Genomic DNA, 115,343 nt, shown 5'->3' on the forward strand with positions numbered 1-115,343 from the left:
GCAGTATGAGTGAAATTGAAAGGTTTATTAATAAATAACAGGCATTCACCACTGAGTTTCAATCGAGACCCAATATCGGTCGTACCTACGGCACTAGAGGAGATGAGATTTTGCTTTTGTCCCAGCAATGAATTGCTGGGTTAGTATGTCGGTCATACCTATGGTATTTGGATTTAAAGTCTGGAGACTTGAATGGATAGGGTCCAAGCCTCCACAAGGGAGGCAGGTTCTGAAGACTTGAACCATCGTAGTTGGATAGGGTCAAAGCCTCCACAAGGGAGGCAAGTCTGAAGACTTGATTAAAAAGTGCGCACACTTGACCGGGAGACCCAGCGTTGAGAATTATTAGAAAAAAGAGTTTTATCTTGGGAAGATAGGGTTTTGATGAATTTAGAAGGGAGAAGGGAGATTTTGAGTAGTAAGAGAAAGTGTTTTGAGATGAATATATTGTTTTCTTTTACTTTTTGCCTTGACGCAAAAAGTAACAATCCCCCCGATAGCTATCGGGGCTACGGGTCAAGACGGAGATATTCCCGATATTAAGATCGGGACAGGCTCTATCCGCGCTCAAGGCCAGCGCCGGCCCGGATCTCCGTCGTCCCACCCGCATCAGACAGTATGAGTGAAATTGAAAGGTTTATTAATAAATAATAGGCATTCACCACCGAGTTTCAATCGAGACCCAATATCGGTCGTACCTACGGCACTAAAGGAGATGAGATTTTGCTTTTGTCCCAGCAATGAATTGCTGGGTTAGTATATCGGTCATACCTATGGTATTTGGATTTAAAGTCTGGAGACTCTGAGGGGCAGTTAGAAAACTGCGCTTTGTTAAGGTGGAGATAATAAGTCTTTAACCGAGTGATTAGGACTTAGCACTGATCAAAATAAATGTAGATATCTTCGATAGTTCTATCAACTTATACAAGTGCCTTGTAGGTAGGTAAAAAATTATTTGATGCGAATCTATTTTTTATAGATTGTCAAAATGTTAAATATTGTAGGCTATCATGGAACTAGTGCTGAGTCAGCTGTAGGTATAATTAAAGAAGGGTTTAAAAACTCTGAAGGTGAAAATGAATGGATTGGCAAAGGCACTTACTTTTTTATTAAAGGAATTAGTTCAATACCTAGCGATCAAGCTCTCGAATGGGCAATCGCCGAAGCTTGGGACAATTCAAACAGAATAAATATATATAATAGGTTTGCCGTAATTAAATCAGAAATTAAGGTAGAGGAAGAACATTTATTAGATTTAACAATTGAAGATGGTGTTAACATTTTGAATTATATAATTGAGGCACATAAAAATAAAATTCAAAATATGGGTCGCTTTTTTGATTATAAAGATGGATATATAATTGATTTTGCTAGAGGAGAAGGATTATTAGATATTGATGTTGTGAAAGGAAATTATTATATTAAATTCGCGGAACAACGAAAAAGAGGAATAAATCTTAGAACAGCAAATTGTACGATTTGTTCGGTTTATGAACCAAACAAGAACATTACAAGTTCTACAATAGTAAAAGAAGGAGACATTTAGCCATGAAATTAACTGAAGAATTAAAGCGAAAAATAGATAGCTACTTTGAACAAGTTACTGTCGAGCACCTTTATAAAGTTTCATCTATCAAATATGGTTTCCAAGAAGATTTATCTTTAGAGGTGAAAGATAAATCATTCACTCATGTCAATGTAAATTTGTATCAAAAAAATACTGAATATTCTATCGACACCAATTCACCCACCGATCCAATGCCTCAGGCAGCGTAAACATGAAAATTCAACTATTAGATTGGAAAATTGAACATCTTAATTATGATATAATTACTGAAGAAGGAAGGAAAGATAATGTTTTTGACTTAAGTACATGGCACTCTTTTCCTGAAGAAAGCGAAAGTATATTTTTGGTGGGGTTCAAGATCAAAGTCAATGATTTAAATTTTGATTTAAATGTTGAATGTACTTTTCGTTTTGAGGTAGATAAAAAAATAACAGATGAGTTCAAACTTTCGCACTTCCCAAAAGTTAATGCTCCTGCGATTGCTTTTCCTTTTTTAAGAGCTTTTATATCTAATTTCACGTTACAAGCTGGTGTAAATCCTGTTATATTACCATCAATAAACTTTACTGAAATTAATAATTCAGCTAATGGGGAATGATTTCAAGTAACCTTTAGCTTTGGACAGAGGAAACTCTACACCTTTCCATTCAAACAAACTACTAACTACTTAAAGCAATAGAATTATTTATTCTGAACAGTCTACCATTATGTCTTAGTAGCAAGTGGTTTAATCGTTCAAACCAACAACTGGCTGATCCCCTGCCCTAATTAGGTGGGGGATTTTTTTTTGATCCTTGTATTGTAATACTGGGTAAGTATGTCGATCATGCCTTCCTTCGGTAGACAAGCCTACCTTCGGCAGGTAAACCTACGGCATTGGATTTAAAGTCTGAAGACTTGAATGGATAGGGTCCAAGCCTCCCGAAAAGGGAGGTAAATGTGAAGACTTGAACCATCGTAGTTGGATAGGAGGCAAGTCTGAAAACGTGAACCATCGTAGTCCAAGCCTCCACATGGGAGGCAAGTCTGAAGACTTGAATGGGTGAGGTCCAAGCCTCCCGAAAAGGGAGGTAAATGTGAAGACTTGAACCAAGGTCTGAAGACTTGAACCATGGTGGTATTCACCTTAAAAGTATGCCAGATGGCAGGAAGATTCTTGAATTCCATTTTTACTGCCAAAATTTATTGCTTGTAGTAAGTTTTGATTTTAGATTTATTCAGTAAGTAATTGAATATCTGATAAATGACCAGTAAAACCAAAAATATTCAAATTTGAAATTAGTGCTTTTGTATTTAACTACACGCAAAGGAGCGGAGGTACGAATGATATTTACATTTCAATTTAGAGCTATTTAAGTAATGATGATAATTAGTAATAAATATAAAAAGTATAAAAATTTAGAGATGCTTGTATTGATAGTGCTTATTACACTTTGGGTATATACAGGGATAAGTAAATTAGTAGACTTTCACGGATTTAAAGGAGCAATTCTAAATCAATCCTTTTCTAATGAAATCGGAGAATATGTTGCCTTTATAGTACCAATTAGTGAATTGATTATTGCAGGAATGTTAGTTTTTGGAAAAACAAGATTCTTAGGGTTGATCGCATCGATTTGTATGCTTTGTGTCTTCAGTACTTATGTTGGTCTAGTATGGAGCGAAGCATTTGATAGGGTACCTTGTGGTTGTGCTGGAATATTTGAAAGTATGGGGTGGGGAGCCCACCTCATTGTTAATTTGATATTGCTTGGGATGTCGATTCTGTCTGTAGTGACGAGGAAATGAGAAAGTTTAACTTGATACTTGAGGGGAAAAGTATAATAATTAAGGAGGAATATAAAAGGTGAATTTATGGGGATTCCCATTTGACAGGTACAAGGATCAAGGAGGTAAAAGGGTTAGGGTTATATTATAAACTAAGATAAATATTGAATTGATAGTATAATTTATAAAAATACTGCCCGATTCCATGAGTTGGTGATCTAGGTGGAATCAGCACCAAACTCAGGCAGGTGAAAGAGGGGATGCCGATAACCCATAATAGTGTAGGCAATTAAATTAAACGGTTTTTGCTGCCTTTTTTGAATGTTAAAAAAAGGAGTGCAAAATGAATAAATTAATGAAGTATGTGCCTGTATTGGTTTTTGTAATAGTTGCAGTGTTTGCTTTTGCATTTACTCAGCCAACAGATCCATTGCAGGCCAAATATGGTTTCTTCGGAAATGAATGGTACGATGCTACCAATGCAACGGAAGGAGTAGATTATCAATGTGATCTTCTTATTGAAGAAGTATGTACAAGATCAGCTCCAAACCAAGGTGCTTCCATAGTAGAAAATGGTCAGTTTATACCAGTGACCTTAAGTCCTATGGAGGATTAATTAAATATGAGGGGGTCTTTTAACCCCCTCTATTTTTTATTCTCTCTTATTCTGAATCAATCCACCAAGCTCAATATCATTTTCCGGAATAGGTAAAGCGAAATTAAGACTGTTTGGAGAAAGGGTGAAAACTTCCCCTCCCACTTGTCTTGATAAAACAATTGCTGAGGCAGCACTTTGATTAAACCTTCTCAAATCCATCCACCTTACTGGTCTGAATAAGAGCGTTTTTCTTCTTTCATTGAGAACAAATTGAAGTATTTCTTCTTCGTCTGTATTTTCGATCTGATTAAAGAAATTAGGATTGAAGCGTTTTTCAAGCAGTATGTTCATATAGTCCAATGCTTCTTGTCCTCTTCCAGTCCTTGCAAGACTTTCCGCTAAATTCAAATAAACTTCATCCATCGCTAAACCGGTAAACCAAGTTATCTGCCCAGAATAGTTGCCCTTAAAACTAATTCCTGAGGGTGTTTGCCTAAAGAAAATATTTCTTCTTAAATCCCCTTCTTCATACATTTCCAAAATAACTGGATTTACCATTGTTTCAGGTGAAAACCCAATAGTTCCATAAAAGCTTGCAGACTGGTGGAATATCAGTTCTTGATTTGAAGTAAAAGGAAAAGGAATGATTGGTGCCGCATTTACTGTATTGTAATCTTTGAGTTCATTCCCTAGAGAAATGGCAGTTCTGGCATACTCAGAAGCCATTTCGAAATCCCCCTCAATCATACTCAGTCGAGTCAATAAGGCGAATGCAGATACTTTTGAAGGTCTGGTCACTACATCAATAGCATCAGGAAGAAGCTCTACTGATTCGTTAAGATCTTTTAAAATAAATTGAAAGGTTTCTTCCAAATTAGATCTGGTAACTTGAAGATTGATATTATTACTTTTTCTCAGCGGTAGTCCAAGGTTTTGTGGAGCTGTGGAAGGATTGTATGGCAGGCAGAAAAGCTCCATTAAGTTGTGGTATGCCATGGCTCTGTAAAATAGTGCACGTCCTTTTATTCTTTGCTTTTTCAATCCTTCTTCTGCTGAATTTATTTCGAAATTCTCCAGACCGTTTAAAACTAGATTAGCATTGAATATTTGTTGGTAAGAGATGCTCCAGTCTGGAAAATTAGGTGTCCCTTGCAGTAAGTCCTTATCCCAAGTATAAACTTGTCTTTCCATAAGTGTTCTGGCGGCAAAACCTACATCTGAAAGTATGATATCGTCTGCACTTATTACAATTGCACCAGAACCCGTATTCATTCTTCTTAAAACTGAATCATCCAGAAGCCCTTGTAAATCATCAAGGGAAGTGGGTACCACAAGAGAGATATCCGGTTTCTCGTCCAAAAATTCCGCACATGCTCCCAGGCTAAATAATAGGGAAAATGCTATCACATATTTATTTATCGTTAGTTTCATTGTTTTTAAGTTAAATAGTGGGCTATAAATTTAAATTGACACCGAAGGTCATTGATCTCATGGGTCTTACTGTTCTAAAATCAGGATCTAAAGGCAAATCTGTTGCCTTCCATAAGACTCCCAGATTGTTGAGGTAGAGAAACACTTCCAATCTATCGATCTTCAATTTGGAAGGTGATTGGAGTGTGTAAGACATGCGGATATCCTGAAGTCTAATATGATCTCCCCTTTCAATCAAAACTTCTGAATTATTGTAGAGAGTTGCGCTATTGTTGTCATAGCTTGAAGGCAAGCTTGGTACATCGGTGATGACTTCATCACCGGGATTCTGCCATCTTCTTTCGTAATCTGAATGAGTGATCCAGCCATTTAACAAGCTAAAATAGCTCAAAGTGGGTCTTCTAAAGACATAGCCCATTCTATAGCTGATATTTGCTGATACAGAAAAGTTTTTCCATGCAAAGTCATTTCGGAGTGCGCCAAAAACGGTTGGTCTTCCATAGCCTTCAAATATCAAATCATCTATTTCCATACTGCTGATTACTGCACCCGCGTTAGTGCTTGGTTCTCCATCCAAAAAGCCTCTTGGATTACCTGTGTCAGGGTCTAGTCCAGCGTATGGAATGGTATAAACTGCATGGAGCGGATATCCAACTCTAGGTCTTGGGCCTACACCTGAACCTCCTGTTCCGTAGTCAAAATAGGAAGTTGCATTTAAAAGGCCTTCAAAGTCTGTCACTTCCTCTTTGTTTACCGATAGGAAAAAGTTGGTATTCCATTTAAAATTTCTGTCCTGTCTTAGGTTTTTTGAGTTAAGGTTTAGATCCCATCCTCTGGTTACCATGCTTGAAAAATTTCCAGTAAAGGTGGTGATACCTGAATTACTTGGAAAAGGTATCGTTCCAATAAGGTCTATGCCATTTTTACTGTAATATTCTATGTTTCCAGAAAGTCTCCCGCCTTTGGTCTCAAAATCCAATGCCAAATTTAAAATACCGATCCTTTCCCATCTTAAATCCGGATTACCAGGATTATTTAAAGCCAAATAAGGAAGATTTCCTATGGTCGAAGCTTGTCTTATAAATGCTGTTGGAAAAGCACTTAGAGAAGAATTGACATTTCCATTAAATCCATAAGTACTTCGTAATCTAACAAATGGAACTGCATCCCATTTGTAGAAACTTTCTTCACTGAGGTTCCAGTTTAGGCCTGTTGACCATAGAGGCACCAGGCGTTGATTTGCATTGACTCCAAATATATTGGATCCATCCTGTCTGGCGCTCAAGCTCAAGACATATTTGTTGTCATGTGTATAGCTCAAGTTTGCGTAGCCTGAAACAAATCTGGTAACTGTTCCACTTACATTTTGAACTCTTGGGATGTTGTTGAAAGCATTATTTGATGAATTTCGAAAGAAGGTAGTGTAATCAACAGGAAGGCTCGCACCTGTCTCCGAATCATAGCCATACCAACGGTTAGAATTACCTCTTGTGGTCAAATTCTTTGCTTCTGCACCGGCAAGCCCACTTATATAACCCTTATCTCCAATTTTGCCATTATATTTCAATTGGGCTCTAAATTGGTGGCTTTGTGAAAATACATCTGTATAATCCCTTACTCCTCCGTTAGGAATATTCCGTATAGGATTACCATTGGAAGCAAAAGTTGTGTAATCATTGATGATATCACGAGCGAAAAAGCTTTCTGATTTTCTTAATTGCTCAGTTCCTGAGCTGTTTGACCAATATTGATGCATTACCTCAGCTTCCAAGCCAGGCAAAATAGTATATGAGATTCCGGTATTGATTCTAAAATCATTTTGTCTGAAACTATCCTGTGTTGCACCAATTTCATCTAGTGGTACATAATCCCAATTTAGGAATCCATTTTCTTGGGCATTTTCAGCAAACCTTCTGCTTACCCCGCGAATGATAGGCAAGTTATTACCGTTTGGGTCTCTAAGAGGTTCATAGAGGTAGTTGGAAGATGGAACAGCTGTTTCAGAGATTCTTCTCCCCTGTGTAAGATATATTCCTGAATTGATCTTTAATCTGTTATTTGCCAGCGTAAAATTATTCTGTGCATTGAGCGTTACTCTGTTGTTTGCATTTGAGATGATTTCCTGCTTGATACCATCAAAACCCGCAGAAATGCTGTAATTGTGAAATTCTGAACCTCCACTTACACCAAGAGAATATTGCTGACGCACTTCAGGTCTATAGAAAAACCTTTGAAGATCACGTCTTAAGTCAGTATTTCTGTATCCATCAATGATGTTTTCTGCTTGTTGAGCACTTATAAGCCCATCTCGCTGTTTGATCAGTGTTTCCACCACAGGTGATAATGTCAAATTACCCATATTCCCTTCCCTATCAGCAAATTGACCCCGATTAAAAAGCATTTTTTCTGCATCAATAAATGCATCTACAGACATAAAGTCCTCATAAAATAGATCCCTTGGTTGGACTACTGTAGTATTTGCATTTATTGAGACTTTGATTGGCATTCCCTTTTTCCCTTTTTTGGTTGTAATCACAACAACCCCATTCCCAGCTTTGGCACCCCAAATAGAGGCTGCTGCTGCATCCCTCAGTACTGTGATGGATTCTACATCATTGGGGTTAATGTTTTCCAATGGACCATCATGAGGGAAATTGTCTATGATGATAAGTGGACGGGCATCAGAGAATAAAGTAGATGTTCCTCTTATGGTAAAGTCATTTTGTGTTCCTGACATATCCCTATTAAATATCAAACCCGGTGTGATATCTTCCAGTCTATCTAGGATATTTGTACTTATCCTTCTGTTGACTAGCTTATTATCAACCTGAACAAAGGAGCCTGTTGCTCGTTCTTTGGGAATTTCCTGATATCCTGTGGAAAATACTTCTACTTCAGAAAGTCCCAATGCATCTTCAAATAGTTCGAAATGTAAATTTGATGCTGCATCGGTTGGAATATTCATTTCAAACTCTTGTGTTTGGTATCCTATGTAAGAAACGATTAGGATATGTTTCCCTTCCGAAAGTCTCAGGGAGAACTCCCCATCCAGATCTGTTATTGATCCAATTGATGTACCTTTTGCAACTATTGATGCTCCTATGGCTGCTTCTTTGGTAGGGCGGAGCGTCACCTTTCCACTGACCAAATGATCCGATTGTCTTGCGTGGGACAGTCCCACTGTGAACAGTAATACAATTAAGTAGAGTAGTCTTTTCATATTTATATGTTTATGGTTTTTGGTTGATTGATTCTTCGATAATTTTTATTAGTTCATCGGCACTTTTGTTGAGGCCTGAGGTTTCTAGAATCTTCCCTTCCTTATCCAGTAGAACTTGACTGGGAAATCCATGAATTGAAAAGTATTTCAGTAGAGGGTGCTCTTTCCCCTGTCCTCCCGTGTATAAGTTGTATGAATGTGAAGTAGTGTATCTCCCAGATTGGAGGCTTTTTTGCCATTTGGAATAATCCGTATCTATGGAGACTGTAAGGAATTGGATATTATCATTGTCTGAAAAGTGTTCTTCGACCCGATGCATTACATTTTGATTAAAAAGCACACATGCCTGGCATCCGGTGAACCAAAAATCCATAAATACCGCCTTTCCTTTAAATTCATGGAGTCCTACTTCTTCATTTTTATCATTTATCAATTTGAAATCAGGAACTTCAGTACCCTTTTTCTTTCCTGCTACAAACTTGCTGAGCATATTTATGGAGGTACTGTCTTTCATCACAGCAAATGCAGTATCGAGGTATAGGTCTTTTTTGGAAATGACGGGATAGAATCTGATGATAAATTTGGATAGCATCCTATCTCTAAAGGGTTCATTTTCTATGGCAAGTACTTCGTCAAGGGCTCTAGTTTTCGAAGCATATCCATCAGCGACATACTTTTCTAGTAGGTAATCGGAGTAGAATGGCGCATACATTAATAGTTTAGGGTCAAAAATAACCTCAGGAAATTCCTTGGTATGCTTTAGATATGCCTCTGACCAAGCCTCTCTGTCATCTTTTGGGGTAACATTGAAGCTAAATACTTTTGAGAAGAGGAGTTTTCCAAGAAAATTAAGTTCCAGTAGTTTTAAGAAATCTGTGTCTAAGATTCCTTGGTATTTGGCGATCACATCAAATCCATGATGATCATCTACCCTGTTTTCCAAGCGATTTATAAAATAGTCCAGGCGGTCTGTCTTGGCATAAGGAACAAAGCTTCTTATGCCATAGCTTGGGGTTTTGGCATCTTTGCCGCTTTCAAGAAACTGTGACACATCATCCACCGGGAAGTATGCCGGTAGTGTGGCAGACTCTTCCATCAAGGCATCATCGAGCTCTTTCTGGATTTTATATTTTGATGCTGATGGTCCTGTGAACACCAGTCTATTTTTGAACCTATCCAGGAATACCCCTACCGTATCTCCTGGACTAATCAAGAAATCGGAAAAAATCACTCCATGTTCCTTGGATGTTAAAGTGGCAAAAGCAGGACCTTTTAGAGGCTGGGTTGTTGTCGTAAAAGCTACTTGTCCTGGAAGTCCGTAAAAACCATCCCCTCCCTGCGCATGGATCTCCAGAATGGTTGGGTTTGGGAGTTTCACCATTTTACCCAAAAAGTCCTCATAAATACTTAGGCTTAATGTATCAAAGGGCGATCTGGTAAGAATTTCTCCGTGGATCAGTACGCTCTTAGTCTGGTTAGATTCGGCTAGCTGTGCTTCAACTGTAATTGTCAAGGTGCTGAATACAAATATCAGCATCAAAAATTTGGGATTCCATGTATTAAGTTTGATGCTACTTAGAGCCCAGATACCGTTGGAGGAATGAGATGGATTCTTTTCAAGGAGCTCCTTTGTTATTGTTGTTCTATTTAAAATTAGTTTCTTCATCATAGGGACTGTGTATTAGTTACTGGTTGATTTAGTGATTGGTTTGGGTTTTTCATCTACAATGATCAGGATATTGATTAGAGGAGGTGGATTGGTTTCTGGTTCTGGGGGTTTGTCGGGTTGCATTTTTTAGTTGATTAGGTTATCAGTAGAATGGGTTAATTGAGGTAAAAGGTGAAAGGTGAAAGGTTGGGTTTAGAGGGTTATTTCCGCCACGGCGGACAAGTGGTTAACTGGTTAATTGAGTTGGGTTAGTGGTTGAAAGATGAGGTAAAAGGGTAAAGGTGAAAGGTGAAAGGTTTGGTCAGTGGTTGAGATTTCGTCTTTTAGTCGTCACATCGAGCGAAGGGAGATATTCCCGCACCCCGAAAGGAATCGGGAGCGGGACAGGCCTCCTTACCGCCTCCCTAAAGTGAGGCAGGATCGAAATGACGAAGAAGTTGAAATGTCGTCTTGAGGTCGTTACATCAAACTGTCTTGCTTCTCGCTTCTTATCTCTTTCCTCTCAAGAAGAAAGGGAGGCCGGCGGGTTGTGAGTGGAATCGTGTTTGCCGGCCTGGGGAGTTACGGTTAGGCTCCCCCACTCCGCCGTCCAATAGTGTCGTCACCTTGTGTGTTTCCGAGCTGCTATTTGTTTACTTATGAGGAAAGATGGACGGGGAGGCCCTTTATGAGGGTAGATTTTAGAGGGTAGATTTAAGATTTGGGGGGCGGGTTGGTTTCATGGTTTTAGTTATTTGGTTAATTGGTTAATTGAGTTATTAGGGATTGGAAGATTTGAAAATTGAAAGATTGAAAGATTGGGTTGGTGGTTGATTGAGGTTGGAAGGTTTTAAAGTTGAAATGTTTTAAGGTTGGATTAGTGGTAAGTTGAGGTTAAAGGTGAAAGGGAAAAGGTTAAAGGTTTGGTTTGTGGTTAAGATGTCGTATTTGAGTCGTCACATCGAGCGAAGGGAGATGTCTCGATAAATGGTTAACTGGTTAATTGGTTAATTGAGTAAAGGTCTTGGTACAACTTGTCCGCTGTGGCGGATCGTACTTCGTACTTTGTACATTTTACTCTCTTGCATTCCCGCACCCCGATAGGAATCGGAAGCGGGACAGGCTTTGTTTCTGAAGAAAACCCCAGCGCGGTGGGCAGCAATGTGTTCGCTGCAAACCAGTTTAGCATCACTTGTTTTTAGGTTAGACATAGTTTCCACTGGCTGGGGGTATTGGGGTGAGGCAACTTTTCTTTTTTTTGGTTAATTGGTTATTAGTTGAATTGAGTTATTAGGGGTTAGAAGGTTGGAAAGTTGGAAGGTTATAAGGTTGCTTATAGATTGGAAGGTTGGTCCCCCCGATAGTTATCGGGGCTATCGGGATGAAAGATTGGGTTGATAGTTAGAAGGTTTGAAAGTTGAAATGTTTTAAGGTTGGGTCTGAATAGGTTATTTGGTTTAATGGTTAATTGAGTTAGGGTTAGTGGTTGAGATGGTGTCTTGTGGCTCGTCATATCGATCCCGAAAGCTTTCGGGAGAGATATCTCGTTTTGGTTACTAGAGCCTAGCTTCTTTAGAACTCCTCTCCTGCTTATGTCGAGATGAGATTTTCCCGCACCCCGATAGGAATCGGGAGCGGGACGGGCCTCCCTATCGCCTCCCCTTTTAGGAGGTACCCCTCCCTTGTAGGCAAGCCTCTTTGGGAGGTAAATTCGAAATGACGTGGAAGTCGAAATGACAGAGTAGTCGGATTGACGGGAAGGCATGGCGATGCCAGGGAGTATGTTTTTTGTGCTTTCATACAAATAATATTTGAAGTCTAGAGGGAAACTGAATAGATTTGGAGATCCAGCATCTAGATTTAAAGAGAAGCCGCATCTTGGTACTTTGTACTTGGTACATAGTACAAACCACTTTGGCTTCTTAAATCATAGACAAGACAATTCCATTCAGGGGGAATATCCTCTGTTAGACTTGGGTTAAGAAGATTGATTTTGGGGTCTTGCCTATCGGGGCTTCTGCAGGAGCGAGGTGATAGGAAGATTGGCGAGCGCATCCATGACGTATGTGTTATGGAAAAGCGTATCTGAGTAGATGGCTCTTGGGAAAAAGATGATGAAGAGGCGGCGAAACTTCAAGGACCTCAATAAAGACCCTATATGCTGCAGCTATTCATCGGTAAGCATTTCAAACTGGAGACTTGATGATATTGCGCTGGATTTCTTGTAGAGAAACCATTCTAGAAAGGAGCTTCCTATCCAAATTCTCTGCTTCACAAACAGTGTTTGTCGATTGAATTTGAATATTTATTAATAGTCCATTCATATTACAAGTGCATTATTTTTCTGAATATGCTTTAGATTAAAGGAAATACTTAGTATCTTGAACTAAGAACCTTATATCACAAATTTTGTAAAAAAGAATGAATGAGTAGGGTAGAAAAATTTCTATTTGAGTGGATAGAATTCTAGTTAAGTCAAAATAATACTAAGATGGTCAAAGCACAAAAAATCATGCGGATTCTCAGAGAATCCAGAGATTATTCTCAGGAGTATGTAGCTAATGTGCTAGACATTAATCAAAAAACATATTCCAATTTAGAGTCTGGAAAAACTAAGCTCACACTAGAAAGAATTCAACAATTAGCAGAATTCTATCATGTAAAGCCTGATTATTTTTTGGCTGATGAGTTACCAATTATTAATTACAATACTGGTACAAAAAGTAATAGCAATAGTGGTTACATTCACAACTACATAACTGAGAATAGCAAAGAATCTCTTTATGAAAGATTAATTTCAGAAAAAGATCAAATTATTAAAGAAAAGGATCACCAAATTAATCTCCTCAAAGAGTTAATTGAAACCTTAAAATCAGATTTAAATTCATTTAAAACTTCAAAATAGAAATATGAGTAATATTGTTGTAAAGACCTTAATGGCAGACAGAAAATTAACAGCCGAAGAAATTTCTAAAGGTTCTGATATTTTCTTAGAAGAAGTAAAAGGTATAATTGATGGTAAAATGAAAATGACTATTCAAAATGCAGTCAAGCTTGGTGATTTTTTTGAAATCCCTGCTGAGATTTTTTTTACGGAAAGTTCACTCGTAAACCACAATAATATTGGAGAGAAAAGTAACAGTAATAGTGGTTTTATTGGGACTTATAAAAATGATTAACCTTATTAAATCATAACTTAAAAAGTTGTGTTTGATCACAATTAATTTAAAAGCCTCATTTATTTGAGGCTTTTATGATTAAAATACCCTGTAGTTGGTATTTTTTGATTGGAGGGGAATGGGTAAGTTTGGTTAGTCAAGCATGACTAGGAATTAGTTAAATTGAGGTGATCTGTTTGGATTAGTTAGAGTGGTGGATGACTGTTAGAATCAAAAAATACTCAAAAATTTGCTTCTTTTGTTTTAAAAAACGAAACCCACTAGTTTGAAGAGCTTCAGGGACTAATGGGAATAAGATGATACAAAGGTAAATCGAAATTTTGAAAATGCAAAAAAATCAATAAAATAATGAAATATAGCGACTTTGCTAAAGTAATGACTAACGCCCGAATGAATCGCTATTTATTAGCGTGTAGTGGTAATACTCGTAAGGCAATGACACTTTATAGAAAGAATTTACAACTCACTCAAGAGCTTTTTACAGTAATTAGTTGTTTCGAAGTGGCCTTAAGAAACTCTATAGATAGAACTATAACTCCTGCCTTTGGTAATAACTGGCTGAGAGATGCAGCTTCAGTAGGCGGCGTATTTGATACTTCAAAGTGCCGTTTAACAAGAGATAATATTAATGATGCGATAAGTAAATTACATACTTATAATCATTTTAAGTTAGTAGCAGAATTGGGATTTGGTTTTTGGCGTTTTATGTTTGCCCAAAATCAGTTTAATGCCACTGGACGAATATTGTTACGAGTATTTCCCTCTAAGCCAACATCAACACCAGCCATACAATATAACAACATCTATATTTTCAATCAGTTGGCTCAATTGAACGGCATTAGAAACAGAATGGCACACCACGAACCTATCTGCTTTTTACCTGGAACCCCAATAAAAGACACTAAGTATGCAAGACAACACTATAATTTAATTTTACAACTTTTTCAATGGATGCAAATTGATGAAGCAGCTTTACTTTATGGTTTAGACCACATTAATACAGTTTGCAACGAAATTGATAATTTATAAAGCAAGACAACCCCACTGGTTCAAGTCTCCTAACTTGGACTCAAACCTATCGCAGTTTTCAAACTGCCTCTCAAAGTCTCCAGACTTTAAATCCAATGTCATAGGTTTACCTACAGAAAGTAGGTAGGACTGACATACTTGCTCGGAATCTTAATGCAAGGATTTAAGAATTTGATTGAGTTCCTCCAATGCTGTAAACATGACAGAAATGAAATTTTGGTCAAATAAACCCAATTTTAATCCCATCGAATTCGATGGGATTAAAATTTCGTCGGGCTCAAATAGCTTTTAAATATCCTTCATTTATGCGCCATAGCGCATCAAATTGTACGAATTGGAGGAAGGAGTGAAAGGGTTTGAAAGGATGAAGGCAAAAGGAAAAAAAAGGTTAAGGTTTATAATGGTTAAAAGGTTTATGGTTAAGTGTAAAATCGTTAAAAAGGTGTTTTTAGTGGCATTATGGAGAGGTTGGGACGAGGTTGAACCGTCTGACGATTATGGGAGGTATGAAAATTAAACCGGATTTCAAGATCTCTGTCATTTCCGGTAGTATAAAATAATCATTTTTGAATATTGTAATGAAAAATACCAAGTATAGGGGATTTTTTGATTATTCATAAGTACTTATATTTAGGCTATTCAATGATATAGGATTAGCAAAAAAGAAATAATTCAAATTCTTATAAGATGGATCAATTACAATTTCAAAATTCAAAACAATGTCAGATGAAAGTTTATTAAAAGGAGAAAAATTGATAGGATTCTATTGTAGTAAGAAAGTTAAGTTAACTAATTACAGATTACTTTACAAAGACATTTCCTCTGGGGGTTATCAAATTCAAAGTGTGTTTCTCGATCAAATAAGTCTAGTACAATCAAAGTATCAAAGGTTCTTTCAATTTATAATAGGTGGAGTTATTTTGATGATACTTGGTCTAATTATCCCTTTAGAAGATGAGTTTTTTAAACCCATTTTATTCATTACTGGAGTAGTATTAATTATAGTTTTCTTCTTTATTAATAACTACAAATTAACAATCTATACTACTGGTAGTGGTGTAATTAAAATACCACCTTTTGCGATTGAAAAGAAGAATCGTATAGAATTCCTTCATACGCTCGATCAAGCCATCTTGGATTATAAAACCAAAGCCGATTCTATTGATGATGGAAATAAGCCATTTAAAAAAGAAGATTTTTATTAGGGGACTAAATGTAGAATCATGACTAAAATTTAGAAGGATAATAAAAGTATAGATTCAATCTAAAATTAGGAGATTGGATTTGAAAGGATGAAAGAGGAAATTGAAAGGAGAAATAGGTGAAAGGAAAAAGGGGAAAAGCAAAGGGAAAAAATTATGAATGTCGAACTTTCAATTACGAATCGAAAAGATAAAATAGAAACAAAAAAGGTGTAGATAAATCCACACCTTGCTTAATACTTATAATATATTTCTAAATCACTCTACCCTTTCCGAAGCAGCGGCTTTTTTGGCTATGATTTCTTCTCTTTGTTGGTAGTAGCGGATTTTTTCTTGGGCGCGTTGGTAGCGGAGTTTTTTGTTGTAGGCGATAAGGAAGAAACAGAACAGCAAGAAATATATCATAGTCATGTTTTTCATTCGCATGATAATTCCCAAATTACTTAATGCACCCATAAATGCTATGGTAACGGGAATGAACGTAATCATTCCTGCTTTGATGAATAAAGGCATATCCCGAATCGCTTCTGCTGTCCAGTTTCTGTAAATAAAGAAACTCAACCAGAGATAGAGTGCATTTTCAAAGGATGAAAAGAAGGCAACAATATTGTGAGCATCAAAAAATAAAGGTCTAAACATATAGGTAAAGAGCTTGAAAGGCCAAGGGTAACTTTGCAAATTAAATCCTGACCCTACGTTGCTACTATTGAGACCACTACTTCTCAAGCCTGACATGGTTTCCAAAGATTCAATTGATAATTCGTCAATTTTTAAAGCTTCAAGGGTACTTGGCAATAAATAGACAGCCATTCCAAAGGCGAATGAAGTTAGAACTATCTTATATCCCATTTTAACTTCAGAACCTAAAAGAATGGCTATCCCAGCACCTGAAATAAGTGCTTGTCCCATATGTGGCCTGGTTAAATAGACAAAAAACAGGGCAACAGCTGCTTGCCACCATCTTGATTGATACTTCTGTAATGCGAAGAAAAACCATGCTATACCCCAAAATGCAATGGTATCTTTCCCTACTCCTGCTGACCAAAAGTGTAGATTTAAGAAATAGAAAACTGTAGGGAACAAAGGGATATTTAAGACCTTATGATTCATAGGGAAAAGTGTTGCTACCATAATATATAGGTATCGAATCCCTATAAATCCCAGTGCTCCAAAAAGAATATTTCCAGTGACGTAGCTCAAACCCATAATCTGGCTTGGAATGTAGCAGAGCCAAAGTATAAATGTGGTTCCCTCACCAAAATAGGAGAACCAAGTTTTATCTCCTTTAATAATAACCTGCTCCATACCAAACTTCCAGTAACCTTGGGAATCTCCACCAAAATTCATGATATACCAAGTGAAAAAAACACTGAAGAATAGGTGGTAAAAGAGGAGGTAATTTAAATGCATGGTCAGCTTAACAGACAAACCAAATCTCTTAGCCATACTTGAGTTTGTATTGGCTAAGGCAATGATGACTGCTATGATGACGATGATGTCGAGCATTTTTTAGGGGAAAGGGAAAAGGAGGACGGAACGTTAAGAAATGATTCCATAGAATCATTTTAGTGACGGGCCAGATTGTAGGGTTGGTTTAATTAGGGTTAAACGTGTCCTAAGTAATTTTAAAGGTTTATTTATTGAAGATAATTATGGTGGGGAAGTTAGGAAGAAAAAAGGGTTCTCGCAAAGGGCGCAATGGTGCAAAGAGCGCTGAAATGAAAAGGGTTAAAAGGTTAAGGGGTTAATAGAGAAAAAAGGTTCCCGCCACGGCGGGCAAGAAAGGAGAAAGTTTAAAAAAGGTTGACCACCAATTTCGCGAATTATACGAATTTAGACTTAGGGGATCTGAAAGATCGTTTGGATTTAATATTTAAAAACTCGACTTATTAGGATTTTTAATTAAGGCGCTGAAGCGCTGGGATTGGCACGAATGGAGGTGGTAATTAAAGATTCTAGTCAAAGGAAGGAACGCATTCCAAAAATTATGTAAATTATCCCTTGTTGGAGGAAATCCATCCCTTTGGGGAGGCAGGCATCTCTACTACTTTGATGTATACTCGCTAGGGGCGCAATGGTGCAAAGAGCGCAAAAAAGTGGATTAGGATAGAAGGAAAAATTGGTAATTCCTTTAGGAGCACATGTGTGGCAGACATAAGATTAATTGAGGATGATTAAAAGTTTAATGCGGTTAATTTAAGAAAAGTATGATTGAAATAAATTCTAGAAAACTCAGATGGAAACGAAGCCTGAAGGGCTTCAACCTTGAATAGCCCCGGGTTGCAACCCGGGGATTTATGAATAAAAAATTGTTCTAGTATTTGCGACCCTGAAGGGGTCGAATTTCTTGATGCTTATTAGAAGAGTTTGATTCTGAATCTTGAATAAAAAAATATTAAATGGAAAGGATGCCTTTTTGTTTTAGGAGGGAAAGGTAGAGGTTTTCTACTTGTTGGCAATAGCGGTCAGCGGTGTAGTGTTGGGTGGCTCTTTTGTGACCGGCTTTACCCATTTCTATTCTGAGTTGAGGGTTATTGATGAGGACTTGGAGTTTTTCTGCGATGGCACTTGGGTTGAAAGCGGGAACTTGGAAACCTGTTTCTTGGTCAATGACTACATCTTGGAGACCACCTACTCTGGTGGCTATGACGGGCAAACTGTGTAACATGGCTTCAGCGGCTACTAAGCCAAAGCCTTCGTGGGCAGAAGCAATGCAAAAAATATCCATGATTTGGTAATAAGGAGCTGTGTCGGATTGAAAGCCTGGCATGATTAATTGTTGTTCAAGATTTAGTTCCTTGGCTTTATTGAGGATTAATTCTTGATCTTGTCCTTGTCCTAGTAAGAGTAATTTAAGGTTAGGGTTATTAACAAGTTTTATAGTTTCAAGGATATCTGTAAAGCGCTTGACTTCATTGTAAAATCTGCCTGCTGATCCTATGATGATATCATCACTACTTATTCCAAGGGTTGTTTTAAGTTGATTTTGTTCTTCTAGACTTACTTTTCTTGGAAGGTTTACTCCGTTATTTATTAGAACGACTTTAGACTTTGGGAGCTTAACTGTATCCTTTAGATATTTAACCACAGAAGGTGCTATGCCGATTACTTTATCAGCTGCTTTAGCGAAAAGCCTTTGTAGGTAAATCGCTTTTTTGGATCGGCTGATGGGGTGAGAAGTTTCTTCCATAATGACCACAGGCACCTTACCTAAAACACCGCCTACAGCTGCCATCGCCATCCCTTCATAGATTGCTCCATGGATGATATGAGGCTTGAAGGTTTTAATGATTTTAAGGACTTCTTTGTGTTTGCTCCATTCTAAAGGTTGTGCAAATCCTCCGATTGGAATAAGCTCTACTCCTTCTCCTTTGAGTTCCTCTGCTATTGCTCCACCTTCCCAAGTACAGATTATTTTGTGTTCGTATTTCTCCTTATCAAGTCCTTTGACTAGTGTTAGTCTGACTTGTTCGACACCACCTGTTGCGATGGTTTCTATGCAGTGAAGGATGCGGATCATAGTCATTGTACGAAGTACCAAGTGTGATGTACAATGTACCAAGAACAATGTACCAAGAACAATGTCCTAAAATTTAAAAGTTTACTAATAAAAAAAGGGTCTATTTCAGAATCTAAATTCATATACATTTAAAAGTGATTTTATGTAATGATCGACTGAAAAGCGTTTGGCTTCTAGTTTGGCTCTTTTGGACATGGATTTTCTTTCTTTGGAAGAGATATTGAGCATGGTTTGCATGGCGGTTTTTAAATCTAATGGATTTAGGGGATCTATTAGGAATCCTGAATTGGAATCTCCTAGAATCTCAGGGGCTCCGCCTACTTTGGTGATGATAGAGGGAAGTCCGATGGACATGGCTTCCGCTAATGAAACTGAAGAACCTTCTGAAAGGGATGGGATAACAAATACATCTGCCGCTGCTAAGAATGAATATACATCCTTTTGAAAACCATGAAGGGTAACGTGTTGATTTAAATTTAATTGATTAATCAAACTTTGTAAATGTACTCTTTCTGAACCGTCTCCTACGATTTCTAGTCTTATCTCTCTTTGTTCATTCTCTTCTACTAATTCTGCAAAAACCTGAATTAAGCAATCTAAATTCTTAATGGGCACTAGACGACAAGTGCTTACAAAAGTGAAGTTTTTAGTCGATGGACGACGGTCAATGGTCGACTGATGCTCTATGATAGGGTTGTATATTACTTTTACCTTTTCTTCTTTTACCTCTCCAAGGTCAATGATTTTTGCTTTTACTGCCTTGGAGATTGCAATGATTGTAGTAGCTTTTGTATAGACCAATTTAAAAATCAATTTCCAATAAGAGTGATGGTTGGGGATACCTATTTCTTCTCCTATGATATTGGGGACATTTGCCCATGATGCTGCTAAAATACCATGGAAATTTGCTTCTCCACCTTGGCAGTGGATAACATCAGGCTTAAGGTTTTTTATTAATTTATAGAGTTTGCGTAAGAGTCCAATGTTCGGGATTTTAGAGTTTTGGTTGAGTATATGAACAGAAACTCCTTGATTGATTAGGTTTTGAGAAACTCTACCGCCTTTACCCAAAACGATAACTGAGACCTCTACTCCTACTTGATTAGCTATTTGCGGAATTGAATTGGCTAGCACCTGCTCTACTCCGCCAAAATCTAATTCTGAAACTATTCGGACTATCTTCATCTCAGGAGTAGAGGTAGCGAAAACAAAACTTTAAATATTTTCTCAACAATGATTTTGTTGAAGGATATTTATGAATGAATTTCCAAAAAACGAAAGGAAGTCGGTAAAGGATTTTTGCCAATAAATATGGACTTTTTATTTGATTCAAAAATTCGTTTCTAACCAACCAATTGTTCTTGTTTTCGAAATACATCCAAAGATTTAAAAGGAGAAACCTTTCTTTAAAATACTTCCATGCAAGTGGTTCTTTTGGCAGAAATGAAGGTGATAATACTTCAGAAAAAATAGTTCTCTCTAAACTTGGTAGTTGCCTTGTACCTGATGCGGCTGATAGATCGTAGTAAAGTAATGGTGCTTTTACGTAATAGCATTTTTCAAACCAAGCAACAGCTCTAAACCATACATCTAAATCCTCCCCTTTAATCAGGTGCTTTTTAAAACCTTCAGTATTTTCAAAGAAGTCTTTTCTAATTACAGTTGAGGATGAAGTATAAAGTGTGTTGTAATCTGCTCGTTTAAAATAATCTTGGATTTCAATAATTTCAGGATCTTCTTGGATTTCAATAGGTAATTGATTGGAATAGGTACTCCCAAAGATTCCTGCATCAGGATACTTTTCCACTACCTTTGCCATCCAAAATAGGTAATCTTCGTGCCAACAATCATCTGCATCCAAAAAGGATATAAATTGATGTTTGGATTCCTCTACTCCTCTATTTCTGGCAACTGAAACGCCTTGATTTTTTTGATTTATAAGGGTGACTTTATTGCTATAGTGTTTTTCTACTAGATTATCTCCTCCATCAGTAGAACCGTCATTGACTACAATGATCTCATACTCCGTAAAGCTTTGATTCATGATTGAATCTATGGCTCTTTGGATGTAGGGAGCTTTGTTATAGAGGGGGATGATGATGGAGAACAATCTTAATGAAATAAGTTGAAATAGATAGAAATAAGATAGAAATATGTAGAAATAAAATAGAAATATTTGATGTAGTCCATTTAGATAGCAAAATGTAAAAAAAGAACTAATTGTTAAAAAATCTCTTCAGTCTTAATGCATTTTTGAAGCCTAGGAATTTGGAGAGGGTTTGGAATTTGGGGCCGCCGATGTAGGTTTTTTGGGATATGCCTAGATTCTTTATGTGGGATTCAGTTGCTTTGATTAGATGGGGGTATTGGGGAAAGACGTCGTAGATGAATTTTTGATAAACTTTCTTTAGGGCAATTCTTACTCTTGGCGAATCTTCAAACTTTAATACATCTTTTTCATAGCATCTGTAAGATTCTAAAAGTGATGTCATTGCTTTTTCTGTCTTCTGCTGACTGACATTGAATTCGCCTGGGGTTCGGTAGAAGACTTTTCCTTCTGAATCATATACTACTTTATCAGTATGTAGAAGCACTCTATTAAAAAACTCTCCATCTTGATTGATGGTCAAAGATTCATCCCAAGGACCTGCTTTTTCAATTAATGATCGATGGGTTAAATAACCAGCTGGTTGCATCATTTCCTGATAATTCCAAAATCTTAACAATAGGTCTAATCCAGAATTGAAATTCTGAAAAACACCATAAAACATGGACTGAGCTTGTTTTGGAGTATCATTAAATATTTTCCATTCACATGATGCTATCGCCGATTCTGATTGACCAGCAAGTAATTTAATTTGATTGGCTATTTTATCTGAAGACAGTAAATCATCTGCATCTAAGAATTGAATATACTCCCCTCTTGCTGCTTGAATTCCTTTGTTTGTTGCCGCTGAAACACCTTGATTCTCCTGATCAATTAAAACTATTTTATCAGGATGCTTTTGATAGTATTCTTGAAGAATTTCAAAAGAGCCATCTGTAGAACCATCATCCACCAAAATGATTTCAGTATTTAAATATGTCTGAACTAAAGCCGAATCCAAAGTCTCTCGGACGAAAGCAGCTTTATTGTAAACTGGAATTATAATGGAGACCAGCGGATCTTGACTCTTGGATCTTGTATCTAGCATCTATCTTTTAGTTTCCCCTCCATTTATCAGATTAAAATATTCTTGAATTGAACCTAGATTAATGGCATGACAAACCCTTAAGATCGTAATTGACTCTTTAGGAGAAAGTGTAAACAAACGTTTAAATGCAAAGCGATACCTCGCCCACAAAAACTTGAGCAGATGTATTCGAAATGCAGCATGATTTTCTTGAAACCTCCGGGTATAAGCCCCTCCCAAAAGACGTTTGTATTTATTAACCAATTCAAGTGTATGATATCTAGCCGGATGATGCACAATTAGATTTGGACTATAAACAATCTTGTATTTCTGGGAAATCCTTCCGGATAACTCTGAATCCCCATTGGATTTGAGTTTGTCATTGAATCCCCCAAATTCCTTAATCACCGAAGCGGGGCTAAACCAATTTGCAGTGATGGCATGACCCTCTATGGCATAAGCTTCGGCAGTAAAGCCAGTGTATTTTTCATAGACCTCAGCATCTGAAAGAGAATTTGGGTTTTTATAAATCAAAGGGACAGGCCCAGTAAGAATTCCTGTACACTGATTTTCCTCTTTTGAAAAATGATTAAAAGCCTCTGCAAGCCAATCATTGTTTGGAAGACAATCCGAATCAGTAAATGCTAAGATTTTCCCTTCAGATTCTTGAATACCTTTATTTCTAGCAGCATAAGATCCTGGAATAGGTTCATGAGATTCCTTCAGAGAATAAGGGTATTGGTTTGGATCCAAACCGAGAATCTGATTATCAGGATCATTATTTACCACAATGACTTCAAAATCAAAACCATGATGAGGCATTTTTCTAAACTTATCCAAACATGATATTAACCTTGTTAAATCACGGTAAACAGGAATTATGATGGAAAAATACGGACTCACAGGTTCAGTTTTTAGAGAGGATTTCTGTATAAACTGTAATCAGCTGATCCCCAATAACTTTTGAATCAAAGTGCTTTTTGACAAAATCTCTACCGGATTTCCCCATCTTCCGCCTTAACTCAGGTTGATCAATCAACAACTGAATTTTTTCCGCAAATCCGTCTACATCCCCTTCGTTCACCAAAAACCCGGTTTCTCCATCTACCATCCCATACTTAATCCCACCAATATCAGAACAAACTACAGGCAATTCCATTGCCTGGGCTTCCTGCAAAACCAAGCCTTGGGTCTCCCCTGCTTTGAAAAACGGATCAATCAATCCTGGATAAACATAAATTGAGGATAACTTTAATTCATTGATAACTTGATCCTGTGAAAGAGCCCCTTTCAAAAAAACAGAATCAGTTAAACCATATTCATTTATCTTATTCTCTATCTCATTCCTTTTTTCACCCTCACCTATCATGACCAATTCTAATTGCGGATATTTTTTTGATAGCCGGTGGAAAATCTCAACCATTAAGAGTCCTCCTTTAAGATAGACCAATCTTCCCAAAAAAACCAATCTCACTTTAGTGGCTAGTTGATATTCAGGTTTAAAATAATCTAAGCTTAACCCAACAGGAATAATCCTTACCTGAGAAAATGGAAAAATCTCTTGAAGAAGTGATTCGCTATAAATTGAATTAACCAACAAGGCATCAGCATAACCTTTGAAAATGTTATAATCCTTTTTATAAATTTCTCTTCTATAAGGAAATATATCGTGGCCATGAAAGGAAACTACCACTTTGGCTTTACCTAACAATCCTGCTTTTTTCATTTTGGCAGCAAAAACTCCCATCTCGCCAAAATGGGCATGAAGAATATCCAACTCTGCCATCCCTTTCAAAAAAATATAATTAAATCCGAAGAGTGGTTCTATTTTTTTGGTTAGAATTGCTTTAATCGCCAACATTACCTTGGAAGGTTTGACTTTGCAAAAATTTCCAAGGATAAAACCAAGTCCCAACCAAAACCGCTTTCCCGTATTTACTTTTGGGTTAAAAAAATAATGCGTCTTTTCTATCAGGTTATAAGTCTTCACCTGTTGGTGGATAATCGAATCGCTATTTGGATAAACAGAATAAATAGACACCTCATTTCCCCTTTTTACCAAATCAATAATCTGATTGGCGAGCCAAGCTTCTGAAATCCGGGGAAATGATTCAACCAAGATTCCTATCCTCATTTTGATTTACATGTTACCAGCAATTCTTTAAAATAATATAACAATACTTTTGGCTTGAAATCAACTTTCATCAATTTACTCAGGTAAGATATTGCCTGCATATGTGCTTTCTCATCAATATGAAATCGTATCAACTCATGTAGATAATTACTCATGGATAGTTTAAGATAATCCTTTTTGTAATGCCTGTACAGTTCATCAAAACATCCATAACCAATTTTCAGGCTTTCGCTTTTTTGGGTTTTGGAATGAACGCCATTGCCATGTATTCGGTAAACAGATCCAAAAAAATCAAGGCATACCCCGTTGGAGGCATTTAACAAATGGGTCAATAAATGTACATCCCTAAAATATTTAAATGGCTTGATATCCAAATCAGAAATCAGATTTTTTCTAAAAACCAAAGTCTGCATACCAATCTGCCATCCATTTGCCAATGTAAATCCACCTACCTCTACTTCTTGGTTTCCTTCTTTAAAGAACCTTTCATTCCCATCAGGTTTTGAAGTCTGACTATTCTGATCAAATAAAGTTGTCCTGTGAAAAACAAAAGAACAATTCCTTTTTATTTTCAGGTAATTAATTTGTTTTTGAAGCTTTTGGGGATCTGTCCAATAATCATCTCCTTCGCAGTAACCGACATATTCACCTTTACACTGATTTAAAGTCCAATAAAAATTCGCCGACATACCAAGATTTTCGTCATGTCGGATGTACCGGATTTTATGACCAAGAGAGTGAGTTAAAATAAAGTAACCAACCAATTCAGAAGTCTTATCAGTAGAACAATCATCAGAAACAATCAACTCAAAATTTTGGTCAATCTCCTGATTCAATACCCCCTTGATGGCCTCTTCCAAATAATCGCCATGGTTATAGGTTATCATGCAGATACTTACCAATATATCATCAGATTTATCAATTTGAATTTACTTATGGATCAAATAAGCTTTGGATTCTCCTTTGGACTCAAACCAATTGAACATACTGACAAAAGGAAATCCAGCATGAACGAGATTATTTTTCACAATGGATTCTTCTACATTTCTTAGGTCATATTTCTCTTTTCTATATTTTCCCTCTAACTTTCTGTGAATCCGGTAGGAAATGTAATGGTACCAATAAGCCCATGAAAAAGATATCCACTTATCAAACCATAAACTGAAAGGTACATAATCGCGCATCATGATATAATTGAAAGCCTGCATGTCATAGTTTCCATCATCTCCTATACTTTCAAATATGGTACACATTTTCTTGAATACTTCCGAAACATTACCGGAGTTCCCCCCAACAGTTCCTGGATTCAATACCGGAAAATAAAATATACTTGGAGGGATTTTTCTAGGATACTTTTTATTAAAAGCATTAAGCGCTGTCAGTGTCCATGTACCGTTTTTCCAAACCCTCCTATCTCCCCGGCCTACGAAAACCAGTTCGGTATTCTCTCGCAAAAGCGGTAAGGGGTTTTTATTGAATACCACATCATTGATATCAGTAGTTACTATATAGATTTCGGGACTTAGTTGGGTGATAAACTCATGGAAAATAAAAAACCGCTCATCATTCAGTGAATATTTCCCAAGTTTACAAGGGACAAATGAAACCCTATCAGAACTGTAAATTTCCAAGAATTCTGAGGAAAGTTGATCGTAGAATACGATCGCCCGCAAACCCAATTCATGGATGCTCTTATACCATGCCTCCATGTAGCTAAAGTTGTCATTTTTCTGCCTTATTCCTCTGACCGGATCATTTTTAGAAGTAAAATAATTGGATAAAACCAGCAATTCTTCTCCTGTTTTGTCTATTCCTTTAAGGATGGAGTCTACCGAACCTATAATTCTATTCATACTTTATCTATCCTTCTCCAAGGATTTGACCTTTCCATAAAGTGCAGGGAATAGGTGGGCTAAATAAAACTTGCAGAACTGAATGGGAAAAAAAACCTTCTTTCGAGTCAATGGCCCTAAAAAAATATGCCCTTTAAATTCACTCCATGCCCTCGCAAAATTCTTGTCATGAAGATAATGCCACTCATTCTTCCAACTGTGGTTCCAAAGATGTACAGCGTAGGTTTCTGGTTGGACAAATGGCTTATAATCCATCCCTCTTTGGGCAAAAGATAACGGATAGAAATATTCCTTTGGATAAATAGTAACCCTATCCCGATCCAAATATAAGGTCAGGAAAGTGGGGATATCCAAAGGTGATTCATAATCAAATTCCAGCTGACGATAACGCTCAAGCAATTCAGATAGTAGGGGATTGTTTCTGGTCGATCCAATAACAGCAGCATTGACGAGTCCAGCTTTTTCTTCGCCCAAAAAAAAATCCTGATCCAATAGGTCATCAAAATCTTTCAATACCAACATGTCCGTATCTAGGTAGATTCCGCCTTCGGTAAACAGGGCATGCAATCTGCACACATCAGAAACAAAGGCAAACTTCCCAAACTGATATGCTTTGGCTGAAAAATCATAGGCAGCATAATCAAAATTATCCTCGTTCCAGCATTTGATTTTATAATCAGGCAACACTTCCCGCCAGGATTGGATACAACTGCGTTCCAAATATGTCATGGGTTCCTTTCCAAACCAGCAATAATGAATATTCTTTGGAATCAATTCCGAATTATTTTAAATCTTTTCAAAATTTTTCGAGCCTTTAAAGTATTTTCAAATCCGAAAAGGGAAAATAAAATAAAGATTTTTGGCTTTTTAAAATCTAAAAAACACTTTGGACAAAGTGTTTTAATTCGTTTCCATGACTTTTTTGCAATTTCCGGATAATCAAATAAAGTGGAAAGAATAAGCATTTCAAAATTCTTAATCAGGACTTTTCTTGTATCCAAATCATCCTTTTTTTCCAATATAAGATTATCACATAAAACATAGGAATCGTACCATGATTCCCAACTTTGAAAAGTAGTTTGTTTACTTAAATGGTTTGAATCCGGTCTTCTGTAATAGGTATAAACTGAATTGATAAAAGATACTTTTTCGCACTTTATTAATACCCTTACCATGAATTCACCATCTTGATTTTGTATAAGGTCCTCATTCCACAAGCCTGATTCTTCCAATATTTTTTTGCTAATGAGGTAAGCATGTATTGGAATAAAAGACTTATTTTTAAAAAGCCACAAAATAAGATTAAGGCCATTATCTGGATAATGATCCCATCGTGACTTTATGTTTGAAATATTTCCAGCAAATTCATTTTTTTTTACAATATCAGAAGATTCATTTATCCATTTCCAATTGGCAACCGATACTGAATTTCCTTCTGAGGCTTGAAGACATGATACTTGCTCTGATATCTTGTTTTTATGAATTAAATCATCAGAATCCAACCATTGGATATAGGTACCTTTTGAATTCTCAAAAGCGAAATTGCGTGCCGCATTTCCTCCAGGTTTTCTGTCAACAGGTCGTTTAAAAACTTTAATTCTTTGGTCTAAACGAGCATATTCTTCCAGAATTTCCCATGAATTATCAGTGCTATGGTCGTCAACAATTATGCATTCCCAATGGGTATAAGTCTGCGCCAAAACAGAATCAAGTGTTTCTGTAAGATAATTTGCCTTGTTATAGTTGGGTATGAGAATGGAAACCAATAAATTATTTCCCATGGAAAATCCTATAGAAGTATGATTTTATCGCTAATAGCCTCTGTCTTTGATTTCCATAAAATATTGACACAATAAATGCCTCAAATAATTCCTTCCTATTAAAATCGGAATATTGAATAAAAAAAATAAACCAAGTCACAAAAAAATCTCGCTCTTCAGACCCAAGGAAGAAATTCTTTTTAAAGGAATTGAACAATGAGATTTTGGCGGGATAATCAATTTTAATTTTTTCCTGCAATGTAAGATTTAAGTAGTTAGAAGAAATGGATTGATCATCAATCCTCCTAATTACTTTTATTTCATTTATAAAAAAAATTTCGGGTTTTGTTAATAGAATTCTGGTAAATAATTCACCTTCTTGGTTTCTTCTCAAACCTTCATCAAACAGTTTTTCTAAAGACAGTAAAAAAGTCCTTTTAAATAATGGTAATGATGTTTGAAACCAAAAACTTCCCTTTAAGTATTTTATAGGTCTTTTTTTTTTATCTACTTCAAATACGAATTCAGATTTTATTAGGGCATCATCAAAATTCTGGAGACTAGTGAGTACAAAATCGTAATCCGAATCGATGAGAATCTCAAGTTGCTTTTCAATTTTATCTTCAATTAAAATGTCGTCAGAATCAAGCCAATTGATAAATTCACCTTTAGACATCTCAAATGCATAATTCCTTGCAGCATTACCACCTGCCATGCGGTCTTCAGGTCTTTTAAATAGATGGAACCTAGAATCTTTCTCAGCGTATTCCTCAAGAATCTTCCAAGAACCATCTGTACTATGGTCATCTACAATGATACATTCCCAATAGATATAGGATTGCTTAAGTACCGAATCTAAAGTTTCCCTTAGAAAGGGAGCTTTATTATAATTGGGGATAAGGATGGAAACGAGCGGATTCATCCAAACATCTTTCTTTTTATTTTGGAGAGTATGCCCCTTATTTTAAATCTTATAATATCTTCTTCCTTAAAGGAATCATAAAATTCCATCGAATCAGTGCAGAAAACAGGTAATTTGGTTATTTGATTAATTTCCTTTGATTGACGTTTAGAACTTTCAATAAATAAAATAGAACTGTACCTTTTCTTTAAATAAACCTCTGCTTTAAATTTACCATGGCAGTTTAATTCTTGTCTTTTTTCTTTTGAAGGCAAATTCAACATAAAGAGTTCTTCAAATTCAATTTGATGTTTTTTTAACCAAGTTTGGGTTTCTTCCCTATATTTCTCTAATCTGCTAGTGACTAGATATTTGATTTTTACTTTTGGTAGATACTTTGGAACGGCATTTAAAATAAAATCTTTATATTTTTCTCCATCGTCATTTTGTTCCTCTGTGGGATCTTCACATAGAACACCATCTATGTCAACACACGAATTCGCATAAATCCATGACCTAGTAAGATTCCATTCAAAAATTCTAGGGTTTTCTAGGATTTCAAAGAAAAAATCAACTTTATGTTTTGATTCCCCTGTTGAATATATGGTGCAATAAAAGAAATTAAAATCAGCTTCAATATTTTTTAACTGTTGCTTACAAATTCTTAGAGCATTACCCGTATTTATAGAATCATCTACGACCAAAACATTTTTGCTCTTTTTAACTTGAGAACTATAAGACCCTATTCTTTCACCTCCCAATGGTGAAAGTCCCCCAAGAAATTCATTTAAACTGGCAAAAGGTTTATGACAATACAAGGACAATAATGTTGCAGGTAATATTCCGCTTCTAGGTACGCCCACAATCAGATCGATTTCCTTAGGTATAATATCAAATTTCAATTTTATAAGATCATTCATGTCCTTAAATGATCTAAAATTTAACCTTTTATACTTTTCTACCTTTAATCCCAAGATTAATCCATTTATGATCATAGCCTCGTACTTCGGAATTTTCCATTTTTCTAATTTCTGAAAAGCCTGCTTCCTGCAATAAGTTTTCTAAGTATCTATAAGAAAAAATAGCTAGATGCCAATTAGGATGTCCCAACGTTCCTTTACCATCCCCGTATGTAAATATCCTTCCTGATGCCCAAATACAAGGATCTTTTTGGGGGTTGAATTTATACCAACCATCAAGGTCCAAGTAATTATCACCATCCTCAGCGTTTATAAAAGCTTTTGCTATTTTGTAACCATCAGGTACCCAAATTTCTATCTCACCACCAATTTTAATGACTCTTTGCCATTCCTTTAATACATCTAATGTTTTGTACCATGGTATATGTTCTAGAATATGACTGGCATATAATACTTTAAATGTCCCATTAGGAAAGGGCAGCGGCTTAGATGCATTTATTATATAATCTGTAACAGGAGAATTTGCAATGTTCAATGTTTCAAATCCAGGAATTCTCACTTCTCCAGGACCAATTTCTAAGTTTCTAGATTCTTTATTTCGATTTTTAAAAAGGTTAATCTTGGTTTTAATATAATTTTTCATTGTTTAACTTAAAATAAGATTCTGAGATTTAACCACAATGTTTCCATAAGAGCTTTGCCAATTCATCAAAGAAGGTTTTTCAGGGTTTAAATTAGCAACCGAAAAAACTAAGGCATGCCTATGTACTAAAAATTCTCTCCTTGATTCAAACAAATCTCCTAAGCCTAAAGAAAACGATAATTTATATTCACCTTCTACCAGATTGGGAGATTTGATCACCAATTCAAGTCTGCCATTTTGGAATTCACTTTGTGAAATTACATTAGTTACGCCAGAAAAAATATTGATTTCATCCATAGATGAAACGGTTACTCCTAATCTAAACTCATTTGGCAATAAATTTTTAGACTTAATAGAAAATTCAAATTTCAAATCATCAAAAATTTCAAAAGCATTGTTCCCGTTTTTATATTCAACTACGATCCCTTCAAAGATTTCAGATTCAAAACTTTGATTTTCACTCTTTGATTTTTGAATACGTAAGTATTCATTTACAACTTCATTGGTATTGGAGGTTAATCTTAGAGAACCTTCATTAAGTAAAATTGACTTTCTTGTCAGGTTTCTAACGGCACCCATATTATGGCTCACGAATAATACGGTTCTACCTTCCTTCTGACTTACATCCTCCATTTTACCCAGACATTTCTTTTGAAATTCAAAATCACCAACCGACAAAACTTCATCGATTATCAAAATCTCAGGTTCCAAATGGGCCGCTACTGAAAATCCTAACCTTACTCGCATCCCAGAAGAATAAAACTTAACAGGCGTATCCACATATTTCTCTACTCCTGAGAAGTCTATAATTTCCTCCAGCTTTCGGTCTATTTCCTTTTTGGTCATCCCAAGGATGGTCCCGTTCATATAAATGTTTTCCCGTCCAGTTAGCTCTGGATGAAATCCAGTACCTACTTCCAGCAAAGCAGCTACCCTACCATTCATTTCAATCCTTCCAGAGGTGGGTTCGGTAATCTTTGAGAGAATTTTGAGTAAAGTAGATTTACCAGCTCCATTCTTTCCAATAATCCCAAGCACTTCACCCTTCTTCACTTCAAAACTCACATCTTTCAAAGCCCAATGGACAGATTCACTTTCTTCTTCGAATTTCCCTAGGCTTTTGATTCGCTTGAAGTTCTCTATTGGAGCTTTAAAGTTATTCCAAATCTGCTGTGCAAAGGTGTCTGCTTTCTTTTCTTGCAGACCTATACGGTAGCGTTTGGAGAGGTTTTCGACTTTTATGATGGTGTCTGACATGCCCCCTAAATCCCCCTAAAGGGGGACCTACCCCCGCTGTATAATAGTTTATAATTCATTTAATGGTTATTATCTTTTAATTTCTGAAATCTTATCAAGAATTTTGAAAAGGACTTCATTTGTTTCATTTAGAACTGATTCATTAGAAAATCGGATGATGTGGAGACCTAGATTTTTGAGTTCTTCTTCTCTGCCTAAATCTCTTTCTTTCTGATCTTTTTCTTCGTGAACATCTCCATCAAGTTCAATGACCAATTTGTATTGATGGCAATAGAAGTCTATTATAAACTTTGATATTGGATGCTGTCTTCTAAACTTCAAGCCATTCAATTTTCCAGCTCTCAATCTTTCCCATATTACCTGCTCTGCGATCGTCATATTCTCTCTTAACTCCTTCGCTCTTCGGAATATTTCAGGTGAAGCGTTATGATTGAATTTGCTTGACATTAATGATTGACAAAATTAAGAGACACTAATTTTATTAGGGGATCTCCCCTCCTGAAGGAGGGGTTGGGGGAGGCAGTTAAGCGACATCAGCAAATACTTTCTCCATTCGTCTAAAGTAGAACAAACCAAATACAAAGAAGATTATGGCTACTATTGATCCAGGCCAGATCCATTCCCAGGGCATTGGGCGGCTGAGGAACATGGCTCGGATTCCTTCTATTACTCCTACCATTGGGTTGAGGGAATAGAGGAATTGATATTGTTCTGGTACTGCTGTGGTGCTGTAGACTACTGGGGCTCCGTAAAGAAGAAGCTGGACAATAAATCCTAGGGCATATTTGACATCACGATATTGTACTGCCATGGCAGAGAGTATCATTCCTATGCCAAGCGAAGTCATTAAAAGTTGAATCAAAAGAATGGGCAACCAGATAATTCCAATTCCCGGCATGACCTTGAAGTAAATCAATAGAATAAGTAAGACTACAAAAGAAATAATAAAGTCTAGCAACTTGGAAAAGATAGCAGCCAGGGGTAATATTAATCTAGGAAAATACACTTTGGTGATCATTCCTGCATTCGCAATAAGACTGTTTGCTGATTCATTTAATGTACCAGAAAAGTAATTCCATGGCCACAGTGCTAAGTATGAAAACAAGATATAAGGCATCCCATCAGAATCTACTTTAGCTAAGCCCCCAAATACAACGGTAAAAACAAGAGTAGTAAATAAAGGCTGAATAATTGCCCAACCTATCCCAAGAATTGATTGTGCATATCGAGCCTTGATTCCTCTGACAGTTAAGAAATATAAGAGATCCTTATATCTCCATAGTTCTTCAAAATCAATGACTTTCCACCCTTTGGAAGGTTCAATTACTGTTTTATTCATTTCTATACACCATTCTTCCTGGAACCCCAACTATTAAGCTTCCTTCTGAAACATCTTTCGTAACCACAGCCCCTGCTCCTATTTTGACATTATTACCGATTTTGATGTTTGGAAGGATCGTAGCATTTGCACCTACCAAAACTTGATTGCCAAGGGTAACTTTTCCTAAGAGTGCTGCTCCTGGGGCTATTTCACAGAAATCACCAATCTTTACTTCATGATGGATTTTTGCTGAAGTGTTGATCAAGGTTCCCTTTCCAATTATAGTTTTCGGTCCAATAAAACAAAGGTTCATGATATCAGCTTGTCCGCATTCTGATGAAGGGCTTAAACAGTTATCTTGACCTTTAATAGTTATATGTTCACCCCCGAGTATTGTAAACCTCTTATAAAACTCTTCTCTAACTGATGAATTTCCTACACCAAGAATAAACCTAGGATCTTTAGAAAAATGTGTTTTAAGTGCTTCTTCGGATTTTAGGATAGGAAATTGCTCTTCGAATAATACTTCAGATCCTACTTCATCAAAGAAAACCAAATTATCAGTTCTATTTTGAGCAATCAAAATATCTAAAACTTCCAATGCATGTCCACCTGCTCCTGCTATTACCATACCTAATTATTTTGAGCCCTTAATAAAATTCTTGCTATCATCCTCTGTTCCTCTTTAGTCAATGAATGATACAAGGGTAAACAAAGTACTTTTTCAGATGTGTTATCTGAAACAGGGCAGTGACCTTGGGTATAATCCAAGTTGTTTAGTCCAGGATAGAAGTATCTTCTGCTACCTATTTGATTATCTTCCAATGCCTTCATACTTTTTTGAAGTAGTTCTACATTAGAAAATAAGATAGGGAAATAAGCGTAGTTATAGTTTTCTATTTTGCCTATAGATGGATAGGTTACTTTAAGGCCTTTAAGGAGCTCTTTGTAAAAGAGATATTGTTCTTGTTTTGTCTTTTGGATATTATCTATCTCAGGTAGCACAGCCAAACCCATCGCCGCATGGAATTCTGAGTTTTTGGCATTGATACCGATACCATTGAACTTCTCGAATCCATCATGACCAAAGTTTCTTAGGTACGCCATCCGCTTTAAAAGTTCAGGATCTTTGGTAAAAACGCCTCCTCCCTCAATGGTATGGAAAATTTTAGTAGCATGAAAACTACAAGTACTGATATCTCCAAATTCGAAAATACTTTTACCACTTACTTTGACCCCAAAAGCATGTGCTCCATCATAAATGACTTTGAGTCCATGTTTGTCTGCAATCTTTTGAATCTTCTCTACTTCGCAGGGAATACCATAGACATGCGTAGCCAAAATCACTGAAGTATTTTCCGTGATAGCAGCTTCGATTAAGTCTGGGTTGATCGTGAGCCTATCAGCCAAAATATCCACAAATACAGGTTGACAACCTTCCCAAATGATGCTTGTTGTCGTCGCTACATAAGAAAAAGGTGTCGTGATAATTTCTCCTTTTAAATTCAGTGCTTTGATTGCGAGTTGAAGTGCAATTGTTCCATTTGATACAAAAAGTAAATGATCGAGACCAAGATGTTCTTTGAGTCGGAGTTCCAGTTCGTTGACGAGCGGACCATTGTTAGTCAACCAATTTCTTTCCCATATTCCATCTAGGTAATGGTCATAGTCTTTACGGGGTGGAAGGAAGGGTTTGGTAACGGGGATCAAATTAATTTTAGATTTTAGAGGGTAGATTTTAGATTTGGTTTTAAAAAGTTGGAAGGTTAATTGGTTAAGTGGTTAACTGGTTATTTTATGTTCAATAGAATTGGGACCATCCCTTGCGGGAGGAAATCACTAAGAACTCCAAGAGGCACAAAGAGCTCTAAGTTTATTATTCTAAATGAAATGGAAGCATTTTGAATTTACTTCTGACTATGTCTGTCATTCCTCCAGCACCAATCAGAAAGATGAGGGGTAATAGAGGGACTAGGAAGCGGGAGTTCCAGTTGATCGATAATAGGCAGACGCTTAGGACTGCTACTGTGAGGAATGTAATGACGAAATATTTGATCGTGGTATCTAGGTTCTTGGAAATGAGTTGCCTCACTGTGAAGTAGTACATGGGCAGCAGCACTGCTAGGGCGATGATGTTGTGTGTCCAGGAGAAATATGGTCTGATATAGAAGACGAAGTAGAATGCTTTGGTAGCGAAGAGTTTCAGGCTATACCATGGGTTCATGATTATGATCGTCAGGAGCTTCCATAATGCAGGGTGATCTGGATTAGGAAGGTAGAGGTTTTCCGGCACTGTAAGCATGAGCCACTTGGCATAAGGTTGGTCGGCTACGGTGTGTATGTTGTAGACTATCTCTCCTATTTGGTAGTTTTCCACGAAGCCGAAGGTGGAGAGCATTTTGTTTAGGAGAAGGAGGAAAAGGATGAAGGATGAAAGGGAAAAGGTTAAAGGGAAAAGGTTAAAGGTTAAAGGGACCACGAATTTCGCGACTTTACCGAATTGGGGTTGATATTTTAGATTGAAAATGGAGCTCGCAAAGGACTGCTAAGGGGCAAAGGGCGCAATGAGGAAGGGGTATTGAAGGATGAAGGATGAAGGGAAAAGGAATTAGTTAATTGAGTTGATTGGGTTGAATTAGTTGATTGGGTTAACTGAGTATGAGTAGATGAGATTTTCCCGCAATCCTGCGGTACAGATTCCTGCAATTCTGCGGGACTGGCCTCTTCCGCCTCCCTACGTGAGGTAAACCTTCCCTTCGGGAGGTAAATTCGAAATGACAAAGTGTATTTAGTGAATAGTTTGTATAGTCCTACGGCGAGGAGGGCGGCGAGGAAGGCTACTGCTGTTGGTTTGACCAATATGGCCCAAGCGGCGATGAGTATGGCGATTACTTTTTGATATGTTTTTAGGTTGCCACGGTAGGCTTTAGAAAGGAAATAGAAGCTGATGCAGTATAAGCTGATTAAGAGAGACTCTGCATAAAGGAAGAGATTCCAAAACGAGATCATGAAAAACCCAAGGAAGCATATTCCTGTGAATAGGGCTGTTTTTGGGTTTTGGAAGATATTGATGGAAGTGAAATATATTGCTATCAGCGCGATGTATGCGAAAATGTATTGAAAGATCACGATTCCTTCGAAGCCAGGTATGAGGCTATTTGCTCCTAGGATAAAAAGAGCATAGCCTATGTACCAGAATAGATGTGGTTTGAAGAAGAGTCCTTGTTCCCTGATTTCGGCTGCGTATTGCAGGTATCCCCAGGTGTCGTCATCGGTCATGATTCCCAGTTTCATCAGGAGTGCTCCGTTGATGAGGATGAAGAGGATGGTGAAGATGAGGAGGTGGGGGAAAGGGGATTTCAGAATGTAGATTTTAGATTTCAGATTTATCTCCATCCCCCCGTAACCCGATAGAAATCGGGAACGGGGCAGGCTTTGCGGGAGGCAAGCACGCAGATTGCGCGGATCCTCCCTTGCGGGAGGTAAATTCGCGGATTTAAATGGTCCATCCCTTTCGGGAGGCAGGCACGCAAAGACGCTGAGGCGCAAAGTTTTTTGAGAGGATATTTGGAGCGTATTGATTCCGCTACGCCACGGCGCACTAGCACGGCGGACACGTGGTTGTAAGTTGATTTAATAAGTTTAATGATATTTTTAAGAGCGCAGAGGGCAGCTAGCTGCTTTTTTCTAGTCAGGGAAATTTGCCCCATCGGGTCGAAGAAAATTATTTTAGATTTGATAAAGCTGTAAAGCTTGGTCATTTTGTAATTTTTTTACAACGGTTTTAGAAAAGATGAAGAAAGATACTGGTTGAAAGATTCTATCAAGAGGGATAGAATTTTCATCAAATTATGGCAATTAACTTTTCTTTAAGTTGCGGAATGTCCACTGTAATTATTTGCCAAATTAAAATTTCATCTACACCGAAATATTCATGAACTAATACATTTCTAAGGCTAATAATTTCTCTCCAACTAATATCAGGAGTGTTAATTTGAAGTTCTTTAGAAAGATGATTAGCAGCTTCTCCAATTATTTCTAATTGTTTAATGGTAGCAAACCTAATGATTGACTTTTTGGAAAAAGTTGAAAACTCTATGCCATCAATATAGCTTTCTATTTCAGAAATTGCATCTAAGATATGAAGTAAGCGCTGAGGATCGCCAATTTTACCTTTCATAGATCATTTGCTTATCTGAATCGATAAATGGAAGAAGGTGTTTGGATATGGAGTTGCTTGTAAGAAGATCAACAGGTTTTCTAAGGATTTCTTCTAGGTCGTTTTTAAGTTTGATAAATCTTAAACCAATATGTTGATTGTAATTTAATTCCAATAAAATATCTATATCACTATTCTTATCGGCATCACCTCTTGCATATGATCCAAAGATATAGGCTTTATTAACAGGCGCTTCTTCTAGTACCTTTTTAATTTTTTCTATATTTTTTTTAGTGATTTTCATTGTATTTCAAGATTACTATCAAATATAAGTGAATTGTATATAAGAGTCAATTTAGTGGTCAATTCCTGTTTTTCGGATTTTAATTTACCACGGATGGACGCGGATAATTGAGGGAAAAGGAGAAAGGAGAAAGGTTAAAGGGGTTAAACGTTAAGCGTTAAGGGTTAATTGCTTCGCCCGCCACGGCGGACAAGCTGTTAAGCGTTAAAGGGGTTAAGAGGTTTAAATGGGTTAAGAGGGTTAATAGGTTATTTGGTTAATTGATTAACTCCGCCCTCCCTAAGTGAGGAAATCACGGCGGACAAGTGGTTAATTGGGTAAATGAGGGAAAAGGGAAAAGGAGAAAGGGAAAAGGTTGGGTTAGTGGTTGAGATTTCGGTAAGGAGTTGTCATAACTCGGATTATTATAAATAGGGTTTTTAAAGGATGAAGGCAAAAGGATGAAGGAGGAATGACAGTTAGTAGTTGAGATTTCGGTTAGGAGTTGTCATAACTCGGGTTATTATGAATAGGGTCCTTGTATTTCGGGTGTTAGTCGGAATGTTAGTATGAGATTTCTCTCCCGAAAGCTTTCGGGACAGGCTTCTCTTCGCCTCCTTTGGAGGCAAGCCTCTTTGGGAGGTGAATTCGAAATGACAAGTAGAAAGTCGAAATGACGAGGAGAAACCTAAGTCTTGTGTCTCTTGTCTTACGTCTAATTTCTTCTTTCCACAGCTTCGCCCTTTCAGTCCCAGAGAGGAGCTTAGCGGTGATGAGTAATTTTTTGACTCGGTTGTAACAAATTTAGGGAGTCTATTGATTTATGCAAATAAATGGGGGGAATTTTACGGGTGGATGGAGGAGGAAGGAAAAAAGGGAAAAGGTTAAAGGAGAAAGACAGAGGGAGGAAGGGTGAAGGGAATCAAAAATCTTTTGTTACACGGAGTGGCACAGAGGAGGCACAGAGGATCACGGAGGGTATTTGAAGAGAGAGAGAAAAGGAAAAAGGTTAAAGGAGAAAGGAGAAAGGGGAAAAGAAAGGAGGAAGGTGGAAGGATGAAGGGGAAAGGAAAAGCCTGAAGGGCTTCAACTTTTGAATAGCCCCCGGTGGAACCGGGGGTTGAAGGGTAAATTATATTCCAATATTTGCGACCCTGTCTGCAACAGGCAGACCTGACGGGGTCGAATTTCTTTTATATTGATTTTAGGACTACGGATTGAACGATTTGGGAATAGTAATATTTGGTAGGTGGATTAGGTTTAAAGTCTGGAGACTTTGAGGAGCAGTTTAAAAACTGCAGTGTTTAAGGTCCAAGTCGTAAGACTTAAACCAGGCGAATATCTAAAAATGAGTTTTTACCACGGATGAACACGGGTTAACACAGATAAAAAAAAGAGGGACCACAAATTTATCGAATTATACGAATTGGTGTTTTGGTGGGGTGATCTTGGTTTGAATATCGAAAACTTTATTTACTGGTTTTTTGGATTAAGGGCGCTTAAGCGCTGGGATTGACACGAATATGGGAAAGGATTTTTTACCACAGATGGACACGAATGGACACGGATGAAAAAAAAAGGGGAATTTGGGGAGAGAGGGAGGGGTTTAGGAGTAGGTGAAGAATTTTTCTATGGCGTCGATGGATTGGATGGAGAAGGGTTTGATGATATAGCCGTGGACATTTTTGTCAAGGTTGGCTCTATCAATATCTCTTGGATCGCATGAACTGGATAGCACGACGATTCTAAAGTGCTTTTTAATGTTGGCCTCGAGTTTCTCGAAATTTTGTAAAAAATCCCAACCGCTGTAAACAGGCATATTGAGGTCAAGGAGCACCAAGACTGGGTTTTTGTTTGTTAGTTCTTTTTGTTGCTCGACGATTTGTGCTAGATAGTTGAATGCTTCTACTCCGCTTTCAAATTTCCATACTTTATGTAAAAAGCCTGTTCTCCTGAGGAATTTAGAGTTGAGCATATTGATAACCGGATCATCATCTACTAGCAATATGGCTTCAAACTCATTGATATTGTTCATAATGTGGCAATATAATTTTTACGGTAATTAGTTAAAAAATTGATCCAAAACCCTTTAGGATCAAAGTTAAAAGAACTTTTATTTTAGGTCAAAGTAGGTGAAATTAATTTTAATATGCAATAGGTATTTATACGTATTTTATGATTGGGGTCAGTTTTTTGATTAGTTTTTATTTTAAGGAAATATGATTGTTCGCAATGACACTAGTAGCTAAGTTGAAAACTTGAATTAGAGCGGATAATTGTCAATAGTCTGCGGACAAAGGTATCCAAGTTAGGAGACTTGAACCAATTATGGAAAAAAGGTTAAAGGTTAAAGGAGAAAGGAGAAAGGGAAAAAGAAAGGAAGCGTTTATTAGTTTATGACGCTAAGGTCCAAGTCTTAAGACTTGAACCAATCAGGGAAAATAGGGAAAAGGTTCCCGCCACGGCGGGCAAGAAAGGAGAAAGGGAAAATGAAAGGATGAAAAATGGTGAATTTTGAATTTGGGGAAAAGATGGGTCCCACCCGCATTAGACGGTTTGAGGGGAATTGAAAGGTGGGGGTGTGTGGGTGTTGGGAATTGGTGGGTGGGTGGTTATTATACTAGTTGTGTAGTGTTTTTCATGCTGAGGGAGCGCATGTTGTGGGATTGGGAGAGTTGTGTGTAGTGTTTGAGGATTTTTTCGAGGAAGAGCAGGTTTTCCTTTGGGAAATGACCAAAGTTGTGGGGATGCCACCATAGGTGATATACTTCTTGTTGCTCGGCTGCGTGGGTCATCTCGTTGGTAATTTTGGCCACTCTGATTTGTTGGAGGGATTCTATTTTTCTAAAAGGTCTCAAAAGACGTGATGCTGGCAGGGCTAGGATCTGATTTTCTGCTTTTTTGGGTATTTTGTAAGATGTTTTATTACCGAGAGAAACAAGTGTATCTCCTGTTCTAAAGAGTTTTTTGATTAAGGTTTCGTGTTCTGTGTTTTTCCAAAACCAATCCTCTGGGTTGCTTCGATAGGAAGTAAATCCGAGTGATTCGGCTGTGTTTAATGCTTGTGTGTTGTACTGATTCCGTGGAAAGACTAGAGATTCGAGGTTTGTGTTGAATTTTTGTTTGGCGATATTCTTTGCCGCGATCAAATCTTGTTCAAAGGCGATATTATTTTGCTCAGATTCGCAGGTATAGAAATGAGAAAATGTGTGAGAGGCAAGCTCTTGAGTTGGCAGGCTGAGTATTTGTTTTACAAGTTGTGGAGCAAAGAGTGCTACAGGCGCTGGATGTTCTTGTTGCCCTAGCCATGCATAAGGAGATAATTTTTGATTTGCGTACAGCGGTTTGCATTCCGGAATGAATGTCCCCCACTCTTCTTCATTTTCAGCCATTAGTATTCCGACAGTGGCCCAAGTTGCTTGAATTTGGTATTTGTGAAAGAGTTCGAGGAGGTGTGGAATGACAAGTTCCACTGTATTTTTATAGTAGTTGTGGTATTGTTTGATGTCATATTTATCAAACCTTCCCCAATGGAGTTCGAAGTCAAGCGAGATGGTAAAAATTGGCTGATGCATTCCGGGGTCTTCTAAGAGGTAAAAATGGTGTGTATTCGTTTTTGTTTCTTGTTTTTAAGGTAAATCAGTCGACTGGCAAACTTTGCTGTGTTTATCAATTGCGAAAATTACAAAAGCTGTGGCAATATAAAAAAATATCATGTAGGTACTTTTCATTCTGGTAATAATCCCGAGGTTATTGAGTGTAAAGGCATAGATCAGCATCATTGATAGCCCGAAGAAGAGTCCCCAAGTGATTGTTTTGGGTAAGGTGAAAGTTTTGTGTTTGAAGTAGGAGAAAGTGGCCACTGCTATCAGTAGGATAAAAGTGGTATTTTCTACTGCTGCGGCGAAGGTCCAAAAGTTGGTTACGTCAGTCCAATCGGGTCTGAGGAACAGTGCGTAGGTTTTTTGCAGGGCGTTGTAGTCTTGCATAGGGATTTCAGAATTGGCATTTAGGTTTTGGAGGAATGCCATTTGTTGCCCGCTAAAATCCAGGAAAGCTTGCCAGGAATATTCTTCAAGGTGCATCATGATCGTTAGTTTGTAGGCAGCGAGTCCACCTAGAATCAAAAAAAGTCCGAGGGCTATATTGCGGTGAAGGAGCGAGTTGTTTTTGTTGAGGATAAAGGAAATAAAGCAGGTCAAGGCAAGGATTGCCCCTGTGATTGGTCTGATCCACCAAGCCAATAAAATGGCTATGAGTGCAAGAAAGAGATTTATTTTATCCCTATTGAATGCTTCTAGGGCCAGCATTATGGCTGTAAAAAGGAGTGCCTCCTTCCCTACCCCTGCGGTCCAAAAATGGAGGTTTGGAAAGCAGAAGATCCAAATCAGGAAGATTAAAGTCTTGGTTGAGGTGCCATTTGAAATATAATTGAAGGTAGATTTATAGAGTATTCTTATACCAATGAAAGCGGCAGCAGCATAGAGGAGATTGCCTGTTAGGAAGTTGAGGTTCAGTATTTTGGAGGGGATATAATTGAGCCATTGGATAAAGAAAGTTCGATGTCCCCAGTGTTCTGTCCATGTTTGTGCATTCTGAGAGGTATCTGCGGTGAGTGTCCAATATCGGAGTGCATCTCCCCCATTGTCGTTGAGGTATTGTGTAAAAATAAATGCAAAAGCCATGTGGTAGCAAAAGATAAAGTGCAGGCCATATCCTATCCATTTGTTCCAATTTTGTTTTTGGACGTACCTGATGTTGGTGTAGAAGATCAGGGAGAATAGTAAGAATGGGAGGAGGAGGTTTAGCAAGGGGGAGGGTAGATTAGAAATGTTAGTGTCTTTCGGGATGATAAGGGGATTAGTTAATTTAGAAAGGGAAAAAGAAAGGAAGTGTTTATTAGTTTATGACGCTCAGGTCCAAGTCTGAAGACTTGAACTAATCAGGTTAGAAGGGTGAAGAGAGATTTTGATTAGTTAGAGAAAGTATTGGAATATTTTATCCTCTTACTTTTTTGCTTGATCAAAAAAGTAACAAAAAAATCAAGACGGAGATATCCTATCAACGCTCAAGGCCAGCGCCGGCCCGGATCTCCGTCGTCCCACCCGCTTCAGACGGTTTGAGTGAAATTGAATAGTTTGCATATTTTAATCTAGCGCGGTAAGGGCCGTCCCTTTAGAAGCTTGGAGTAAGTAATTATATCAGTAATAAGGACATTTTAAATTCAATAAAAACTACTCTCGAAAATCTAGTCAAGGAAAGTAGCCCCCCGAAATACTTCGGGGCAGGCTCAGCGGAGCTATATGCTTATTAGCCCTCCCTTACGGGAGGTAAACATGTACGACTTGTCCCGCAGCATTGCGGGAAGGCGCTTCACAAACATTTGTAGTCACAACATTCGATATGCGCCGCCGTGCATGGTAAAGGGATGTGTACACGTGACCGGGAGTCCCTGCGGTAACTTTTTTAGAAATGTAAGTAGCTCTAGGGACGATAGGGAATTTGTTAATTTAGAAAGGAAGAAGGAGGGATTTTTATTCGTGAGAGAAAGTATTGAAGCATTTTATATTTCTTCCTCTTACTTTTTGTCTTGACACAAAAAGTAACAAAAAGGTCAAGACGGAGATATCCTATCCACGCTCAGAGCCACCGCCGGCCCGGATCTCCGTCGTCCCACCCGCTTCAGACGGTTTGAGTGAAATTGAATAGTTTGCATATTTTAATCTAGCGCGGTAAGGGCCGTCCTTTGGAAGCCTAGAGTCAGTAATTATATCAGTAATAAGGACATTTTAAATTCAATAAAAACTACTCTCGAGAATCTAGTCAAGGCAAGTAGCCCCCGAAATACTTCGGGGCAGGCTAAGGGGGGCTATATGCTTATTAGCCCTCCCAAAGGGAGGCAGGCCGTCCCTTACGGGAGGTAAACATGTACGATTTGTCCCGCAGCATTGCGGGAAGGCGCTTCACAAACATTTGTAGTCACAACATTCGACATGCGCCGCCGTGCATGGTAAGGGAATGTGTACACGTGACCGGGAGTCCCGGCGGTGGATGTTTTTAGAAATATTAGTGTCTTTCGGGATGATAAGGGATTAGTTAATTTAGAAAGGGAAAAAGAAAGGAAGCGTTTATTAGTTTATGACCGCTCAGGTCCAAGTCTGAAGACTTGAACCAATAAGGTTAGAATGGTTGATTTTTCGTTGTGAGAGAATTTTATTTTAGATGATTGCATTTGTTTCTCTTACTTTTTCTCCCGCAATTCTGCGGGACAGGCTCTTCAACCCGCAAAAGGCCAACGCCCGCCCGGTTCCCCAACATTCCCGCCCGCCTTAGACGGTTTGAGGGAAATTAACGGTTAATATATTATAATATAGGGCAGCAAGGGCCGTCCTTTGAGAAGTCTGAAGACCTGAACCAATTAGGGACACTCAGGTCCAAGTCTGAAGACTTGAACCAATTAGGACGAGATTTTCCCGAAATACTTCGGGACAGGCTTCTCTACGTTCGAAATGACGTGGGAGTCGAAATGACGTGGGAGTTGGGATATTAGGATGAATTCTTCTTGGTACATTATACATTGTACTTGGTACCGTTTAAGACGTTAATGATTGAGCATTTAGTACTTTTAGGTATTGGGTGATGGATAGGTTAAGGCTGAAATTTTCTTGTCCGAAATGGATAATTTCTTCTCGATTGGATTTGAGTTGGTTGATCCAGTTCATGGCTTTGGGTATTCTTTCAGGGTCATTGTGTTGGTAGATATGGCAGAAGTCACTGGATTTTAGCATGCTTTCTGTGTCTCCGACTGCAGCGGAAGCCATCGTAGGTATCCCCATGAGGAGGTATTCACCGAGTTTGATAGGTGCAATGCCTGCGAGACTTGGCGCGGGAAGTCGTAAGCTAAATGCCAGATCGGCTGCTGCTAGGTATTTGGGAATCTGATCAAAATCTGTTGCTATGGGATATATAACAGCTTTTAAATCTTCAGGAATATGATTTTCAACAAGTTCTGGCCTTCTTGTCAGGAGGATAAAGGAAGTGTTTTTATTCGTTTTCCAGTAGGCTTCAAAAATTGCAATCATTTCATCCAGGGCATACTGTGGGCCTATGGTACCCGAATAAAAAAAGAGTTTTGTGTCTTCATTGAGGCCTAATTTTGCTCTGATTTGGTTTTTATTTTCTGTTTTAAAATTAAAAAATGAAGGATCTCTGCCATTTGTCACTACGGAGAATTTTGTTTCTTTCTGAGCGTTTAGGTTTTGAAGGTGTATTTCTTTTGCTTTGAGCGTTCTCACCAAGACATGGTCTGCATGATGAAGGAGTTTGGTTTCTTCTTTTTTAAGGAGTCTGTATTGCAGGTCAGTGCTTTTGAGTCCTGCGAAGTCGATTCTTTCTTCGAGTGGGAGTCCATCTGCGTCGAAGATGATTTTAATCTTCTTTCTTTTAATCCAATCCGATAGTCGATTGCACATCATTGCTGGCATGGTGGACCTGGGCATGATGATTTGGATATCGTGATTTTCTATGTAATTTTTTATGGCGAATACCCCTTTGTAAACTGCGTAGAGTACCGCTAGCTTTTGAAATTTTCCTTTTGTGATTTTGTGGTGATTGAAGATTAGATTTTTGGAAGAGGCAATGTTTTGGATGCGCATCACTTCCTCTTTGTCCGCCCAGGAAAACTGTAAGATATGAATTTGAAAGTGTGCTTGTTGCTGAATTCCGTCGAAGATTGGGAAGAACAGAGATTCCAAGTAATTGCTCGTATCAGCATCCCAAGAGATAAAAAGTAGTTTCTTCATCATTTAAACATCTTTTTCACGGGTATATTTATTTTTTGCTTGGAAAGACAAGAAAGTTAGCCCTGCGAATAAGGCGATAGCGATCAAGTAGGCAATTATATTGAAATGATTGCCAAAATGACCGTAATACATCATCGGGAGTGCTTCAGCGTTTCCAAGCTTAGAGATAAAGTCAGCTGAGTTTATTTGTAGGTAAAAGGTACTTAGGATAAGATTGAGACCAAAGGCAAAGTATAGGTCCATTGTGGACAGCGAATATCTTCTCAGTGCTTTGAGTAAGAGGAGGACAAAAAATGGAATAAAAGGAGTGATAAGTCTTGACTCGGGATGAATTGTAAGGCCTGCGATGATGAGTAAGGCGAATGTGAAGCCTGTCCCTAGTTTTGCCATGGCTTTGATGACTCTTGGAAGAAAGGCGATGATTGCTGGGAATAATACGCCGAAGTACACTGTATGTGCGCCTAAGAAATCCAGTGGAAACCTTAGGTTTTGGTCCCAAAATCCTTTGGCCCAAGTATAGCTGCTTAGGTTGGCATTGTTTGTAGAAATTAAGAATAGGATAAACAACATTCCAAAGAAGGTAGCCGAAAAGCCTAGGATTCTGCTGCCGTTGATACTTTTGAACATGATTGGAATTGATTTTTCCCAATTGATTGGATTGTTGATCATCAAGTACATTAAAAATGGTGTAAGGCAAATCAAGGAAATTTTATGAAAAATTATTTCAGTCTGTGAGAAACTAGCATCTGTCCTCCCCAAATAAAAGGACAATGCAGTAGCGATGGCGATTATAAATGCAGTGGAGATAATTGGGAAGAAAGATTTTACTCTTTCTCCTTGGTAAATTTCAAGCGCTTTGTTTGGGAGAATTAAAAGGATGATTCCAATGAGAAAAGTGGTAGGCCAAACAAAAGCACCTAAAAGAGATAAGAGAAGGAGTTTGCTTTTTTCGTATCTGACGAAGTAATTGATTTGCCCGATACCAAAAGCAAGTGCAGTCATGTCAGTTGTAAAGGGATTGTACCAGAAATCTTTCAATACGGGAAAATTAAAAAAGATAAGGATAAAGCCGAGGGCTTCCATATTTTTGGTCAGGCGCAATTTTTTGGTAAGGCTGAAATACCAAAAAGTGGCAAGTGTGAGCATGAGGAGGTTCAGAATCAGCATGCCACTCATCAGGGCATTGTTGTCCATTTCAAAGCCCAATATCACATAAACGCCATTGATGATTGCAAAAGGAAGTATTCTTTGAATTTGGAGGAAATTATAACCTTGTTCTGAGTCTAGGGTATCGAGAAAACTTGCTGCTACTTCACGGTAAAAAGCAGCATCTCCTATTGCCCCGTCGTTGATGGGGATTTTTTCATTGGCAATTTGAAAGATTACAATGGCAAAAAGGATCGTAAGGAGTATTGATTTGTTCATTTAGCGGATGAAGGGGTTTTGGATTGTAGATTGTAGATTTTAGATTTTAGATTTTGTGTGGAGATGCGGGGGTTTTTAAAGGATGAAGGATGAAGGGGTTAGGAGGTTAATTGAGGTTAAAGGAGAAAGGTTAAAGGGAAAAGGGGTTAAGAGGTTAATTGGTTAATTGTTTAATTGAGGTTCCCGCCACGGCGGGCAAGAAAGGAGAAAGGGGCTTAAAGGATGAAGGATGAATGTGACCACGGATTTCACGAATTTACCGAATTTGGATTTTTGGGATTTGATGGATCGATAGGATTTGAAATTATGTGAGTTCCATTTGGTTGATTTTGAATTAGAAGCGCTGAAGCGCTTGGGATTGTCACGAAGGGTTAATTAAGGTTAAAGGAGAAAGGTTAAAAGGAAAAGGGGTTATTTGGTTAATTGGTTATTTCCGCCACGGCGGACAAGTGGGTAATTGGGTAATTGAGGTTCCCGCCCTCCCTTGCAGGAGGAAATCACGGCGGGCAAGAAAGGGGAAAGGGAAAAGGGGTTATTTGGTTAATTAGTTAATTGGGTAAGTGAGGAGAAAGGTTAAAGGTTGGGTTAGTGGTTGAGGTTTTGGTAAGGAGTTGTCATATCTCGGTTTATTATAAATAGGGTTCTTGTATTTTGGGTGGTAGTCGGAATGTTGGTACGAGATTTTCCCGCACCCCGATAGGAATCGGGATCGGGACAGGCTTCTCTGCCGCCTCCCTTGGAGTCAAGCCTCTTTGGGAGGTTAATTCGAAATGACAAAGGGGTCGGAATATAAGAAGGGGGTTATCTTTGTACTTAGTACATCGTACTTCGTACAGTTCAGGCGATTACCCTCCGAAGATCATGATTCCTGTTGCTTCACCGGGGTCGGATTCTTGGATGGTGACTTTGACTTTGCGTTGGAGTTTCTCGTAGGTTTTGTCTCTGAGAAAATCGAGGTACTCTAAGTCAAGGTTTTGTCCGATAAGTAGAATTTCTATTTCTCCTGAGTCTATTCCCATGGCATAGTCTCCGATGATGTATGCTTTTTGGACGGGACCCATTCGTCGGACGATCTTTTCCATGAGTTCGTCGAGTCCCAGAAACTTCGCCACCATATTTGATATTTCAGAGAAGAAAGGGTGTTTCTCGTTGGCTTTATAGACTTTGAGTCTTCCCTCCTCTTCTGTTGTCAGCAGTCCGGCTTCGGTGAGTCTATTCAATTCGACTCTTACGGAGTTGGTCGATTCATTAAATTCTTTTGCAAGAGCACGGAGGTATCCTGAATTCTTATGGGAGAAGAATTTGAGGAGGAGTTTGATGCGGGTTTTGGAAGTTACGAGGGAGTCGAGCAAGGAATGGGGAATGACTAAGGGGAAAGGAGAAAGGAAAAAGGGAAAAGGGGTTATGTACTTCCCTAAATAGCGTTGACCGTTTGGTTCAACATTCATTAAGTATTTCCATCGGGCAATCATGAGCCAGAGGTTCTTCTCTTGGGCAAACTTCGTAGGGGCTCGACGCCCCTTCGAAGTTTTTCTTTCCTTCGGTATAAACAATCACCGTCGGTCTTTCTTGGGCAGATAAATGTACTAATTTTTGATAAAATCCCATAGGAGTAAATTTCATTTTGAAAGCTCTGTGTAGTCTTTTTGTATTGTAGTGTTCAACTGCTTTTCCCACTTTTTTCTTCAGGTCTTTTAAGTCCTTAATCTGCCATCTTTTGAGGTATTCATTTTTAATAATTCCGTTGATTCGCTCAGCATAAGGGTTTTCCCATACAACTGTTCCCATACTGATGTGAATATGGTTTTCTTTTAGTAAACAGGTATATTCCTTACTACTATACTGGGATCCTCTGTCTGAATGATGGATCAAGCCCCAAGACCGGTAATTCATTATCTTGAGAGCCATTTTCATAGCCGCTATATTTTCTTCTGTCCTCAGATTTTCGTTGACTGCATATCCTACTACCAATCTGGTATAAACGTCAATGATAAACACCAAATAATAATGCTCACCGTTTAAGTGAAAATAGGTTATGTCGCTTTGGATTACCTGAAATGGTCTTTTTATTCCCATCCCCTCTATCAGGTTGGGATAAATATAAGCCCCGCTATAAGTAGTTCTATGATAATTACTTACACGTTTGACTCCATAACCTAATTCCATGAAAATCTCACAGAACTGATCCCTACCCATAAAGGATGGGCGCAATGTATAATACATCTTTTCAACACCACAACCAGGGTGTTCTTCCTTGAGCTGATCTGCTAAGATTACCAATTCGGAAACCTCAAGATCAAAGGCTTCCTGTCTTTTCTTAGCCTGATGAACAGCTTGCTTGCTCACGCCTACGACATCGTAAAGTGAATTGAGTGAATAACTCATAGCTTGTCGGTTGTCTTGGAACCACCAGAGTGTGGGGTGTTGGAGTTTTTTTTAATATCAATCGAATAGTTCTCCTTGGCCAGATCAATCATCTTCTCTAGGTAATCAATCATAATCTGCTTCTGACCTACTGCGCGTTCCAATTCCTTGACCTTTACTTCCAGTTCCTTTAGCTTGTTTGTCTGACTATCTTTCATCTCAACTATCCTAACATTTTTTTCATTATACGTCGAATACTTATAAATCCAATTGTAGATAAGACCATTTCTAATATTATAAAAACGCTCCATCTGAGCAACAGACATTATCCCTTTCTCATAATCATCAACCAATTTACGTTTAAACTCTTCAGAAAATCTCCTTTGGGAATTAATCCTTTTTCCAGTCTTTAACATCTAATTTAAGGGTTAAAAACGGTCAACCTATTTCAGGGAATGACATTAAGAGGTTAATTGAGGTTAAAGGAGAAAGGTTAAAGGTTAAAGGTTAAAGGATGAAGGATGAATGGGACCACGGATTTCACGAATTTACCGAATTTGGATTTTTGGGATTTGGTGGCTCGATAGGATTTAAAATTATGTGAATTCCATTTGGTTGATTTTGAATTAGAAGCGCTGAAGCGCTTGGGATTGTCACGAAGGGTTAATTGAGGTTAAAGGAGAAAGGTTCCCGCCACGGCGGGCAAGAAAGGTTAAAGGGGTTAAGAGGTTAAAGGAGAAAGGTTAAAGGTTAAAGGGAAAAGGTTAAAGGGAAAAGGGGTTAAAGAGGTTAATTGGTTATTTCCGCCCTCCCTTGCAGGAGGAAATCACGGCGGACAAGTGGGTAAGTGAGGTTAAAGGTTTTTAAAGGATGAAGGATGAATCTTATTTACTGGGTTCATTCGAGGTAAAAGCATACATCTTCAATCATCCGCTATGAACTTGCCTTCCGATGGTAAGGGCTGGTATATTTGAGACTTTTTTGGTAAGCGTTAATTAAATTCCAATAAGTCGATAGCAATTGATAATAATAATTTATGGCAAAAATAGTAGGTTATAGCGCATAAGACTGAACTAAAATTCCCTATCAAGAAGTAGTCATTTTGGACTTTATCATTTTTCTCAAACCTAGTACCGATTTTTAGAGCTCCAAAGAGGATTATCACTTGAGGAAAATCAAGTATTAGCCCAAAGAAAAGGAGAAATCTTTCTAAGGTTCCCTTGAAGGTGGAAATATTCATTCCAAGAAAAGGGTCATCGTTTTCGGTGGTTTTGTCGTTGACTTTGAAGTATTTTTTCAAATATCTAAAAAATGTAATATTGACAAGGATTTCCCCAAACACAAAGATTAAAAAGTATAATGTGATAGCCATGATCTTAATTTTTTAAAAGGATTAAGATAATCTCCTTGCAGTATTTATATATTTTTATGTTTAAGCTATTTTTTCTTCTCCAAGCATTTGAAGGATCAATATCAGCGATTTTAGCAACTACCTTATAATCATCATTCTTTAAAAACTCTTTTACTAGAGCGACATCCTTTTTTTTCCAAGAATCAACTACGTTTTGATAAATCGAAAATGCTTTATTGAGTGCATTAGATTTGGCTTGATCTTCTAGTTGAATAAGAAATCTATTGTTACTTTTTTTTAGAATAGACAATGACTCTCTAGCCTTAGTTAGGCCTTCCCCAAGCATTTGGTAAGCAATATTTTTATTGATTTCAGTATCTATTTGACCTTCGTGTAGAACATATCTCAATTTAAAATCAAAGTCATGCACAATTCTTAGTTCTTCCATATCAAATATTATATCAATACCATTTTCAATGGTATCAATTACACCTTGGAATTCATCCCCAAGTGTAATCGTTAGTGGAGATTTAAGCTGATTATGCCGGTTATTATTGATTGAATCTACAAGCAATCTAAACTGTTTCATGAGTATATCTGAATTCAGTTTAGTACTAGCTATTACATCTGCCATTAATATCGGGACCTTATTCATTGCTTTTTTTCTACAATATTAATGCTTTTGTAATTTTATTACAATTTTTAATTTATTGTAATAATTTGACAATAATTAATAAATTGGTTAATGAGGGAAAAGTTTTTAAAGGATGAAGGCAGAAGGATGAATGGGTTAAGAGGTTAATTGAGGTTAAAGGAGAAAGGTTAAAGGATGAAGGATGAAGGATGAATGGGACCACGGATTTCACGAATTTACCGAATTTGGATTTTTGGGATTTGATGGATCGATAAGATTTAAAATTATGTGAGTTCCATTTGGTTGATTTTGAATTAGAAGCGCTGAAGCGCTTGGGATTGTCACGAAGGGTTAATTGAGGAGAAAGGTTAAAGGTTAAAGGGGTTAAGAGGTTAATTGGTTAAGAGGTTATTTCCGCCACGGCGGACAAGTGGTTGATTGAGGTGAAAGGTTTTTAAAGGATGAAGGCAAAAGGATGAAGGAGGAATGACAGTTAGTGGTTGAGATTTTGGTTAGGAGTTGTCATATCTCGGTTTATTATAAATAGGTTTTTTGTATTTTGGGTGGTAGTCGGAATGTTAGTACGAGATTTTCCCGCACCCCAATAGGAATCGGGAGCGGAACAGGCCTCTCGTTGATCGAAATGACAAAAGGGTTGTGATCTTGTGATGAGATTTCTCACATTCGTTCGAAATGACAAGTAGAAAGTTGGAATGTTAGTACGAGATTTTCTCGCAATTCTGCGGGAAAGGCCTCCGTACCCCTCCCTTCGGGAGGTAAACTCGAAATGACATATGGGCAGACTGAAGTGAGGCAGGTGCAGAGAGATCAGCGAGCTGCTGTTTTAATACAGGAAACCGAAGAGCCAAAGCGGGATTTTGTTGTGTATGCCAGTTTCAATTTGATCTATGGCATAGTAATCACAAGTTGGATTTGATTTTTTATTTTTACCACCTACCTCAATGATCCAATTTTTATCGATTTGGAAATCAGAATTTGGAGGGAGATTGAGTTTGTGGTTTATACTGACTTGATTGAGGAAAAAGGTTTCTCTAATATTTCCTATATCTACATTTGTGCCTAAGGCAAAAGCAAGATTGGGATTGTTAAGATAGATTTTTTCTGGCTTTTGAAGTAATGATATCCCTTCGTTATTTTGATGTAAGCCATAGATCAAACCACTCTCCTCCAGAAAATGAAGATAGGTCAATAGTGTTGCCCGATTGATACCGATTTTTTCACTCAGTTTTGAAATATTTGGTGTAAAGGGTACTGAGTCTGCGATGATGGCTAGGAGTTGTTTTATCTTAGGAATATAAGCCACATCAACTTTTCTTAACATGGGAAGTTCTACTTCTAAGATAAGGTTGACGACAGCTAAGATTTGTTGATGGTATAATTCACCAAATTCTTTGTAGAATGGATAATATCCGTGATTGAGATAATCATTCCAAAACTGCAGGGGTTTTACCTGAGAAACGATTTCATCGGCGATCTCTTGATGTTGATTGAGAATAGTATCTAGGCCATAAATAGGGAGGTCACAGCCTTGATCATAGTTTAGAAATTCACGGAAAGATAGTCCTCTCAATGAATATAGAACAGCTCTTCGGCTCAAATCAGCTGCTGAATTTAAAATCTCGAGCAGAGAAGAGCCTGTAAAGATTATTTGTAATTCAGGGTAAAAGTCATAGATATTTTTAATTTCTCTGGACCAGTTGGCGTATTTATGAACTTCATCTAAAACCAAGACTTTACCTCCTGATTTTGAGAATTGATCTGCTAGATCAAGAAGTGTATTTTTAGAGAACCAAATATGGTCTAATGAAACATATAAAGAAGAGTTTCTATCCTTGTCTAATCTTTTGCTGAGGTATTGGAGTAAGAGGGTAGTTTTCCCAACACCTCGAGCACCTGTGATTCCAATCAGCCTATGTTGCCAATGAATTTTATCCATCATACTTCTCTGAAAACTCCTATTAGTAGTTTTCAAGAGTTTAAAATAAAGTTCAAAGAGTGATTCCATGATTTTTGATTACTGCACTATACAAAAGTAGGTAAATTTTGTTTGCCAGACTATACAAATTATTGTAATTGAGTGAAAAGTAGGGAAAGGATGAATTAAGAAGGATGAAAAAGGTTAATTGTTAACTGGTTAATTGGGTAAATGAGGTTCCCGCCACGGCGGGCAAGAAAGGAGAAAGGTTTTTAAAGGATGAAGGATGAAGGACAGTTAGTGGTTGGGATTTTGGTTAGGAGTTGTCGTTTCTCGGTTTATTATAAATAGGGTTTTTGTATTTCGGGTGGTAGTCGGAATGTTAGTACGAGATTTTCCCGAAATACTTCGGGACAGGCCTCCGTACCCCTCCCTTTGGGAGGTAAACTCGAAATGACGAAGTGAGATATCTCAATCTATTATAAATAGGGTTTTTGTATTTCGGGTGGTAGTCGGAATGTTGGTATGAGATTTCTCGGTACCCTCGAAATGACGTAGGGGTCGAAATGACAAGTAGAAAGTCGAAATGACAGAGAGGGCTAAATAACGAGGAGAAACCTAAGTCTCTTCCTCCACGGCGGACAAGTTGTCTTGTGTCTATTGTCTCACATCTTATTTTCACAGCTTCGCTCTTTCAGTCACAGCATGACTTAGCGTTGTATGAGTAAGAAATTTACTCGTACATATCAAAATTACATTGATAGATTAAAAATGCAAACCCTTGGAAATGATTTTCATAATTTTACTTGATTTCAAATACTTTGGCTCTTGTCTCTCGACCATATCGGTCAAGGAAGGTAATGGCTATAAATTTGGCATTATAGCTATTCGCTTCTAGAGGAATGCTATTTCTTGTTCGGTCGTTGAGGTAGGTTTTTTGGAGATTTGTGTTTTGCGCTTTGCTTCTGATCTGATCGAGGTTGTCTCCTGCGTAGATGACCGCAAACTTGTACATGGGATCAATTGAATTGGGAAAGAAGATTTGCATTGTATTGCCGTTTTTGACCAATTCCACTTGGGTAGTTTTCAGGGAAGCAGTATATGTTTTGGGTTCAAATGCAGGGCTGAGGGTTTTTGTTTGGTAGTGTTGGCTTTTCAGTAGGTTGGCAACATCCATATTTTTGTTGTAAAATGATTGTGCAGAGAAGAATGCATTTCCATGGATGCCTTTGATTGTTTTGGCATAGGCTACTTGTTTGTCGATTTCCTTGGGATCATTCCAAGCGAGGTCAGCGTTGTCACGGATTTTGTAAGGGCTATTGCCTACATATATTTTAGTGTTGTAGTTGTTTTTTGCCCACCAAGCCACCAATTCTCTGTGTGAAGCGAGGTTAAATTCCATACTCCAGTAGATTTGAGGGATGAGGTAGTCGATCCATTTGTTTTTCATCCAAGTCAATGGATCTGCATAGAGGTCGTCATAATTGGTTACTCCGGCTCTGGTTTTTGATCCTGTTGCATCTTTGTCGCTATTTCTCCATACACCGAAGGGGCTTATTCCAAACTGCACCCAAGGTTTATTGGATTTTATTGTTTGATGAACTGCTTGGACCAAGTTATTGACATTTTGCCTGCGCCAGTCCTCTAGTTGCTGACCATTTTGTCTGTATTTCCTAAAAGTGTGTTCATCTTGAAAAACTTGTTTCTCTACCTTGTAGGGGTAGAAATAATCATCGAAGTGAACGGCGTCGATGTCATAGTTGAGGACCACCTCTTTGATGACGTTGACGAGTTTTTCTTTCACCTCAGGAATTCCTGGGTTGTAGTAATATTTGGTCCCATATTTTATCATCCAATCCGGATGATTGAAAAAGTCGTGGTTTGGACTGAGTTTGTCCGTTTTCAAGTCAAAAGTTGCTCTGTAGGGGTTGAACCAAGCGTGAAATTCCATTCCTCGCAGGTGAGTTTGCAGGATCATCCAAGAGAGCGGATCTTCTTGGGTTTTGGGTTTGCTTCCCTCCTGCCCTGTGAGGTATCTGGACCAAGGTGCAAAGTTGGATGGGTAGAAAGCATCCCCTGCCGCTCGCACCTGAACGATGACCGCGTTGAAATTGAGTTGCTCGTAATAGTCGAGCAAAGCGATGAAGTCCGTTTTTTGTTTTTCCCAGGTATCGTTGCCTGATTTTGGCCAGTCGATATTGGCAACAGTTGCGACCCAAACGCCACGAAACTCTCTTTTCTCTTGGTTGAGAGGCATTTCGGATAAAGTGTAGAAACTTTCTGTTTTTCTGGACTCGGGTAAGCTGGCTTTTTCAGGTTGCAGCGAGGTGACTTTAACAGTTGGTTTTGGAGGGGCTTGGGAGACTGTTTTTTTGGTCGTTGTACAGGCTGAAGCGAGTGCAATGAGGAGGGTGAAAATGAGAGAATTGAAACGAATTGAATGCATGTTCAAAATTGGGATAAAAAATAAATTATAAGGGTATAAGTTGGTGATTATTTTTTCTTGGAATTAATTGTAGATTGTAGATTGTAGATTTTAGATTTCTGTCCCTCGTGGGAGGAAGGCACGCGGAGACGCGGAGGCGTGGAGGTTTTTTTGCCACGGATGGACGCGGATGGACACGGGATATATTTTAGATTGCAGATTGTAGATTTTAGATTTTAGTCCCTCCCTGGAGGAAGGCACGCGGAGACGCGGAGGCGCGAAGGTTTTTTTGCCACGGATGGACGCGGATGGACACGGGGTATATTTTGGATTGAAGATTGAAGATTGTAGATTTTAGATTTATCGCGGATTTAATTTTACCACAGATGAACGCGGATGAACGCGGGGTTTATTTTGGATTGAAGATTGTAGATTTTAGATTGTAGATTTTAGATTTCTGTCCCTCCCTGGAGGAAGGCACGCGGAGACGCGGAGGCGCGAAGGTTTTTTTGCCACGGATGGACGCGGATGGACACGGGGTATATTTTGGATTGAAGATTGAAGATTGTAGATTTTAGATTGAAGATGGTGGGTTTTAGATTTCGTTTCCCCGTACGTAGATAGAAATCGGGAAAGTGGCGGGCTTTGCGGAAGGCAGGCTTGCGGAGGCGCGGAGGTTTTTTTGCCACGGATGGACGCGGATGGACACTGGAATTAATTTGGTGCGGATAAACTTTTTTGTGCCAAAATCCATTTTCTGAATTTCGCGGATGTTCACGCATCTGATCTCTCAGTTGTTCAAGTGCCAATTTGAATTTTTCTTCGCCGGTGGCTTGATACAAGTCGATCAAAAATTTCCCCCCATTGACTCTATCAATGTTGTAATCACTTTGCTTGTAGGTTTTGATCACTCCATTTTCATCAATCATAAAATCAACAAAAGTTCGGATATAATCATAGTATTTATCGTCTCCTGTATCTTTCCATACGCGATCCATGGACATCATGATTAGACCATGCGTACATTCCCATTTGGGTTTAGCATTGAAATCCAAGGTCCAACCTTCCGGATTTCTTTTGATTTCAGAATCGGACATCCAAGTGGAGTATTTGACTTCCTCTTTTTTTGGGACTTCGTTTGTTTCTACTTCTTTTCCCTTGCAGGAAATTTGAATCAAAACTGTTAAAAAGCAAAAATATTTTTCCTAGGATTTTTATTTTGGGTTGTCTTGTATTTTGATCAAAAACTCAGAAGAAAGTCTCCCCTCTTCCAAGTTTTATCTACCTATGAGTTTCTTTAAGATTGATCTAATCAATATTCTTAATTCAGGGAAACCATCACAGGATTGGAAAGCTCTCTGACAGTTTTGTCTAAATACGCTTTAAATCCTTCGATTTCAGTGATTCCATCCGGTTCTAGTTGCCAAGCAGCCGCGAAATAATAGGTAATCGCATTGTTATTTGGCTTCAGTACCACTACATGCGAAAAGGGATCTTCTGTAATTTGCACTTTTTGGTCATTTCTGAAGAAAACTACAATGCCTAGGTTATCATGATTTAGACTTTGCTTTCCGTAAGTAGCCATGTAGCCAAAAGTCTGGTCTTCACCTCCGATAAGTAGTTCTGCTTTTTCGTCCTTGATCAATCCTGTAGCATAATTTTCAATTGGCGCAGCGCTAGTCAAAACCTGCTTGCTCAATCTGCTTCCCGCGTGAATACTCAAGTTAGACGTCAAATCAGTTTTGCCGCTTTCAATATCCCAACCGTAGTATTTGGTAAGAATAGAAGAATAAATCACTCCATTATTTGTAATGGCTGCATACAGGCTATCAGTCACATCTACTCTTCTAGCAAGCTCGTTTTCAAAAGTAGCGATCGAACCAACACCAAGAGATTTTCCAACTTTCAGCACATCCATTCCCCAATCATTGATTTCATGATAAGAATCAAAGCCATCACCCCCTACGAACTGAAGCACATTTTCGCTTACTTGCTTTCCAAATACATCCACTCCATTTCTCCAATCTAGATAAAATCGATATCCCACTTTGTCCGATTCCCATCCTGGTCCTTCATATCTGATAAACCAAGAATGATCTGTATGTTCTGCGGGTACGTGGAGTTCATCTACATTTCTAAATTCACCTCCGATGTATTCTCGGCCTTCAAACTTCCCATCAAATTTGTGAGAGAGTTCCGCTTGTGTTCTTTTTGGGTACTCTCTTGTGATTTCATTTTCAGGATCATAAGACACAGTCAAATTCAAAGTTTCGCTCGCTGCTAAAAACGGGATAACGAAGGATAAGCCTTTGTCAGCACCTTCAGCATTATATTGCGAAGGAATTTCCACCGCATTGTTGTAGACAATGAATCCATTTGAGTTGAAATCGGGATATTTTTCAAGTAATTCCTTTTCTCCTATCAAGACAAAAGCGTCGGTTCGTGTTTCCGCTAAGGTATTTGTAACAGACAAACTGAAAGTAGACAACTCGCTTTCTTGTGATTTTTCAGCACATGAAATCAGCATTAATTGTAAGCCAAAAAGCAGAGAGCACAGGATGGAAATTCGTTTCATAAGTTTTTTATTTGAATTTTGATGCTGTGCAATATGGTTTATTTTTTGCACAAAAATTGCACAAATACACACAATTCCAAGTATATTTGAGCAATCGATTGCATATTTAAAAATGTTTAATCAAAATAAAAAAGATTCTCTTAATTATTTTCCTGAATCATGCATTAGTGGTCAAAATTAATGTTTTAATAAAATTTTATTTAGGAAAGATCAATTCTTGTCGTGTCAAAATTATTGGTTAAAACATTTGAACATTTGAAATTATATATAGTATATTGCGCAAACGATTACATAAACAAAAAACTATGCACACTTTTATAGAAACCAGATACTCCAATCATCCTTCAGATGTAAAAAGTTATGACACCTCTACCCTGAGAGCTCATTTTCACATTGACTCGCTTTTCAGTGCAGATCAGATCAAAGGAGTGTACACACTAAACGACCGCTTGATTGTTGGTGGTATTCAACCTGTATCTAAGCCCATTGCATTAGAAACCATAGATCAATTGAAATCGGACTTTTTCTTAGAGAGAAGAGAGATTGGAATTATCAATGTGGGCGCTTCTACCGTGATTGAAGCAGATGGTACGTCATACGAATTGGCCAATAAAGAAGCTTTGTACATTGGACAGGGAGTGAAAGAGGTGATTTTTCATCCTTCCAAATCGGGGGAAACATTTCTTTATTTCAATTCAGCTCCTGCGCACCACGCCTATCCAACCAAGAAGGTGGGTAAAAGCGACGCTGAAGTGGTGACATTAGGATCGTTGGAAAACTCCAATCATAGAACGATTTATAAATTATTGGTCAACTCTGTAGTTCCAACTTGTCAATTACAAATGGGAATGACCGAATTGAAGCCGGGTTCTGTTTGGAACACCATGCCAGCACATACCCATGATAGAAGAATGGAAGCGTATTTCTATTTTGATCTTGAAGAAGGTCAAGCGGTGTGTCATTATATGGGACAGCCAGAAGAAACGAGACATATTTGGATGAAAAATCATCAGGCAGTCATTTCTCCACCTTGGTCTATCCACAGTGGAGCGGGAACTTCCAACTACACCTTCATTTGGGGAATGGCAGGTGAGAATTTAGATTATGGAGATATGGACATAGTAGCTCCAACAGCACTGAAATAATGAAAGATCTATTCAACCTAAACGGAAAAGTTGCTTTAGTCACCGGTGCAACACATGGATTGGGAATGGCGATGGCCAAGGCCTTAGCACATCATGGCGCCACCTTGGTTATCAATGGTCATACCCCTTCCAAAATGGACGCTGCTCTTGCGGACTATAAAGCCGATGGAATTGACGCCCACAGTTATCTTTTTGATGTAACCCATGCTGCTCAAGTAGCAGAAAACATTGAAAAAATTGAAAAGGAAGTTGGTCCGATTGATATTTTGGTCAACAATGCAGGAATGATTATGCGTGTTCCCGCATTGGAAATGGATCCTGAGGATTTCAGAAAAGTCATCGATGTAGATTTGGTTTCGCCCTTTATCCTTTCTCAGGCTGTAGGAAGATCCATGGTCAAAAGAGGTGGTGGAAAAATCATCAACATCTGTTCCATGATGAGTGAATTGGGGAGAGATACTGTGAGTGCTTATGCCGCTGCCAAAGGTGGGTTGAAAATGCTTACAAAAAATCTCGCCACAGAATGGGCAAAATATAATATTCAAGTCAATGGAATCGGTCCAGGTTATTTTGCAACAGAGCAAACTGCACCTATTCGCGTAGATGGTCACCCTTTCAATGATTGGATCATTAGCAGAACACCTGCCGGTAAATGGGGAGACCCTGAGGATTTGGCAGGAGCGGTTGTATTCCTTTCCAGCAAAGCCAGTGATTTTGTCAATGGTCAGATTCTATATGTAGATGGCGGAATCCTAGCAACCATAGGAAAGCCGAAAGAATGAGTATGAAAAAAGGTAAGGCAACAATTCATGATATAGCCGAAAAATTAAATATTACGGCTTCTACAGTTTCTAGGGCATTGAATGACAACCCTAGAATTTCTGAAAACACCAAAAAGCTAGTCCTAAAAATGGCGAAGCAGCTGAATTATCAGCCAAATCATATTGCTTCTGCACTGCGAAGTGGAAAAAGTAAATTGATCGGTGTTCTTGTGCCTACCGCAAACAGAAATTTCTTCTCTTCCGTGGTCAGAGGAATAGAGGATATTGCCAATGAGTTGGATTACAAAGTGATCATTTCGCAGTCTTATGAAGATTATGATAAAGAAGTTCAAAATGTTGAAGCCTTACTCAATGCACGTGTGGATGGGATTATCGCTTCTATTGGAAAAAACACAGAGAATTTTGATCATTTTCAAAAAGTATTGGATAAAGGCATTCCCTTGGTGCTTTTTGACCGAATCACCAATGAAATAGATGTGAGCCAAGTCATCATTGATGATTATCAAGGTGCTTACGACACCACCAAGCACCTGATAGAGCAAGGTTGCAAGAGAATTGTACACTTTACCTCTCCGAAAAAAATCAATATCTATCGAGAAAGATTGCGAGGCTACGAAGATGCTTTGAAAGATTTTAAAATCGAGATAGATCCTGAATTGATTGAAGAAAGCAATATGCAACTTGAGGATGGAAGAACAAGTATGGAGAACATCATCAAAAAAGAAATTCCATTTGATGCTGTCTTTTCCTCTTCTGACTACGCTGTCATGGGTGCGCTTCAGGTATTGAGAGAACATAAAATTATTGTCCCCAATCAGGTAAAACTAGCGGGATTTGGGAATGAACCTTTCACTTCCTTTACCTTCCCTCCGATCACTACTGTAGATCAGAAAAGTATTCCGATGGGAAGAGTTACTGCAGAAACCTTCTTCGAATTATTGAAATCTGACGGTAAAAAAGGCAACAATCAAAAAACTGTATTGAAGCCTGAACTGATTATTCGAGAATCCACCCAAAAGAGAAATTAAACCTATTTTAACCCATTTATACAGATGATTTCAGCCACTGAAAAACAAAGCAAGTTTCTCAATGAAGATTTTCTTCTTAAAAACGATTTTGCTAAGATCTTATATCATGACTACGCTGCAAAGCTGCCCATTATAGATTACCATTGTCACCTTTCTCCAAAGGATATTGCGACCAATAGAAAGTTTAATTCTATTTCGGAAGTGTGGCTTGCCGGCGATCATTACAAATGGAGAGCTATGCGTACGCTCGGTATCAATGAAAAATACATTACAGGAAATGCTTCAGACGAAGAAAAATTTCAAAAATGGGCTGAGGCTGTGCCTTACACGTTGAGAAATCCGCTTTATCACTGGACGCATTTAGAATTACAGCGATACTTTGGTATAACTGAGTTGCTTGGTGCAGATTCTGGTGCAGGCATTTATAAAGAAACGACTGCTTTACTTCAAACCCCTGAGTTTCATACCCAAGGTTTGATGAAGAAAATGAATGTGGAATTAGTCTGCTCGACAGATGATCCTATTGATAATTTAGAATTTCATAAAATCGCTGAGACTAGCAGTCCTGATACCAAATTGCTTCCTGCATTTCGACCTGACAAGGTCTATGCGGTAGAAAATCCAACTTCATATACGGCTTATATTCATCAATTGGCAGATGCTTCAGGTGTCAGCATCGATAATTATGATGATCTTTTGTCAGCCTTGGAAAATAGGATTGAATTCTTTGCTGAAAATGGTGGTAGTCTTTCCGATCATGGTTTGGAACAACTGTATTACTTTGAGTTGGGTACTTATGATATCAAATCACTCTTCTCGAAAGTCATGGAAGGTAAAAACCTAAACCAAGAAGAGGTCAACTATTTCAAGTTTAACACCTTGTATGAACTTTGCAAAATGTACCATGCTAAAGGCTGGACGCAGCAATTTCACCTTGGTGCTCTGAGAAATACAAATGAAAGAATGTTGGGCAAATTAGGTCCTGATACAGGTTTTGACTCTATCGGTGACTTTTCGCAGGCGAGAGCTTTAGCGAGTTTCTTGAATTTGCTGGACGGCACTGATCAATTGGCAAAAACCATCCTGTACAACCTCAATCCATCAGACAATGAAGTAATGGCCACCATGATTGGTAATTTTAATGATGGTTCGGTCAAAGGAAAAATACAATTCGGTTCCGCTTGGTGGTTTTTGGATCAAAAAGACGGAATGGAAAAGCAAATCAATGCACTTTCTAATATGGGTTTGTTGAGTTGCTTTATTGGAATGCTGACAGATTCTAGGAGTTTTCTTTCTTTTCCAAGACATGAATATTTCCGAAGAATTCTCTGCAACCTAATCGGTCAAGATGTCGCTAACGGTGAACTTCCTGAAGATGAAGCCTGGTTGGGTAAAATTGTCTCTGACATCAGCTACTTCAATGCGAAAAACTATTTCAACTTCTAAGTTGCCCTTGTAATGAAAGCTCTCAATAGAAAAAATATAAGTACTCCCAAAAGACATGTAAAAGTCCTGCAATTTGGCGAAGGAAATTTCCTCCGTGGATTTGTAGATTGGATGGTTGAGGAGATGAATGAGAAAGCAGGTTTCCATGGCAATGTTCAGATCGTTCAGCCTTTGACACAAGGACTTGGTGATCTGCTCAATGCACAAGATGGCTTGTACCATGTCAAGCTTCAGGGCATTCAGGCAGGTAAGTCAGTGGATGAAACCAAGTTGATCACTTGTGTAGAAGGTGTGAATAATCCTTATGCTGCCTATCAAGAATATTTGAATTTAGGAAGCAATCCTGATCTCAAATTTATCATTTCAAATACGACAGAAGCAGGGATTGCTTTTGATGAAAATGACACAGATTACAGCAAAACGCCGGTTACTTTTCCAGGGAAACTTACTGCGCTTCTACTTGAAAGATTCAAAGCTTTGGGAGGAAATGAAGCAAGTGGATTGGTAATTATTCCTTGTGAATTGATAGACAAGAATGGAGAACAGCTGAAAGATGCGGTTATGCAATACATTGCCCTGTGGAATCTTTCGGAAGAATTCAAAAACTGGATAGAAAATCACAATACTTTCTGCAATACCCTTGTGGATAGAATTGTGCCTGGTTTCCCAAAAGATACTATTAAGGAAATTCAATCAGAATTAGAATTTGAGGATAATCTGGTGGTCATGGCAGAGCCATTTCACCTTTGGGTGATAGAAGGACCTGAGGAATTAGAAAGAATATTTCCTGGTCCAAAAGCTGGTTTACAGATCAAATTTGTCAAAGATCAAAGTCCATACAGAACCCGTAAAGTACGAATTCTCAATGGCGCACATACGGCACTAGTTCCAGTGGCCTATTTGGCGGGCTTGAGAACTGTCAGAGATTCCGTTGAAGATCCGAAAATTGGAGCATTTATCCGGGAGACGATTTATGACGAAATTATCCCGACGCTTGATTTGTCCCAAGAAGAGTTGGAGCAATTTGCTTCCGATGTCTTGGACAGATTCAAGAATCCATTTATCAAACACGAATTGAGTTCGATTGCTTTGAATTCAATTTCAAAATTCAAAGTGCGGGTACTTCCGAGTATCTTAGAATACAAAAAGAGAAAAGGTGTTTGGCCAAAGCATTTGATAGCATCCTTTGCTTCCCTCCTGCTCTTTTATAAGGGTGAACATGAAGGAGAGCCTACACCTGTCAACGATGATTCAGAAATCATGTCCTTCTTCGCAGCCTTGTGGAAAAGTGACGATATAGATAACATATTAAAAACTGCGCTCAGCAAATCAGAATTCTGGGGTGAGGATCTTAGTCTTCATGAAGGTTTGGCAGCTGCCATCAAAGATGCTATGATGTTCACAGTCGAGAAAGACTAGGAACATGCTGAAAAGTGCCATTTACAGATATAATCTCTTCACTATGAATGAATTGTCTGTTTATTAAGCATTGGGTGTTCTTAAAAGTAATTACAAGCTTTTGAGTTGAATTAGGGGATTTTCCTTGCATCTGAAAAATTTAAAATTTTCAGGTTAGTCTCAGGCACACCATCTTCTGCATTGGACTCATTCGAAGTATCAGCATGCATCTTCATTCGTCCGCTTTGAAGTTGTCATACCTGAGGCTTTTTCAGCAAGCCCTAGCTATTATTTATTTGGGTTATTTCATTCGAAACAGAAAATCCGTGTGGGTTTTCTGTTTTTTATTTTACTTTTGCCGCATGAATACTTCTAGTCAAGAAACAAAAGTGGCAATTTTGGCCAAGTCACAGCAGGTGCTGAGAGATCAAATTATTGACATTCAAAAGCAGCTTACTGATCTTCAGGAATCTTCTGAAGCTGAGGAAAAAAGTTCTGCGGGTGATAAGTACGAAACACACCAAGAAATGCTCAATCAAAACCGTACTTTACTGCAAAAGCAGCTTTCATCTTCCAAGATGATGCTCAATCAAATCAATGCAGTTCCGGTCAAAGCGATGAGTACTGTTGATGAAGGTGCACTGATCAAAGTACCGATGGGCTGGATTTGGGTATCCACTCCAATGGGTAAGGTTTCTTTTGATGGAATTGACTATCAGCTGGTCTCCAAAGACTCTCCTCTTATAACTGCTCTTTGGGGGTTGAAAGAAGGAGAATCTGGTGAGTTTAGAGGGAATAAGATAAAAATTGAGAAAATCTTGTGATCAATCAAGAGGCAATCTTTTCAATAGTTTTTCAAAATATAATCCAAACAAAATTCTGTATAAAATTAACCTTCGTGACTTAGAGTCTTTGTGGCCAAAATCTTTAAAAATGCCACAAAGACTCCAAGATACAAAACTTTGACCAATTGAATACTAAATAATCATTGCTTGAAATTCTGGGAAGTTTACTTATGAGCAGAGTTCTTTTTAGATTTTAAAGCGTGATATAGGTATTCCAAATCATGCCATTGTTGTATTGCATATATTCTCGAGCGTTTATTAGTCTTCCAAATTGGACAGTTTGACTGATGAAACCAATTTCTGAACGAATAGCCTCGTTAATTTTTAGGCCTAATAATACACCAATTCTATTTTGATCGAAGATATTTTGATTTACGTTTTTCCCAAATCCAATTAACAATTCATCGTAAATAGCTAGATAAGGAGATGTTTTTTCTTTTGATGAAGAACCAAGGGGAATGTCTAATCGGGCCATGTACCTTGCTCGATTGAGATAGACTTGATCATCTGATTTGGAGAGATTTGGATCAGTATAAATCCCTACCCATCGTTGTTCTAGCATAAATCTGTGTGTCAAAGTAACTTTTCCAAGTGGATTGCTAACTTGAGCCATTTGATAAGTCCTGTATTCAGGAAAGATATTGCCTGCACTTTGAATTGGGATTTCCCCATAAGGATAGGTATCTATGTAAGCAAAACCACCTCTTAAAATCACATTTGGGTGGATTTTATAATTGATCCCTGTTCTGTAGAGATTTTGCTGCGCTTCTCTAATTATTCCTGTTCTTCTCCATTGAAATTCGCCGTGAATACTCCATTTATCATCTAAGTTATACGTTAAAAATGCAGCATACCATCCAATAGAATTGTTTTCGCTGGTGCGATTACCTTGTGCGGATATATCAGGAGCAATGAAGCTGAATAAGAGGGAATTTGTAAATATGTATAAGTATTTCATCTTTGGACTTAAGCTTTACTTCTATGTATTTCAAAGTGCTCAAAGTTACTTCAAGACCCATCTTCAATCTGTGCCAACGGTCACAATACTTTTCAAATGGATTCAGAGTGAGTGATTGTTGCACCGGCATTTTCCATTTCTATCATTGCTTTGGCAAAGTCGTCGGTATGGATATTTACTGCGCGTGTAGCATCCAAAATCAAATGCACATCAAAGCCTTCGGCCAATCCATCCAAAACCGTGAATTTCACACAATAATCTTCCGCCAAACCACAGACAAAAATCTCCTGAACTCCGTGATCTTTGAGAAACTTACTTAAGCCGGTATCACCTTGTCTGTTGTTGTCAAAAAATCCGGAGTAAGAATCCACTTTCGGATTTGTTCCTTTTTGAAAAATAACTTTCCATTTATCTTGTTTCAGATCGGCATGAAATTCGGCTCCAAAGCTCCCCTGAACACAATGCACGGGCCACAGGAATTGATTAACACCATTAAGATCGATAAAATCTCCAACATTCTTATCAGGGTGATTGAGCGCAAAACTCCCATGATCCGCAGGATGCCAATCTTGTGTAGCGACGATAAAATCAAACTTTTCTTGAAGGTGGTTGATGATCGGGACGATCTGATCCCCTTCAGCTACTTCCAAAGCCCCTCCTGGAATAAAATCGTTTTGTACATCTACTATGATTAATGCTTTCATGGTTATTTAATTATATGATTATTCGCTATAACGCTAGGATGTGAATATTTTACTTTCAATAAACGGATAATTGTCAGCGGGGATAGGTAATTTAACGGCTTATCGAGAGCACAAATATCCAGCAGATCAAATATAGTATTTACATTTTTCTTAAGTTAATACTGAAAAAAAGCCGATAAAAATTTATTCTTTAAGTTTTCTAGATGAGTCTCTAATCACCAATTCTGGCTTCAATACTTCGAATCTATATTTCATATCTTCAACATCTGTATTTAGCTTATCTAAAAGAATTTTGGCAGATAACAATCCTAAGTCATAGATTGGTTGCCATACAGATGTTAGTGATGGTTTAAAATAAGAACTGTAGGGTTCATCATCAAAGCCAACCAAGGAGATTTGATCTGGTATTTTGATTCCATTTTCTCTAATGACAGACATCGCACCGATAGCGATTGCATCATTATAACAAAAAACAGCATCTGGCAATTCCTCAAGTTCAAGAAGTTTTTTCATACTTGCTACGCCGCTTTCAGAAGAGGAATCCTCACCACAAACAATCAACTCTTCCAAAACCTCAAAATTATTTTTTAGTAAGGCGTCTATATATCCATTTTTTCTATGTTTCGCTGTAGAAAGGTTTGTTGATCCACTAATATGAGCGATACGTTTACAGCCAGTTTGAATCAAATATTCAACTGCTTGTAATGCCCCAGAATAATCATCAACAACTACTTTGTCGATATCAAACCCTAGACAATCTCTATCAAAAATAACTAGAGGAAAACCGGAGTCCCTCAATTTTTCTAGATGATCAAAATTAACTGTGTTTGAAGATGGCGAAATTAAAAAACCATCAACCCGAACAAGGGCCATCGCTTCTAAAATCCTAATTTCTTCTTCAAAAGATTCATTTGATTGACTTATCATCAATTTATAGCCACTGCTACCAACTTTATCCTGAATACCATTTATGGCTGTAGAGAAATAGTAGCTTGTTATTTCTGGAACAACAACACCTAATATTTTTGTTCTTTTATTTAATAAGCTTAAAGCCAATTGATTAGGACTGTATTTCATTTTCGCAGCGAGATCTAAAATGACTCTTTTTCTCTCTTCACTAATGAAAGGACTATTATTTAGTGCTCTTGAAATTGTAGAGGGAGAAACGTTTAGCTCTCTTGCCAAATCCGTAATAGTTACTTGATTTTTTCTCATTAGTTAAATCACAAACTCGAACTATTTTACCAATTTTCTGTAATTAAGGACTATTTAAGCATTTTATATGGAAATAAAAATTCCTATCAAACAGAAAAAAATCAATTTGAATGATTTAAAAATATGCTTATCCGCAACTATATCAGTTGGTATCTTTCTCACCAATAATCTGGCGGATAAGAGTAAACTGGCATTTAAAAGAAAATGGCTGGCAGTCCATACCAGCCTAAATAAAGTGTTTAGATAAATTGGAATGGCTAGTGCTTTAGGGCTACTTTAGATAAGTATCAAGTTACAAGCAACGGCTTCTCTCATTGTTTACTTATATGAATATCAATACTATAATCAATATTTTCAGCTAACGTTTTAAGGTAATCCCTAAAGTATGCTTCTTCTCTAAACCTCTCATCCGACAGCTCCCAAGCAGCCACGGCATAGTATGAAATCTGTTTTCCTTCATCAATCTTCATCCTCGCCAAATAACTATTAGAAAGAGACCCTTCTTTAGGAGCTTCCGAAAAACCCAGGAAATTTTCTTTTGGTACAATTAGCGCCAAGCCCAAGTACCAATCCTTTTCATAGGTTTGTAAGTCATGCGTATAAAGGATCTGGAAATTCCCTACTTCCATACTTGTAAGTGGTTTATCAGTTCTAGAATTCACCAACCCAATTACTAACTCCTCATCTCCCTGAAGCCCAGAAATGCTCACTGTATTTTGGTAACCTTGTACTCCTGCCCAGATTGAAGTATACTCTTTCACTTGATAGATTCTATCAAATTCTTGTGGCTTCCAATCGTGATAATCGAATCGCATTAATCCACGAATAGAGCCATTGGCAAGTATAGTATAATCTGTTTCGGATACATTGTTAAGAGAATCTTGTTCTGTCACACCTAGCCTGGCCAAGCGATCACCAATTTTCAATCCGAAGCCACCAATTCCAACAGAGTTTCCAACTGCGAGAATATCCCGACCCCAATCTTCCATCACATGGTAATTGTCCTCTGTCACACCTTCTTCATTGATTCCTACATCATCAGGAGACATGTATTTCACCTTTTTTCCAAAAACATCTTTTGAATTCCTTCCATCCAAATAATGCCTAAAACCTACACAATCATTTTCCCAAGAGGGCCCATCAGTTTGATAAGGCTGATAACCCATGACTCCAGGAAGTTGGTGTGGATAAAATGTATGGCTCGTGGCAGGCTTTACAATATCATTTTCAGATTCACGAACGCCAAATCTTATGTTGACTCGCTTTTCAAAATCCTGCTTATTCTCTGCAAGCAGCAATTTAAGATTTCTACCTTCTCCAGATTTTAGGTTTATGAGAAAAAACAATTCATCCCAAGAACCATCGCCATTAGAATCATCAAATTGTGCCGGTACAGTATCGTTCATTTCAGTTAATATAATTGGAAAAAAATCTCCAATTGGTAGATCCTGAAACTCACTTCGTGATATAACTACGGCTTTTTCAATAAGATCTATATTTCCGGAATAAGCCAATTGAATGTTATAATGTTGCCCTTGAGGCTCTTTTTGACAAGAGGTAAGTCCAATGAGACCAATTAGAGTGGCAATTCCAATTTTTTTATAAAGATTCATAAAGGTCTAGATTTTTTACTTTATCGTGATGGTATGGTTAAAAGGAGTAATTCCAGTTAAATAAACATGATCCCCTTTGGTTCTCAGCGTACCAAAATGGACAGTGTACATTTCCCCATCGAGTCGGTAGATACTTTCATGTTTCTTGATCCCTGGTCCAAAAGAAATTTCATCTCTACCCATTTTATAACTTCCCAATCCTTCTTCTAAGAATCGATTCCCTTGGGAGTCCACAGGTGCACTAAGCCCTGTAAATTCACCGCCTTCTCCGAAACAAAGCTCAACTGTCACAGGTACACCTTCCAATCCTGTCACTTCAATTGATAAATCTGCCTTTCCATTATTTTCCTCTATGGTGATTTTACTTTCTAGTGTTTTTACGTTACTCACTGGTCTGTCAGCGAATGACATTTTACTCCAAAATCTACCATCTACACTAGCGCTCAATTCATAATCCCCTTCTGAATTGCGTAATTCTTGGGGAAGAGGCTGATAATAGGGTGCTTGTAATTTTTTATATAAGATGTATTTTCCATTTTCAACATCAAGGCCTTCGCTTCTGAAATGTCCCATACTGAAAAATGCCGAGGACATCCTGATATGCTTTAGGACTGCTTGACCTTTGCGGAATGAAAAGAAATTTGGACTAATAGATCTACCTGAGGCAATGATAAGTGGCCAATCTACACCACCAAAAATAGTCATGGTAGTATCTTCTCTTCGAATTCTCGCCAAACTGCTGGTTGGGAAAATTTTTGTATAATCTCTTGGCAGTGGTGCTGAGGTAGGCATTTCTTCTTGCAAGATCTCGTGTTCCATAAAGTAATATAGACCTCCACGAATGATTTGTTGCTCAAAGCCCTCAAAACCTTGAATTTCCCTAGCTATACCAGCAAAAAATGGACTTTTATCCTTAATGGCCAAATACCGGTAATTCAAATATTGTGAAACTATATTATGATGACTATACTGATCTTGCCTTCTGGAGTCAAAAGTTATTAAATCACCATTTGTCTCCATGTAGTAATAAGTCATTTCCATGTTTTTCCTTACTGGTGTCAGCAATTCCTCCTTGTCCAATAGCTTGGCCATCGTAATAAACGCCTCATTTTCTACAGCTGAGTAGTTCATGCTACGCTCGGGATAATGCCCATCTTCATCAATAAACACTCCTTCACCCAGCCAATCATTGACACGATTGACATACCTGTTGTCAGGATAGACATGGTTGATTTTAGCCAAAGCCGCACTCAATACCCAACGGTGATTTGGTGTATGAATCCCACCGTAGACCAATGCCTCTCCAGCACTTAAAATGAATTTTTTAAGATCTGAATTTACCTTTGATATATCCTGATGATCATGGTCAATTAAGATCTTGGCAGCTGCACAGAGTGGTTCCATTACAAATGCTGTATCAGGAGGTGACTCAAGATTACCAGTATTCATGGTCCCATCAGATCGCTGTTGAGATAAAAGGAAAAGTATCAGACTTTCCATTCTTTGAAGCACCTTTTTACTTTTGAAAAAAGATGATTGAGGATGACAATAACTAGCAGACAACACAGCAAAATCATATCCTTGCTGTCTGATGTATGATTTAGGATTACTATTTTCAGGCAGAATCAGTTGGGTAGTCAAATCATCATTTGCTTTGATTAAGCGCTCTACTATTTTTGAGTCTTTGCGGCTTAGCTTTGAATCTGCTGCCCATACATTCGAGGAGAAAGGAATCATGGTGGTCAATAAACCCAAACTAGCCGATTGTTTGATAAATGTTTTTCTCGAGATCTTTTTCATTTCTGATTAAATTTTATCTAACTATTTTGGTTTCATACAATATCTCACCAGAATGGGAAATGGCAAAAACTTGAATATGATCAACTGTAGCAGAGAATACCAAGAAGCCATACTCTTTTTTTGTAAATTTACTGAAGGGAAGTGTTCCTACATCTGTAGCTTCTGAGGCTGATCCTGAAATAAAATGATGCACACCACCTTCGGGAAGCAAATGTTGCAAACTGTGATCATGTCCCGAAATATATGCATCCACTTTATTAGATTCCAATATCCCTCTTAGACTACTGCGGATAGATCTCGTGTCATATCCTTCTCTACGTTTTTCGCTTGCTGTAAACATAGGATGATGGCCAATCACCAATTTCCATCTTTTATCTTCTCTAGAAAGTGTTTCCTTAAGCCAGCCAATCTGGGCAACCGTATCTTGGGTTGCTACGTTTGGTCCATATTCAGAATTGTTGTAGAACTCTGGGATCAATGGGTTTGTATCGATAAAAGTAATTTGAAGGAGATTGTTTTTGTCACCTTTCAGTTTGAAATCTTTCGTATAGTATCTGCCTGGCATTACCCAACGCCTGCTGATGTTGGTGTATTCAACTTGTGCATCTGGATTTCCCATATAATCATGATTTCCTAGGATACTATACCACTCTTTTTGATGTGCATAGTTTTTATAAATATCTTCAAATGAATAGTGCCAGTGTGGGTCATGAATGCTCGCCACACCTTTTGGATAAAAATTATCTCCAACACTGATAAAAAATTGGGCATGAATTTCTTTGGATGTTTTAGCAAGCTGATCTGCCACTTGTATTTGATAATCATCACCATATCTTCCCCAGTCCCCCAAAACAATAAAATTCAATGCATCAGGGGAAAGTTTATTACTGAGGCTTACATCTTGAGCAAATGATTTATTAAAAAATACTGAGAGAATAGAAAAGCCCAAGAATATGATTTTCAGGTGAATTGAAATTGTCTCTTTAGTGATTTTAAAGCTAATGTCTTTGCTGTTCATGGTTATAAACGGTTTTAAAAAATGAATTTACTCCATATTTAGTCGATATCTAAATACAGAGTAAATTCACTATTTTATTTTAAGTAAGACTAAAATTAATTGTACTCAGGATTTTGTGTCAAAGATCCTCCAGTGATATCTATTTCACTTTGTGGGATTGGTCTAACGAGATGGAAAGGTCTGATGGCATTATTAAGTGCTGCGTGTGGATTGTGTGCGAGTACCCTATCAATCAATCTACCAGTTCTTTTGAGATCCATCCAGCGGCTTACTTCACCTGCCAGTTCTTTTGCACTTTCGTCCAAAATCAAATCAATCGTAACTTGAGCCGGAGTGATAGGTTGGTTGAGTCCAGCGCGTGATCTGATGGCATTCAGGTGCTCAGCGGCTTTTGCCGTATTGTTTAGCTGCAAATATGCTTCCGCGGCCAAAAGTCTCGTCTCACCAGACCTCATGATCACAGCATCACGCTCACCATCAGGGTTAATCCCTGGATTGGTATACGGTACTCCTGGATCATCAAACTTTCTAAACATAGGATATTGAACTTGGGAGATTCCATTGGGTGTAAAATAATCTCCAGGGTTGACAACTACATAAGGTTTACTTTCAATCACCGACATGCTCCAAGGTGTTTTAGGAAAATAAATAGAAGTATCACCAGCCATTATATTTGCGGAAGGACTATTTACCTCAGCTAATAATAACCTCCTGATTGTAGCAGATTCTCTTTGATCACCCTCTTCAAACAAATTAAAGAAGAACGGAGTCGGAGCCGAACCTAAACCTCTGTGGTACAATGTTGACCTTGTTTGTCCAGGATATACGTCATAGACAAATTTAAACAGTAGGTGTCTGCTATTTCCCACACCACGAGAAACTTGATTCCGTCCATAGAGAATGGAAAATATCACTTCGCTGTTTCTTTGATTTTCTCTAGAAACCAAAGATGAAAAACTATCTACCAAAGGATGTGCAGTAATCACAGTTTCTGCAAGTGAAGCTGCCTGCGTAAAATCTGCTGATGTCCCAAAGGTTTTATATCCTTTCGTCAACAATACTTTTGACATAAGATGCCTCACTGCATTCTTTGTTACTCTACCATAGACTGCAGGGCTATCTGGAACTCCTGATAAGGCTTCATTCAGATCTGCAATGATCTGATCGTAAACTTCTTGCTCTGTTGCCCGAGAAAAGTTAGTATCAGAAGTTCTTATTTCATTTAATACCAAAGGAACGCCTCCAAAATGTTCAACTAGGCTAAAGTAGGCAAATGCTCTAAAGAACTTCACCTCCGCGATCCCCCTAGTTTTATTCTCAGCAGTGATTCCTGAAATCACTTCTGCTCTATCAATGGCTGCATTTGCAGCTGATATAACTCTGTAGTTCACATTCCAATGATTGAATAGCGAGAAGTTTATGGGTCTAAGGTTCACATAATCGTTAATCTCATTGATGCCAGCTATTATTTCACCTCTTGTAAAAATATCTGTTCCAGTATGTTCTAAATCATATGCAGAAGTAGCCCCTCGCATTCTATTGTACACTTCATTCACTAATTGATCGAAGAATGCTGGGTCTGCACTTGTAATCAAATCAGATTGAAATGATCTGTTTTCTTCTTCGAGAAAATCGCTACAGCTCAATGATGAAAACATCATGACTGAAAGCACTAAGATATTTATATGTTTTTTGAAAGTTTTCATGTTGAATTCAATTAAAATTTGACATTTATACCACCCATAATAATCCTGGAAAGATTTGCAGAACCCCAACTGTTTCTAGCTGCAGTCTCTGGATCCCATCCTTCATATGAAGTGAAAGTAAATGGATTCTGGGCTGTTAAGTAAACTCTCAGGCTATTGACCTTCAAAGGAGCAATGATCGCATCCCCGAAGTTGTAACCTAAGGTGATATATCCAACTTTCACAAAAGAAACATCATGATAAACTAAAGGCTGAGCAAATGGTCCATTGTTACTTGGCTGATACCATTCATTTGAAGGATTATCAGGAGTCCAATAATTTGTTTTCAAGCTATTGAATCTAGCTGGTGTTGAATCAAATCCACCTGAGTGTGAGATATGGAAGTAACTAGGAGAAATAGCACCCTGAAGCGTGTGAACAAAGAATGAAAAGTCAAAATTCTTATAATTGAATGAATTTGTGATACCTCCTGTCCATTTTGGAAGGTTATTACCAATGATATCCCTGTCATTAGCATCAATTACACCATCATTATTGATATCCTTCACCCTTACCTGACCTGGTAATTGTCCAAAGGATTGTGCTTGATCTAACTGATCCAATTGCCATATTCCATCAAATACCCAAGTATAGATTGAACCAATTGATTCTCCCACTCTATGGATATAGGAACCTGCTTGAACACCAAACAATATTTGATCTAAATCTCCATACAGCCTAGTGATTCTATTTTGGTTACTTGCAAAATTAACAGAAGTAGTCCACTTGAAATCACCTTTATAGACATTTACAGAATTAAGTGTTAACTCAATACCCCTATTGGTAGCATCTCCGACATTTTCAAAGACTCCAGAATAACCTGACAATGAAGGTGTAGGTCTAAAGAAAATGATACCTGTATTTTGTCTATCATATAAATCTAGAGAACCATAAATTCTGTTGTTAACAAACCCAAAATCAATCCCAAGGTTAAATTCCTTTGTTCTCTCCCATGTCAAATTTCTATTTGCTAAGCTTGTAATGAAAGCAGTTTGAAATGGCTGACCTCCTAGATTAGTAAAAGCATTCCCAATAAGTGATTGAGAACCTAACGGAGCAAGTCCACCTCCTCCACCATTGTTACCCGTTTGCCCGTAACTAAATCTGATTTTTAAATCTTCAACAGCATTCTGACCTTGCATGAATATTTCATCTGATACACGCCATGCTACGGCTGCTGATGGGAAAAATGCCCACTTGTTGCCTTCAGATAAAATTGAGGAACCATCATATCTTCCTGTAAAAGTAAATAGATATTTATCTTTTAGATTGTAGTTAACTCTAGCTGTATACGATTCTAAAGTTTGTTTTGAAAAACCACTCGTTACATCACGAACATCAGGTCCTGCACCCATGTTGTAAAATAAGAATTGGTCTGTCGTAAATCCTCTTCGTTGCATTCTGTAGTTTTCATTTCGATCTAAAAACATAGAATAAACAAAGGTCGCGTTGATGACATGATCATCTCCAAATTGAGTATTGTAATTAATGATGTTATCCCAAGTGTAAGACAATCTGTTTCCGTTGGTCACATCAGCTCTTGTATTGCCGATTACTCCATTTGTTGATTTGTTGAATCTTCCTCTGTATTCGCCAAATCTTCTAAACTCAATATTTGGAGAGAAATTAGAAGTGAATTTCAAATTTTTGGTCGGACTTACAGCCAAAGAAAGATTACTCAAATAATTTAAAGTCTTTGTCTCCATAGTCATGGATTCAGGCTCAAATAAAGGGTTGGTGATGAAAGTTTCTCCTTCAAGTGGGAAAAATTTCAAATCTCCGTTTGCTTCAAATGGTGAGCCTGTTGGACGTAATCTGTAAGCGCTTCTCAACCCCTCTCTACTCCCTTCATTTCTTGTGGTAAATGAAGCATAGTTGCTAAAGCCTAAGGAAACATACTTTGAAAGTGTGGTATTTACATTTGCTCTTAAATTGAATCTCTCAAAATCTTCACCTTGAAATGTTCCCTCATCCTGTGTATAAGCCAATCCAAAGCCATAAATAGTAGCGTCATTTCCGCCACTCACATTTACTGTATGGTTTTGTTGTGCACCAGTTGTGTTAACCAAATCTATCCAGTTGGTAAATTGGCCAGCATTCACATTAGCAATTTCATTGGGTCTCATGAAATCACTCAATACAACATCATTTACAGTGAAATTTCTATTCCCAGAAGCCCATTGATTACCAACCACAGCATCCTTAAAATATTGAACAAATTCATCTCCCTGCAACATATCAGGCACGTTATAAGCCTGACGTACGCCTATATAATTGTCGTATTGTACAGAAACCCTTCCTTTTGCTCCTTTCTTAGTTTCTACAATCACAACACCATTACTTCCTCTCGAGCCATAGATTGCTGTTGCAGAAGCATCTTTCAAAACATCCATCCTCTCTATATCGGAAGGATTCAAAAATGAGATATCATTAACAAATATTCCATCAACTATGAATAATGGATTTTGGCCTGCACTAAATCCACCTTGCTCAACCGTTTCGTTAGCATTAATTGTATTTGCTCCACGAATACGAACATTGAATCCACCTCCGGGCTTGTTATCTGCTGCTTGGATATTTACACCAGCTACTTGTCCCTGCAAGGCTTGAAAAGCATTAACTTTGTTAGTTTCTCTGATGTTAGCAGAATTCATAGATCCAACTGCTCCAGTAAGATCTCTTCTTTTTGTTTCACCATATCCAATCACAACCACCTCATCAAGTTGAGAAACATCAGGTTCAATCGTTACTTCCACAAAACTCCTGTTATTTAATACAACTTCCTGCGTCATGAACCCGATGAAAGAAAACACTAAGGTTGCATTTGAAGCGTCTGGTACATTTATCGAAAACGCACCATCCAAATCTGTTACAGCTCCAATAGAAGTTCCTTTGACCACCACTGTGACCCCTGGGAACGGCTGAGAATCTTCTCCGGAGATTACCACTCCAGTGATATTAGAACTTTGTGCAAATACAGTTATTGCACTTATCATTAAAAAACCACAAGTCAGATAAAGTAATTTTAAGCTTTGTGGTAGCCGATATTTCGTCTCGAAACACTCTGACCATTTTAAGTTAGTAAGGATTTTTTTCATTTTGTTTTGGTTTATTGTTAATGTTTTTTCTCAATTCGGGTTGTAAAGCCAAATAAAAGTAGGCCTCCACTCATCGGGTCGTTCACAATAAATACTCTTCTGGGTTTAGGCACTAAAATTCTCTTAATTGACTTTTAAATAAATCAACTTAGCATTTAATATTAGATTATTTTGATTATGAAATATGTCTGTCTTTTTATACAACTAAAAAATTGTTATAATTTTTATGGTTGTTTTTTTGACACTTAAAGTAATGATTCTTTTACACCATGGTAATCAAATATATAGCGTATTTTTTTAATATATTTTGAAAATCTAGATTCAATTCCTATGCTATATTAGTGACAATTTCTCTGTGTACCAAGCCTGATTTATGCAAAGGTTTGCATGACACTTATTCCCAATATTTTTGCACTCTCAATCCTTAAGGTTTAGCAATTATTTGTTTCTAAGAAATATTTTTAACTTTTTCTTCTGAAATCTCCTTTATAGTGACAGGCCTATTGAGCGCTACAGACTTTTGCGCAGCGAGTGCAATCATCATGGCTTTGAGTCCGTCAACACCAGAAATAGGTAAAGGTTGATCTTCTATAAGTGCTTGTATGAATTTCTGCATTTCTACCTTGTAAGACATGGTATATCTTTCCATAAAGAAATTCAAAGGTAATGCTCCATGGGCTCCATGCTCGTTATAGAGAACATGCGTATCAGGTTTGTTATTATCCACTTTTGCCATCCCCTTTGATCCAAAAATCTCCAACCTTTGATCATACCCATAGATTGCTTTTCGGCTATTGTCTATTACTGCCATTGTGCCATCTTCATATTTCAATGTGATAATAGCAGTATCAATATCATTAGCCTCTTGCACACTTTCCGAAGTAAAAGCACCCGCTACGGCATAAACTTCTTCAACTTCTTTACCCATGATGAATCTTGCCATATCAAAATCATGAATCGTCATGTCCAAAAACATTCCTCCGGAGCTTTTTAAGTATTCTAAGGAAGGTGGTGCAGGGTCTCTGCTTGTGATTTTTAAAAGATGGACATCTCCAATTTCACCTTCCTGAACCAAAGATCTTATTTTTTGAAAATTTGGATCAAATCTTCTATTGAATCCGAGCATAAGATTTACCTCGGCATCTTTCACTTCTTTGAGTGTTTCCAAAACCCGGTCGATACTCAAATCATGAGGTTTTTCGCAAAAGATATGCTTACCAGCTTTGGCACATAAAGAGATGTAATCAGCATGGGTATCTGTCGGAGAACAGATAATCACCGCCTCTATATCTTTATGATGAATCAAATCTTCCGCAGTGATATTGGGAACACCTATATTTTTTTCAAAAAAAGGGTCTGAAACTGCCAGCACTTCCACGTGCTCTATTTGGTTTTTAAGGTTGTCGAAATGAATTTTCCCAATCCTTCCCATTCCGATTACTCCTACTTTTATATTTTTCATGATATTTGATTTTATTGTCTAATTGAAACAAAACTTGACTTTGCTATTTTTCAAAACTTGAGCTTCGGAAAACCTGAATCATGGGATTGAAAAATCAATGTTCTTTAGGTTTACGGAGAGATAGACCTAGTCGGAAAACCAATTATAAACCCAGTTTTTCAAGATATTTTCTATTGTGTTCAGCACAAAGCAAAGGGCTTCCCATTCCTGGAAGCACATCTTGCTCTACTACTATCCAACCAATGTATCCGCTATTCTTCAGCATGCCAGAGATTGTGGTAAAATCAACTGCACCCTCACCCAGTTTGCAAAAAACGCCTTGCTTAACCGACTCAAAATAATCCCATTTTTCGAGTTTGCTTTTTGCTCCAACTTTGGGATCATAGTCTTTGAAATGCACATGCCAGATTCTACTATGGTGATTTTTGAGTACCCGAACTGGATCTCCACCACCAAACATGCAATGTCCCATATCAAGACAGAGCCCTAACAAATTTGGATTCGTCATTTTCATCAGCGTATCGATTTCATCTTCAGTCTCTACATAGCCTGCACAGTGGTGATGAAATACGGTTCTCAAACCATATTTTTCCTTCACCTCTTTTGCAATTCTATTCGCTCCATTTGCAAATACGGCCCATTCTTCATGACTTAGTCCCATTCCTTGTACAATTCTCCCTGCATTTTGGGTGCGTTCTGGAATAGAGCCATTTTCATCAGCGAGCACAATAAATGCATTTTCAAACCCTGCCTCCACCAAAAGCTTTGCAACTTGCAATGCTTTCTCGACTCCATCTGAATGCGCTTCTTCTTTGGCTAAAGCTACCGGAACAAAAGCTCCAGGTATCCAAAATCCTTTTTCAGAAATAACTCTCTGAAGTTCCTGTGGGTCTGTGGGCATAAAACCCCAATCTCCAAGCTCAGTACCGACATATCCTGAAGTCTGCATCTCTGTCAGGACTTCCGCATACCCTTTGGATTGCCCTTCAAGGTCAAATTCCAAAGCTCCCCAAGAACAAGGGGCATTTGCTATTTTTATCATTTTATATAAAGTTTAAAATTTCCTAGTCCACTCACGAGGCCACCTTTCTATAACTACTTTTGTTTGGGTAAAAAACTCTATCCCATGTCTTCCCTGACCATGTAGATCTCCAAAAAAGCTTTCATTCCATCCACTGAAAGGGAATTGTGCCATGGGTGCTGCTACACCAATATTGATCCCAATATTGCCCGCATCTGCTTCATTTCTAAACTTTCTCGCACTCGCACCACTACTGGTAAAGACACATGCCATGTTACCATAATTATTTGCATTGATAAAAGAAATAGCCTGTTCTATATCTTGCATTGGCAAAAGGCTCATCACAGGGCCAAAAATCTCTGTCTTCACCAACTCCCCTCCTAGAGGCAGTCCTTCTAAGATGGTGGGCGCTATGAAATTCCCTTTTTGATATCCTGAAACCTGATATCCCCTACCATCCAAAAGTAAATTACCTCCTTCCGCAATCCCTTGATCTATCAACATTTCAACCCTTGATTTGCTCTGAGAAGAAATTACAGGCCCCATTTCAACCGATTCATCCAAACCAAATCCTGTGACTTTTTTCTTTGCAGCCTCAAAAACACTTTCTTTAATTCTACCATTAGTATCTCCAACAGTAATGATGTTCGAAGCAGCAAGGCATCTTTGCCCAGCACATCCATATACACTATCGGCAATAATATTTGCGGTTACATCCAAGTCTGCATCAGGCATGATGACTACAGGATTCTTTGCACCTCCCTGTGCTTGGACGCGCTTACCATTGGCGGCTCCTTTGCTGTATATGTATCTGGCAATATTCGTAGAACCGACAAAACTCACCGCCTTTACTTTGGGATGCTCCAACATTGCATCTACGGTCTCCTTGCCACCGTGGACAAGGTTCACCAGTCCGTCTGGAAGCCCGATATTTTCCATCAATTCAAATACCTTCATCATAGTCAAAGGAACCTTCTCTGAGGGCTTGAGAATAAAAGAATTGCCACAAGCAATGGCATAAGGTAAAAACCAAAATGGAATCATTCCAGGGAAATTGAAAGGTGCTATACAAACACATACTCCCAAAGGCTGTCGAATCATAAACTCATCCACACCCCTAGCTATATTTTCCGAAAACTCACTTTGAATCAAAGTAGGAGTAGCACAAGCTGTCTCCACATTTTCTATAGCACGCTGCAATTCTGCTCTAGATTCAACAATCGTTTTACCACATTCGAGGGTAATTATTCTTGAAATTTCTTCTTGATTTTGTTCCAAGAGCACCTTGAGCTTGTACAGTGGCTGAACCCGCTGCATGACGGGTACATTTCTCCATTCCAGATAAGCATCATGGGCGGATTTTACAGCTTCGTCCAGATCCTTTGCTGTACCTATTCCCATGGGAACATGCCCTAATACTTCCTGAGTGGCGGGATTCACGACAGAAGATGCCTGATCAGCTGCACTCTCTACCCATCGGCCATTGATATAGTTTTTAAGTTTTTCCATTCTATTCTTTAAAATTTAAATTGAACCAAATATGATATAGACGGCTATGGTAATGATGACCAAAATGGTGGACACCAATCCCGCATATTTCCACCCTTGCATTTTGTAATTTCCAAGAGGGTATTTTTTTACAATATTTTTTGGTGAAGGAATCAGGTAGGATATCACAAACATGATAGCACAATTGAGCAAAAACTCTATTCCCCAAACATGTACAAAATGAATATCCACTTTCAAAACAAAAGTGACCATGATGTAGAAAGCCAAACCAATGACTAAGGCTACTTTTGCAGCTAGAGCAGTCACTTTTTTGGTTAAAAATCCGGCCAACATGATCGATGCTATTGGTATAAAGAAAATTCCATTAAGCTGTTGCAGCAACTGAAACAATCCTTCTGGAGCATTGGAGACCATTGGAGCTGCTACAATCGCAATGACAGCGAGCACTGTCGCTGACACCTTCCCTGCTCTAACCAAATTTTTGTCAGAGACTTTTGGGAAAATAATCCTCTTGTATATGTCTATGCTAAAAATAGTGGAAGCACTATTTAAAACACTATTGAAAGTGCTCAAAACAGCCCCCATCAACACTGCTGCAAAGACACCTGTGAAACCAACTGGAAGGACTTTTTTGACCAATGCAGGATATACCAGATCTTGATTGTCCATCAATGCATCACCGAAATAATAAAACCCAATAACTCCTGGCAAAACGATAATGAAAGGAACAAACAACTTCAGAGCTCCTGTTAGCAAAAGTCCTTTTTGGGCTTCCACTAAGCTTTTTGCACCCAAAGCACGCTGTAAAATCGTTTGATTCATACACCAGAAATAAATCTGATTGATGATCAACCCTGTGAATAATGTTTCAAAAGGCAATACAGAGTCAGAGTCCCCTATTACGCTGAACTTCTCCGGTGAATGTTCAAAAACTTTGACAATACCATCAACAGGATTCCCATCCCCGATAAAGACCAAGGCAATCAGCGGAATCAAAACCCCACCCAGTAAAAGACCATAACCGTTGATAGTGTCAGAAACAGCAACTGCTTTGAGCCCTCCAAAAATCGCATAGATAGATCCTAAAACCCCTACAAACAATACAGTGATCCAAATTCCTTCCTGATGACTTACGCCCAGTAATTCGGAAATTTCGAAGAGACTCTCAAGATTAATCGCCCCTGTATAAAGTACTATCGGCAATAATGTGACAGCAAATGAAACCAGAAGAAAAAATGCAACCAAAGACCTCGTAGAAGCATCAAATCGCTCTTCTAAATATTGGGGAATCGTGATAAGTCCCATCTTGAGATACTTCGGTACAAAATACAAAGCAGCCAAAATCAAAGCCAAAGCAGAAGTCACTTCCCAAGCAACGATGATAAACCCATTTTTGTAAGAAGACCCATTCATTCCTACCAAATGCTCGGTAGAAATATTCGTCATGATCATAGATCCTGCTATGACTACACCTGTTAGACTTTTACCACCTAAAAAATATCCTTCTTGTGTGGAAAGATTTTCATTTCTGGTTTTGTACCAAGAATAAAAAGCCACGAAGAGTGTAAAGCCTACAAAACTGACGATGGTAAGTACCATTGGATGATTTTTTGGGTTTGGTTGCTAAGGGTAATTTGATCAGATCAATTAAAATATCTCTGCTTCTTTTGGTTTTCCTTCATTTTGCCAAAGGCATCTTTCACAGAATCTTTTTCAGAAACTTCCGATACTGGCACTTCCCACCAGGCATGTCCATACCCAGCAAGTTTTCTTTCTGGCTTCGTTTCTACATAGATCACAGTTGTCTTGCTGTATTCTTTGGCTTGCTTCAAAGCGTCCTTGAGGCTATGATTGTTCTCTGCTTTTATTAATTCTGCTCCCAAGCTTCTCACATTTTCTGCCAAGTCAACTGGCAAAAAACCTCCATCAAGCTGTCCTGTTTCAGGATTTCTGTATTGATAGGAAGTGCCAAAACCTTCTGTTCCGAGTGATTTTGATAAGCCTCCAATACTTGCATAGCCATTGTTATTGATCAAAATAATCGTCAGCTTATAGCCTTCCTGAATGGAAGTGACGATTTCTGTTCCCATCATTAAGTAGCTTCCATCTCCAACCATCACGTATATCTCCCGATCTGGGCAAGCCATCTTTGCTCCAAGACCTCCCGCTATTTCATAACCCATACAAGAAAAACCATATTCAAGGTGAAAACCTTTGGGATCTCGCGTTCTCCAAAGTTTATGAAGATCGCCAGGCAAGCTTCCCGCAGCACATAGAACTACGTCTTTTGGATCAGAGAAATCATTTACTGCTCCTATGACTTCGGATTGATACATCAAGCCCTCGGAATTTGGAAGATAAGCCTCGCTTACTTTTTCATCCCAACTAATATTAAATTCCGCAGCTTTGTTTCTATAAAAAATATCTGTTTCAAAGCCTTCCAAAAGCTTGGAGAGTGCTTCAAGAGTGGCTCGTGCATCCCCTGTCAGCGACAATGCACCGTGTTTGAATGCATCAAATGCAGCGATATTGATATTGATAAATTTGACTTCCTTGTTTTGGAAAGCTGTTTTGGAAGCTGTCGTAAAATCACTGTATCTAGTTCCTATCCCAATAATCAAGTCAGCTTCTGTGCTGTGTACGTTGGCACCTTTTGTTCCCGTAGCACCAGTAGCTCCCAAATTCAAAGGATGATCAAAAGGTAAAGCGCCTTTTCCAGCAAAAGTCTCCCCAACAGGAATACCTGTTTGCTCAATGAAACTTTTCAATTCATCTGTTGCCTCACTGTAGATTACTCCACCTCCTGCGATGATCATCGGTTTTTTCGAATTCCGGATCAGTTCAGCAGCACGTTTTAATAGCTCAAATTCAGGAACTGGCCTTGGGATATACCATATTTTTTCTTCGAAAAAGGACTCTGGGAATTCAAAGGATTCTGCCTGAACATCTTGGGGAAGGCAGATTGTAACTGCCCCTGTTTCATCCTGTGAAGTAAGAACCCGCATTGCTGCCGGCAGAGAATTGATCAATTGTTCGGGTCTATTGATTCTATCCCAGTATTTTGAAATTGGCTTGAAGCAATCATTAACCGATATATCTTGTGTATAGGAAGCTTCCAACTGTTGCAAAACTGGGTCGACTTTTCTTGTTGAAAATATATCCCCAGGTAATAGCAGTACAGGAATTCTATTGATGGTAGCCCCTGCAGCAGCGGTAATCATATTGGTAGCGCCAGGGCCAATGGAAGAAGTGCAAGCAAATGTGGAAAGTCTATTTTTCATTTTGGCAAAAGCAGCAGCAGTGTGTACCATTGCTTGTTCATTTCTACTTTGGTAGAATTTGAAATCTGGCATTTGGTGCAAAGCCTGTCCAATTCCTCCAACATTTCCATGACCAAATATCCCAAAACAACCAGCAAAAAATGGTTGTACGACACCATCCCTTTCTACTTTTTGCATCGTAAGAAACCTGATCAAAGCTTGGGCTACTGTTAGTTTTATTGTGTTCATTGATATTTTCTTCAGTTGGTTAGATAGAATTATTTTTCAAAAACCTCCATGGGACTTTATAAAGGCCATGGATTCATCCAAAGCAGGCATAAAGTTGGCGCAACCTGATTGCAGCACTACTTGAGCTCCACTGGCATTTCCCATCCTGCATGCTTTGTACAAAGACCAGCCTTGCAAATAACCATAGATAAATCCTGAGGCAAAGGCATCCCCTGCTCCAAGTACATTGAGCGGCTCAACTGGAAATCCAGGAACTTCTATTATTTCACCTTTTGAAGTATAGACCGTCACTCCCTGAGCACCTCTTTTGACCAAAAGGATCTCTACCCCTGTCTCCAGAATCGATTGAATAGCTTCATTGACATCCCCGGTGATTTTTGGTGCAGAAATCTGTTGATGCTCGATCGTGATCTGGCTTTGGTCTTTGAGCATGGCCGCCAAAATCTCCTCTTCGGTTCCTATCGCAATTTTCACTTTTGGCAAAATCGCCCTGACATTGAGCCCAAATGCTCTCACATCATGCCACTGATCTGCCCTGAAGTCAATATCCAAAACCACAGGAACATTTTCAGAATAAGCCTTTTCTACAGAGAAAAAAACTGTTGACTTACTCGGTTCTTTACTCAAAGCGGTAGCTGAGATTTCAACCAATCTGTAGTCTTCAAAAGCTATTTGCAAGGCATGATCGATAGTGATTTGAATATCCGCACAATTATCTCTGTAGTAGACCAATGGAAACCTATCAGGTGGCTGAATACCCAATACTACAGCACTGCTTCTGGCTCCGGGAATCCGCACCACGTGATTGGTGTCAATTTTTTCCTTTTCAAGAAAATTCAAAATAAAATCTCCTACCTTATCCTCTCCCACCCCAGTGAACAAAGAACAGTTCAAGCCCAACCTGGAACATCCGGTAGCAATATTCAAGGGAGAACCACCAACAAAAGCATCAAAGCCTTTGATATCTACAAAATCAGCACCTACCTGTTGGCTGTAAAGGTCAATAGAAGAGCGACCGATCGTTAGTACATCTTTTTGCTTATCCATTTTTACCATTCATTTCAGCAGTGACCATTGGGATTCTAGCATCCTTACCTTTCCATGAATCAAAGATCCAAGTATGGTCTGGATCTGGTGTATTGGCAAGCGACTGATCACTGCCTGTAAGGAAATTCAGATAATAAACATTGTATCCGTGACCAGCTACAACAGGATGGTAACCTTTTGGGACCAACACAACATCATTATTTCTAGCTACAGCGATCTCGTCCAAACTTCTATCTTGGGTATAAATCTGCTGAATTGCATAGCCTTGGGGCTTGTCAATCTTGTAGAAATAAGTCTCTTCCAACCTCGCTTCCAATAAGTTCCCATCTTTATCAAGGATCCTTTCGTCGTGTTTGTGCGCTGGAAAAGAACTCCAATTGCCCGAGGGTGTATACACTTCTACCGCTACGAGTCGATGACATGGCGCTCCTGGACCTAGGAGATCATTAATCTGTCTGGTGGCATTATCACCACCCCTGATTTCGATTTGAACCATTTCGGGGGTTTTGAAATAAGGTGAAAAATCTCTGTCAGTCTCACACCATCCACAAGCGATGTCGAGAAAATCAGAATCAGCTTTCAATTCGAAATTGGTATTTCGCGGAAGATAAAGTGTATGGGCTATTCCAGAAAAAACATCTTTTCTACCGTTTTTCGTCTGCCATGAACCTTTGTCAGAATCTACACTGAAATCCCCTGAAAGTAGAACAATCGCGTATTCATTTTCCCCTGTAAAACCTTTCCAAACTTCAGCCTTTTTCATCAATCGGGCTTCAAAGTTCAAAAGCTCCCAATTTCCATCTTCCTTGGTAATCTTTTGATAGATTCCTTGGGTCGCTATGGGTTTTGCCAACAGTGGGTATTTTTTGTCTCTTTTCATTGGGTATATTGTTAATATTTCTGGATTCTAAGTTTCAATTGAAATTCTTTGCTTTTCCTGTGGAACCCAGCAGATCAAATTTTCTTAAAATCGTCTCAATCAATTCATTTCTGTAAATTTTACCGGGAATAATGGGATCGAATAAATCAGGCTTTTGGTGGAAAAATTCCCTATGAACACCAGTCCAAAGTACCCTGAGGTCTGTAGCAATGTTCACTTTGCACACCCCTAGTTGGATTGCTTGTTTTATTTCTTCGTCGGAAACTCCTCTGCTTCCAGTTTTGATATTGCCACCGAATTTGTTGATCCTCTGTACTTCATTTTGATTGACAGATGAACCTCCATGCAGAACCAAAGGAAATCTTGGTAGTAGTGATTGTATTTTTTCTAAAATATCGAATCGAATCCCTTGGTTTCCTGAAAATTTATAAGCTCCGTGACTGGTACCTACTGCTATAGCCAAGCTGTCACATTTCGTCTTGGTCACAAAATCCAACACTTCTTCTGGCTTGGTATATTTGGCAAGAGAATCTTCTATCTCCATATCATCTTCTATCCCACTGAGGACACCCAACTCCGCTTCCACAGGAATACCTAATGCATGAGCTTTTCTGACGACCTCAGAAGTCCTTTTTACATCCGTTGAAAAAATATCATGTGAAGCATCGATCATCACGGAAGAGTACTGTCCTGAATCTAAAGCTGCTTCTATATGTGGCTCGTTGCCATGATCTAAATGAAGTGAATAAACTACCTTTGGAAACATCCTTGAAGCCGTAGCAATCATAGAAAGGATCATTTCCGCACCAGCATATTCTCTAGCGACGGGAGTCGTCTGAATGATCACAGGAGATTCCGCTTTTTCAGCTGCTTCAAAAACCGCCAAAACCTGCTCCATCGTAAAAACATTGATGGCAGCCAAAGCATATTTTCCATAGCAGTCATTGAGGAGTGTCTGGGTTTTGACTTTCATTATTTTGGGTTGTATTTATTATACAATACAACATGAAAAACACCAAATATGAAAGGTTCTAATCAAATAGTAATGTGCAAAGGTTTGCATAGATGAAATATCAAATTATCGGCAACAATTCAGATATGCTTTTTCAAAAAAGTTCTTGGTCTATCCTAACCCATTTCTTCTAGTATCTAACTAAAATAATCTCAAAAACATTTCTGGAATACTGAGAATACTTAGCCACTAGTTAAACTGTAATCTGATGTCATAGCGGATAATCATGATTCTCTCAAAGTCTAACTAATCTTTGGTATTACTGTCCGCTATAATTCAAAAGATAAAAGCATGTATTGATATAAAAAATCACTACAAATCATGTCATACGCTATCTCACTTCAACTCCTCTACAATCAAATCTGCTATGGTCTCTACTCTCAGCATGTCTGATTCTAGGGCATAGCTGTTGATATGGGTATCTGTCGTGATTACCTTTTCGATGACACCTGAGGCTTTGATTTTATCTAGAGCATCATTATTAAACAAACCGTGAGTGGTGATTGTGAAGATTTTATTTGCGCCAGCTTCCTTGTAGGCTTTGGCAGCATTGATCAAAGATCCACCTGTTCGGATCATATCATCATAGATGACTACATCTTTCCCCTCAACATCGGCTGAGATGCTGGTAACTTCTGTTTTGTCTCCAGATACTCTTCTTTTGAAAACAAAAGCAGCATTTACTCCCATATCATTTGCCAAAGACTCAACCCACTTGGCGCGGCCTGCATCCGTACAAGCCATCACAAATCCAGGTGCCGCCAACTCCAATGCCACTTTGGTTACAATAGATTTACAGTACACGTGATTGATCAAAACCTGACCTTCGAAATAGTGTGGAATCCCTTCAGAGTGCAAATCAAAAAACATGAAATGATTTCCCTGACTTGTTCTAGGTAGAGAGGAAAACATCACAGCACGGGATTTAGCGGTGACCACCTCCCCTTTTTTGACTGCCCTTTCCATGGTGGAATAGCCGAAATATGGAAAAATGATAAAGATGGATTTTGCTCCATATTTAATTAATGCATGGGCCAAGTCATAGATTTCTAGTGTATCTGAATCAGAAATAGTCCCACCAATCAATACGACATTTCTCTCGTAAACATCCGTCAAAATCCGCTGATAACGTTCACCATCTGGAAACTGCTTCACTTCAATTTCACCCTTGTCAAAGTCTCCGACTTTTAAAACACGCTCTCTGAGATAGCTGTATGCTTGCGTTGAAAAGATGATTTTTTTATTCTTGATCATAGTTTTTCATTTTGAAAACAAGGTCTGTCCGCAATTGATAGAGGTTTTCCTCCAAACCAACAGGATAGACATGAGGATTGGTCAGTCGCTTATGTGTTTTGTCAAAGCACTGTAAATTATCTTTGGTATTTTGTTTAATAGCTTCTATAGGTGGACAAACATAAACTTGCTGCCCTGCTTTAAAAATTGGTTTCAAAAGCTTATACTCTTCTAAATCTCCTAAATTCAATCTTTTCCTCTTTGTTGAATCTATAGGGTCAATGATCATTACAGATGATTTATTATCAACATCCTCTTGTAGAAAAATCATATCAGCCACTGCCCTTCCATTTCGCAAAAATCTGCTGATCTGATGTTCTCCAGGGATATTAATTTTAATAGATTGTTGAGAAACTTTGACCTTTGGTTCCCAAACCCCTTCCTTATTTTTGATTGCTGCTAATTTATATACCGCACCCAATGCAGGTTGGTCGTAAGCAGTGACTAACTTAGTCCCTACTCCCCAGACACTTATTGAAGCTTCTTGGATTTTCAAAGAGGTAATAATATGTTCGTCCAAATCGTTGCTTGCCACCACTTTTGCATCAGGAAAACCAGCTTCATCGAGCATCTCTCTTGCTATATTAGAAAAATAAGCCAAATCGCCAGAGTCGATCCTGACTCCTAACATTTCCTTGCCATTTTCTCTCAGGATCTTACCAACTTCGATGGCGTTTCGAATTCCATTGACCGTATCGTAAGTATCTACTAAGAAAATACATTTCTCAGGAAAAGCATCTGCATAAGCTTTAAAGGCTTCCAATTCTGTATCAAATGACATGATCCAACTGTGGGCATGTGTTCCTGAAACAGGAATTCCAAAAAGCTTGCCTGCCATCACATTGCTAGTTGCTGAGCAACCGCCAATATAGGATGCGCGGCTTGCTGCCAAAGCGCCATCAATTCCTTGAGCTCTTCTCAAGCCAAACTCTAAAACAGAATCACCTTTTGCTGCCAAAACTACCCTTGCTGCTTTTGTAGCAATCAAAGTCTGGAAATTGATGATATTCAGCAAGGCAGTCTCCAATAGTTGACACTGAATCAAAGGCCCTTTAACCCTAATCAGTGGCGTATGCGGAAAGACTACGGTTCCTTCTTCTACAGCGTCTATGTCACAGCTGAATTTCATTTCTTTGAGATAATCCAAAAAATCAGGGACAAAAACAGGGCTTCCATCTGAGTTTTTCATATTCCCCAGATAGCTGAGATCATCTTCATTGAAGGTGAAATTATTGCAAAAATCAACTACATATTCTAATCCTGCTGCAATGGTAAAACCGCTTTGAAAAGGGTGTTTTCGAAAGAAAAGATTAAATACTGCTTCTTGTTCTGACTTTCCTGATTTCCAGTAAGCATAAGCCATGGTGAGCTGATAAAAATCTGTCAAAAGTGCAAGTGAGCCCTGATACAGGTCCTTTGTAATCTTCATAAGGTTTGTGTTTGTGTTCAAATTTAAGGTAAATTGAGATCAAAAACCCTGAAAAAATGATTTTATGCTATGTTTGGTATATTTTAAAGGAATTATGGCAAAAAGATTGTGCTTTAAACAAATTCTGAAAATTCTTATTACATTTTTGAAACTTACTTCGACTTATAAATAGAACTGAATGAAGCTATCTAAAACTTATTCTGAAAATTCGATTCTTGATGACATTAAGGCCGGCGGAAGTCAACTTAACAAAGCATTAGGCTTTATGTATTCGTCGTATTATGGACTCTTGGAAAGCATCATTCTCAAGAACAGTGGAAACGAGGATGACGCAGCAGACGTAATTCAAGACACGTTTTTGGCTTTTGTGAAAATGGTACAAGATGGGAGATTCCGTAAAGAGGCTGGCGTAAAATCCATGCTTTACAGTATCGTGCGAAATCTTTGGATCACAGAAATAAGGAAAAGAAAAAGTACTCAGAATAGACATGAAATATTTGAGCAGGGTAATGATGTCGAGGTGGAAGGAGTTAGTGTAGAAATAGAGAAAATTGAAAACCAAAAATTGATATTATCACTTTTTGAATCAATTGGTAAGAAGTGTAAAAGCATTTTAATTTCATTCTACTATGAAAACCTGTCAATGAAAGATATTATGGAAAAGGAGGATTTTTCAAGCGAGCAAGTTTTGAGAAACAAGAAATATAAGTGTTTGAAATCCTTAATTGAAAAAGTAAATGGGAATGTAATATTGGCTAAATCTGTAAAAAATGCGCTCCAAAATGATTGATGATAAAAATATTACCCGCCTTGATGCCTATTTAGACAATAAGCTTTCTGAAGAAGAAAAAAACTTACTTCTACAAGAACTGAAGGAAAATGCAGCGTTGAATGAACTTTTGGAATTATTAAAGATATCTAGAGAAAGCATCGAATTAGGAGGATTGAAAAATCAAATTCAATCAGTCCAAAAAGAATATCTCAAAATCAGAGCTACTCAAGTTGTCAAAATCAAACCGTCCACTTGGTGGATTGGGGTGGCTGCGTCTATTTCCCTTTTCATACTTATTGGAAACTTTTGGATTCAAAAATTACCATCTCAACTTATTGAAGACAATTACATTTCTTACGAAATATCAACCATGCGTTCATCTGAAATCCCTTTGAGCGTATTAGAAAATGATTTCAAAAACAAAGCGTGGACGAGTATTCTGTCTGCTGTTCCTCAAAACTCCGAAAATCAATCAGAAGTATTTTTGGCTGGTATAGCTGCATATGAACTAGGAGATTTTGAAAGTGCTATTGAATATTTGGAACGTGTGATTCAGCTCAATCAAGACTTAAGTGATAGGTATTTTCACGACGAAGCAGAGTATTATTTAAGTCTCTCACTATTGAAGTTAGAAAAATATGATAATGCATTAGTATTGTTTGAAAAAATAAATTTGGATGAAAATCACATTTATCATGGGATATTTACCAATTCTGATTTATTAAAACTTAAGGTTTTGACCTGGGTGAAAAATTAGTACAGTTATTGTAAAATAAAATTTCAAAAAAAAAACCACATAATTGATTACATCATGAAGATCTGTTTCGACAAATTCATGAAACTAAAATTAAAACTATTATGAAAATCACAAAACACATTTTAACAACATTTGTCTTAGCGGCAGCATTCGCTTTCACATCTTGTAACAATGACGATGAGCTTCCAGGTACTGGGGAAGGTAGATTAGGTTTCGCATTTGTTTTAAATAATGGCGGAACAAGTTCAGCAAATGGAAGAGTGGCTAACAGCAACTTGACAATCGAAAATGGTTTCATTCAAATCAAAGAATTGGAGTTTGAAGTAGAAGGAAGAAACGAAATGGGCATCTTCTCTAGAGAATTCGAAATTGAATTTAATGAAATCAGAAAAGTAACATTTGATGAATTTGATGAATCTTCTGACTTCTTTATCAATATTGAAGCTGGTGAGTATAAAGAAATTGAGTTAGAACTTGATTTGATAGATTACAGAAATGAGCCCTCTATCTATATCGAAGGATCTTATGCTTTTGAAGATGGTTCTACAACGCCAGTTGTCTTTGAATACTACGGCGATGAAATTGACTTCGAGGTGGAAATAGAAAGTGATGACGAAGAGTTTTTCACTGTCGATGCACAAAACAATCCTTTGGCACTTTTTGAAATAAGTGCAGTAAACTGGTTCAGAGGAGTTACAGATGCAGACTTTGAGAATGCTGAGGTTGTAGATGGCGTTATCTTAATCAATAAAGATAATAACACAAGCATCTACAACAGAGTCAAAAACAACATCGACGAGTTTGCAGATATTGAAATAGAATTGAAAAACTAATTGGAAAAGTTTGTTTAATCCCACATTAAATCCATCCCTTTTGGGGTGGATTTTTTTTGTTTAAGATAAAATAAAAGCAAAAGAGCACTAAGCAGAATGGCAATCACATACCATATAATTGATTTCATATTATTCCTTGGTTGATGATTACCAATAAATACCAAATGACTCCAAAAAGAGGGATGATGAAATTGGCTCATTTGAGGGTCATTCAAAAGATCCAATTGTGCCAAGCGCAATGCATCAGCATATCCACTTCCCTTGTCAAGGTGATGATAGAATCTGGTTGAAATATATGCTGTTGCCAGATCTTCTGCCTTCCATAATGTGGTGACAATATTTGGGCAACCTGCGAAAGAAAAAGCGCGAGAAATACTCAAAACACCCTCACTTTGACTGATTAATCCTGCATTAGTCTCACAAGCACTCAAAAATACTAGCGAAGTACTTTCTAAGTCAAGATTGTAGATTTCATGAGTAAAAAGCCGACTTGAATTATCTCCCGGGTAAAAAGCTATAAATGCTTGACTGGGGTCATTGGGATCAGAGAGCGCATGTGTTGCCAAATGAATGATTTCAGAGTTTGGGGCAATTTCCAGAAACTGCTGCTTTGTGGCTAATTCATCACTGAATTTGTTTTCGGATATGGCATCAATTTCTATCTGGGACTGGGGTAATTGATTTAGAGAAATATCATCGTCAGACCAAAAATTAGCTGAGAAGGGTGCAAATGCGATCTTGTTCTCATTTGAAAATTTTAAGTTTTTTATTTCAGTCAAAAACTCTACTGAATATTGGTAAGAGATTGTGAACTGTTCGACCAAGAATTTTCCACTTTCTGTTTCTAATGCTGCAAAAGGTAAATCCATCAAAACCCCGTGCGGAATAATTATCAAATTGCTGTATTTGCTCCATTCAACATCCGGTAGCGAAAAAAGCTGTTCATGTAATTTTGCTCCCAAGTTTCCTTTTTGATAGCGCACTCCCGGCTGATACTCTTTTAAAGCTCTCTTGAATTCCTTTAAATTGTTTGATAGTTCCTCCTTCTTTTCTATTCTATCGACAGTTAATTTTTTGTTGTCTAGGAGAAAAATATAGATTTCTTCATCAGTTTCAAAAAAAGAAACCAAAGCTGAATTCCTATCTAAAATATTATTTTGAATTGATTTTATATCAAAACTCTCGTCGGCAAGCTTCGCTTGCATGTATTCAGGAATTTCATTGAGTTGATCGATCAATCTGGAAAGTGCAAGTCTACTAGATCGAAGTTCAGCTTGATATTGTTCAATTAGATTATTGTCATTCGTGGCAGAGATTTGCTGTTGAAGTCTTGAAATGGAAAATTGTAAATCTCTCTCCTTCTGCAATAAATCAGTTGGCAATTCAAGGTTTCTCTTTACTTTTTTTTCTTTAAGACTTAAGTCCAGTGATGTTGCTTTATTTTTTTCTACCCATTCAAACAACAATACAAGATCTTCATAATTGCCAGAGATTTGATATAGATTATAAAGGTATTTGATTGCATCTTCATACGCTTTCAGTGCATAATCAGCAAGAAAGATTCTGGCTTCATCGTTATCATAATAATTTGCGATTTGAAAAGCAATGTTAAAAGCAGTTTGAAAAGTCTCGATTGAGGCCTTTCTATATTTTTCATCTTTGGTTTGAAGATAGAGCTCCATGAGCGAATTGGCTTTTCTACTCACACTTTCAAATAACTGGAAGGTAGCAAACCCAAGACTGAATTCCAATGGATTTGAAAGCACATTTCCATTTTCAAAAACACCATCAATTTCAATAATCGATTGATGGAAGAATTTAATTGCATCTTCAAATTTGCGTTCTTCAAAAGCTATTTTCCCTAGAAGTAGAAATGTATTTCCTAGTTGAAAATTATTCTCTCTAATACCTGAATTCGTTTTTATCAATTCTTTTAAAATTTCTTTAGAGCTCTCAAAGTCATTTTTCAAAAAAGAAACTTCGGCCAATTGATTTTGAAAGGAAATTGAGTTTTTAATTTCTTCGGAGGATATTAAATTCAAATAATAGAATGCAGAGTCAGGTTCTGATTTTTCGAGATAGACTTCAGAAATTTGAGAAAGTGCACGGTCATCGTTTAGCCCAAAAGAGAGCATATCTTGATATATTTTCAAAGCACTATCCAGTTGACTCAAGCCCATCAAGGAAGAACCGATGTTATTCAAAAAAGAGTATTCAGCATATTGAAGATATTCATCTAATTCCGAGAACGATTTATCTCCTACTGAAAGATCCCTAGCTTGATTAAAATAATTAATTGATTGAATATAATTACCAGATTCATAATAAATTACTCCAAGCGAATTATAAAGCCTTGAAGCTTCGAGTTTAGAGTTCTTTTTACTTAATAATTTTTCTGCATTTTTTAGGAAGAAAATACTGCTATCGGCCTTTGAAACTCGATAATATGATTCCCCTAAAAACAAATTGCTCGCAAAAAATAAAGTATCCAAAACTTCCTCTTTGTAATTAAAAAATACCCCCTCTCTATAAGCAGATATCGCTTTTTCAAAATCATTATTTATCAAATAAAGATTTCCAACCTTTTCGTAGATATCCAGAATAACTTCACTTGAGAGAGAAGTATTCAAGGGATCATTCATGATCTGAGTTAAAAAATCCAATGCGATGCTATCCGACTCAGCTGTTGGTTGTGGAGATTCATAGTAGGCAATTGCCTGATTATATTTGGTTAATAAGGCCTGCTCTTGAGTCGGATTATTCGCTTGAATAGCTAGAAATAAAAAAAGAAAAAAGATCCTTAGAAACATTGTACAGAGGTTGATTCAACTTGTACAATGTTACTTATTTTATTGTAATCTGGCAACAATAATCAAATAGGGAGGTCGTGGTTTTACCCTCAAATTATCTTGTGCAAGCCTGGCATTCAAATAAGAATTTGAATTATTAAGACCCAAAAGTTGGTTATTTTTCTCTTCAACTTCATCTATAAGACTTTGTGGAACTTCTGTCAATGTTTCAAAATAAAACAACCTTAAATCCAGAGAATTCAAAGCGCTCAAGCTATTGTCATTTAATCTGTAATACATAGTCACATCCAAAGTAGAACCATTGGCTGGGTTGATACCAAAAGCATTATTTGAAACAGTTTGCTCTAAATCAATTTCTCCTGTCGAGGCACTAACCTCAATTCCAATATCTGACAAATCTGTTCCATCTGGACCATCTTCATCAAATTTACAATCATCATCGCCATCATCATCGTCTTCGGGGCAGGGTGATATCCCAGATGAATCTCCGTTGAAGACTGGAAAAGCAATCAGTTCTTGTTGATCTAAGACATAAATTTTATCTAAATAATTAACCCCTGAAATTACGATATCCAATTCACAACTCTGATCACTATTAGCAGGAGTAAAAGAGACTCTGTATTTCAATCCAGTCTCACTGGCATTGATGTCAATCTCTCCAGTTAACGAATCTAACGCAAGACCTTCGGGAATAGAAGAAAAAATTCCGTTCAAATTCTGTTGTGGAAGGATTTTATTACTGGATGCATCATTGATATAGAAAACCGTGTCAGGGTAAGAAAACGCTTCACATATTGCATTTAGATTTCTTTCATTGGGATCTACTCTTTTGCAAGAGATAAAAGCAAGAATACTTAAGCTTAATAATATTGTGAGCGTCTTATTCATTATAAAATGGATTAATGTTCCTTATAAGTCGAATCAAATAAGATTTTTGTAATCAGAAAATTCAAACTTTTTAAATTTATTTTTTAACAAGCTTGTCATGATAATAATTCTAATAAGAGATAAACTCTAGAAAATTAGACTCTGTTTTCATTTTCAAGTGTTACTTTTTGGATGTTACATTCAAGAGTACTCCTGCTAGCACAAGTATCATTCCCATGTAAGTCATCAGGCTATACGTTTCATCGAATAGTAAGAAGCCAAAACTCAAAGCATAAATGATGGTCACATAACTTAAGCTGGCTACTTTTGATAAATTGGCGTTTTGGTAGGCTAAAGTCATGAAATACTGCGCAGCTTGCGTCAAAACTCCTACGATGATTAATATTAGCCAATCTTTTCCTACAGGTGTAATCCAATAAAAGTAAGACAAGACAGCTGCGATCGGAGTCGTTATCAAAGGAAAATAAAACATGATTACAAGTGGGTGTTCTGAGTTTTTCAGTTTTCTAATCACATTATAAGCAATACCCATGGCTAGCGATGCAATCAATCCAATACCCAAATCGAAGGAAGTAATTCTAGGATCAAAACCCTCAATAATCACTACACCTATAAAAGAAACCCCAAAATAAAGGTATTTCCGCTTTGCAACTTTTTCCTTTACTATAAAAATCCCTAAGATGGTGGTGAAGATTGGAGCTAAGTAATTTATGGTAACTGCACTAGCAAGAGGTATGGTTTGAAGGTTATAAAAGAAAGCCATCAAACCAATAGACCCAGCAATCCCACGTGTGATCAGCAATTTCTTGTTATTACCAAAAAGAGGGACATTGATTCTTTTGAGTGCAAAATAGGTCATGAAAAAACTCATCACGGACCTAAACAGAATAATTTCTATAGCGGGAATATGAGGAATCATTTTCACTGCGACATTCATCAGTGAAAACAAAAGACCTGCCAATAGCATGTGCTGAACACTTTTCTTACTCAAAATCAGTGGGAATTAAATGGTAGAGTTTTTGATTAAAGGTGAAACTCTTGAGAATAGTTCCTCAATAAAACTCTTGAAAACATTGTTATCAAGAAGCTGTTGTCTATACAAGCACAAATTAAAAATCATAACCCTTATGGCACTTAAGAAAGGACAAAAAGCTCCCAATTTTACCTTACCTTCTACCTCAGGTGAAAAATTCACACTGAACAAAAATGCATCGGGAAAAGCGTGTATCATTTATTTTTATCCGAAAGACTATACCAAAGTCTGTACAGCCGAAGCATGTGTTTTTCGAGATCAATTTGCTGCTTTTCGGGAATTAGATATCCCAGTATATGGCATCAGTCGTGATTCTATCGAGACACATTTAAAGTTTCAAAAAGAATTTAATTTACCTTTTGACCTATTGAGTGACCAAAAAGGTGATGTTTGCAAAGCTTATGACGCATTGATTCCACTGGTCAGAATGCCAAAACGAGTAACTTATCTACTCGATAGTTATCATCTCGTACAAGGTGTATTTTCAGATATGTTTGAATCAAAAAAACACGTAGACGAAATGCTGGCGATTCTTCAAAAGAAATAACATAAAAATGTTTTATTGATCTTGAGCCTTTGAATTGTTTAGCATAAATGTAGATTTCAAGCTTTTCTAAATCCCAGAAACAATTTTCCCATCCTGCATGGTTAGCATCCTGTCTGCCATTTGAGCAAGTTCTTGATTGTGCGTAACGATCACGAATGATTGACCAAATTCATCTCTCAGTCTAAAAAATAGCTCGTGTAAGTCTTGAGCACTTTTGGAATCCAAATTCCCACTTGGTTCATCTGCAAAAATTATCTTGGGATCATTGATTAGCGCTCTAGCCACTGCAACTCTTTGTTGCTCTCCACCAGAAAGTTCTGATGGTTTGTGCTCTAATCTGCTTTCCACGCCCAAAATTGTAGCCAATTCGAAGGCTCTTTTCTTCAATTCTTTTTCATCCCTACCTGCTATCAAGCCGGGAATAATAATATTTTCTTCTGCGTTGAATTCAGGCAAAAGATTGTGGAATTGGAAAATAAAACCGATTTCAAGATTTCTGAATTCTGCAAGTTTGTCACCTTTCAACTTGGTGATATTGGTTTCCCCTACTTTGACCTCGCCTTTGTCTGCTTCATCAAGTGTGCCCAAAATATGTAAAAGTGTACTTTTCCCTGCTCCAGATGCACCGACTATAGACACCACCTCTCCGCGACTGATCGTAACATCCACACCCTTAAGCACATGGAGGTCTCCATAAAATTTCTCTATTCCTTTAGCTATCAGCATATCCATTTCTTAATCTAGTCAAATTTATAACGAGCATTCGGATTTGCCTCAAAAATGCTAATTATTTACCAAATGAGACTTTTTTTAACTTGAAAAATCGACTTGAAGGCCTTAACTTCGTGCAAAAATTTCACAAGAATGAATATACACGAATATCAAGCAAAAGAAGTTTTAAAGAGTTATGGTGTTAAAATTCAGGAAGGCATCGTAGCAGATACACCTGAAGCAGCACTTGAAGCGGCCAAAAAACTCAATGCAGAGACTGGCACTTCATGGTATGTGTTGAAAGCACAAATCCATGCCGGTGGACGTGGAAAGGGTAAAGTTCAAGAAACAGATTCCAACGGAGTGGTTCTTGCCAAGAAATTGGAAGATGTAGCTGAAAAAGCCAAAAACATTCTTGGAGGTACTTTGGTGACGATCCAAACAGGTTCTGAAGGTAAAAAAGTTAATAAGATTCTTGTAGCTGAGGATGTGTATTATCCTGGTGCTTCAGAACCAAAGGAATATTATCTCTCTATCCTTTTGGACAGAGCTAAAGGTTGCAATGTGATCATGGCTTCTACAGAAGGTGGGATGGATATTGAAGAAGTAGCAGAAAAAACTCCAGAGAAAATCATCAAAGAATGGGTAGATCCTAAAGTAGGTCTTCAAGGTTTCCAAGCTAGAAAAGTAGCTTTCAAACTAGGCCTTGAAGGAAACGCGTTCAAAGAAATGGTGAAATTCATCACTGCACTTTATGCTGCTTATGAAGGAACTGATTCTTCTCAATTTGAAATCAATCCTGTATTGAAAACATCTGATGATAAAATTTTGGCAGTAGATGCTAAAGTTAATATAGATGACAATGCACTTTATAGACAAAAGAATCTTGCCGCAATGAGAGATATTGCTGAAGAAGATCCTTTGGAAGTAGAAGCAGCTGAATCTGGTCTAAACTATGTGAAACTTGACGGAAACGTAGGTTGCATGGTAAATGGTGCTGGACTTGCGATGGCGACTATGGATATGATTAAGCTTTCTGGTGGTGAACCTGCTAACTTCCTTGATGTAGGTGGCGGGGCCAATGCAACTACAGTAGAAGCTGGATTTAGAATCATCTTGAAAGATCCAAACGTAAAAGCAATCTTGATCAATGTGTTCGGTGGTATCGTAAGATGTGACAGAATCGCAAATGGTGTGGTAGAAGCTTACAAATCAATTGGTGATATTCGTGTTCCAATTATCGTAAGACTTCAAGGAACGAATGCTGAAGAAGGTGCAAAAATCATCGATGAATCAGGATTGAAAGTTTCTTCTGCTATTACTTTGAAAGAAGCAGCAGAAAAAGTAAAAGAAGCAATTGCCTAATTTGAAATTATATAAAAAGGGATTGAATTGATTTCAGTCCCTTTTCACGCGCTCGTAGTTCAACTGGATAGAATATCAGATTTCGGCTCTGAGGGTTGAGGGTTCGAATCCTTCCGAGCGCACTAAAGTTGCCATTAGATCTTTCAAAATTGATTTTTTCGATTCGATTTTGAAAGATCTAAAAAAGTAAAAATAATCTAAAAAGTGCCAAATTGAGTAATTAGAGCACTTTATTTATCAAATATTTGTTTAAAATTCTTTCAAAAGCCCCCTCGGATGACGAGGTGGGCTTTTTGATTTTTGGTCTAAAAACAACCAAATTTTTCAAAAATCCATCTATTTAAGTTGCGTCATCCGTGGCGTCATTTTTTTTAGAAAAAAAGACGCAACGAAACATGGATAATAAACTGATAATAAGCATGTTCCAAGAGCGAACATCTTGTGTTAAAAACACCATTTTAGTATGTTTAAATAATAAAAAAAACGTCATGTTAGATTCAAGCTTCGGAATGTTTTTCTTTTTGAAATCCTCCAAATCAAAAAAATCTCAAAACTCATTTATCTATGTCAGAATTACAGTAGATAAATTCTCAGTAGAATTATCGACAAAGCGGAAATGGACTCCTACCAAATGGAATAGTAGGTTAGGTCGAGCTGATGGTAAAACTGAGGATGTCAAAACCCTCAATGCTTTCTTAGATTCATTTCAAATAAAAATATTGCAGGCAAAGAAACATCTCATGGATACAGAAAAAGATATTTCTGCCATGAATATAAAGAATGTATTGCTTGGCATAACAGACGATCGAAAGATGATCTTAGAAATATTTCAAGAACACAATGAAAGAATGAAAAGTCTGGTTGGAAAAGAATTCGCTCAAGGAACATTCAAAAGATATATGACAGCTTTTAGGCATACCCGTGCCTTTATCCAATGGAAGTTTGGAAGAGAAGATATTGAAATTCGAAAATTAAATTACGAGTTTTTGGCCGATTACTCCTATTGGTTTAGAAGTGTTAAAAACTGCAGTCATAATACCACCGTTAAATATTTAATTTATTTCAAAAAAATAGTTTTACTCTGTGTCAAAAAAGGTTGGATACTTCGTGATCCTTTTATAGGATTTAATTTAGCCAGTAAAGAAGTGGTAAGAGATATCCTCACCAAAGAGGAACTCGATAGAATAAAATCGAAAGAGTTTTCAATATTCAGGTTAGATAACGTTAGAGATATATTTCTCTTCTCCTGTTTTACAGGACTAGCCTATATAGATGTGAAAAACCTGAAAAGAAATCAGGTCATAAATGGTATTGATGGTGAAAAATGGATATTTACCCAAAGACAAAAAACCCAATCTCCAACTCGCTTGCCATTGTTACCAAAAGCATTGGAGATCGTAGATAAATACAAAGATCATCCCGAATGTTCCGCTAATGGAAATGTTCTTCCTGTATTGAGCAATCAAAAAATGAATGCATACTTAAAAGAAATTGCTGATATCTGCGGAATAGAAAAGCCTTTGACTTTTCATATAGCAAGGCATACTTTTGCTACAACTGTAACCCTAAGCAATGGTGTACCTTTAGAGACTGTTTCAAAAATGCTAGGGCACAAATCTCTTAAACAAACCCAACATTATGCGAAAATTATAGATTTGAAAATCAGCCAAGATATGCAGGCCTTAAAGAAGGTTTTGGAAGATTCTCAATAATAAGGATAGGGAAAAGTGTTGAAATTAATATTAAGCTTTTTCATCACCTTGACCCTCATGATCCCCTTTGAGAGGATACTATTCTTGATAAAATCAGATAAAGCAACCTTAAAATCACTTAGATAGATTTCTTTCAAAAGGAACTGATAACCTTTAAATTGACATGTCTCTCCGATAAATCCCTGAAAGGTCTGATTAGCCGCATCGTTTAAAGTTTAAGTGCAGGTGATTTCTTTACCGTCAACTTTCCATTCGAGTTTAATCGCATATTCTTTCAGAGGTAATTGGCAAAATCTCACTCCTTGCGCTAAAGCTTTGGCCCTCGCACAGAAGAAATCTGACACTGAATGACAGGTGGAGCAGAATAAATTCTCCTCGGCCATCCTTTCCTGCATATGCCGTCTACCTAGAAACCCATCAGCAAAAAATATCAGGCATATATGGCTGACTTATTCCTAATTTTGAACAAAATAGAGCAAAGAAATTATCAAAAAATCAAAGGTTAAAATTTTATAATTCCTAAAATACTGACAAAACTTTAATTCTGACTAGGATTCAAATACTAAAACTTTAGCCTATCGTTTCAAGCCTATCGGATAAAATTTCTGTATACTGTTCCTTAAAATCTTTGCTCAGAAAACTTTTTTGGATCATTTCCATCCATTGAGGTTTAGCATCAATCATTTTGTTAAATATAAAATCCTGTTGTTTTTTATCAAGGCCGGCAGATGTGAAAGCTTGAATAAAATCATTTTTCCTGATTCTATTCTTTTTACCATTTAAACTAAGAGCCATTTGCTCCTGGTCATCAGGATTGACAAGCGTGGTATTGAGCATGTCATATCCTTGACTTAAAACAGGACCTATATTGGGTTGATAAATCAAAGAGAAATTTTTGAGATGCATATCTGCATTGCTAGTAAGAAAGCAAAAAAGAACTTGCTCGTAAAAGTTAACAAGATCCAATCCAGGGGTTTTAGAGTACTTTTTGATTGCTTTGGCAATCTGTTCATACGAGCCTCTATATTTGTCCTCCGTCAATCTTTCAGTCAATTGACACATGTCTTCCATATGGATTTTGCCCGTTTTGGTACGGTCTATCCTTTTGGTGATATAAGCGAGGTTTCCTGAATTCATCCTGATCAAAGAATGAGGGACAACTTTGATTTTAGCAATTGCAGCAAGATGCATGGTTAGATCCTCCACTTCTGGAAGTTGTGGGTAGCTAGCTGAAGAAGGTTTTAGGATATACCCACCCCATAATCCCACTATTGTAAATCTTTTGGGACCATTTTTTTGTGAAGTAATATGAAGTGAAAGTTTAGGCTGCACTCCTGTCAATCCTGTTTGCTTTTCAATTACGGATTTAGCCAAGGACTCAAGTTCTTGCTCTGAATAAGGCAGATGGGGCACATTTGAAGAGGCAAATATTTTCCTGCTACATTTAGGATGGAAGTCTGTTTCAAAATCATCTAACAGCCCGTAACAATAAAGACATCTTTTTTCCATATCTGTCAGTCGATATCAGGTTCTATACTGACAGCTCCTATTGTGTCTTTACAACACAATAGGAGTAGTCCCATTCTATCTCTGGGATCCAGCTTCCAGTTTTTAACTGCAATATCCAACATCCATCCCTCGGGTATCAATCCATCAAAAAATGGTAACATTGTTAGAGAATGATGAGGTGCTTTTTGCAATGGTATCGTCAGGCTGATTGGTTCCACGCCTTCTCTATTGAGATATTCCTCTGAATAATTGAAATGATAGCCAGTTTCATCTTGTATAAATTTTCCCGCAAGGATACCATGCATATATACTTTTGCTGTTTTATTGCTCATCTTCTATATTTATATTCTCTATTGGTCCAAGTTGATGCCCAAACATGGATAAGACCTGATTAACCTTATCCATCCTCAATGTTTTCTTTCCCTGTTCCAGATCCCTAAGGAATCTCAAGCCAACTCCGGCTTTTTGAGCCAGCTCTGGCTGTGTCAGCTTAACTGCGTTTCTTTTTGCTTTTACAAATTTCGCTAAATCCATGTATATACCCTTTCAGGGATAAATATAAGAAAAACAAATAAAGTATACCATAAAGGGTATAAAATAAATTTTACAATAAATAATTATATCACTTAGGGTATAAAAAATGAATTAGATATAAAATTATACCTGAAAGGGTATAGATTTAAAATATAAAACAAAAAGAATCTTGGAGAATTGGATTTTCATTTATAATCTAATATTTTTCAACTTGACTAACTAACAATTTATCTACTTCACATTTAAAAAATTATACTTCCCAAATAAAGGAGGCCTCCTCCTCCCCTGTTATTTAGGTTGTGTCATCCGTTGCATCATTTTTTTACAAAAAAAGCAACAACGAAACATGGATAATCAATTAATATTTTTTGAATTATAAAAGCACTGATCTTTTCCCTGTATTTAGTAATCAATAAATGAATATATATTCAGAAGGAATTATTGAAATCAGCTGTCTAGAATAGTCTTTTATATTTCAATTCACGAAGTATGCTTTTGCTAAATCAATAACCTTTTAGATTAGAAAATTTTACTTTAGAAAGGGAAGTAGTATAAAAATTAGTGAACAAGTTGAATTTGATGGTAGGTCGAATACTAAGTATAAAAACTGGAAAGAGTTGGGATGACTATTATTTGATAAATCGGCCATATGTGTTGGTAAAAACATACGTTAAGCTAATTAAAAACATATAGCGATGGGAAAAACCAACAACAAGATAATGCAAATGTCCGACACTACCATTGATAGATACATCGGTCACTTTATTAAACATACAAGAAGTGAATAAAATTAAACATAAGAACAACTAGCGGAGCTATCAAGTTTAAATCGCTGGACTTGAGGACAGATAGAAAGTGGCGAATCGGTAACACTCTAAAGTCTCATATAAATACTAAGAGCGTTAGGTTGTCTTTTCATACTAGAAGCGATTAGAAGTAAGAAATTAGTCCTCTAGAATGCGCTAAACTGAAAAAACAACAGGCTAAAAAGCGGATAAGAAATAAGACCAAAGACAAAAATGATACAGAAGATTTAGGATGGTAGATATAGCAGAGATTAAAATATGGGGTGAGCTTGCTGGAGCTATACGCTGGGATAATGAACAACAATTAGGCTATTTTGAATATGACTCCAAGCTTCTTTAAAAAGGTTGAGACCTATCTCTTATTAAAAAGCCTATTGAAAATGAATCTCTTGTTTACAGTTTTCCTGAATTAAGACAAGGGTAAGGACAAACAGAAGATGCTTTTAAAAGTTTAACTGACTTAAATTCTGATGCACTACCAGACAAAAAATGTTTCGTAGGATGGTATTTAATGTATTGGCAACAAACTATGACGATCATACCAAAAACTTTTCATTTATCTTAAAAAAAGGGGGAGCTTGGCGATTAGCTCCTGCTTATGATTTGTGTTTTTCATTTGATGCAACCAACCATTGGGTTAGCAAACAAACCTTAAGCGTAAATGGTAAAAGACTGGACATCACCAAATCGGATTTAATGACGATTGCGAAAGAAAATAACATTAAAAAAGGAGAAAAAATAGTTGATGAAATCAATCCAGTGATCAAATCATGGAGAGAATATGCAAAAAAAGCTGGCGTAAGGGCTGATTTACAGGAAAGAATACATCAAAACCTGAATATTCTGTTATAAATTGAATTAGCAGAAAACATTAATCCGTTGAGGGAGATTCATGCTTAAAAAATTACTCATAAATGCCAGTAAATTTACTTACTGGCATTTATGAGTATTATTAATAAATGCCATTTTATTTGTATTATTGGCAACAATAAGCAGTTTTGTAGTTTATCAAAAAAGTTAAACACTTGTAAAGTCTAGCTATGTCCAAAATCATTGATCATCAACTATCGAAGCATTTTAGAGGTAAAGATCATTTTGATCGAGACACTCTTAGTTCCTTTTTGACTGGTTTAGATCCTGAAATTACCGAAAGTGCTTTAACCTGGAGAATTCATGACTTGGTTAAGCGTAAAGTGATTGACCAAGTGAAATTGGGGGTTTATATCATTTCTAATAAAGAAACTTACCAACCTTTTATCTCAGATAAACTAGCTAGATTATCTAAAATTGTAGTCAAAGAATTTGATAAATTGGAATATTGCCTTTGGAGTACCGAGTGGCTCAATGATTTTACCCAACACCAATTGGGAACCTTCTTTTATATCCTGGAGGTTGAAAAGGATTTTGTAGAGGAGGTATTCAATGCGTATTCAGAAAATAGGCAATACAGAGTTTATTTGGATCCCAAAGAAGATATAATAGAACGCTACATGGAAAGTGGAATTTCAATTGTAATTAAACCTCTAATCAGCCGTTCTCCAAAACAAAAAGTTGCTGGAAAAGAGAAGTCCAAGGATAAAATCTATGTACCCACCTTGGAGAAAATATTGATCGACGTGTATAGCGATGAAGTAACCTTCTACGCCATTCAAGGAAGCGAAATGAATACACTTTTTGAAAATGCATTAAAACGCTATCAAATCAATTTCACCAAACTCATTAGCTACGCTAGAAGAAGAAATAAAGATGAACAAATTAAAAATTACTTGAACAACAACTTTGACGACTATGTCAAAGACATTTTAACCTGATAAAATCACATTAGTTTTACTAAGGCATGGATCAACGGTTTCAAACAGCAAAAGCGTTTAAATCGTATTAATCCTCCTATATTGGAGAAGATGATACAAGCTCTTTCCTTATTGCAACAACTCAAGGCCCCTGGCTTAGAGTTCATCTTTAAAGGTGGAACAAGCCTTATTTTATTGCTTTCTAAGTCAAGGCGTTTTTCTGTGGATATTGATATTATTACTCATCAAAATCGAGTGGAAGTAGAAACTATCCTGGACAAAGTGGTGGCAAACTCACATTTCAATAGTTGGGTCTTACAAGATAGAAGGAGCTACAAAGAAGGCGTTCCAAAAGCTCATTACGAATTTGATTATGAATCCAGCCTTAACCAAAGTGCTCATTTTGTGCTGTTAGATATTCTGTTTGAGCAAACCGACTACCCAAGAATTTTATCTACGCCCATTCAATCGGAATGGATAGAATCAGAAGAAGTCTTTGAAGTTAATGTACCATCTATCGAATCCATTTTAGGAGATAAACTTACAGCCTTTGCACCAAATACAATTGGGATTTTATATGGTAAAGACAAAGAGCAAGAAATCATCAAGCAGACTTTTGATATAGGTTGTCTGTTTGAGGAAGCAGAAAAAGTTGAAGAAATTTCTTTGAGCTTTGAGAGAATTGGAGCCAAGGAAATCAACTACCGTGAACTTGAAATTGGTTTAAGTGATGTACTGGACGATATTTTCATAACTTCCTTGTTCATAGCCAAACGAACCAAGAATACCGAAGAACATGATAAAACAAAGTTTGCTGAACTCACCACCGGAATACGCAGGTTCGAGGGGTTTCTGATTGCTGAAAACTTCAAAATTGAAGATGCCATACTTGCAGCAGGTAAGGCAGCCTACCTAGCCAAAAAATTAAAGAATAAAGACTTTTCTCCTTTGGAAAAATTTAATGGTCAGGACCACATTAAACTAGAAGTACCTGGAGAATTAAACTTCCTCAACAAGCTTAAAAAGTCAAGGAACAAAGCAGCTTTTTTCTATTGGTTAAAGGAGTTAAATTAGCGTTTAAAAGTTTAAAGGAATAAAATTAGCATCAGAAAGAAAATGGCGGAAAAAACGATAATCAAAAATATCAGTATAGTTAATGAAGGTCAAATACTTATTGCAGACTTACTTATTGTAGATGGATTAATTCAAAAAATTGGTAAAGTCACTGATGACAAAAGTTTCTCCTTGATTGATGGAACAGGAAAGTATTTATTTCCGGGGATAATTGATGGACAGGTTCATTTCCGTGACCCAGGACTAACTCATAAAGGTGATTTATACACAGAAAGTAAAGCTGCTATTGCTGGTGGAGTCACATCCTTCATAGACATGCCTAATACTTATCCGAATGTTTTGAGCATTGATCTCTTGAATGAAAAATATAAGCTTGCATCTGAAAAATCATTGGCTAATTTCGGCTTTTTCTTAGGAGTCAATGGAGATAACCTTGAGCAAGTTATACATACAGATACTTCCCAATTACTGGGTTTATCGGATGATGGGTTATATTTTACAAAAAAAGGAAATCTACTTGCGGATAACCCTGATATTATGGAAAGACTTTTTGCCAACTGCAAATCCATCATCGCTATTCATTCTGAGAAAGAGCAAATAGTAGAAGAAAATGAGTTGTTTTACAAAGAAAAATTTGGCGAAGACATCCCCATTGAATATCACCCAGTAATCAGAAGTGAAAAGGCTTGTTATGAAGCAACCAAAAGAGCAATTGAAATTGCTAAAAAATATCATGCGCGGCTTCATATCTTACACTTAACGACTGAAGCTGAAACTCACTTGTTCAGAAATGATATCCCTTTAAATGAAAAGCGTATCACGACTGAGGTATCGGTTCATCATTTATGGTTTTCTGATCAAGATTATAAACGGTTAGGACCTTTGATTAAATGGAATCCAGCAATCAAAACAGAAAAAGATCGCGTTGGGCTTTTGAAAGCTTTGATAGATAATAAAATTGATATTGTAACCACTGATCATGCGCCACACACCTTAGAAGAAAAAGAAAAACCATATTTTCAGTCGATGTCCGGAGCACCTATTGTGCAACATTCTCTAAACATTATGTTAGAATTTTACAAGCAAGGTTTAATTTCATTAGAAAAAATTGCTGAAAAGATGTGCCATAACCCCGCGATACTTTACCGCATTAAAAAAAGAGGTTACATCCGGGAAGGATACTTTGCAGACTTAACTATCGTCGACTTAAACTCAAGATGGACTGTTGATAAAGGTAATATTTTATCTAAATGTGGATGGTCTCCATTGGAAGGCACTACTTTTCAAACCAAGGTTACCCATACATTTGTGAATGGACATTTAGTTTTTAATCAGGGAAAATTTGACGAATCCGAAAGAGGTCAACAATTAAAGAACATATATTAAAGTATGCCCATCTGCAATAACACCCTTCCTACAAATAAGCAAAAAACAATCAATCATCCATAAATAATTGCTTATTCTTCAAAAAAGTAAGTTACTCAGAACGGTAAGAAATAAATAAAAATTTATTGTCATGTTTCAAAATAGAAGACTCGTAATTGCCACTAAACATCAAAAAGAAAAAGTAATTGGGCCAATTCTGAAAAAAGAATTAGGTATAAATTATTTCATTGATGAGAACTTTGATACAGATCAATTAGGGACATTTACTGGTGAAATAGAAAGAGAACTTGATCCCATTTCGACTGTACGAGAAAAGTGTCTGAGAGCCATGAAGGTAAACAATTGTGATTTGGGAATTGCAAGTGAGGGTTCATTCGGTTCGCATCCTTCTTATTATTTTTTAAATGCTGACGATGAGTTTTTAATATTTATTGATACAAAAAACAACATAGAAATTATTGCTCGGGAGTTAAGTACTGAAACCAATTTTAACGGCAGAGAAATACATTCACAATTGGAATTAATGAAGTTTGCTGAGAATATAGGTTTCAATCAACATGCTATTATACTTCGTAAATCCAAGTATGAAAACACCGAGATTCATAAAGGGATAACGCGTCTAGAAGATTTAAAAAGATTATTTGAGGAATTATATTCTAAGTACAATTCTGTTTATGCTGAAACAGATATGAGGGCTATGTACAATCCGACACGAATGCAAGTGATCCAAAAAGCAGCAGAAAAATTAGTGCAAAAGATCAAATCTACATGCCCTCACTGTGAAATGCCTGGTTTTTCAATAACAGAAGCGAAAAGAGGTCTAATCTGTAGCTTATGCGGATTGCCTACCAATTCTCCACTAAGTTATATTTATACATGTCAAAGATGTCAATTCAAAAAAGAAGACTTTCATCCGAATAACAAAACTACAGAAGACCCCATGTACTGCGATAACTGTAATCCATGATCGTGACATATACTAAACTATAATGAAAGAAGTATTTAAATCCATCACCTATAATCTCTCGAATAAATCGTTATCGTCCAAAGTCTAAAAATATAAACCAACGATAGAAATAAACCCTTTGTATTATTATCAGTATGCCTTTGTAAAAAAGAGTACATATCAGATATTACAATATTTCATTTGCATATTTATTGAAAATGCGCTATTGAAATTTATTGATCTTTAGAGATGAAATCTATAACTAGGAAATATGAATCAAGTAAGGAAAGAATACTAAAAAATGATAATGTTAGGCAATGTACAACACATAAAATAGTTTAGTAGCAAATTAAAAAAGTAGAATTAAAAATGCTCAATCTTACGAATGACCAAAAAGAGAGGTTATAACAACCCCTCGTCTGCAAATGAATAATAGGCTTCTTCGGTAAGAATTATGTGATCTAAAAGTGTTATGTCAAATATCTTACAGCCTTCTTTGATCTTTTGAGTTAATCTTCTGTCCTGTTCAGAGCTACTCAAGTTTCCAGAAGGATGATTGTGGGCTAAGATAATTGAAGATGCATTTCCTTTGATCGCGGTTGCAAAAACCAGTTTCAAATCTACCGTTACACAAGTTGTTCCTCCGATTCCAATTTTACAAATTCCAATGACTTGATTGCATCTGCTTACCAACATCACCTTAAATTCTTCTACAAACCCAAGGCTATCTTTATCCCAATTTTCTCTTAATATTTCACTCGCATGCTGAGAGCATTTAATTTTAGGTCTAAGAGAAGGTTTTATCTTGTGGCTATATGAAAGTTTGATTTCTGCCACTACATTTTCCTGAAAGTTTGTGTTTAACGTTTCCATAACATTTTCATTTAAGTTTTGAATTTGATTATGGTGCCGTATCAGTTTTTTGCCAATCAAGACCAAGAGGAAAAGGAATAAATGAAGGCCTTGCGGGGAGACACGTGTTTATGCCGGAAGCTCTTGGGCGCTACAGCAGGCAAAAAACTAAATTTGTACTATAATGGAATTCCAATTAAAATTGACCCTTTTTAATTGTCTTCATTAGATGGAATAATAAGGAGTATGTTGAAAAGTCTTGAATCCAATTACTTGAAATTTAATCAATTAATTAGGGCAATATAATTAAAACTTATCTTTTATTCTGTCACAATTATTGACATAATTTGTGACAAATTTATTAGATAAAGTGTCACAAAAAAAACCTATATTTGTGACAAATAAATGAAAATATAATTGTGGAAAGTGTTGAAAAACAGGTAGAAAAATCAATTAAACGGAGACCCTTAGGATCTTTGTTTTTTTCCGGTGACTTCACAGATCTAGGATCGTCAGATGCTATAAGAAAAGCATTAGATAGATTAGAAGATAAGATGATCATCTCCCGCATTTCTCGAGGTATTTATACTAGACCCAAAAAAAGTAAACTAATTGGTCAAGTAATGCCTTCTGCTGAGGAAGTTGCTGAAGCTATCATCAAGCGAGATAAGATAAGAACTATGCCAACTGGCGCTTATGCTCTCAATGCATTAGGATTAAGCACTCAGGTACCCATGCGGATTGTTTTATTAACTGATGGCACACCAAGAGAAATAAAAATAGGAAAGCGTACGATTAAGTTTAAAAAAACAACCCCAAAAAATTTGTTGGCTAAAGGAAAAATAAGCCGTCTTGTCATACAAGCTCTAAAAGAAATAGGAAATGGGAATCTTTCAAAAGTTGAAGAAACCAAGATACTTAACCTGCTTAAGGAAGAAGACAAAAAGAATTTAATCCATGATATTGAACTTGCACCAGTTTGGATTCAAGGAATTATGAAAAAAGCGTTAAAGAATGGAGAAAACTAAATTTTATACTCTTAATGAATCTGAAAGAAAACTCATATTTCAGGATATCAGTAATACAACAGGTATGCCTTCATTTGCTATCGAGAAAGACTGGTGGGTAACTCAGGCCTTAACTATAATATTTGAAATGGAAGTGGGTAAACATCTCGTTTTCAAAGGGGGAACATCTTTAAGTAAAGCATGGAAACTTATTAAGCGGTTTTCAGAAGATGTTGATTTAGCAATTGATCGTGCTTTCCTAGGTTTCGAGGGAGAACTTTCAAAAAAGCAAAGAACCAATCTTAGAAAAAAAGCTGGTGAGTATACAACTGGACCATTTTGTATGGAGCTAGAAACACGCTTCAATGAAAAAGGATTTGAAAATCTAAGCTTTGAAGTGGTTGAGGCAAAGGATAGTGATCAAGATCCTAGAGTTATTCTAATTCACTATCCAAATCTATTTGAAACACCAAATTACGTTCTACCAAGAGTACAAATCGAAGTGGGTTGTAGATCATTACGTGAACCATTCACCATAAGACAATTTGGATCACTTGTAGATGAACTCTATCAAGGTAAAACATTTGCCTCACCATTAATTAATATTCCAACGGTAAATCCTGAAAGAACATTTTTAGAAAAGCTATTTTTACTTCATGAGGAGTTTCACAGGCCTCCAGAAAAAATTAGAATTGATCGTTTAAGCAGACATTTGTATGACATCCATCAATTAGCAAGTTCTGAAGTGGCAGAAAAAGCCTTTTATGACCAAGAACTTTATGAAACAATAGTCAACCATAGATATTCTTTTTCAAAAGTGGGCGGTGTGGATTATAATGGGCTTTTTCCAAAAGCACTGAATCCAACACCATTGCCAAATGTGATTGATGCTTGGGAAGCCGATTACAAAAAGATGCGTGAAGAGATGATTTATGAAGAAAACCCTCCAACATTTACAGAATTGATCTTATCTATTGAGTTATTGAAAGTAAAGCTTTCAAAGCTTGAATGGGAAATCAACTTTTTAAAATGATCAACACAGCCCACTCAAAATAATCTTTATACCATTACCTTTAGTAGTTCAGATGTAAAACCTCTCTTTTATAACACGAAAACTCCCTAAAGTATTTACATCTATTATTGAGTGATTTTAAATTGCTTATTTTTTTAAATATATTTAGAAAGTTTGTTGATTAATTCTAATGGTTTAAAAATAAGCTCTCTTTGATTAATTGAGTTCACTATAAATTGATTTTTAAATTCATATTCTTGATGAATACTTCATTATTGATTTCCAATATTTCTAAACACATCAGCTTAAATTCAAAACAAATGATTCTTATTGAATCCTTGATTGAAGAAAGAAGTGTCAAAAAAAATAATTATCTGATAGAGCAAGGTAGTGTATGCAAATACATATATTTTGTTAATTCTGGTCTATTGAGAGCTTATTGTTTGAGCCAAAATGGTAAGGAATCAACGGTAATGTTTGCCATCCAAGATTGGTGGGTTACAGATATGTTTTGCTTTTTAAACAGTAAGCCCGCAATGATTCAATTAAAAGCTATGCAGGATAGTGAAGTTCTGTGTTTATCAAAAGGTGGACTTGATCAAATTTTTGAAGAAATTCCAGAGTTCAATAAATTCTTCCGAATTTTGATGCAGAATGCTTATTGTAGAGAACAGCTCAGAATGATTCAAAATCTGACACTACCTGCGAAAGAGCGTTATGAGAATTTCTTAGCTAAATATCCAGTTATATCCGAAAAAGTCACCCTCAAGCAAATTGCTTCATATATAGGAGTAACTCCTGAATTTTTGAGTACAGTCAGAGATCCTAAAAAACAGGCTAAAAGTAAAAAATCTTAATGTATATTATTCTTTCTAAGTTCTTTATGCTCTTAATTTGATCAAAAATATTAAGCTATGTTAATATTAATTGCAGGACCTTACCGAAGTGGAACCCAAGATGATCCACTACTTATCAAACAAAATATGGATAATCTAGAAGCGATGGCCCTTCCACTCTTCAAAAAAGGACACATCCCAATCATTGGAGAATGGATAGCCTTACCTCTGATGAGACTAGCTGGATCAACAGAAATAGGAGATAGGGTTTGGAATGAAATTCAATATCCAGTTGCCCATAAGTTATTGAAAAAATGTGACGCCGTATTCAGGATATCTGGTGAGTCTAAAGGGGCAGATCAAGATGTGAAAATTGCCCAGGAAATGGGTCTTAAAATATATTATCACCTCGAAGAAATCCCCAATGAAGAATAAGAAAGTCAGAAATATTACCAGAGAAGTCCTTTCCAAAAACTGGTACAAACTTGAAAAAATTACTTTTGAATACCAACAAAAAAACGGGAATTGGCAGACGCAATCCAGAGAGTCTTATGACCGAGGAAATGGAGCCGTTATTATGCTTTACAACACTTCTAAAAATTCAGTGATCTTAGTAAAGCAATTTAGAATGCCTACTTATCTAAATGGGAATGAAGATGGTTTTTTAATTGAGGCGTGTGCTGGTCTTTTGGACAAAGACAATCCTGATGAATGTATTAGAAAAGAAGTAATAGAAGAAACTGGTTACCGTGTAGAAAAAGTAGAGAAAATATTTGAATCATACATGTCTCCTGGCTCAGTCACTGAGATTTTACATTTTTTCATTGGAGAATATACCGAAAATATGAAGGTAGCGAATGGTGGTGGACTTGTTGAAGAACAGGAGAATATTGAAGTTTTGGAGCTTCCATTCGCAAAAGCTATTGCAATGATATCATCCGGTGAAATCTGTGATGCAAAAACAATTATGTTGCTTCAATATTTAAAGCTTAATCAATTACTAGCCTGAGCATTTAATTAGCTCATAGAAGAATCAATAGAGAGCGAAATTTAAAAATTAAAAAACCACTGACTCAAGCGAGTCAGTGGTTTAATAACACTCAACACCAAATAAAATAAAACTTTATATTCCCTTTGCTCTTGCAGCTTTTGGAAGCTTAGGAGTTTTCGGCATGTTGATTTCAACTTTGCTTTTCAGCTTCTCTTTATAATTCACGTCTTTTTTTTTAGACTCTTCCTGACCTTCCCCTTTATCCAATTTCAAATCATTTGTTTTGACTGTCCGCATTTCACTGTCATAAACATTGATGGATTTGAATTTTGGATTTGCTTCAATAAACATAATTTCTTCCTTCCCTCCTCTTTCCATAGTAACTGGGTAAATATTCCCCTTACTCACTGCTTTGAGTAACCACTCAGATTTGGTAGGATCCTGCATTTCCTTGATAGGCAAATCCTCTAACACCTTCTTCATATCAAACCCATAATTTTCATGGTATTGATTCAATTTGAAGTTGCCATTCTCCTCTTTTACCCCCAAATCCAATTGAAGCCAAGCCTTGTAAGGTTCATTGTCAGCATTCAACAAACTTTTTTCAACCGCTCTTCCTTCCATCAAGTTGAAAGCTTCTTTGGCAGAGAGTCCTTGATTTTGATAAAATGTATGTTCTTTCATGGCAATGGCAGGATTGGCATTATGCAGCATTACATCCATTTTGTTAAAGAAATACCGTTCACTTTGACTGGACTGTTTGAAATGTAAGTTGAAATCAATATTCTTCTCTTCGAATTTCATACTTATTGGCAGTTCAAAAGCTTCCTTTCCTGCTTTGATCTGTTTTTCAAGTTCCACATTCAACTTGTCTTCAAATCCTGAATACTTTAATTTGTCTTTGAGGTAATCTAAATTTTCCTGATCCATAATTGATAAGATTTAATGGTTAATATCATATAGTCTTTTGGCTTTCAAAAGACGTTTCCCTTTGATTTTAAGGCTCATATTTCTATCACCCTTTTCTTCGTGAAGCAGCAGATGTAGTTGTTTTTTGTCTGCTATTGTAAACTGGGGGTAAGCCAGTACCATAACCTTGGTGTCTTTGGATGAAAGATTTGAACCTTGCTGAAGGTAT

General features: G+C 37.4%; 102 protein-coding genes and 1 tRNA gene (1 of these 103 only partly in view). 34 read left to right on the forward strand and 69 right to left on the reverse strand.

Going from position 1 to position 115,343, the window contains the following annotated elements:
- Positions 1–988: 988 nt before the first annotated feature.
- Genes IEV57_RS04120 through IEV57_RS04130 form a run of 3 tightly spaced genes read left to right on the forward strand, consistent with a single transcriptional unit; the run spans position 989 to position 2,165 of the window.
- Entirely contained in the window at positions 989–1,546 is a 558-nt protein-coding gene (locus IEV57_RS04120; protein WP_188439954.1) for a hypothetical protein, read from the forward strand.
- A gap of 2 nt (positions 1,547–1,548) precedes the next feature.
- On the forward strand, positions 1,549–1,776 hold the full coding sequence (locus IEV57_RS04125; protein ID WP_188439956.1) for a hypothetical protein: 228 nt from the start codon (positions 1,549–1,551) through the stop codon (positions 1,774–1,776).
- A 2-nt stretch (positions 1,777–1,778) separates the two neighbouring features.
- Positions 1,779–2,165 (forward strand): protein-export chaperone SecB, encoded by a 387-nt coding sequence (locus IEV57_RS04130; protein ID WP_188439958.1) that lies wholly within the window; start codon positions 1,779–1,781, stop codon positions 2,163–2,165.
- A 284-nt stretch (positions 2,166–2,449) separates the two neighbouring features.
- On the opposite strand, the gene IEV57_RS04135 is transcribed toward IEV57_RS04130, so the two are convergent.
- A complete protein-coding gene (locus tag IEV57_RS04135; protein WP_188439960.1) occupies positions 2,450–2,734 on the reverse strand; it encodes a hypothetical protein in 285 nt (94 codons plus the stop codon).
- Between the two features lie 237 nt (positions 2,735–2,971).
- On the opposite strand from IEV57_RS04135, the gene IEV57_RS04140 reads away from it, so the two are divergent.
- Both IEV57_RS04140 and IEV57_RS04145 read left to right on the forward strand, forming a co-directional pair.
- Positions 2,972–3,355, forward strand: coding sequence for a MauE/DoxX family redox-associated membrane protein (locus IEV57_RS04140; RefSeq protein ID WP_188439962.1), 384 nt, complete (start codon positions 2,972–2,974; stop codon positions 3,353–3,355).
- 322 nt (positions 3,356–3,677) lie between these two features.
- Positions 3,678–3,950: a hypothetical protein gene (locus tag IEV57_RS04145; RefSeq protein WP_188439964.1), complete on the forward strand. Its 273-nt coding sequence runs from the start codon at positions 3,678–3,680 to the stop codon at positions 3,948–3,950.
- 36 nt (positions 3,951–3,986) lie between these two features.
- Here IEV57_RS04145 and IEV57_RS04150 read toward each other — a convergent pair whose 3' ends face one another.
- Genes IEV57_RS04150 through IEV57_RS04160 form a run of 3 tightly spaced genes read right to left on the reverse strand, consistent with a single transcriptional unit; the run spans position 3,987 to position 10,252 of the window.
- On the reverse strand, positions 3,987–5,363 hold the full coding sequence (locus IEV57_RS04150; RefSeq protein WP_188439966.1) for a RagB/SusD family nutrient uptake outer membrane protein: 1,377 nt from the start codon (positions 5,361–5,363) through the stop codon (positions 3,987–3,989).
- Positions 5,364–5,385: 22 nt separating this feature from the next.
- The gene (locus IEV57_RS04155; RefSeq protein ID WP_188439968.1) at positions 5,386–8,583 is read right to left on the reverse strand and encodes a SusC/RagA family TonB-linked outer membrane protein; all 3,198 of its coding nucleotides are present in this window, start codon (positions 8,581–8,583) and stop codon (positions 5,386–5,388) included.
- Between the two features lie 10 nt (positions 8,584–8,593).
- Positions 8,594–10,252: a TlpA family protein disulfide reductase gene (locus tag IEV57_RS04160; RefSeq protein WP_188439970.1), complete on the reverse strand. Its 1,659-nt coding sequence runs from the start codon at positions 10,250–10,252 to the stop codon at positions 8,594–8,596.
- 2,470 nt (positions 10,253–12,722) lie between these two features.
- Between IEV57_RS04160 and IEV57_RS04170 the strand changes: the two genes are divergently transcribed.
- The 5 genes from IEV57_RS04170 (at position 12,723) to IEV57_RS04190 (ending at position 15,644) form a co-directional block, all read left to right on the forward strand.
- Positions 12,723–13,136, forward strand: a complete 414-nt coding sequence (locus IEV57_RS04170; RefSeq protein ID WP_188439974.1) for a helix-turn-helix domain-containing protein — start codon at positions 12,723–12,725, stop codon at positions 13,134–13,136.
- Positions 13,137–13,140: 4 nt separating this feature from the next.
- Complete coding sequence (locus IEV57_RS04175; RefSeq protein WP_188439977.1) at positions 13,141–13,410, forward strand: helix-turn-helix transcriptional regulator; 270 nt, start codon at positions 13,141–13,143, stop codon at positions 13,408–13,410.
- Positions 13,411–13,758: 348 nt separating this feature from the next.
- Positions 13,759–14,439: an Abi family protein gene (locus tag IEV57_RS04180; RefSeq protein ID WP_188439979.1), complete on the forward strand. Its 681-nt coding sequence runs from the start codon at positions 13,759–13,761 to the stop codon at positions 14,437–14,439.
- A gap of 334 nt (positions 14,440–14,773) precedes the next feature.
- Positions 14,774–14,956 (forward strand): hypothetical protein, encoded by a 183-nt coding sequence (locus IEV57_RS04185; RefSeq protein WP_188439981.1) that lies wholly within the window; start codon positions 14,774–14,776, stop codon positions 14,954–14,956.
- A gap of 202 nt (positions 14,957–15,158) precedes the next feature.
- A complete protein-coding gene (locus IEV57_RS04190; protein ID WP_188439983.1) occupies positions 15,159–15,644 on the forward strand; it encodes an SdpI family protein in 486 nt (161 codons plus the stop codon).
- Positions 15,645–15,899: 255 nt separating this feature from the next.
- Here the strand turns inward: IEV57_RS04190 and IEV57_RS04195 are convergent, their stop codons facing one another.
- The 37 genes from IEV57_RS04195 to IEV57_RS04375 all read right to left on the reverse strand — a co-directional run bounded on the left by IEV57_RS04195 (position 15,900) and on the right by IEV57_RS04375 (position 58,077).
- Positions 15,900–17,147, reverse strand: a complete 1,248-nt coding sequence (locus IEV57_RS04195) for a hypothetical protein (protein ID WP_229744219.1) — start codon at positions 17,145–17,147, stop codon at positions 15,900–15,902.
- 889 nt (positions 17,148–18,036) lie between these two features.
- Entirely contained in the window at positions 18,037–19,161 is a 1,125-nt protein-coding gene (locus IEV57_RS04200; protein ID WP_188439985.1) for a glycosyltransferase, read from the reverse strand.
- Positions 19,162–19,266: 105 nt separating this feature from the next.
- On the reverse strand, positions 19,267–20,346 hold the full coding sequence (locus IEV57_RS04205) for a glycosyltransferase (RefSeq protein WP_188439987.1): 1,080 nt from the start codon (positions 20,344–20,346) through the stop codon (positions 19,267–19,269).
- 1 nt (position 20,347) lies between these two features.
- Positions 20,348–21,271 (reverse strand): glycosyltransferase family A protein, encoded by a 924-nt coding sequence (locus IEV57_RS04210; protein WP_188439989.1) that lies wholly within the window; start codon positions 21,269–21,271, stop codon positions 20,348–20,350.
- Positions 21,272–21,377: 106 nt separating this feature from the next.
- A complete protein-coding gene (locus IEV57_RS04215; protein ID WP_188439991.1) occupies positions 21,378–22,355 on the reverse strand; it encodes a glycosyltransferase family 2 protein in 978 nt (325 codons plus the stop codon).
- Positions 22,356–23,237 (reverse strand): glycosyltransferase family 2 protein, encoded by an 882-nt coding sequence (locus IEV57_RS04220; RefSeq protein ID WP_188439993.1) that lies wholly within the window; start codon positions 23,235–23,237, stop codon positions 22,356–22,358.
- A 4-nt stretch (positions 23,238–23,241) separates the two neighbouring features.
- The gene (locus IEV57_RS04225) at positions 23,242–24,468 is read right to left on the reverse strand and encodes a glycosyltransferase family 4 protein (RefSeq protein WP_188439994.1); all 1,227 of its coding nucleotides are present in this window, start codon (positions 24,466–24,468) and stop codon (positions 23,242–23,244) included.
- Positions 24,465–25,355, reverse strand: coding sequence for a glycosyltransferase (locus IEV57_RS04230; RefSeq protein ID WP_188439995.1), 891 nt, complete (start codon positions 25,353–25,355; stop codon positions 24,465–24,467). Before IEV57_RS04230 ends, IEV57_RS04225 begins: the two co-directional genes overlap by 4 nt.
- Positions 25,356–25,397: 42 nt before the next feature.
- Positions 25,398–26,321 (reverse strand): hypothetical protein, encoded by a 924-nt coding sequence (locus IEV57_RS04235; protein ID WP_188439996.1) that lies wholly within the window; start codon positions 26,319–26,321, stop codon positions 25,398–25,400.
- Positions 26,322–26,324: 3 nt separating this feature from the next.
- Entirely contained in the window at positions 26,325–27,095 is a 771-nt protein-coding gene (locus IEV57_RS04240; protein WP_188439997.1) for a glycosyltransferase, read from the reverse strand.
- Complete coding sequence (locus tag IEV57_RS04245; protein ID WP_188439999.1) at positions 27,092–28,102, reverse strand: glycosyltransferase family 2 protein; 1,011 nt, start codon at positions 28,100–28,102, stop codon at positions 27,092–27,094. Before IEV57_RS04245 ends, IEV57_RS04240 begins: the two co-directional genes overlap by 4 nt.
- Complete coding sequence (locus tag IEV57_RS04250) at positions 28,092–29,003, reverse strand: glycosyltransferase family 2 protein (RefSeq protein ID WP_188440001.1); 912 nt, start codon at positions 29,001–29,003, stop codon at positions 28,092–28,094. The genes IEV57_RS04245 and IEV57_RS04250 overlap by 11 nt, the downstream gene beginning before the upstream one ends.
- Entirely contained in the window at positions 29,000–29,902 is a 903-nt protein-coding gene (locus tag IEV57_RS04255) for a phosphoribosyltransferase family protein (protein ID WP_188440003.1), read from the reverse strand. Before IEV57_RS04255 ends, IEV57_RS04250 begins: the two co-directional genes overlap by 4 nt.
- 28 nt (positions 29,903–29,930) lie before the next feature.
- On the reverse strand, positions 29,931–30,545 hold the full coding sequence (locus tag IEV57_RS04260; protein WP_188440005.1) for a class I SAM-dependent methyltransferase: 615 nt from the start codon (positions 30,543–30,545) through the stop codon (positions 29,931–29,933).
- Positions 30,546–30,548: 3 nt separating this feature from the next.
- Positions 30,549–31,802, reverse strand: a complete 1,254-nt coding sequence (locus IEV57_RS04265; protein ID WP_188440006.1) for an ABC transporter ATP-binding protein — start codon at positions 31,800–31,802, stop codon at positions 30,549–30,551.
- Between the two features lie 69 nt (positions 31,803–31,871).
- Positions 31,872–32,249, reverse strand: coding sequence for an endonuclease domain-containing protein (locus IEV57_RS04270; protein WP_188440009.1), 378 nt, complete (start codon positions 32,247–32,249; stop codon positions 31,872–31,874).
- Positions 32,250–32,325: 76 nt separating this feature from the next.
- On the reverse strand, positions 32,326–33,141 hold the full coding sequence (locus IEV57_RS04275; protein WP_188440011.1) for an ABC transporter permease: 816 nt from the start codon (positions 33,139–33,141) through the stop codon (positions 32,326–32,328).
- Complete coding sequence (locus tag IEV57_RS04280) at positions 33,134–33,754, reverse strand: acetyltransferase (protein ID WP_188440012.1); 621 nt, start codon at positions 33,752–33,754, stop codon at positions 33,134–33,136. The genes IEV57_RS04275 and IEV57_RS04280 overlap by 8 nt, the downstream gene beginning before the upstream one ends.
- 2 nt (positions 33,755–33,756) lie before the next feature.
- Positions 33,757–34,833 carry a DegT/DnrJ/EryC1/StrS family aminotransferase gene (locus IEV57_RS04285; protein ID WP_188440013.1) on the reverse strand — a complete coding sequence of 359 codons (1,077 nt, stop codon included), beginning with the start codon at positions 34,831–34,833 and terminating at the stop codon, positions 33,757–33,759.
- 166 nt (positions 34,834–34,999) lie between these two features.
- The gene (locus tag IEV57_RS04290; RefSeq protein WP_229744220.1) at positions 35,000–35,521 is read right to left on the reverse strand and encodes a hypothetical protein; all 522 of its coding nucleotides are present in this window, start codon (positions 35,519–35,521) and stop codon (positions 35,000–35,002) included.
- 116 nt (positions 35,522–35,637) lie between these two features.
- Positions 35,638–36,417, reverse strand: a complete 780-nt coding sequence (locus tag IEV57_RS04295) for a glycosyltransferase family 39 protein (protein WP_229744221.1) — start codon at positions 36,415–36,417, stop codon at positions 35,638–35,640.
- A 550-nt stretch (positions 36,418–36,967) separates the two neighbouring features.
- Positions 36,968–37,303, reverse strand: coding sequence for a HepT-like ribonuclease domain-containing protein (locus tag IEV57_RS04300; protein WP_188440016.1), 336 nt, complete (start codon positions 37,301–37,303; stop codon positions 36,968–36,970).
- The gene (locus IEV57_RS04305) at positions 37,293–37,586 is read right to left on the reverse strand and encodes a nucleotidyltransferase family protein (RefSeq protein ID WP_188440018.1); all 294 of its coding nucleotides are present in this window, start codon (positions 37,584–37,586) and stop codon (positions 37,293–37,295) included. The genes IEV57_RS04300 and IEV57_RS04305 overlap by 11 nt, the downstream gene beginning before the upstream one ends.
- 1,585 nt (positions 37,587–39,171) lie before the next feature.
- Positions 39,172–39,600, reverse strand: a complete 429-nt coding sequence (locus IEV57_RS04310; protein ID WP_188440020.1) for a response regulator — start codon at positions 39,598–39,600, stop codon at positions 39,172–39,174.
- Between the two features lie 580 nt (positions 39,601–40,180).
- Positions 40,181–41,140: a polysaccharide deacetylase family protein gene (locus tag IEV57_RS04315; RefSeq protein ID WP_188440022.1), complete on the reverse strand. Its 960-nt coding sequence runs from the start codon at positions 41,138–41,140 to the stop codon at positions 40,181–40,183.
- A 54-nt stretch (positions 41,141–41,194) separates the two neighbouring features.
- Positions 41,195–42,250: a hypothetical protein gene (locus IEV57_RS04320; protein ID WP_188440024.1), complete on the reverse strand. Its 1,056-nt coding sequence runs from the start codon at positions 42,248–42,250 to the stop codon at positions 41,195–41,197.
- 1,908 nt (positions 42,251–44,158) lie between these two features.
- Complete coding sequence (locus IEV57_RS04325) at positions 44,159–45,370, reverse strand: glycosyltransferase family protein (protein ID WP_188440026.1); 1,212 nt, start codon at positions 45,368–45,370, stop codon at positions 44,159–44,161.
- Positions 45,371–46,792: a hypothetical protein gene (locus IEV57_RS04330; RefSeq protein ID WP_188440029.1), complete on the reverse strand. Its 1,422-nt coding sequence runs from the start codon at positions 46,790–46,792 to the stop codon at positions 45,371–45,373.
- Positions 46,793–47,637: 845 nt separating this feature from the next.
- Positions 47,638–48,144, reverse strand: coding sequence for a winged helix-turn-helix domain-containing protein (locus tag IEV57_RS04335; protein WP_188440203.1), 507 nt, complete (start codon positions 48,142–48,144; stop codon positions 47,638–47,640).
- A gap of 85 nt (positions 48,145–48,229) precedes the next feature.
- Positions 48,230–49,177, reverse strand: coding sequence for an IS3 family transposase (locus tag IEV57_RS04340; protein ID WP_188440031.1), 948 nt, complete (start codon positions 49,175–49,177; stop codon positions 48,230–48,232).
- Positions 49,174–49,572 carry a transposase gene (locus IEV57_RS04345; protein ID WP_188440033.1) on the reverse strand — a complete coding sequence of 133 codons (399 nt, stop codon included), beginning with the start codon at positions 49,570–49,572 and terminating at the stop codon, positions 49,174–49,176. The genes IEV57_RS04340 and IEV57_RS04345 overlap by 4 nt, the downstream gene beginning before the upstream one ends.
- 575 nt (positions 49,573–50,147) lie before the next feature.
- On the reverse strand, positions 50,148–50,528 hold the full coding sequence (locus IEV57_RS04350) for a hypothetical protein (protein ID WP_188440035.1): 381 nt from the start codon (positions 50,526–50,528) through the stop codon (positions 50,148–50,150).
- A gap of 4 nt (positions 50,529–50,532) precedes the next feature.
- Positions 50,533–51,141, reverse strand: coding sequence for a SatD family protein (locus IEV57_RS04355; protein WP_188440037.1), 609 nt, complete (start codon positions 51,139–51,141; stop codon positions 50,533–50,535).
- Between the two features lie 844 nt (positions 51,142–51,985).
- Positions 51,986–53,167 carry an ATP-binding protein gene (locus IEV57_RS04360; RefSeq protein WP_188440038.1) on the reverse strand — a complete coding sequence of 394 codons (1,182 nt, stop codon included), beginning with the start codon at positions 53,165–53,167 and terminating at the stop codon, positions 51,986–51,988.
- Between the two features lie 712 nt (positions 53,168–53,879).
- Positions 53,880–55,523, reverse strand: a complete 1,644-nt coding sequence (locus IEV57_RS04365; RefSeq protein ID WP_188440039.1) for a glycoside hydrolase family 10-like protein — start codon at positions 55,521–55,523, stop codon at positions 53,880–53,882.
- 428 nt (positions 55,524–55,951) lie between these two features.
- Positions 55,952–56,680 (reverse strand): glycoside hydrolase family 88 protein, encoded by a 729-nt coding sequence (locus tag IEV57_RS19335; protein WP_229744222.1) that lies wholly within the window; start codon positions 56,678–56,680, stop codon positions 55,952–55,954.
- A gap of 143 nt (positions 56,681–56,823) precedes the next feature.
- Positions 56,824–58,077, reverse strand: coding sequence for a DUF4861 domain-containing protein (locus IEV57_RS04375; protein WP_188440040.1), 1,254 nt, complete (start codon positions 58,075–58,077; stop codon positions 56,824–56,826).
- 305 nt (positions 58,078–58,382) lie between these two features.
- Here IEV57_RS04375 and kduI point away from each other — a divergent pair, with 305 nt between their 5' ends.
- The 6 genes from kduI to IEV57_RS04405 all read left to right on the forward strand — a co-directional run bounded on the left by kduI (position 58,383) and on the right by IEV57_RS04405 (position 64,700).
- Positions 58,383–59,222: a 5-dehydro-4-deoxy-D-glucuronate isomerase gene (gene kduI / locus IEV57_RS04380; protein ID WP_188440042.1), complete on the forward strand. Its 840-nt coding sequence runs from the start codon at positions 58,383–58,385 to the stop codon at positions 59,220–59,222.
- Positions 59,222–60,004: a gluconate 5-dehydrogenase gene (locus IEV57_RS04385; RefSeq protein WP_188440044.1), complete on the forward strand. Its 783-nt coding sequence runs from the start codon at positions 59,222–59,224 to the stop codon at positions 60,002–60,004. The genes kduI and IEV57_RS04385 overlap by 1 nt, the downstream gene beginning before the upstream one ends.
- 2 nt (positions 60,005–60,006) lie before the next feature.
- Complete coding sequence (locus tag IEV57_RS04390) at positions 60,007–61,032, forward strand: LacI family DNA-binding transcriptional regulator (protein WP_188440046.1); 1,026 nt, start codon at positions 60,007–60,009, stop codon at positions 61,030–61,032.
- Between the two features lie 24 nt (positions 61,033–61,056).
- Positions 61,057–62,478 (forward strand): glucuronate isomerase, encoded by a 1,422-nt coding sequence (uxaC, locus tag IEV57_RS04395; protein ID WP_188440048.1) that lies wholly within the window; start codon positions 61,057–61,059, stop codon positions 62,476–62,478.
- 12 nt (positions 62,479–62,490) lie between these two features.
- Positions 62,491–63,897, forward strand: a complete 1,407-nt coding sequence (locus tag IEV57_RS04400; protein WP_188440050.1) for a tagaturonate reductase — start codon at positions 62,491–62,493, stop codon at positions 63,895–63,897.
- Between the two features lie 341 nt (positions 63,898–64,238).
- Positions 64,239–64,700: a hypothetical protein gene (locus IEV57_RS04405; protein ID WP_188440052.1), complete on the forward strand. Its 462-nt coding sequence runs from the start codon at positions 64,239–64,241 to the stop codon at positions 64,698–64,700.
- A gap of 214 nt (positions 64,701–64,914) precedes the next feature.
- Here IEV57_RS04405 and IEV57_RS04410 read toward each other — a convergent pair whose 3' ends face one another.
- From IEV57_RS04410 to IEV57_RS04420, 3 genes are all read right to left on the reverse strand, one after another.
- The gene (locus IEV57_RS04410) at positions 64,915–65,679 is read right to left on the reverse strand and encodes a DUF2490 domain-containing protein (protein ID WP_188440054.1); all 765 of its coding nucleotides are present in this window, start codon (positions 65,677–65,679) and stop codon (positions 64,915–64,917) included.
- Positions 65,680–65,771: 92 nt separating this feature from the next.
- On the reverse strand, positions 65,772–66,383 hold the full coding sequence (gene pncA / locus IEV57_RS04415; RefSeq protein ID WP_188440056.1) for a bifunctional nicotinamidase/pyrazinamidase: 612 nt from the start codon (positions 66,381–66,383) through the stop codon (positions 65,772–65,774).
- A gap of 183 nt (positions 66,384–66,566) precedes the next feature.
- Positions 66,567–67,598 (reverse strand): LacI family DNA-binding transcriptional regulator, encoded by a 1,032-nt coding sequence (locus IEV57_RS04420; RefSeq protein ID WP_188440058.1) that lies wholly within the window; start codon positions 67,596–67,598, stop codon positions 66,567–66,569.
- A gap of 67 nt (positions 67,599–67,665) precedes the next feature.
- Here IEV57_RS04420 and IEV57_RS04425 point away from each other — a divergent pair, with 67 nt between their 5' ends.
- Positions 67,666–67,845 (forward strand): hypothetical protein, encoded by a 180-nt coding sequence (locus tag IEV57_RS04425; RefSeq protein WP_188440060.1) that lies wholly within the window; start codon positions 67,666–67,668, stop codon positions 67,843–67,845.
- Between the two features lie 64 nt (positions 67,846–67,909).
- Here IEV57_RS04425 and IEV57_RS04430 read toward each other — a convergent pair whose 3' ends face one another.
- The 15 genes from IEV57_RS04430 to IEV57_RS04500 all read right to left on the reverse strand — a co-directional run bounded on the left by IEV57_RS04430 (position 67,910) and on the right by IEV57_RS04500 (position 90,034).
- The gene (locus IEV57_RS04430) at positions 67,910–69,211 is read right to left on the reverse strand and encodes a DUF4861 domain-containing protein (RefSeq protein WP_188440062.1); all 1,302 of its coding nucleotides are present in this window, start codon (positions 69,209–69,211) and stop codon (positions 67,910–67,912) included.
- Between the two features lie 15 nt (positions 69,212–69,226).
- Entirely contained in the window at positions 69,227–71,011 is a 1,785-nt protein-coding gene (locus tag IEV57_RS04435; protein WP_188440065.1) for a hypothetical protein, read from the reverse strand.
- Between the two features lie 13 nt (positions 71,012–71,024).
- Positions 71,025–72,029, reverse strand: a complete 1,005-nt coding sequence (locus IEV57_RS04440) for a purple acid phosphatase family protein (RefSeq protein ID WP_188440067.1) — start codon at positions 72,027–72,029, stop codon at positions 71,025–71,027.
- A 95-nt stretch (positions 72,030–72,124) separates the two neighbouring features.
- Complete coding sequence (locus IEV57_RS04445) at positions 72,125–73,735, reverse strand: RagB/SusD family nutrient uptake outer membrane protein (RefSeq protein WP_188440069.1); 1,611 nt, start codon at positions 73,733–73,735, stop codon at positions 72,125–72,127.
- An 11-nt stretch (positions 73,736–73,746) separates the two neighbouring features.
- Entirely contained in the window at positions 73,747–76,872 is a 3,126-nt protein-coding gene (locus IEV57_RS04450) for a SusC/RagA family TonB-linked outer membrane protein (RefSeq protein WP_229744223.1), read from the reverse strand.
- A 448-nt stretch (positions 76,873–77,320) separates the two neighbouring features.
- The gene (gene iolG, locus IEV57_RS04455; RefSeq protein ID WP_188440071.1) at positions 77,321–78,334 is read right to left on the reverse strand and encodes an inositol 2-dehydrogenase; all 1,014 of its coding nucleotides are present in this window, start codon (positions 78,332–78,334) and stop codon (positions 77,321–77,323) included.
- Positions 78,335–78,476: 142 nt separating this feature from the next.
- Positions 78,477–79,376, reverse strand: coding sequence for a sugar phosphate isomerase/epimerase family protein (locus IEV57_RS04460; protein ID WP_188440073.1), 900 nt, complete (start codon positions 79,374–79,376; stop codon positions 78,477–78,479).
- 12 nt (positions 79,377–79,388) lie between these two features.
- Positions 79,389–80,864: a CoA-acylating methylmalonate-semialdehyde dehydrogenase gene (locus IEV57_RS04465; RefSeq protein ID WP_188440075.1), complete on the reverse strand. Its 1,476-nt coding sequence runs from the start codon at positions 80,862–80,864 to the stop codon at positions 79,389–79,391.
- 15 nt (positions 80,865–80,879) lie between these two features.
- Positions 80,880–82,463 (reverse strand): solute:sodium symporter family transporter, encoded by a 1,584-nt coding sequence (locus tag IEV57_RS04470; protein WP_188440077.1) that lies wholly within the window; start codon positions 82,461–82,463, stop codon positions 80,880–80,882.
- Positions 82,464–82,507: 44 nt separating this feature from the next.
- Positions 82,508–84,373 carry a 3D-(3,5/4)-trihydroxycyclohexane-1,2-dione acylhydrolase (decyclizing) gene (iolD, locus tag IEV57_RS04475; protein WP_188440079.1) on the reverse strand — a complete coding sequence of 622 codons (1,866 nt, stop codon included), beginning with the start codon at positions 84,371–84,373 and terminating at the stop codon, positions 82,508–82,510.
- A 36-nt stretch (positions 84,374–84,409) separates the two neighbouring features.
- Positions 84,410–85,420: a 5-dehydro-2-deoxygluconokinase gene (iolC, locus tag IEV57_RS04480; protein ID WP_188440081.1), complete on the reverse strand. Its 1,011-nt coding sequence runs from the start codon at positions 85,418–85,420 to the stop codon at positions 84,410–84,412.
- On the reverse strand, positions 85,413–86,300 hold the full coding sequence (gene iolB / locus IEV57_RS04485) for a 5-deoxy-glucuronate isomerase (RefSeq protein WP_188440083.1): 888 nt from the start codon (positions 86,298–86,300) through the stop codon (positions 85,413–85,415). The genes iolC and iolB overlap by 8 nt, the downstream gene beginning before the upstream one ends.
- 34 nt (positions 86,301–86,334) lie before the next feature.
- A complete protein-coding gene (locus IEV57_RS04490; RefSeq protein ID WP_188440085.1) occupies positions 86,335–87,273 on the reverse strand; it encodes a class II fructose-bisphosphate aldolase in 939 nt (312 codons plus the stop codon).
- A 375-nt stretch (positions 87,274–87,648) separates the two neighbouring features.
- Positions 87,649–88,566, reverse strand: a complete 918-nt coding sequence (gene prs / locus IEV57_RS04495; protein WP_188440087.1) for a ribose-phosphate diphosphokinase — start codon at positions 88,564–88,566, stop codon at positions 87,649–87,651.
- Positions 88,553–90,034, reverse strand: coding sequence for a nicotinate phosphoribosyltransferase (locus tag IEV57_RS04500; RefSeq protein ID WP_188440089.1), 1,482 nt, complete (start codon positions 90,032–90,034; stop codon positions 88,553–88,555). Before IEV57_RS04500 ends, prs begins: the two co-directional genes overlap by 14 nt.
- Positions 90,035–90,212: 178 nt before the next feature.
- Between IEV57_RS04500 and IEV57_RS04505 the strand changes: the two genes are divergently transcribed.
- The 3 genes from IEV57_RS04505 (at position 90,213) to IEV57_RS04515 (ending at position 92,396) form a co-directional block, all read left to right on the forward strand.
- Positions 90,213–90,824: an RNA polymerase sigma factor gene (locus tag IEV57_RS04505; RefSeq protein WP_188440091.1), complete on the forward strand. Its 612-nt coding sequence runs from the start codon at positions 90,213–90,215 to the stop codon at positions 90,822–90,824.
- On the forward strand, positions 90,817–91,563 hold the full coding sequence (locus tag IEV57_RS04510; RefSeq protein WP_188440094.1) for a tetratricopeptide repeat protein: 747 nt from the start codon (positions 90,817–90,819) through the stop codon (positions 91,561–91,563). The genes IEV57_RS04505 and IEV57_RS04510 overlap by 8 nt, the downstream gene beginning before the upstream one ends.
- A gap of 101 nt (positions 91,564–91,664) precedes the next feature.
- A complete protein-coding gene (locus tag IEV57_RS04515; RefSeq protein WP_188440097.1) occupies positions 91,665–92,396 on the forward strand; it encodes a hypothetical protein in 732 nt (243 codons plus the stop codon).
- Positions 92,397–92,410: 14 nt separating this feature from the next.
- On the opposite strand, the gene IEV57_RS04520 is transcribed toward IEV57_RS04515, so the two are convergent.
- From IEV57_RS04520 to IEV57_RS04530, 3 genes are all read right to left on the reverse strand, one after another.
- Positions 92,411–95,206 (reverse strand): CHAT domain-containing protein, encoded by a 2,796-nt coding sequence (locus tag IEV57_RS04520; protein WP_188440099.1) that lies wholly within the window; start codon positions 95,204–95,206, stop codon positions 92,411–92,413.
- 39 nt (positions 95,207–95,245) lie between these two features.
- On the reverse strand, positions 95,246–96,094 hold the full coding sequence (locus IEV57_RS04525; RefSeq protein ID WP_188440101.1) for a hypothetical protein: 849 nt from the start codon (positions 96,092–96,094) through the stop codon (positions 95,246–95,248).
- A 160-nt stretch (positions 96,095–96,254) separates the two neighbouring features.
- Entirely contained in the window at positions 96,255–97,061 is an 807-nt protein-coding gene (locus tag IEV57_RS04530) for a DMT family transporter (RefSeq protein WP_188440206.1), read from the reverse strand.
- Between the two features lie 160 nt (positions 97,062–97,221).
- Between IEV57_RS04530 and IEV57_RS04535 the strand changes: the two genes are divergently transcribed.
- Positions 97,222–97,674, forward strand: a complete 453-nt coding sequence (locus IEV57_RS04535) for a peroxiredoxin (RefSeq protein WP_188440103.1) — start codon at positions 97,222–97,224, stop codon at positions 97,672–97,674.
- 66 nt (positions 97,675–97,740) lie between these two features.
- Here the strand turns inward: IEV57_RS04535 and IEV57_RS04540 are convergent, their stop codons facing one another.
- Positions 97,741–98,400 carry an ABC transporter ATP-binding protein gene (locus IEV57_RS04540; protein WP_188440105.1) on the reverse strand — a complete coding sequence of 220 codons (660 nt, stop codon included), beginning with the start codon at positions 98,398–98,400 and terminating at the stop codon, positions 97,741–97,743.
- A 138-nt stretch (positions 98,401–98,538) separates the two neighbouring features.
- On the opposite strand from IEV57_RS04540, the gene sucC reads away from it, so the two are divergent.
- From sucC to IEV57_RS04555, 3 genes are all read left to right on the forward strand, one after another.
- Positions 98,539–99,750, forward strand: coding sequence for an ADP-forming succinate--CoA ligase subunit beta (gene sucC, locus IEV57_RS04545; protein WP_188440107.1), 1,212 nt, complete (start codon positions 98,539–98,541; stop codon positions 99,748–99,750).
- 48 nt (positions 99,751–99,798) lie between these two features.
- Positions 99,799–99,872, forward strand: a tRNA-Arg gene (locus IEV57_RS04550).
- A gap of 366 nt (positions 99,873–100,238) precedes the next feature.
- Positions 100,239–101,462, forward strand: a complete 1,224-nt coding sequence (locus IEV57_RS04555; protein WP_188440109.1) for a site-specific integrase — start codon at positions 100,239–100,241, stop codon at positions 101,460–101,462.
- Between the two features lie 570 nt (positions 101,463–102,032).
- Here IEV57_RS04555 and IEV57_RS04560 read toward each other — a convergent pair.
- The 3 genes from IEV57_RS04560 to IEV57_RS04570 are packed head-to-tail and all read right to left on the reverse strand — an operon-like array spanning position 102,033 to position 103,505.
- The gene (locus IEV57_RS04560) at positions 102,033–102,971 is read right to left on the reverse strand and encodes a HipA domain-containing protein (RefSeq protein WP_188440111.1); all 939 of its coding nucleotides are present in this window, start codon (positions 102,969–102,971) and stop codon (positions 102,033–102,035) included.
- Positions 102,972–102,976: 5 nt separating this feature from the next.
- Positions 102,977–103,303, reverse strand: a complete 327-nt coding sequence (locus tag IEV57_RS04565; protein ID WP_229744224.1) for a HipA N-terminal domain-containing protein — start codon at positions 103,301–103,303, stop codon at positions 102,977–102,979.
- Positions 103,293–103,505 carry a helix-turn-helix transcriptional regulator gene (locus IEV57_RS04570; RefSeq protein ID WP_188440112.1) on the reverse strand — a complete coding sequence of 71 codons (213 nt, stop codon included), beginning with the start codon at positions 103,503–103,505 and terminating at the stop codon, positions 103,293–103,295. The genes IEV57_RS04565 and IEV57_RS04570 overlap by 11 nt, the downstream gene beginning before the upstream one ends.
- Positions 103,506–104,800: 1,295 nt before the next feature.
- Here IEV57_RS04570 and IEV57_RS19340 point away from each other — a divergent pair.
- The 5 genes from IEV57_RS19340 to IEV57_RS04595 all read left to right on the forward strand — a co-directional run bounded on the left by IEV57_RS19340 (position 104,801) and on the right by IEV57_RS04595 (position 109,528).
- Positions 104,801–105,163: a type II toxin-antitoxin system HipA family toxin gene (locus tag IEV57_RS19340; RefSeq protein WP_373282211.1), complete on the forward strand. Its 363-nt coding sequence runs from the start codon at positions 104,801–104,803 to the stop codon at positions 105,161–105,163.
- Between the two features lie 188 nt (positions 105,164–105,351).
- Complete coding sequence (locus IEV57_RS04580) at positions 105,352–106,122, forward strand: DUF6577 family protein (RefSeq protein ID WP_188440114.1); 771 nt, start codon at positions 105,352–105,354, stop codon at positions 106,120–106,122.
- A gap of 90 nt (positions 106,123–106,212) precedes the next feature.
- Complete coding sequence (locus IEV57_RS04585; protein WP_188440116.1) at positions 106,213–107,175, forward strand: nucleotidyl transferase AbiEii/AbiGii toxin family protein; 963 nt, start codon at positions 106,213–106,215, stop codon at positions 107,173–107,175.
- A 42-nt stretch (positions 107,176–107,217) separates the two neighbouring features.
- On the forward strand, positions 107,218–108,561 hold the full coding sequence (locus IEV57_RS04590) for a dihydroorotase (protein WP_188440118.1): 1,344 nt from the start codon (positions 107,218–107,220) through the stop codon (positions 108,559–108,561).
- 130 nt (positions 108,562–108,691) lie between these two features.
- Positions 108,692–109,528, forward strand: a complete 837-nt coding sequence (locus tag IEV57_RS04595) for a DUF6671 family protein (RefSeq protein WP_188440120.1) — start codon at positions 108,692–108,694, stop codon at positions 109,526–109,528.
- A gap of 381 nt (positions 109,529–109,909) precedes the next feature.
- Here IEV57_RS04595 and IEV57_RS04600 read toward each other — a convergent pair whose 3' ends face one another.
- Positions 109,910–110,380 (reverse strand): JAB domain-containing protein, encoded by a 471-nt coding sequence (locus tag IEV57_RS04600; protein ID WP_188440122.1) that lies wholly within the window; start codon positions 110,378–110,380, stop codon positions 109,910–109,912.
- A 398-nt stretch (positions 110,381–110,778) separates the two neighbouring features.
- Between IEV57_RS04600 and IEV57_RS04605 the strand changes: the two genes are divergently transcribed.
- The 5 genes from IEV57_RS04605 to nudK all read left to right on the forward strand — a co-directional run bounded on the left by IEV57_RS04605 (position 110,779) and on the right by nudK (position 114,223).
- Complete coding sequence (locus IEV57_RS04605) at positions 110,779–111,387, forward strand: DUF6088 family protein (protein ID WP_229744226.1); 609 nt, start codon at positions 110,779–110,781, stop codon at positions 111,385–111,387.
- Positions 111,374–112,399, forward strand: a complete 1,026-nt coding sequence (locus tag IEV57_RS04610; RefSeq protein WP_188440124.1) for a nucleotidyl transferase AbiEii/AbiGii toxin family protein — start codon at positions 111,374–111,376, stop codon at positions 112,397–112,399. Before IEV57_RS04605 ends, IEV57_RS04610 begins: the two co-directional genes overlap by 14 nt.
- Positions 112,400–112,638: 239 nt before the next feature.
- Positions 112,639–113,235, forward strand: coding sequence for a Crp/Fnr family transcriptional regulator (locus tag IEV57_RS04615; RefSeq protein WP_188440126.1), 597 nt, complete (start codon positions 112,639–112,641; stop codon positions 113,233–113,235).
- A 57-nt stretch (positions 113,236–113,292) separates the two neighbouring features.
- Complete coding sequence (locus tag IEV57_RS04620) at positions 113,293–113,649, forward strand: DUF4406 domain-containing protein (RefSeq protein WP_188440128.1); 357 nt, start codon at positions 113,293–113,295, stop codon at positions 113,647–113,649.
- The gene (gene nudK / locus IEV57_RS04625; RefSeq protein WP_188440129.1) at positions 113,639–114,223 is read left to right on the forward strand and encodes a GDP-mannose pyrophosphatase NudK; all 585 of its coding nucleotides are present in this window, start codon (positions 113,639–113,641) and stop codon (positions 114,221–114,223) included. Before IEV57_RS04620 ends, nudK begins: the two co-directional genes overlap by 11 nt.
- A gap of 114 nt (positions 114,224–114,337) precedes the next feature.
- Here the strand turns inward: nudK and IEV57_RS04630 are convergent, their stop codons facing one another.
- Positions 114,338–115,135: a hypothetical protein gene (locus IEV57_RS04630; protein WP_188440131.1), complete on the reverse strand. Its 798-nt coding sequence runs from the start codon at positions 115,133–115,135 to the stop codon at positions 114,338–114,340.
- Positions 115,136–115,147: 12 nt separating this feature from the next.
- A protein-coding gene (gene traN, locus IEV57_RS04635; protein ID WP_188440133.1) for a conjugative transposon protein TraN crosses the window boundary here: on the reverse strand, positions 115,148–115,343 show its 3' end. Its footprint extends 638 nt past the window's final position; only the last 196 of its 834 coding nucleotides appear in the window; the start codon falls outside the window, past its right edge — the gene reads right to left on this strand; the stop codon is at positions 115,148–115,150.

The sequence above is a fragment of the Belliella aquatica genome, assembly GCF_014637795.1.
Lineage (GTDB): Bacteria > Bacteroidota > Bacteroidia > Cytophagales > Cyclobacteriaceae > Belliella > Belliella aquatica.

Bases quoted from the DNA above. Each gene is read 5' to 3' on its own strand.
- IEV57_RS04120 (WP_188439954.1), top strand. From the start codon at position 989: ATGTTAAATATTGTAGGCTATCATGGAACTAGTGCTGAGTCAGCTGTA.
- IEV57_RS04125 (WP_188439956.1), top strand. From the start codon at position 1,549: ATGAAATTAACTGAAGAATTAAAGCGAAAAATAGATAGCTACTTTGAA.
- IEV57_RS04130 (WP_188439958.1), top strand. From the start codon at position 1,779: ATGAAAATTCAACTATTAGATTGGAAAATTGAACATCTTAATTATGAT.
- IEV57_RS04135 (WP_188439960.1), bottom strand. From the start codon at position 2,734: ATGGAATTCAAGAATCTTCCTGCCATCTGGCATACTTTTAAGGTGAAT.
- IEV57_RS04140 (WP_188439962.1), top strand. From the start codon at position 2,972: ATGCTTGTATTGATAGTGCTTATTACACTTTGGGTATATACAGGGATA.
- IEV57_RS04145 (WP_188439964.1), top strand. From the start codon at position 3,678: ATGAATAAATTAATGAAGTATGTGCCTGTATTGGTTTTTGTAATAGTT.
- IEV57_RS04150 (WP_188439966.1), bottom strand. From the start codon at position 5,363: ATGAAACTAACGATAAATAAATATGTGATAGCATTTTCCCTATTATTT.
- IEV57_RS04155 (WP_188439968.1), bottom strand. From the start codon at position 8,583: ATGAAAAGACTACTCTACTTAATTGTATTACTGTTCACAGTGGGACTG.
- IEV57_RS04160 (WP_188439970.1), bottom strand. From the start codon at position 10,252: ATGATGAAGAAACTAATTTTAAATAGAACAACAATAACAAAGGAGCTC.
- IEV57_RS04170 (WP_188439974.1), top strand. From the start codon at position 12,723: ATGGTCAAAGCACAAAAAATCATGCGGATTCTCAGAGAATCCAGAGAT.
- IEV57_RS04175 (WP_188439977.1), top strand. From the start codon at position 13,141: ATGAGTAATATTGTTGTAAAGACCTTAATGGCAGACAGAAAATTAACA.
- IEV57_RS04180 (WP_188439979.1), top strand. From the start codon at position 13,759: ATGAAATATAGCGACTTTGCTAAAGTAATGACTAACGCCCGAATGAAT.
- IEV57_RS04190 (WP_188439983.1), top strand. From the start codon at position 15,159: ATGTCAGATGAAAGTTTATTAAAAGGAGAAAAATTGATAGGATTCTAT.
- IEV57_RS04195 (WP_229744219.1), bottom strand. From the start codon at position 17,147: ATGCTCGACATCATCGTCATCATAGCAGTCATCATTGCCTTAGCCAAT.
- IEV57_RS04200 (WP_188439985.1), bottom strand. From the start codon at position 19,161: ATGATCCGCATCCTTCACTGCATAGAAACCATCGCAACAGGTGGTGTC.
- IEV57_RS04205 (WP_188439987.1), bottom strand. From the start codon at position 20,346: ATGAAGATAGTCCGAATAGTTTCAGAATTAGATTTTGGCGGAGTAGAG.
- IEV57_RS04215 (WP_188439991.1), bottom strand. From the start codon at position 22,355: ATGCTAGATACAAGATCCAAGAGTCAAGATCCGCTGGTCTCCATTATA.
- IEV57_RS04225 (WP_188439994.1), bottom strand. From the start codon at position 24,468: ATGAGGATAGGAATCTTGGTTGAATCATTTCCCCGGATTTCAGAAGCT.
- IEV57_RS04230 (WP_188439995.1), bottom strand. From the start codon at position 25,355: ATGATAACCTATAACCATGGCGATTATTTGGAAGAGGCCATCAAGGGG.
- IEV57_RS04235 (WP_188439996.1), bottom strand. From the start codon at position 26,321: ATGAATAGAATTATAGGTTCGGTAGACTCCATCCTTAAAGGAATAGAC.
- IEV57_RS04245 (WP_188439999.1), bottom strand. From the start codon at position 28,102: ATGGGAAATAATTTATTGGTTTCCATTCTCATACCCAACTATAACAAG.
- IEV57_RS04250 (WP_188440001.1), bottom strand. From the start codon at position 29,003: ATGAATCCGCTCGTTTCCATCCTTATCCCCAATTATAATAAAGCTCCC.
- IEV57_RS04255 (WP_188440003.1), bottom strand. From the start codon at position 29,902: ATGAATGATCTTATAAAATTGAAATTTGATATTATACCTAAGGAAATC.
- IEV57_RS04260 (WP_188440005.1), bottom strand. From the start codon at position 30,545: ATGAAAAATTATATTAAAACCAAGATTAACCTTTTTAAAAATCGAAAT.
- IEV57_RS04265 (WP_188440006.1), bottom strand. From the start codon at position 31,802: ATGTCAGACACCATCATAAAAGTCGAAAACCTCTCCAAACGCTACCGT.
- IEV57_RS04270 (WP_188440009.1), bottom strand. From the start codon at position 32,249: ATGTCAAGCAAATTCAATCATAACGCTTCACCTGAAATATTCCGAAGA.
- IEV57_RS04275 (WP_188440011.1), bottom strand. From the start codon at position 33,141: ATGAATAAAACAGTAATTGAACCTTCCAAAGGGTGGAAAGTCATTGAT.
- IEV57_RS04280 (WP_188440012.1), bottom strand. From the start codon at position 33,754: ATGGTAATAGCAGGAGCAGGTGGACATGCATTGGAAGTTTTAGATATT.
- IEV57_RS04290 (WP_229744220.1), bottom strand. From the start codon at position 35,521: ATGCTCTCCACCTTCGGCTTCGTGGAAAACTACCAAATAGGAGAGATA.
- IEV57_RS04295 (WP_229744221.1), bottom strand. From the start codon at position 36,417: ATGAAACTGGGAATCATGACCGATGACGACACCTGGGGATACCTGCAA.
- IEV57_RS04300 (WP_188440016.1), bottom strand. From the start codon at position 37,303: ATGAAAGGTAAAATTGGCGATCCTCAGCGCTTACTTCATATCTTAGAT.
- IEV57_RS04305 (WP_188440018.1), bottom strand. From the start codon at position 37,586: ATGAAAATCACTAAAAAAAATATAGAAAAAATTAAAAAGGTACTAGAA.
- IEV57_RS04310 (WP_188440020.1), bottom strand. From the start codon at position 39,600: ATGAACAATATCAATGAGTTTGAAGCCATATTGCTAGTAGATGATGAT.
- IEV57_RS04315 (WP_188440022.1), bottom strand. From the start codon at position 41,140: ATGCATCAGCCAATTTTTACCATCTCGCTTGACTTCGAACTCCATTGG.
- IEV57_RS04320 (WP_188440024.1), bottom strand. From the start codon at position 42,250: ATGGCTTTTGCATTTATTTTTACACAATACCTCAACGACAATGGGGGA.
- IEV57_RS04325 (WP_188440026.1), bottom strand. From the start codon at position 45,370: ATGATGAAGAAACTACTTTTTATCTCTTGGGATGCTGATACGAGCAAT.
- IEV57_RS04330 (WP_188440029.1), bottom strand. From the start codon at position 46,792: ATGAACAAATCAATACTCCTTACGATCCTTTTTGCCATTGTAATCTTT.
- IEV57_RS04340 (WP_188440031.1), bottom strand. From the start codon at position 49,177: ATGAGTTATTCACTCAATTCACTTTACGATGTCGTAGGCGTGAGCAAG.
- IEV57_RS04345 (WP_188440033.1), bottom strand. From the start codon at position 49,572: ATGTTAAAGACTGGAAAAAGGATTAATTCCCAAAGGAGATTTTCTGAA.
- IEV57_RS04350 (WP_188440035.1), bottom strand. From the start codon at position 50,528: ATGGCTATCACATTATACTTTTTAATCTTTGTGTTTGGGGAAATCCTT.
- IEV57_RS04355 (WP_188440037.1), bottom strand. From the start codon at position 51,141: ATGGCAGATGTAATAGCTAGTACTAAACTGAATTCAGATATACTCATG.
- IEV57_RS04360 (WP_188440038.1), bottom strand. From the start codon at position 53,167: ATGGAATCACTCTTTGAACTTTATTTTAAACTCTTGAAAACTACTAAT.
- IEV57_RS04365 (WP_188440039.1), bottom strand. From the start codon at position 55,523: ATGCATTCAATTCGTTTCAATTCTCTCATTTTCACCCTCCTCATTGCA.
- IEV57_RS04375 (WP_188440040.1), bottom strand. From the start codon at position 58,077: ATGAAACGAATTTCCATCCTGTGCTCTCTGCTTTTTGGCTTACAATTA.
- kduI (WP_188440042.1), top strand. From the start codon at position 58,383: ATGCACACTTTTATAGAAACCAGATACTCCAATCATCCTTCAGATGTA.
- IEV57_RS04385 (WP_188440044.1), top strand. From the start codon at position 59,222: ATGAAAGATCTATTCAACCTAAACGGAAAAGTTGCTTTAGTCACCGGT.
- IEV57_RS04390 (WP_188440046.1), top strand. From the start codon at position 60,007: ATGAAAAAAGGTAAGGCAACAATTCATGATATAGCCGAAAAATTAAAT.
- uxaC (WP_188440048.1), top strand. From the start codon at position 61,057: ATGATTTCAGCCACTGAAAAACAAAGCAAGTTTCTCAATGAAGATTTT.
- IEV57_RS04400 (WP_188440050.1), top strand. From the start codon at position 62,491: ATGAAAGCTCTCAATAGAAAAAATATAAGTACTCCCAAAAGACATGTA.
- IEV57_RS04405 (WP_188440052.1), top strand. From the start codon at position 64,239: ATGAATACTTCTAGTCAAGAAACAAAAGTGGCAATTTTGGCCAAGTCA.
- IEV57_RS04410 (WP_188440054.1), bottom strand. From the start codon at position 65,679: ATGAAATACTTATACATATTTACAAATTCCCTCTTATTCAGCTTCATT.
- pncA (WP_188440056.1), bottom strand. From the start codon at position 66,383: ATGAAAGCATTAATCATAGTAGATGTACAAAACGATTTTATTCCAGGA.
- IEV57_RS04420 (WP_188440058.1), bottom strand. From the start codon at position 67,598: ATGAGAAAAAATCAAGTAACTATTACGGATTTGGCAAGAGAGCTAAAC.
- IEV57_RS04425 (WP_188440060.1), top strand. From the start codon at position 67,666: ATGGAAATAAAAATTCCTATCAAACAGAAAAAAATCAATTTGAATGAT.
- IEV57_RS04430 (WP_188440062.1), bottom strand. From the start codon at position 69,211: ATGAATCTTTATAAAAAAATTGGAATTGCCACTCTAATTGGTCTCATT.
- IEV57_RS04435 (WP_188440065.1), bottom strand. From the start codon at position 71,011: ATGAAAAAGATCTCGAGAAAAACATTTATCAAACAATCGGCTAGTTTG.
- IEV57_RS04440 (WP_188440067.1), bottom strand. From the start codon at position 72,029: ATGAACAGCAAAGACATTAGCTTTAAAATCACTAAAGAGACAATTTCA.
- IEV57_RS04445 (WP_188440069.1), bottom strand. From the start codon at position 73,735: ATGAAAACTTTCAAAAAACATATAAATATCTTAGTGCTTTCAGTCATG.
- IEV57_RS04450 (WP_229744223.1), bottom strand. From the start codon at position 76,872: ATGAAAAAAATCCTTACTAACTTAAAATGGTCAGAGTGTTTCGAGACG.
- iolG (WP_188440071.1), bottom strand. From the start codon at position 78,334: ATGAAAAATATAAAAGTAGGAGTAATCGGAATGGGAAGGATTGGGAAA.
- IEV57_RS04460 (WP_188440073.1), bottom strand. From the start codon at position 79,376: ATGATAAAAATAGCAAATGCCCCTTGTTCTTGGGGAGCTTTGGAATTT.
- IEV57_RS04465 (WP_188440075.1), bottom strand. From the start codon at position 80,864: ATGGAAAAACTTAAAAACTATATCAATGGCCGATGGGTAGAGAGTGCA.
- IEV57_RS04470 (WP_188440077.1), bottom strand. From the start codon at position 82,463: ATGGTACTTACCATCGTCAGTTTTGTAGGCTTTACACTCTTCGTGGCT.
- iolD (WP_188440079.1), bottom strand. From the start codon at position 84,373: ATGAACACAATAAAACTAACAGTAGCCCAAGCTTTGATCAGGTTTCTT.
- iolC (WP_188440081.1), bottom strand. From the start codon at position 85,420: ATGGATAAGCAAAAAGATGTACTAACGATCGGTCGCTCTTCTATTGAC.
- iolB (WP_188440083.1), bottom strand. From the start codon at position 86,300: ATGAAAAGAGACAAAAAATACCCACTGTTGGCAAAACCCATAGCGACC.
- IEV57_RS04490 (WP_188440085.1), bottom strand. From the start codon at position 87,273: ATGAAAGTCAAAACCCAGACACTCCTCAATGACTGCTATGGAAAATAT.
- prs (WP_188440087.1), bottom strand. From the start codon at position 88,566: ATGATCAAGAATAAAAAAATCATCTTTTCAACGCAAGCATACAGCTAT.
- IEV57_RS04500 (WP_188440089.1), bottom strand. From the start codon at position 90,034: ATGAAGATTACAAAGGACCTGTATCAGGGCTCACTTGCACTTTTGACA.
- IEV57_RS04505 (WP_188440091.1), top strand. From the start codon at position 90,213: ATGAAGCTATCTAAAACTTATTCTGAAAATTCGATTCTTGATGACATT.
- IEV57_RS04510 (WP_188440094.1), top strand. From the start codon at position 90,817: ATGATTGATGATAAAAATATTACCCGCCTTGATGCCTATTTAGACAAT.
- IEV57_RS04515 (WP_188440097.1), top strand. From the start codon at position 91,665: ATGAAAATCACAAAACACATTTTAACAACATTTGTCTTAGCGGCAGCA.
- IEV57_RS04520 (WP_188440099.1), bottom strand. From the start codon at position 95,206: ATGTTTCTAAGGATCTTTTTTCTTTTTTTATTTCTAGCTATTCAAGCG.
- IEV57_RS04525 (WP_188440101.1), bottom strand. From the start codon at position 96,094: ATGAATAAGACGCTCACAATATTATTAAGCTTAAGTATTCTTGCTTTT.
- IEV57_RS04530 (WP_188440206.1), bottom strand. From the start codon at position 97,061: ATGCTATTGGCAGGTCTTTTGTTTTCACTGATGAATGTCGCAGTGAAA.
- IEV57_RS04535 (WP_188440103.1), top strand. From the start codon at position 97,222: ATGGCACTTAAGAAAGGACAAAAAGCTCCCAATTTTACCTTACCTTCT.
- IEV57_RS04540 (WP_188440105.1), bottom strand. From the start codon at position 98,400: ATGCTGATAGCTAAAGGAATAGAGAAATTTTATGGAGACCTCCATGTG.
- sucC (WP_188440107.1), top strand. From the start codon at position 98,539: ATGAATATACACGAATATCAAGCAAAAGAAGTTTTAAAGAGTTATGGT.
- IEV57_RS04555 (WP_188440109.1), top strand. From the start codon at position 100,239: ATGTTAGATTCAAGCTTCGGAATGTTTTTCTTTTTGAAATCCTCCAAA.
- IEV57_RS04560 (WP_188440111.1), bottom strand. From the start codon at position 102,971: ATGGAAAAAAGATGTCTTTATTGTTACGGGCTGTTAGATGATTTTGAA.
- IEV57_RS04565 (WP_229744224.1), bottom strand. From the start codon at position 103,303: ATGAGCAATAAAACAGCAAAAGTATATATGCATGGTATCCTTGCGGGA.
- IEV57_RS04570 (WP_188440112.1), bottom strand. From the start codon at position 103,505: ATGGATTTAGCGAAATTTGTAAAAGCAAAAAGAAACGCAGTTAAGCTG.
- IEV57_RS19340 (WP_373282211.1), top strand. From the start codon at position 104,801: ATGTTTCGTAGGATGGTATTTAATGTATTGGCAACAAACTATGACGAT.
- IEV57_RS04580 (WP_188440114.1), top strand. From the start codon at position 105,352: ATGTCCAAAATCATTGATCATCAACTATCGAAGCATTTTAGAGGTAAA.
- IEV57_RS04585 (WP_188440116.1), top strand. From the start codon at position 106,213: ATGATACAAGCTCTTTCCTTATTGCAACAACTCAAGGCCCCTGGCTTA.
- IEV57_RS04590 (WP_188440118.1), top strand. From the start codon at position 107,218: ATGGCGGAAAAAACGATAATCAAAAATATCAGTATAGTTAATGAAGGT.
- IEV57_RS04595 (WP_188440120.1), top strand. From the start codon at position 108,692: ATGTTTCAAAATAGAAGACTCGTAATTGCCACTAAACATCAAAAAGAA.
- IEV57_RS04600 (WP_188440122.1), bottom strand. From the start codon at position 110,380: ATGGAAACGTTAAACACAAACTTTCAGGAAAATGTAGTGGCAGAAATC.
- IEV57_RS04610 (WP_188440124.1), top strand. From the start codon at position 111,374: ATGGAGAAAACTAAATTTTATACTCTTAATGAATCTGAAAGAAAACTC.
- IEV57_RS04615 (WP_188440126.1), top strand. From the start codon at position 112,639: ATGAATACTTCATTATTGATTTCCAATATTTCTAAACACATCAGCTTA.
- IEV57_RS04620 (WP_188440128.1), top strand. From the start codon at position 113,293: ATGTTAATATTAATTGCAGGACCTTACCGAAGTGGAACCCAAGATGAT.
- nudK (WP_188440129.1), top strand. From the start codon at position 113,639: ATGAAGAATAAGAAAGTCAGAAATATTACCAGAGAAGTCCTTTCCAAA.
- IEV57_RS04630 (WP_188440131.1), bottom strand. From the start codon at position 115,135: ATGGATCAGGAAAATTTAGATTACCTCAAAGACAAATTAAAGTATTCA.